The organism is Desulforamulus aeronauticus DSM 10349 (assembly GCF_900142375.1).
Taxonomy (GTDB): Bacteria; Bacillota; Desulfotomaculia; order Desulfotomaculales; family Desulfotomaculaceae; genus Desulfotomaculum; species Desulfotomaculum aeronauticum.
Genome location: NZ_FRAR01000011.1, coordinates 1 through 115,343, shown reverse-complemented (window position 1 = coordinate 115,343; position 115,343 = coordinate 1). Strand labels below are relative to the sequence as shown.

General features: G+C 44.3%; 106 protein-coding genes, 7 tRNA genes, 1 rRNA gene, 1 other RNA gene, 2 pseudogenes, 2 riboswitches and 2 other annotated features (1 of these 121 running past the window's edge). Of the genes and pseudogenes, 23 read left to right on the top strand and 94 right to left on the bottom strand.

The window, feature by feature from the left end:
• Positions 1-241, top strand: partial view of a low-specificity L-threonine aldolase gene (ltaE, locus tag BUA78_RS07610; RefSeq protein WP_139257290.1) — the 3' end only. 791 nt of this gene lie to the left of the window's left edge; only the last 241 of its 1,032 coding nucleotides appear in the window; its start codon lies off the left edge, out of view; its stop codon occupies positions 239-241.
• A gap of 89 nt (positions 242-330) precedes the next feature.
• Here the strand turns inward: ltaE and BUA78_RS07605 are convergent, their stop codons facing one another.
• The 5 genes from BUA78_RS07605 to BUA78_RS07585 all read right to left on the bottom strand — a co-directional run bounded on the left by BUA78_RS07605 (position 331) and on the right by BUA78_RS07585 (position 3,577).
• Entirely contained in the window at positions 331-750 is a 420-nt protein-coding gene (locus BUA78_RS07605) for a ferritin-like domain-containing protein (protein ID WP_072912749.1), read from the bottom strand.
• A gap of 101 nt (positions 751-851) precedes the next feature.
• Positions 852-1,076 carry a hypothetical protein gene (locus BUA78_RS07600; RefSeq protein ID WP_072912872.1) on the bottom strand — a complete coding sequence of 75 codons (225 nt, stop codon included), beginning with the start codon at positions 1,074-1,076 and terminating at the stop codon, positions 852-854.
• Between the two features lie 53 nt (positions 1,077-1,129).
• On the bottom strand, positions 1,130-1,870 hold the full coding sequence (locus BUA78_RS07595) for a UPF0280 family protein (protein ID WP_072912746.1): 741 nt from the start codon (positions 1,868-1,870) through the stop codon (positions 1,130-1,132).
• The gene (locus tag BUA78_RS07590; RefSeq protein ID WP_072912743.1) at positions 1,871-2,272 is read right to left on the bottom strand and encodes an NIL domain-containing protein; all 402 of its coding nucleotides are present in this window, start codon (positions 2,270-2,272) and stop codon (positions 1,871-1,873) included. It abuts the gene before it with no gap.
• A 105-nt stretch (positions 2,273-2,377) separates the two neighbouring features.
• The gene (locus BUA78_RS07585) at positions 2,378-3,577 is read right to left on the bottom strand and encodes a homocysteine biosynthesis protein (RefSeq protein WP_072912740.1); all 1,200 of its coding nucleotides are present in this window, start codon (positions 3,575-3,577) and stop codon (positions 2,378-2,380) included.
• Positions 3,578-3,668: 91 nt separating this feature from the next.
• Positions 3,669-3,776, bottom strand: a riboswitch (SAM riboswitch).
• Between the two features lie 151 nt (positions 3,777-3,927).
• On the opposite strand from BUA78_RS07585, the gene BUA78_RS20830 reads away from it, so the two are divergent.
• Positions 3,928-4,056, top strand: coding sequence for a hypothetical protein (locus BUA78_RS20830; RefSeq protein WP_274377380.1), 129 nt, complete (start codon positions 3,928-3,930; stop codon positions 4,054-4,056).
• Positions 4,057-4,149: 93 nt separating this feature from the next.
• On the opposite strand, the gene BUA78_RS07580 is transcribed toward BUA78_RS20830, so the two are convergent.
• The 7 genes from BUA78_RS07580 to ispE form a co-directional block, all read right to left on the bottom strand.
• Positions 4,150-5,097, bottom strand: coding sequence for a ribose-phosphate diphosphokinase (locus BUA78_RS07580; RefSeq protein ID WP_072912737.1), 948 nt, complete (start codon positions 5,095-5,097; stop codon positions 4,150-4,152).
• A 112-nt stretch (positions 5,098-5,209) separates the two neighbouring features.
• Complete coding sequence (glmU, locus tag BUA78_RS07575) at positions 5,210-6,571, bottom strand: bifunctional UDP-N-acetylglucosamine diphosphorylase/glucosamine-1-phosphate N-acetyltransferase GlmU (protein ID WP_072912734.1); 1,362 nt, start codon at positions 6,569-6,571, stop codon at positions 5,210-5,212.
• 185 nt (positions 6,572-6,756) lie between these two features.
• Complete coding sequence (gene spoVG / locus BUA78_RS07570; RefSeq protein ID WP_072912731.1) at positions 6,757-7,011, bottom strand: septation regulator SpoVG; 255 nt, start codon at positions 7,009-7,011, stop codon at positions 6,757-6,759.
• Positions 7,012-7,116: 105 nt separating this feature from the next.
• Positions 7,117-8,334 (bottom strand): threonine ammonia-lyase, encoded by a 1,218-nt coding sequence (gene ilvA / locus BUA78_RS07565; RefSeq protein ID WP_072912728.1) that lies wholly within the window; start codon positions 8,332-8,334, stop codon positions 7,117-7,119.
• A 46-nt stretch (positions 8,335-8,380) separates the two neighbouring features.
• On the bottom strand, positions 8,381-9,166 hold the full coding sequence (locus tag BUA78_RS07560; RefSeq protein WP_072912725.1) for an NTP transferase domain-containing protein: 786 nt from the start codon (positions 9,164-9,166) through the stop codon (positions 8,381-8,383).
• The gene (locus tag BUA78_RS07555) at positions 9,159-9,851 is read right to left on the bottom strand and encodes a GntR family transcriptional regulator (protein WP_072912722.1); all 693 of its coding nucleotides are present in this window, start codon (positions 9,849-9,851) and stop codon (positions 9,159-9,161) included. The genes BUA78_RS07560 and BUA78_RS07555 overlap by 8 nt, the downstream gene beginning before the upstream one ends.
• Positions 9,852-9,900: 49 nt before the next feature.
• Positions 9,901-10,749: a 4-(cytidine 5'-diphospho)-2-C-methyl-D-erythritol kinase gene (ispE, locus tag BUA78_RS07550; protein ID WP_072912719.1), complete on the bottom strand. Its 849-nt coding sequence runs from the start codon at positions 10,747-10,749 to the stop codon at positions 9,901-9,903.
• A gap of 311 nt (positions 10,750-11,060) precedes the next feature.
• Here ispE and BUA78_RS07545 point away from each other — a divergent pair, with 311 nt between their 5' ends.
• Positions 11,061-11,636, top strand: a complete 576-nt coding sequence (locus tag BUA78_RS07545) for a L,D-transpeptidase family protein (protein WP_072912716.1) — start codon at positions 11,061-11,063, stop codon at positions 11,634-11,636.
• 267 nt (positions 11,637-11,903) lie between these two features.
• Positions 11,904-13,217: an alanine/glycine:cation symporter family protein gene (locus BUA78_RS07540; protein ID WP_238456756.1), complete on the top strand. Its 1,314-nt coding sequence runs from the start codon at positions 11,904-11,906 to the stop codon at positions 13,215-13,217.
• A 115-nt stretch (positions 13,218-13,332) separates the two neighbouring features.
• On the opposite strand, the gene BUA78_RS07535 is transcribed toward BUA78_RS07540, so the two are convergent.
• The 18 genes and pseudogenes from BUA78_RS07535 to BUA78_RS20820 all read right to left on the bottom strand — a co-directional run bounded on the left by BUA78_RS07535 (position 13,333) and on the right by BUA78_RS20820 (position 29,350).
• Complete coding sequence (locus tag BUA78_RS07535) at positions 13,333-13,779, bottom strand: DMT family transporter (protein ID WP_072912710.1); 447 nt, start codon at positions 13,777-13,779, stop codon at positions 13,333-13,335.
• A 162-nt stretch (positions 13,780-13,941) separates the two neighbouring features.
• Positions 13,942-14,190, bottom strand: coding sequence for a heavy-metal-associated domain-containing protein (locus BUA78_RS07530; protein ID WP_072912707.1), 249 nt, complete (start codon positions 14,188-14,190; stop codon positions 13,942-13,944).
• A 144-nt stretch (positions 14,191-14,334) separates the two neighbouring features.
• Positions 14,335-15,432 carry a S8 family peptidase gene (locus BUA78_RS07525; RefSeq protein ID WP_072912704.1) on the bottom strand — a complete coding sequence of 366 codons (1,098 nt, stop codon included), beginning with the start codon at positions 15,430-15,432 and terminating at the stop codon, positions 14,335-14,337.
• A gap of 28 nt (positions 15,433-15,460) precedes the next feature.
• Positions 15,461-16,015, bottom strand: coding sequence for a hypothetical protein (locus BUA78_RS07520; protein WP_072912701.1), 555 nt, complete (start codon positions 16,013-16,015; stop codon positions 15,461-15,463).
• A 119-nt stretch (positions 16,016-16,134) separates the two neighbouring features.
• Positions 16,135-16,332, bottom strand: coding sequence for a hypothetical protein (locus tag BUA78_RS07515; RefSeq protein WP_072912698.1), 198 nt, complete (start codon positions 16,330-16,332; stop codon positions 16,135-16,137).
• A gap of 338 nt (positions 16,333-16,670) precedes the next feature.
• Positions 16,671-16,973 (bottom strand): annotated as a pseudogene (locus BUA78_RS07510) (YbaB/EbfC family nucleoid-associated protein); the annotation flags it as partial.
• Between the two features lie 13 nt (positions 16,974-16,986).
• Complete coding sequence (locus BUA78_RS07505; protein WP_072912692.1) at positions 16,987-17,289, bottom strand: YbaB/EbfC family nucleoid-associated protein; 303 nt, start codon at positions 17,287-17,289, stop codon at positions 16,987-16,989.
• Between the two features lie 15 nt (positions 17,290-17,304).
• Positions 17,305-18,015, bottom strand: coding sequence for a hypothetical protein (locus tag BUA78_RS07500; RefSeq protein ID WP_084082344.1), 711 nt, complete (start codon positions 18,013-18,015; stop codon positions 17,305-17,307).
• 352 nt (positions 18,016-18,367) lie between these two features.
• The gene (locus tag BUA78_RS07495) at positions 18,368-19,501 is read right to left on the bottom strand and encodes a hypothetical protein (RefSeq protein ID WP_072912690.1); all 1,134 of its coding nucleotides are present in this window, start codon (positions 19,499-19,501) and stop codon (positions 18,368-18,370) included.
• Positions 19,502-19,530: 29 nt separating this feature from the next.
• Positions 19,531-21,144, bottom strand: coding sequence for a DUF3794 and LysM peptidoglycan-binding domain-containing protein (locus tag BUA78_RS07490; protein WP_072912687.1), 1,614 nt, complete (start codon positions 21,142-21,144; stop codon positions 19,531-19,533).
• Positions 21,145-21,322: 178 nt separating this feature from the next.
• Complete coding sequence (locus BUA78_RS07485) at positions 21,323-22,294, bottom strand: CAP domain-containing protein (protein ID WP_072912867.1); 972 nt, start codon at positions 22,292-22,294, stop codon at positions 21,323-21,325.
• Positions 22,295-22,300: 6 nt separating this feature from the next.
• Positions 22,301-22,544: riboswitch (cyclic di-AMP (ydaO/yuaA leader) on the bottom strand.
• Positions 22,545-22,738: 194 nt separating this feature from the next.
• Positions 22,739-23,746, bottom strand: a complete 1,008-nt coding sequence (locus BUA78_RS07480; protein WP_072912684.1) for a chymotrypsin family serine protease — start codon at positions 23,744-23,746, stop codon at positions 22,739-22,741.
• A gap of 69 nt (positions 23,747-23,815) precedes the next feature.
• Complete coding sequence (gene yabG, locus BUA78_RS07475; protein ID WP_072912681.1) at positions 23,816-24,739, bottom strand: sporulation peptidase YabG; 924 nt, start codon at positions 24,737-24,739, stop codon at positions 23,816-23,818.
• A gap of 205 nt (positions 24,740-24,944) precedes the next feature.
• On the bottom strand, positions 24,945-25,415 hold the full coding sequence (locus BUA78_RS07470; RefSeq protein WP_072912678.1) for a ribonuclease H-like YkuK family protein: 471 nt from the start codon (positions 25,413-25,415) through the stop codon (positions 24,945-24,947).
• A 72-nt stretch (positions 25,416-25,487) separates the two neighbouring features.
• Complete coding sequence (gene rsmA / locus BUA78_RS07465; protein WP_072912675.1) at positions 25,488-26,372, bottom strand: 16S rRNA (adenine(1518)-N(6)/adenine(1519)-N(6))-dimethyltransferase RsmA; 885 nt, start codon at positions 26,370-26,372, stop codon at positions 25,488-25,490.
• A 131-nt stretch (positions 26,373-26,503) separates the two neighbouring features.
• Entirely contained in the window at positions 26,504-27,142 is a 639-nt protein-coding gene (locus BUA78_RS07460) for an MtnX-like HAD-IB family phosphatase (protein WP_072912865.1), read from the bottom strand.
• Between the two features lie 366 nt (positions 27,143-27,508).
• Entirely contained in the window at positions 27,509-28,447 is a 939-nt protein-coding gene (locus BUA78_RS20825) for a 3D domain-containing protein (protein WP_072912672.1), read from the bottom strand.
• 177 nt (positions 28,448-28,624) lie between these two features.
• Complete coding sequence (locus tag BUA78_RS20820) at positions 28,625-29,350, bottom strand: 3D domain-containing protein (protein ID WP_274377379.1); 726 nt, start codon at positions 29,348-29,350, stop codon at positions 28,625-28,627.
• Between the two features lie 441 nt (positions 29,351-29,791).
• On the opposite strand from BUA78_RS20820, the gene BUA78_RS07445 reads away from it, so the two are divergent.
• Positions 29,792-30,817 (top strand): hypothetical protein, encoded by a 1,026-nt coding sequence (locus tag BUA78_RS07445; protein WP_072912668.1) that lies wholly within the window; start codon positions 29,792-29,794, stop codon positions 30,815-30,817.
• A 67-nt stretch (positions 30,818-30,884) separates the two neighbouring features.
• Here BUA78_RS07445 and cobO read toward each other — a convergent pair whose 3' ends face one another.
• The 3 genes from cobO to metG are packed head-to-tail and all read right to left on the bottom strand — an operon-like array spanning position 30,885 to position 33,782.
• On the bottom strand, positions 30,885-31,415 hold the full coding sequence (cobO, locus tag BUA78_RS07440; protein WP_072912665.1) for a cob(I)yrinic acid a,c-diamide adenosyltransferase: 531 nt from the start codon (positions 31,413-31,415) through the stop codon (positions 30,885-30,887).
• A gap of 44 nt (positions 31,416-31,459) precedes the next feature.
• Positions 31,460-32,233 (bottom strand): TatD family hydrolase, encoded by a 774-nt coding sequence (locus BUA78_RS07435; RefSeq protein WP_072912661.1) that lies wholly within the window; start codon positions 32,231-32,233, stop codon positions 31,460-31,462.
• Position 32,234: 1 nt separating this feature from the next.
• On the bottom strand, positions 32,235-33,782 hold the full coding sequence (metG, locus tag BUA78_RS07430; protein WP_072912863.1) for a methionine--tRNA ligase: 1,548 nt from the start codon (positions 33,780-33,782) through the stop codon (positions 32,235-32,237).
• Positions 33,783-33,943: 161 nt separating this feature from the next.
• Positions 33,944-34,193: a binding site (T-box leader), on the bottom strand.
• Between the two features lie 295 nt (positions 34,194-34,488).
• On the opposite strand from metG, the gene BUA78_RS07425 reads away from it, so the two are divergent.
• Positions 34,489-34,749, top strand: coding sequence for an AbrB/MazE/SpoVT family DNA-binding domain-containing protein (locus BUA78_RS07425; RefSeq protein ID WP_072912658.1), 261 nt, complete (start codon positions 34,489-34,491; stop codon positions 34,747-34,749).
• 109 nt (positions 34,750-34,858) lie between these two features.
• On the opposite strand, the gene rsmI is transcribed toward BUA78_RS07425, so the two are convergent.
• The 6 genes from rsmI to BUA78_RS07395 all read right to left on the bottom strand — a co-directional run bounded on the left by rsmI (position 34,859) and on the right by BUA78_RS07395 (position 40,104).
• Entirely contained in the window at positions 34,859-35,716 is an 858-nt protein-coding gene (gene rsmI / locus BUA78_RS07420; RefSeq protein ID WP_072912655.1) for a 16S rRNA (cytidine(1402)-2'-O)-methyltransferase, read from the bottom strand.
• Positions 35,706-36,017 (bottom strand): initiation-control protein YabA, encoded by a 312-nt coding sequence (locus tag BUA78_RS07415; protein ID WP_072912652.1) that lies wholly within the window; start codon positions 36,015-36,017, stop codon positions 35,706-35,708. Before BUA78_RS07415 ends, rsmI begins: the two co-directional genes overlap by 11 nt.
• Positions 35,992-36,840 carry a PSP1 domain-containing protein gene (locus BUA78_RS07410; protein WP_072912650.1) on the bottom strand — a complete coding sequence of 283 codons (849 nt, stop codon included), beginning with the start codon at positions 36,838-36,840 and terminating at the stop codon, positions 35,992-35,994. The genes BUA78_RS07415 and BUA78_RS07410 overlap by 26 nt, the downstream gene beginning before the upstream one ends.
• Before the next feature lie 4 nt (positions 36,841-36,844).
• A complete protein-coding gene (gene holB, locus BUA78_RS07405) occupies positions 36,845-37,834 on the bottom strand; it encodes a DNA polymerase III subunit delta' (RefSeq protein ID WP_072912648.1) in 990 nt (329 codons plus the stop codon).
• On the bottom strand, positions 37,827-38,447 hold the full coding sequence (gene tmk / locus BUA78_RS07400) for a dTMP kinase (RefSeq protein ID WP_072912861.1): 621 nt from the start codon (positions 38,445-38,447) through the stop codon (positions 37,827-37,829). The genes holB and tmk overlap by 8 nt, the downstream gene beginning before the upstream one ends.
• Before the next feature lie 208 nt (positions 38,448-38,655).
• The gene (locus tag BUA78_RS07395) at positions 38,656-40,104 is read right to left on the bottom strand and encodes an aminotransferase class I/II-fold pyridoxal phosphate-dependent enzyme (RefSeq protein ID WP_072912645.1); all 1,449 of its coding nucleotides are present in this window, start codon (positions 40,102-40,104) and stop codon (positions 38,656-38,658) included.
• 287 nt (positions 40,105-40,391) lie between these two features.
• Between BUA78_RS07395 and BUA78_RS07390 the strand changes: the two genes are divergently transcribed.
• Positions 40,392-40,658, top strand: a complete 267-nt coding sequence (locus BUA78_RS07390; RefSeq protein ID WP_072912642.1) for a hypothetical protein — start codon at positions 40,392-40,394, stop codon at positions 40,656-40,658.
• On the opposite strand, the gene BUA78_RS07385 is transcribed toward BUA78_RS07390, so the two are convergent.
• Positions 40,616-40,801 (bottom strand): sigma factor G inhibitor Gin, encoded by a 186-nt coding sequence (locus BUA78_RS07385; RefSeq protein ID WP_072912640.1) that lies wholly within the window; start codon positions 40,799-40,801, stop codon positions 40,616-40,618. The genes BUA78_RS07390 and BUA78_RS07385 overlap by 43 nt on opposite strands.
• 271 nt (positions 40,802-41,072) lie before the next feature.
• Here BUA78_RS07385 and BUA78_RS07380 point away from each other — a divergent pair, with 271 nt between their 5' ends.
• The 5 genes from BUA78_RS07380 to BUA78_RS07360 are packed head-to-tail and all read left to right on the top strand — an operon-like array spanning position 41,073 to position 46,417.
• The gene (locus tag BUA78_RS07380; protein WP_072912637.1) at positions 41,073-42,686 is read left to right on the top strand and encodes a spore germination protein; all 1,614 of its coding nucleotides are present in this window, start codon (positions 41,073-41,075) and stop codon (positions 42,684-42,686) included.
• Between the two features lie 22 nt (positions 42,687-42,708).
• Entirely contained in the window at positions 42,709-43,908 is a 1,200-nt protein-coding gene (locus BUA78_RS07375) for a Ger(x)C family spore germination protein (RefSeq protein ID WP_072912635.1), read from the top strand.
• 16 nt (positions 43,909-43,924) lie between these two features.
• A complete protein-coding gene (locus BUA78_RS07370; protein ID WP_072912632.1) occupies positions 43,925-44,170 on the top strand; it encodes a hypothetical protein in 246 nt (81 codons plus the stop codon).
• A 27-nt stretch (positions 44,171-44,197) separates the two neighbouring features.
• Complete coding sequence (locus BUA78_RS07365; RefSeq protein WP_072912629.1) at positions 44,198-45,289, top strand: GerAB/ArcD/ProY family transporter; 1,092 nt, start codon at positions 44,198-44,200, stop codon at positions 45,287-45,289.
• Positions 45,290-45,322: 33 nt separating this feature from the next.
• Positions 45,323-46,417 (top strand): GerAB/ArcD/ProY family transporter, encoded by a 1,095-nt coding sequence (locus tag BUA78_RS07360; RefSeq protein ID WP_072912626.1) that lies wholly within the window; start codon positions 45,323-45,325, stop codon positions 46,415-46,417.
• A 123-nt stretch (positions 46,418-46,540) separates the two neighbouring features.
• Here BUA78_RS07360 and BUA78_RS07355 read toward each other — a convergent pair whose 3' ends face one another.
• From BUA78_RS07355 to dnaX, 9 genes are all read right to left on the bottom strand, one after another.
• Complete coding sequence (locus BUA78_RS07355) at positions 46,541-46,786, bottom strand: 4Fe-4S dicluster domain-containing protein (RefSeq protein WP_072912624.1); 246 nt, start codon at positions 46,784-46,786, stop codon at positions 46,541-46,543.
• 12 nt (positions 46,787-46,798) lie between these two features.
• Positions 46,799-47,362 carry a 2-oxoacid:acceptor oxidoreductase family protein gene (locus BUA78_RS07350; protein ID WP_072912622.1) on the bottom strand — a complete coding sequence of 188 codons (564 nt, stop codon included), beginning with the start codon at positions 47,360-47,362 and terminating at the stop codon, positions 46,799-46,801.
• Positions 47,355-48,128, bottom strand: coding sequence for a thiamine pyrophosphate-dependent enzyme (locus tag BUA78_RS07345; protein ID WP_072912620.1), 774 nt, complete (start codon positions 48,126-48,128; stop codon positions 47,355-47,357). The genes BUA78_RS07350 and BUA78_RS07345 overlap by 8 nt, the downstream gene beginning before the upstream one ends.
• A 35-nt stretch (positions 48,129-48,163) precedes the next feature.
• The gene (locus tag BUA78_RS07340; RefSeq protein ID WP_072912618.1) at positions 48,164-49,249 is read right to left on the bottom strand and encodes a transketolase C-terminal domain-containing protein; all 1,086 of its coding nucleotides are present in this window, start codon (positions 49,247-49,249) and stop codon (positions 48,164-48,166) included.
• 84 nt (positions 49,250-49,333) lie between these two features.
• Entirely contained in the window at positions 49,334-50,041 is a 708-nt protein-coding gene (locus BUA78_RS07335; protein ID WP_072912616.1) for a hypothetical protein, read from the bottom strand.
• A gap of 313 nt (positions 50,042-50,354) precedes the next feature.
• Positions 50,355-50,618 (bottom strand): pro-sigmaK processing inhibitor BofA family protein, encoded by a 264-nt coding sequence (locus BUA78_RS07330; protein ID WP_072912614.1) that lies wholly within the window; start codon positions 50,616-50,618, stop codon positions 50,355-50,357.
• Positions 50,619-50,740: 122 nt separating this feature from the next.
• A complete protein-coding gene (gene recR, locus BUA78_RS07325; RefSeq protein WP_072912612.1) occupies positions 50,741-51,343 on the bottom strand; it encodes a recombination mediator RecR in 603 nt (200 codons plus the stop codon).
• Between the two features lie 197 nt (positions 51,344-51,540).
• Positions 51,541-51,858, bottom strand: a complete 318-nt coding sequence (locus BUA78_RS07320; RefSeq protein WP_072912610.1) for a YbaB/EbfC family nucleoid-associated protein — start codon at positions 51,856-51,858, stop codon at positions 51,541-51,543.
• Positions 51,859-51,876: 18 nt separating this feature from the next.
• Complete coding sequence (dnaX, locus tag BUA78_RS07315) at positions 51,877-53,535, bottom strand: DNA polymerase III subunit gamma/tau (protein WP_072912608.1); 1,659 nt, start codon at positions 53,533-53,535, stop codon at positions 51,877-51,879.
• Between the two features lie 227 nt (positions 53,536-53,762).
• Here dnaX and BUA78_RS07310 point away from each other — a divergent pair, with 227 nt between their 5' ends.
• The 3 genes from BUA78_RS07310 to BUA78_RS07300 all read left to right on the top strand — a co-directional run bounded on the left by BUA78_RS07310 (position 53,763) and on the right by BUA78_RS07300 (position 56,039).
• On the top strand, positions 53,763-54,122 hold the full coding sequence (locus BUA78_RS07310; protein WP_072912606.1) for a winged helix-turn-helix transcriptional regulator: 360 nt from the start codon (positions 53,763-53,765) through the stop codon (positions 54,120-54,122).
• A 104-nt stretch (positions 54,123-54,226) separates the two neighbouring features.
• Positions 54,227-54,649 carry a pyridoxamine 5'-phosphate oxidase family protein gene (locus tag BUA78_RS07305; protein ID WP_207650488.1) on the top strand — a complete coding sequence of 141 codons (423 nt, stop codon included), beginning with the start codon at positions 54,227-54,229 and terminating at the stop codon, positions 54,647-54,649.
• A gap of 262 nt (positions 54,650-54,911) precedes the next feature.
• Positions 54,912-56,039: a DUF362 domain-containing protein gene (locus BUA78_RS07300; protein WP_238456755.1), complete on the top strand. Its 1,128-nt coding sequence runs from the start codon at positions 54,912-54,914 to the stop codon at positions 56,037-56,039.
• A 57-nt stretch (positions 56,040-56,096) separates the two neighbouring features.
• Here BUA78_RS07300 and BUA78_RS07295 read toward each other — a convergent pair whose 3' ends face one another.
• The 8 genes and pseudogenes from BUA78_RS07295 to BUA78_RS07260 form a co-directional block, all read right to left on the bottom strand.
• The gene (locus BUA78_RS07295) at positions 56,097-57,767 is read right to left on the bottom strand and encodes a nucleoside kinase (protein ID WP_072912604.1); all 1,671 of its coding nucleotides are present in this window, start codon (positions 57,765-57,767) and stop codon (positions 56,097-56,099) included.
• Positions 57,768-58,008: 241 nt separating this feature from the next.
• Positions 58,009-58,272: signal recognition particle sRNA large type (ffs, locus tag BUA78_RS07290), an RNA gene on the bottom strand.
• A 21-nt stretch (positions 58,273-58,293) separates the two neighbouring features.
• Positions 58,294-58,385, bottom strand: a tRNA-Ser gene (locus BUA78_RS07285).
• 291 nt (positions 58,386-58,676) lie between these two features.
• Positions 58,677-59,729, bottom strand: coding sequence for a zf-HC2 domain-containing protein (locus BUA78_RS07280; protein WP_072912602.1), 1,053 nt, complete (start codon positions 59,727-59,729; stop codon positions 58,677-58,679).
• Positions 59,730-59,947: 218 nt separating this feature from the next.
• Positions 59,948-60,940, bottom strand: coding sequence for an alpha-ketoacid dehydrogenase subunit beta (locus BUA78_RS07275; RefSeq protein ID WP_072912601.1), 993 nt, complete (start codon positions 60,938-60,940; stop codon positions 59,948-59,950).
• A 26-nt stretch (positions 60,941-60,966) separates the two neighbouring features.
• Positions 60,967-61,923 carry a thiamine pyrophosphate-dependent dehydrogenase E1 component subunit alpha gene (locus BUA78_RS07270; protein ID WP_072912598.1) on the bottom strand — a complete coding sequence of 319 codons (957 nt, stop codon included), beginning with the start codon at positions 61,921-61,923 and terminating at the stop codon, positions 60,967-60,969.
• 448 nt (positions 61,924-62,371) lie between these two features.
• Positions 62,372-63,490 (bottom strand): annotated as a pseudogene (locus tag BUA78_RS07265) (DEAD/DEAH box helicase); the annotation flags it as partial.
• A gap of 165 nt (positions 63,491-63,655) precedes the next feature.
• On the bottom strand, positions 63,656-63,856 hold the full coding sequence (locus BUA78_RS07260; protein ID WP_072912592.1) for a cold-shock protein: 201 nt from the start codon (positions 63,854-63,856) through the stop codon (positions 63,656-63,658).
• Positions 63,857-64,174: 318 nt separating this feature from the next.
• Between BUA78_RS07260 and BUA78_RS07255 the strand changes: the two genes are divergently transcribed.
• From BUA78_RS07255 to BUA78_RS07240, 4 genes are all read left to right on the top strand, one after another.
• On the top strand, positions 64,175-65,032 hold the full coding sequence (locus BUA78_RS07255) for a hypothetical protein (RefSeq protein WP_072912589.1): 858 nt from the start codon (positions 64,175-64,177) through the stop codon (positions 65,030-65,032).
• A gap of 175 nt (positions 65,033-65,207) precedes the next feature.
• Positions 65,208-65,639 carry a carboxymuconolactone decarboxylase family protein gene (locus BUA78_RS07250; RefSeq protein ID WP_084082341.1) on the top strand — a complete coding sequence of 144 codons (432 nt, stop codon included), beginning with the start codon at positions 65,208-65,210 and terminating at the stop codon, positions 65,637-65,639.
• A gap of 231 nt (positions 65,640-65,870) precedes the next feature.
• Positions 65,871-67,394, top strand: coding sequence for a glycosyl hydrolase family 18 protein (locus BUA78_RS07245; protein WP_072912586.1), 1,524 nt, complete (start codon positions 65,871-65,873; stop codon positions 67,392-67,394).
• 316 nt (positions 67,395-67,710) lie between these two features.
• Positions 67,711-70,188 (top strand): cyclic nucleotide-binding domain-containing protein, encoded by a 2,478-nt coding sequence (locus BUA78_RS07240; protein WP_072912583.1) that lies wholly within the window; start codon positions 67,711-67,713, stop codon positions 70,186-70,188.
• Here the strand turns inward: BUA78_RS07240 and BUA78_RS07235 are convergent.
• From BUA78_RS07235 to BUA78_RS07190, 13 genes are all read right to left on the bottom strand, one after another.
• Positions 70,185-71,069: an alpha/beta fold hydrolase gene (locus BUA78_RS07235; protein ID WP_072912580.1), complete on the bottom strand. Its 885-nt coding sequence runs from the start codon at positions 71,067-71,069 to the stop codon at positions 70,185-70,187. The genes BUA78_RS07240 and BUA78_RS07235 overlap by 4 nt on opposite strands.
• Positions 71,070-71,288: 219 nt before the next feature.
• On the bottom strand, positions 71,289-72,884 hold the full coding sequence (locus tag BUA78_RS07230) for an ABC-F family ATP-binding cassette domain-containing protein (RefSeq protein ID WP_072912577.1): 1,596 nt from the start codon (positions 72,882-72,884) through the stop codon (positions 71,289-71,291).
• Between the two features lie 171 nt (positions 72,885-73,055).
• Positions 73,056-73,220 (bottom strand): hypothetical protein, encoded by a 165-nt coding sequence (locus BUA78_RS20180; RefSeq protein ID WP_175548987.1) that lies wholly within the window; start codon positions 73,218-73,220, stop codon positions 73,056-73,058.
• 336 nt (positions 73,221-73,556) lie between these two features.
• On the bottom strand, positions 73,557-74,288 hold the full coding sequence (locus tag BUA78_RS07225) for a M48 family metallopeptidase (protein ID WP_072912574.1): 732 nt from the start codon (positions 74,286-74,288) through the stop codon (positions 73,557-73,559).
• A 3-nt stretch (positions 74,289-74,291) separates the two neighbouring features.
• Entirely contained in the window at positions 74,292-77,396 is a 3,105-nt protein-coding gene (locus tag BUA78_RS07220) for a type I restriction endonuclease subunit R (protein ID WP_072912571.1), read from the bottom strand.
• On the bottom strand, positions 77,342-78,673 hold the full coding sequence (locus BUA78_RS07215) for a restriction endonuclease subunit S (protein WP_139257286.1): 1,332 nt from the start codon (positions 78,671-78,673) through the stop codon (positions 77,342-77,344). Before BUA78_RS07215 ends, BUA78_RS07220 begins: the two co-directional genes overlap by 55 nt.
• 87 nt (positions 78,674-78,760) lie before the next feature.
• A complete protein-coding gene (locus BUA78_RS07210) occupies positions 78,761-80,344 on the bottom strand; it encodes a type I restriction-modification system subunit M (protein WP_072912565.1) in 1,584 nt (527 codons plus the stop codon).
• The gene (locus tag BUA78_RS07205; RefSeq protein ID WP_072912562.1) at positions 80,344-80,937 is read right to left on the bottom strand and encodes a restriction endonuclease subunit S domain-containing protein; all 594 of its coding nucleotides are present in this window, start codon (positions 80,935-80,937) and stop codon (positions 80,344-80,346) included. Before BUA78_RS07205 ends, BUA78_RS07210 begins: the two co-directional genes overlap by 1 nt.
• 100 nt (positions 80,938-81,037) lie before the next feature.
• Positions 81,038-81,142 carry a DUF2188 domain-containing protein gene (locus BUA78_RS19885; RefSeq protein ID WP_139257285.1) on the bottom strand — a complete coding sequence of 35 codons (105 nt, stop codon included), beginning with the start codon at positions 81,140-81,142 and terminating at the stop codon, positions 81,038-81,040.
• Positions 81,143-81,267: 125 nt separating this feature from the next.
• Positions 81,268-81,579 carry an HNH endonuclease signature motif containing protein gene (locus BUA78_RS07200; RefSeq protein WP_072912554.1) on the bottom strand — a complete coding sequence of 104 codons (312 nt, stop codon included), beginning with the start codon at positions 81,577-81,579 and terminating at the stop codon, positions 81,268-81,270.
• Between the two features lie 575 nt (positions 81,580-82,154).
• Entirely contained in the window at positions 82,155-82,316 is a 162-nt protein-coding gene (locus BUA78_RS20175; protein ID WP_175548986.1) for a hypothetical protein, read from the bottom strand.
• A 165-nt stretch (positions 82,317-82,481) separates the two neighbouring features.
• Entirely contained in the window at positions 82,482-83,117 is a 636-nt protein-coding gene (locus BUA78_RS07195; protein ID WP_072912548.1) for a DedA family protein, read from the bottom strand.
• Between the two features lie 111 nt (positions 83,118-83,228).
• Entirely contained in the window at positions 83,229-85,460 is a 2,232-nt protein-coding gene (locus tag BUA78_RS07190) for a hypothetical protein (protein ID WP_072912540.1), read from the bottom strand.
• A 172-nt stretch (positions 85,461-85,632) separates the two neighbouring features.
• On the opposite strand from BUA78_RS07190, the gene BUA78_RS07185 reads away from it, so the two are divergent.
• Positions 85,633-87,195 (top strand): L-lactate permease, encoded by a 1,563-nt coding sequence (locus tag BUA78_RS07185; protein WP_072912537.1) that lies wholly within the window; start codon positions 85,633-85,635, stop codon positions 87,193-87,195.
• Positions 87,196-87,410: 215 nt separating this feature from the next.
• On the opposite strand, the gene BUA78_RS07180 is transcribed toward BUA78_RS07185, so the two are convergent.
• Positions 87,411-87,752 (bottom strand): hypothetical protein, encoded by a 342-nt coding sequence (locus tag BUA78_RS07180; RefSeq protein WP_238456754.1) that lies wholly within the window; start codon positions 87,750-87,752, stop codon positions 87,411-87,413.
• Between the two features lie 258 nt (positions 87,753-88,010).
• Entirely contained in the window at positions 88,011-89,573 is a 1,563-nt protein-coding gene (locus tag BUA78_RS07175; protein WP_072912534.1) for a methyl-accepting chemotaxis protein, read from the bottom strand.
• Positions 89,574-90,132: 559 nt separating this feature from the next.
• On the opposite strand from BUA78_RS07175, the gene def reads away from it, so the two are divergent.
• Positions 90,133-90,597 (top strand): peptide deformylase, encoded by a 465-nt coding sequence (gene def / locus BUA78_RS07170; protein WP_072912532.1) that lies wholly within the window; start codon positions 90,133-90,135, stop codon positions 90,595-90,597.
• Positions 90,598-90,648: 51 nt separating this feature from the next.
• Here def and BUA78_RS07165 read toward each other — a convergent pair whose 3' ends face one another.
• From BUA78_RS07165 to tadA, 10 genes are all read right to left on the bottom strand, one after another.
• On the bottom strand, positions 90,649-92,334 hold the full coding sequence (locus BUA78_RS07165; protein ID WP_084082340.1) for an AMP-binding protein: 1,686 nt from the start codon (positions 92,332-92,334) through the stop codon (positions 90,649-90,651).
• 14 nt (positions 92,335-92,348) lie between these two features.
• On the bottom strand, positions 92,349-92,903 hold the full coding sequence (locus BUA78_RS21175; RefSeq protein ID WP_072912529.1) for a helix-turn-helix domain-containing protein: 555 nt from the start codon (positions 92,901-92,903) through the stop codon (positions 92,349-92,351).
• Between the two features lie 68 nt (positions 92,904-92,971).
• A complete protein-coding gene (locus tag BUA78_RS07155; RefSeq protein ID WP_072912526.1) occupies positions 92,972-95,503 on the bottom strand; it encodes an AMP-binding protein in 2,532 nt (843 codons plus the stop codon).
• Between the two features lie 243 nt (positions 95,504-95,746).
• Positions 95,747-97,039: a DUF4397 domain-containing protein gene (locus tag BUA78_RS19685; RefSeq protein WP_084082339.1), complete on the bottom strand. Its 1,293-nt coding sequence runs from the start codon at positions 97,037-97,039 to the stop codon at positions 95,747-95,749.
• Positions 97,040-97,397: 358 nt separating this feature from the next.
• Positions 97,398-97,949 (bottom strand): TfoX/Sxy family protein, encoded by a 552-nt coding sequence (locus tag BUA78_RS20960; RefSeq protein ID WP_072912524.1) that lies wholly within the window; start codon positions 97,947-97,949, stop codon positions 97,398-97,400.
• 10 nt (positions 97,950-97,959) lie between these two features.
• Complete coding sequence (locus BUA78_RS07135) at positions 97,960-99,144, bottom strand: stalk domain-containing protein (protein WP_072912521.1); 1,185 nt, start codon at positions 99,142-99,144, stop codon at positions 97,960-97,962.
• A 497-nt stretch (positions 99,145-99,641) separates the two neighbouring features.
• Positions 99,642-100,535, bottom strand: a complete 894-nt coding sequence (gene phaZ, locus BUA78_RS07130; RefSeq protein ID WP_072912518.1) for an intracellular short-chain-length polyhydroxyalkanoate depolymerase — start codon at positions 100,533-100,535, stop codon at positions 99,642-99,644.
• Positions 100,536-100,699: 164 nt separating this feature from the next.
• Positions 100,700-101,398 carry a polysaccharide deacetylase family protein gene (locus BUA78_RS07125; protein ID WP_072912515.1) on the bottom strand — a complete coding sequence of 233 codons (699 nt, stop codon included), beginning with the start codon at positions 101,396-101,398 and terminating at the stop codon, positions 100,700-100,702.
• Between the two features lie 495 nt (positions 101,399-101,893).
• Positions 101,894-101,987, bottom strand: a tRNA-Ser gene (locus BUA78_RS07120).
• 3 nt (positions 101,988-101,990) lie between these two features.
• Entirely contained in the window at positions 101,991-102,449 is a 459-nt protein-coding gene (gene tadA / locus BUA78_RS07115; RefSeq protein WP_238456753.1) for a tRNA adenosine(34) deaminase TadA, read from the bottom strand.
• Between the two features lie 217 nt (positions 102,450-102,666).
• On the opposite strand from tadA, the gene carB reads away from it, so the two are divergent.
• Positions 102,667-105,900 (top strand): carbamoyl-phosphate synthase large subunit, encoded by a 3,234-nt coding sequence (gene carB / locus BUA78_RS07110; protein ID WP_072912512.1) that lies wholly within the window; start codon positions 102,667-102,669, stop codon positions 105,898-105,900.
• 152 nt (positions 105,901-106,052) lie between these two features.
• Here the strand turns inward: carB and BUA78_RS07105 are convergent.
• The 3 genes from BUA78_RS07105 to BUA78_RS07095 all read right to left on the bottom strand — a co-directional run bounded on the left by BUA78_RS07105 (position 106,053) and on the right by BUA78_RS07095 (position 106,393).
• Positions 106,053-106,129: transfer RNA gene (locus tag BUA78_RS07105), tRNA-Arg, on the bottom strand.
• A 55-nt stretch (positions 106,130-106,184) separates the two neighbouring features.
• Positions 106,185-106,261 (bottom strand) — tRNA-Arg (locus BUA78_RS07100).
• Between the two features lie 55 nt (positions 106,262-106,316).
• A tRNA-Arg gene (locus BUA78_RS07095) sits at positions 106,317-106,393 on the bottom strand.
• Between the two features lie 152 nt (positions 106,394-106,545).
• On the opposite strand from BUA78_RS07095, the gene BUA78_RS07090 reads away from it, so the two are divergent.
• Positions 106,546-107,286 carry a CBS domain-containing protein gene (locus tag BUA78_RS07090; RefSeq protein ID WP_072912510.1) on the top strand — a complete coding sequence of 247 codons (741 nt, stop codon included), beginning with the start codon at positions 106,546-106,548 and terminating at the stop codon, positions 107,284-107,286.
• Positions 107,287-107,309: 23 nt separating this feature from the next.
• Here the strand turns inward: BUA78_RS07090 and BUA78_RS07085 are convergent.
• From BUA78_RS07085 to rrf, 9 genes are all read right to left on the bottom strand, one after another.
• A tRNA-Ser gene (locus tag BUA78_RS07085) sits at positions 107,310-107,403 on the bottom strand.
• Between the two features lie 16 nt (positions 107,404-107,419).
• Positions 107,420-107,509 (bottom strand) — tRNA-Ser (locus BUA78_RS07080).
• Between the two features lie 107 nt (positions 107,510-107,616).
• Positions 107,617-108,891, bottom strand: a complete 1,275-nt coding sequence (serS, locus tag BUA78_RS07075; protein WP_072912508.1) for a serine--tRNA ligase — start codon at positions 108,889-108,891, stop codon at positions 107,617-107,619.
• 209 nt (positions 108,892-109,100) lie between these two features.
• Positions 109,101-110,681 carry a phosphoglycerate dehydrogenase gene (gene serA / locus BUA78_RS07070; protein WP_175548985.1) on the bottom strand — a complete coding sequence of 527 codons (1,581 nt, stop codon included), beginning with the start codon at positions 110,679-110,681 and terminating at the stop codon, positions 109,101-109,103.
• Positions 110,681-111,838 carry a pyridoxal-phosphate-dependent aminotransferase family protein gene (locus BUA78_RS07065; protein ID WP_072912503.1) on the bottom strand — a complete coding sequence of 386 codons (1,158 nt, stop codon included), beginning with the start codon at positions 111,836-111,838 and terminating at the stop codon, positions 110,681-110,683. Before BUA78_RS07065 ends, serA begins: the two co-directional genes overlap by 1 nt.
• Positions 111,839-111,916: 78 nt before the next feature.
• Positions 111,917-112,165 (bottom strand) — a binding site (T-box leader).
• A 95-nt stretch (positions 112,166-112,260) separates the two neighbouring features.
• Positions 112,261-112,554, bottom strand: coding sequence for a hypothetical protein (locus BUA78_RS07060; RefSeq protein WP_072912500.1), 294 nt, complete (start codon positions 112,552-112,554; stop codon positions 112,261-112,263).
• A 235-nt stretch (positions 112,555-112,789) separates the two neighbouring features.
• On the bottom strand, positions 112,790-114,013 hold the full coding sequence (locus tag BUA78_RS07055; protein WP_072912497.1) for an HD-GYP domain-containing protein: 1,224 nt from the start codon (positions 114,011-114,013) through the stop codon (positions 112,790-112,792).
• 83 nt (positions 114,014-114,096) lie between these two features.
• Complete coding sequence (locus BUA78_RS07050) at positions 114,097-114,918, bottom strand: RMD1 family protein (RefSeq protein ID WP_072912494.1); 822 nt, start codon at positions 114,916-114,918, stop codon at positions 114,097-114,099.
• 302 nt (positions 114,919-115,220) lie between these two features.
• Positions 115,221-115,337, bottom strand: a 5S ribosomal RNA gene (gene rrf / locus BUA78_RS07045).
• Positions 115,338-115,343: the final 6 nt, after the last annotated feature.

Here is a 115,343-nt window from a genome sequence, read left to right as displayed (position 1 = left end):
GGCGGAAGGCCTATCTCAGTTGCCAGGATTACGGGTGGCCTTAGAAAAAGTACAAACCAACATTGTCGTTATTGAGGTTATTGGCAGGCAATCGGCTGCCGATGTCGTCCGGTTGCTCTCTGAACGGGGTGTCAGATGCGGTGCCTCTGGGCCCACTACCATTCGTATGGTCACCCATAAGGATGTGTGTGCTGAGGATATTGAGTACGCTTTACAAGTGGCCAAGGAAGTTGTGGCGTAAGAAAACAGCATAAGCCCAGACAAAAACTCCTGCCAGTATCAACTGGCAGGAGTTTTTCACTAAGATTATCCTTTTAGCAGGAAAAACCACTAAAACTGTTCTAACATATTGGCCACCGCTTCAGCGTGGTGATCTTCCTCCCGGGCCATCCGTTCAAAGACAAAATATTTGTCGGGAGTAGCTTTAAAGATATCGGCCATCTGGCGATACATTTTGGCAGCTGCACCCTCTCTGGCCACAGCCACTACTAAAACCTCTTTGGGAGTCATAGCAGGATTTAATTCTCCCGCTTCCTCAAAACCGTCAAAGTAAACCTGTTCATTAATAGGCTCCCCGGACTTGAGCCACAGGAGATACTCCAGGTGATCCTTTTCATCCTGGGCCAGTTTTTTCAATACCTTTGTGGTTTCATCGTTTTTTGCTTTGCCAGCCATCTCATTGTAGAACTGGAAACTGCTTTCTTCGGATTTGATTGCGACATCTAGGATATCGTTAATGGTTAAATGCATGACATTTCCTCCTTACCCGGCAAGTATTTCTTCTATTGTAGCCTTGTTTTCCTAAAAATGCCATAACAAAATTCTTTCAATTATCTTGCTTATGTATGATGCTATTCTAAATTCATTTTATGTGCGGAAAAAGGCATCAGGTAACCGCAGGACTCACAGAGAGCAACTACCACTGGCAAACCCCGGTCCGGATTTACACCGTAGGTTCCATCTTCCTTCCGCACCAATTCGTTAAAAGCGAATATCTGAGGTTCGCTTTGCTGGCTTTCAGGAGATGTAATGACGCCCATTTCGACATCACAAAGGGGACAAATTGGTTTCTTCATGATTAGCACCGCCTCGGTTTTATTTCCATTATACACCAGCCATTAGCCCTTGGCTATTGTGGTACTATTTTAACCTGCCCCCAAGCAGCCAGTCTTTCACCTTTGATAACAATGGCCCCAGTGACGCCGGGAATCGAGGCTGCATAATCTACGGCCCTTTGCACATCTTCCTCGTTTTGCACTAAATTTCCGGCCGCTGTGGCCACTGCATCGGCCAGTGAAGTAGAGGGCGCCAATATAATCACGGCATCAGATTTACCAAAACTTAAGGAGTGACCCACGGTTCCCGAAGAAGTGCAAATACCCAAAGGGGTTTGATTGGGCTGAATTTCTAAAGCAATTTTATGACTAAAGGGCGAATTACCGGCAAAAATACCGACCTTACGGGGCCGGGCGGATTTCATAAAGATATCGCCGCCATTCTCTATAATCACGTCCCGGGAGCGCTTAACCACGGCTTTGCCCACCACCTGGGCAAAGGTGCCGGCCACCGCTGCCATAGGGCCAACCCCGGCCAAGCGGGCTGCCCCAGCCATTTCCACAGCAATCGCCGGGGCATCTGCTAAAAGCTCATGGGGCACCAGGGTGGTCTTAAAGTCAGGATCTCTCGTAATATAGGCTTCCAAGTGCGCCCGCTGTTCTTTAATAAAGTTTTCCACCCAGCTTACCAGTTCCGGAGAAAAACGTTCTCGCCGTACTCCGATATCGAGATCGGTTTCCTTAATCATCACCTGAAAATGAATCAAGTCTCCCTGGTGGTGCAAGGTACGGTAGCTGCGCTCAAGATAGTCCAATTAGATTCTGACCTCCATGGCCCGTACAGGGCAAATCTTTACGCACTGCAGGCATAACACACAACGGTCACCATTAAATTGTACTTCCATCGAGGGTCGTTCCATATACAGTGCATCCGCCGGACAGTGTCCCGTGCAAGCACCGCAATTGGTGCACCGATCGTAGTTACGAACTACTTCCTGGGTCAGGGGGTGTACAGTAATCCCCTGGCCACGCAAGTACTCAATACCTTCCTCATATTTTTCCCCAATCAGGTCTAAAACCATCGTTCCTTCCAGATGAGGGTTAATCTTGGCCTTAACAATATTAACCACTAAGTCGTAATCCTTAACCAAATGATAGATAATCGGTTGGTCCGAAGTAGTGGCGGTAAACCGCAGGACTATTTTATGGGGTGCCATTTGACCCGCTCCTTTCCTTATTAGAAAAACTTGGCTTAGTTTTTCTGCCTGCAACATTATCGTTTTCTGAAAATGCTCTGAAATTGCTTGTCAGACAACAATGTGTTAGCGAATCTCCAGGGTTTTACCACTAAGGCCGGCACTGGGGCCGGGAAGCAACTGTGACGGTTCACCTAAGAGAAAATCGCCCTTTTGAATCCATTCTTTAAGCATAGCAGCAATCTCTCTGGCCTTTGGGTAGCTGGAAAGAGGGGCTGTCGGCACTTCTTTACCCTCCACGGTAATTTTACCGGACTTTAGTTGTGCATAACTGACTAAGCCAAGGTTTCCACCAATTCGATTGGGATAATTCTCACTGTAATCCACCACCGGTGCATGCAGTTCTTCATCGGATAAAGCAGCAAAGCGCAGGATTTCCTCATTCAATATGGGAATGGGAATACCCAAACCTACATTCAAAGTAGCACCATATCCCTGGAAGCTAGCCCCCCTTAGCCATTGGGGTTTCATTTGTTTGAGATCTCCCAGTACCGAAAGGGTTCCCCCTGCAGATCCTACCACATTACCCTGTTCATCCTTTAGCCAACCAGGAAAATGCTGCGTACCATTCCAAACCACATAGCCAACGCCGCCACCCAAGAAAATACGGGTGCCAATGCCAATGGTAGCAAAGTTTGGGTCCTTCATGAGCGGGCTTAGCTGACCGGAGGTAGAATAATTAGCATTACCCAAATGGGGTTTGAGGGTCCCCATATAGGTATGGATGGTTTTGTCACTTAGATTGACCGCACAATTGTAGTTTTGGTAAGCATTCCGAGGGTTAAATAAAATTGCTTCGTTCAGGTCTTGCAAGGAAAGGGTCGTTGCGATTTCCTTACGCGGGTAACAATCGGTACCATAGGATATTGCCTCTAATTTGATGGCTTTACCGGCCACTAAGTCTTCTATCACATGGCCACCGCCATAGCGAAATTCCCCAGGAAAGTTGCTATTGGTCGGGTCATCTTCAGAAATTTCGGTAGCTCCAATATAAGCATCTACCGCAGCAATACCGGTATAGGCCGGTACATTATTGAGCCAAACTTTGGTCATTCTCATACGTGGTGAAGAATGGCCAAAGTTCAAAAAAGCACCCGATGAACACATAGGCCCAAAGGTTCCTGTGGTGACAACATCGACTTCGGCAGCGGTCTTTGTCAGTCCCTGCTCCCGAACCTTACCAATCACTTCTTCAGCTGTGAGAACCACAGCCTTGCCTGCTTTAATACGGGCATTAATTTCTGCATAAGTACGTTCTACACCCATTATAGTTCCTCCCTTCGTGCTCCCTGGCCCAAAACAAAAAACCTCTTCTCGGCAGAAGAGGTTAGGGGACATTATAAATGTCGCGTAACACCTCTTATCTGTCAGAAGCTTATCTTCTGCAGGAATTAGCACCAGTCCGGCATTACCGGATGGTTGCTGGGTTTCATCGGGCCAGTCCCTCCACCTCTCAGGATAAGAGCACTTTTTAAATTGTATTGTAGTTGCTTGAAATTAATGTAAGTTTAGCAAGCAATTGGCCGACTGTCAACTTGAATTTTTCGCCATCTGAATAAAAACGAATAGCCTATCTACATTTGTTAAACCCTATTGATCAAGAAGGAGGTGATGACATGAGCTTTCAAGAAGAGGCCCGACCGGATATGCTGGAAACCGGTGTAAACAGTTCGTCTTATTCCCCGGAGGAACCAGAGGGTGAAATGAACGTAGACTTTTATCACAATTGGTGTTCCTACTGGTAAATAACCCGGGTTATTGCACCATACGTTGATGATACGTCGTAGGGGCGTGACGCAAAAAAGTAGTTTTGCGCCACGCCCCTTGTAGGTTTATTACTAGGAGAATAATTTACTCACAGACAAATCTTCATGAATACGAATAATAGCCTCACCCATTAAAGGTGCTACAGATAACACTTTAATTTTATCGATCATTTTCTCTGGTGGTAGGGGAATGGTGTTGGTAACCACCACTTCTTTAATCACGGATTCTTCCAAACGTTGAATAGCAGGCCCCGAGAGTACGGCATGGGTGCAGCAGACGTAAATCTCCTTGGCGCCCCGTTCTGCCAGAGCGGCAGCCCCTTTGGTAATGGTCCCCGCAGTATCAATAATGTCATCAATCATAATGACCGTTTTACCCTTAATACCCCCAATAACGTTGGTCACCTCGGCCACGTTAGGCTCGGGACGGCGTTTATCAATAATGGCTAACGGTGCACCGATGCGTTCGGCCAAATCCCGGGCCCGGGTTACCCCACCAATGTCCGGTGATACCACCACTACGTCGTCCTTTAAGGTTTGGTGGAAATACTCTGCTAAAATGGGGCCACCAGGTAGGTGGTCAACAGGTATATCAAAAAAGCCCTGGATCTGTCCCGCGTGTAAGTCCATAGTAATCATACGGCGGCAACCGCTGGCTACTAAAATATTGGCTACCAGTTTGGCTGTAATGGGATCTCTAGCCCTGGTTTTACGATCCTGCCGGGCATATCCATAATAAGGAATAACAGCAGTGATACGACGGGCAGAGGCCCGACGCAGTGCATCAGCCATGATTAAGAGTTCCATTAAATGCTCATTTACCGGTGTGGAGGTGGGTTGAATGATAAAGGCATCTGCACCCCGTACACTTTCATCCACCTTGGCCCGAATTTCCCCGTCACTAAAACGCATAATTTGGGAAGAACCTATATTCACACCAAGGTATTGGCAGATTTCTTGAGCCAATTCCGGGTTGGCATTCCCTGCAAAGATTTTCAAACGTTTACTACCGGAAGACATGAAACAACCTCCAAACTATTTTTAGGTATTCCTTTTAGGTCGGCCCTTGGCTATTGGCCTTTGGCTTTTAGATTTCGTCTTTAAGCAAAAGGCTAATGGCCAATGGCTTTCTTTACCCCTTCTTCTTGGCCCAATTCGCTAAATTAGTCTGTCTTTCTCTCGCTACTCCCAGGGCACCGGCGGGTACATCTTTGGTAATGGTGGAACCAGCCGCAATAACTGCACCCTCTCCCACTTTGACCGGAGCTACTAAATTGGTATTGCTGCCAATAAAAGCTCCGTTCTCCAAGGTGGTTTGGTATTTATTTTTTCCGTCATAGTTGCAGGTAATGGTTCCCGCTCCAACATTGACTCCTTCCCCAATGGTGGCATCTCCCACATAACTCAGGTGAGGAATTTTACTGCCGTTACCGATGACGGATTTTTTAATTTCAACAAAATCTCCTACCTTGGCATGATCTCCCACCATCGTACCGGGACGGATATAGGCATAGGGTCCAACCGTTGTGTGGTTGCCAATACGACTTTCCAATACCACTGAGTATTGGATTTCTGTACTATCCCCAATGGTACTGTTTTTTATTTTGCAACCTGGACCGATGACGCATTGACTACCAATCTCTGTTTCTCCCTCTAGGAAGGTAAAGGGTAAAATAATACTGTCTTGGCCTACCCGAACCCCCTCATCCACATAGGTATTGGCCGGGTCCATGATGGTAACACCTTGCGCCATTAACACCTCGGCTACTCGTCCTCGCAGCACCTCCGCGGCCTCTGCCAATTGGCTACGATCATTAATACCCTGCACTTCCCGAGCATCCTTGAGAGTGACTGCCTGAACGATCAGGCCCCTCTGATTAAGAATTTGGATAATATCCGTCAGGTAATACTCTCCCTGAGCATTGGCAGGGGATATTTCTTTTAATGCCGTAAACAATCCTGAGACTTTAAAGCAATAGACTCCGGTGTTAATTTCTTTTACTGCTAGTTCCTCGGGGGTAGCATCCTTTTGCTCCACAATACGGTCAACACTGCCACCTTGATTGCGGATCACCCTGCCATAACCGGTTGGGTTTTCCATCTCTGCTGTCAGTAAGGTCGCTGCCGCGCCGGATTTTCTGTGGAAAAGGGCTAAATCCGCCAACGTCTGACCCCTCAAAAGAGGCGTATCCCCGCAAACCACCAGCAAATCGCCGGAAAAATTATTTAATTTGTTTTCGGCCTGCAATAAAGCATGAGCAGTTCCCAACTGCTCCTCCTGCAAGACTACAGTAGCTCTGTTTCCCACAAAATCGGTGACTTGTTGGGCTTCAAAGCCCGCTACCACCACAGTTTCGGTTGCACCTGCCTTGATTACGGCACTTATGACATGGCCCAACATAGGCTGACCACAAACCTGGTGTAAAACCTTAGGCAAAGCGGACTTCATACGGGTCCCTTTGCCCGCTGCCAAAATCACCGCAGCAAGTTCCATCCGGTGCCCCCCTTTCATTTTCTAAGTATATGATATCCCTAATAAAGTAAAGTCTTTCTCCCTAAAGGTACTTTTTCCACAAGAAAGCATAATTTCCTTTAAATCATGACAAAACCCAGTAATACATAGAATATTTAGAAAAAACAAAAGGGAGCATTCCGCTCCCTGTTTTCTGTATTGGGATTTTAGATGGCTTCCGCATAGGCTTGGAGTACGGCATTCTGGATAACTTCTCTGGCCAAGGAATTGATGGGGTGAGCAATATCTCGGAATTCACCGTCCGGAGTTTTTCTGCTGGGCATGGCGACGAATAGTCCGTTTTGTCCCTCTACAACTTTGACATCGTGAATAACGAACGCATCATCCAAAGTGACTGATACGATGGCCTTCATTTTACCTTCCATCAGCACCTTCCGTACCCGTACGTCTGTTACATGCAATATTTTTCACCACCTTCCGCTACATAACGTCTGTTGGCCTAGTTAATTCTGCAGCGGAAAGGAAAATCCTGCTTATTTCAAAACATTCTTTTAATTTTTATAGATTTATTTCAAAATATCAATTACATATCCCATTCCCTGTAATGTTTCGACAATTTCTGCTATGTGTTGACTGTTGCGGGTTTCCAAAGCTATTTCTACTTCTGCTTGTTTTAGGGGGATATTGGGCTTAATGCGGTCGTGTACAATGGATATAATGTTGGCTCCTGAGTTAGCCAAGGCGGAAAGAAGCCTTTGTAGGGAACCCGGTTTATCAGAAACAATGGTTCGCAATCTTACATATCGGCCGGCCTTTACCAGCCCTCTTTCGATAATGATAGAAATCACATTCACATCAATATTGCCGCCACTAATAACAACCGCTACCTTCTTCCCCTGGAGATCACACTTCTTATGCAACAAAGCAGCTATCCCAACAGCTCCAGCACCTTCTGCCACCAGTTTGCTATTCTCCAAAAGCATTAGGATGGCCCCGGCAATTTCTTCATCATCCACCGTGACAATTTGATCTACATAGGTCTGTACCATTTCAAAGGTGATATCTCCCGGACGGCGAACCGCAATGCCATCGGCAATGGTTTGCGCCGAAGCCAGCTCGTGAACTTTTCCTAAACGGCAGGCTTCTTTCATACAGGGTGCATCCAAAGCCTCTACCCCAATGATTTGCACCTCTGGTCGCTGTTCTTTGATGGCACAGGCTACTCCAGAAATTAACCCCCCACCCCCAATGGGCACAATCACTGCGTCCAAATCCGGTAAATCTTCCAGCAGTTCCAGCCCTATGGTTCCTTGCCCGGCAATCACAAACGGGTCATCAAAGGCATGAACATAAACGGCACCGGTCTGCTGTTGGATCTCCTGAGCCCGGCAAAAGGCATCATCATACCCTTGGCCAGCCAGAACTACTTTGGCCCCGTAGATTTTGGTTCTTTCGATTTTAGTAATGGGCGCACCTTCGGGCATGACAATGGTGGCAGCAATACCTGCCTCACTGGCAGCTAAGGCCACTCCCTGGGCATGATTCCCAGCAGAAGCTGCCACTACACTTTTCTGAGTCTCTTGATCCAGGGAGGCAATTTTATTATAGGCTCCCCGTAACTTGAAAGATCCTGTTTTTTGCAAATTCTCCATCTTAAAAAATATCTGTGCGCCAGTCATTTGGCTGAATATCTCCGAAGGCTCCAGTGGCGTGCGCCGGATAACCCCCACAAGCCGCTTCCTGGCCTCAAAAATATCTTCCAGTGTAATAATCCCTTTTGCCATGAAGATGCCCCTTTGCGTTTACATCGTAAAATTAACCAACATTTACTTACGTCTCACTTTTCAAACTACAGGAAGTCCTTCGTGTTTCACTATAAAACCCTAAGGAGCGAGCAGCCACTGCTAAATCAATCGGCTTATCCACATCCATGCCCACTTCAGGGTAAGGGCAACGCACTACCTGTCCCTGAATCCCCAATAGTCGCGATGCCCGATCTTCAGCTTCCGATAGTGTAAGAGCCTTCAGCAGAAGTTTCACCAGCGGAATTAAACCTACCCGACGGGCCAGAGCAAGGGGGTTTTTACGTAGGGTAACTAATTCCTGACCCATTGATAGGCACTGCTCCACCACCGCAGGGTTCACTAAAAACAAATTGCCTCCGGTATAGGTTCCTTCCTTAAACTGTACGTAGGTACGTCGGGCTCCGGGGAATGCTTTCTCCACCGCAGCCCGGGATATCAGCGGGAAATATAAATCGGCACCATTATTTCCACACAGCTCTAAAAAACCATTCACTGCCCCAGGAGTTAGCAGCGGAATATCCGCCGTTGCTACCAAAAAACGGTCTTCCATCTGCAAGCTACCTCGCTGCAGATTTTCCATCAAAGTATGGCCCGAAGCCACCCAGCTAATCTCCGATGTCAGGTATTTTTTTAGTTCCGGCGGCCCCACAACCGTTATTTGCTTCACCCGTCCGCTATTTTGCAGGGCATCGATGACATAGAGAAACATGGGAGATGGGCCAATTCTAATAAGGGCCTCGTAAGGTTCTGCACTTACTTCTTGTAATGCTCCCGTATTGGGACTGCCGGCCAAAACCAGCGCATCAATCATGCTTAATTGATGCCCCCTTAAGGGAATTCAGCATACTATTTTCTGCATTGTAGATATGTTCACGGGCTAGATGTTGGGCCAATTCCACATTTCGTTCGGCAATGGCATCCACAATCTGTCTGTGTTCTTCTACGGCATCCTTGCTTCTGCCCGGCTGGGAAAGAGACACGGTTCTTACCCGTTGAATAATCTCTCGTAAAAGGGTAATCATTGATTGCAACCGCTCGTTTCGACTACATTTATACAGTAACTCGTGGAACCCAGTATCCGACTCAACAATCCCATCAATATCCTGTTTATTCGTTTGCTCAGAATAAGCCAGCAGAGATCTGTCCAGTTTTTCTATCTCTTCATCCGTGGCACGTTCCGCAGCCAACCCCGCGGCCAGGGCCTCCAAGGCTGCCCGTACTTCAAAAACATCGGTGACATCCTTTTGGGATATTCCTGCCACATAGGCTCCTTTGCGGGGAATCATGACCACAAAGCCTTCTAACTCCAGTTTCCGAATAGCTTCCCTCACGGGTGTACGGCTAACGCCCATTTCTTCGGCCAACTGAATTTCCATTAAGCGTTCCCCGGGCTCCAGCTTACCCGAAAGAATCGCCTCTCTTAATGTTTCAAAAACAATCTCTCGTAACGGCTTATACGCATCCAGTTGGATAGGAACTAATCTTGGTTCTGTCATCTCTCCGCCCCCTAATTGCTTTCTATGCTTATTTCTCTATCTTAATTTTTTACACCATAGCCGTGGCTACCACCTTACAGTTAGGAAGTGCTAGCTGCCGGGCCAGCTTTATCGCTGCTGCGGCATCCTCTGTTAAGCCAAAGATCGTCGGCCCACTACCCGACATGAGCACACCCTGGCAGCCTACCTCTGTAAGTGTTTCTTTAATCTCCTGTAATTCCGGGTACAAACCCAGGGTCACGCTTTCTAACACATTGCCTAATTCATCTGCCACGGCAGATAATTGACCGAACCTTAGGGCATCCACCATAGAATTAGTCCTGGGATGCTGCCTCAGACTGGCTACATTTAGTCCCCGATAAACCGCTGCAGTACTCACCCCAAAGGCTGGCTTTACCAGTACTACGCCAAAGTTAGGTGCCGCAGGGAGTGGTGTAAGCTCCTCGCCAATTCCTCGGGCGATCGCCGTGCCTCCCAGCAGACAAAAGGGAACATCTGCGCCTAACCTAACCCCCAACTCCATAAGTTGCTTCCGACTTAGACCCAATTGCCACAGTTCATTCAATCCCCTAAGGGTGGCCGCTGCATCGGTGGACCCACCGGCTAAACCGGCAGCCACTGGAATTTCTTTCTGCAAATGTATCTTTGCCCCACGCTGTGTACCAGTTTGCTGCTGCAACAGGCGAGCCGCCTTGATAATAAGGTTATCCTCATCAATGCTAACCGGCTGCCCCGCTGCTGTAAGCATAATCTCTTCTTCTTGGTCTTCTATTCGTAATGTATCATGCAGCGCTATACTCTGCATAATCATTTCTACGTCATGATAGCCATCCGGACGCCGGGATAAGACATCCAGGGTCAAGTTTATTTTACCATGGGCTTTGATGGTTAGCCCCATGTAAACTCCTCCTTTAACCCTAATTTCTCAAACGCCCTTAAGGGCGTTTGAGAAAAACGCTCGCGGCGCGATGCACACAAAATGCGCAATGTAGGCGCTAAAGCGCCCGCATTTTGGTGCACAATTCGCGCAAGCGCTCATTGAACGGTATTTCCCTATGTCCGTTGGAAAAACCTTCTTTTTGCTAATGGTTAAACTAAATAGTAGTATTATTTGCTTTCTAAGGATAAAAAATACTGCTTTTAAAAGGTTTCCCTTTGCGTAAGCCAACTCATAGTATGTAGAAACAGACTACTAAGAGGAGGGAAAACATGGTCAATCTAACTATGTACCGAGCAGGCCTGGAACTGCATATCGACCCCGGAAGTCGTCAGTTACGAGTGTACCTCGGAGGGGAATTAAGCAAAACCTATCCTGTGGCAGTGGGTAAAGCAGCTACTCCCACCCCGGCAGGAGATTACCAGGTTATTAATAAACTTATGAATCCGGGTGGTGTCTTGGGATCTCGCTGGATGGGCCTAAATATTCCCGGCGGTAACTATGGTATTCATGGCACAAACAACCCCGCTTCCATCGGCAACCGGGTTTCTCTGGGCTGTATTCGGATGCAAAACTATAACGTTGAAGAGTTATTTCCCCAAGTACCGTTGGGCACTCCGGTACGGGTCTTATCCATTCCGGGCTATAACACCACCGGTACTTCCTCCTATACCAATCCAGGCAGTGGTCCTCCCCTGGATCATCGCGTGCATATCGTAGTTCCCGGAGACACTCTTTGGAAAATCGCCAGTAGGTATAATGTTTCCCTGGATACTCTACTGGCCGTTAACAATTTAACAAATCCTGATGTTTTAGAGGTAGGGCAAAGCATTTATATACCCAGCTAGTTTATTCAGCGAGTGTTGACTACATCAAGTGGCCCTTGACCATTAGCACGAGAAGCTCAGAGCTAATGGCCAAGGGCTTTTTGTCTCTCCTGATTAACCATTTGTTCATTGTATTAATACAATATTTTTTGAATTTTGCAGGAATTATGAATTGAACGGTCGAATATATATCTCCCATATAAATACATTTTTATTAAGGTAGGTGGACTTATTTTGGATTTTTCTGCTCTTGTCTCAAAAGTCAACGATTTTGTCTGGGGTCCTTATATGCTAGTTTTCCTTGTAGGAACTGGTGTATTTTTAACCCTACGCCTGGGGTTCCTTCCCATAAGGACCCTGCCCTATGCCTTGAAGTTGGCATTCTCCCCCAATAAGCAGGACAAATCATCAGAAGGGGATATTTCGCACTTCCACGCCCTCATGACTGCACTGGCTGCTACCATTGGTACCGGTAACATTGCTGGGGTAGCTACAGCCGTGTTTACTGGGGGCCCCGGTGCAGTGTTCTGGATGTGGATTACCGCCATATTTGGTATGGCTACCAAATATGGTGAGGCTATCCTAGCGGTAAAATATCGCGTAGTTGATGAAAAAGGTGAAATGTCCGGCGGTCCCATGTATTACATTGAACGGGGCCTCAAATTAAAATGGCTGGCTTGGGCCTTTGCTTTCTTTGGTGCCTTTGCTTCCTTCGGTATCGGCAACATGACCCAAACCAACTCTGTGGCTCTCGCTATGGAAGGTACCTTTGGCATCAGTCCTATTATTACAGGCATCATCTTAGCCATTTTAACCGGTGCGGTTATTTTAGGTGGTATCAAAAGCATCGGTCGAGTAACTGGTCTTGTTGTACCCTTTATGGCCATCTTTTATGTTTTAGGCGGGCTGGCCATTATTCTGATGAATCTAGATAAACTTGGACCTGCTTTAGAATTAATCCTTACCGACGCCTTCTCCGGGCAGGCAGTTGCTGGCGGTGCCCTGGGTACCGTAATTCGTTACGGTGTGGCCCGCGGTGTATTTTCTAACGAAGCCGGTTTAGGTTCTGCTCCTATTGCAGCCGCCGCTGCCAAAACAGATCACCCTGGACGTCAGGCATTGGTCTCCATGACGGGTACTTTCCTGGACACCATTGTGGTTTGCTCCATTACTGGTATTGTGCTGGCCATGGCTGGTCTGTATACCGGTGAAGTCTCTGGTGCTGCTCTTACCATTGCCTCTTTTGAAGCATTTTTACCTGGAGCAGGTAAATACATTGTCAGTATTGGACTTATTTTCTTTGCTTACTCCACCGTTCTTGGTTGGTCTTACTACGGCGAAAAGTGCTTTCAATACATCTTTAGCCGCAAGGCCGTTGTTTACTACCGTTCCGCTTTTGTGATTGTCGCTTTCTGTGGCTGTATCATGAAACTAGACCTAGTTTGGAACATCTCCGATACCTTAAACGGAGCCATGGCTATTCCCAACTTAATTGGTCTGCTGTGTCTCTCCGGTGTGATTGTAGCCGAAACCAAAGATTTTATGGCTCTTCGCCGCCGTGAAGTAGACGCTGAGCGTGCGGGCAAGAGTATTGGTGCATAATTCTAAGCATATAGCAAACACCCCTGTGGTTATCAAACCGCAGGGGTTTATTTTCGATTGTCTTTAAACTTTCATCAAGTTCAAAGCAGAAATAAAAACTATTTATTGGCTAACATTACTTTTTCAGCAACAAAAACGCCCCTCCGGCCATCAGGAAGGTGCCTGCTACGTGGTACCAGCTAAAGGGAATTCTTTCTACACCAAAAAGCCCGAAATGATCAACGGCTGCGGCAGTGAGAGTTTGTCCCAGAATGATGGCCGTGGTGGCCGGGGCTACACCCACGACGGGAATACTCCGGGCCACCATATAAATAATTAAGACACTAAGGACACCTCCCAGGTAGGTATACCAGGGGGCACTGATCCATTTCCCCAAATCGCAGGCCCCCAGGTGGCAAATAAAAACCAAAATTCCCACCACCACTGTGCCCACAGCATGAACAATAAAGGTGGTCTCCCACAATCCCACTACCTTACCCAACGCAGAATTCAGGGTTCCCTGCAGAGCCATAGTAAGGCCAGATGTGGCGGCAATAATGAGTGCTAGCATTTTTCCGTCCATCGCTACCTCCCGTTAGAAAAACTTGGTGTAAACCTTCGTTTTTCTCTATCCTGATAATAACTGTAAGGTTAGTATTATTTTCTAATGAAGCCAAATTCAGCTGGCATATATGTCGTATATTTCTGATGGTGTGTGAAAAAGCAGGCCCTTGGCCTGCTTCCATTATTGTGGCAGTATATCGTGTCCCAGTGACCTGAGGGTCCCTCGCAAATAATCTGGATGAATCGCCCCGGGATCAAAATCTATAGTGACTGTTCCTTGTTCCAGATTAACCAATACACTATCTACCCCGTCAATTTGAGAGACATAAGTCTCAATTTCTTGCTTCTGGTGCCGACCATCCTCCTGCAAGCCACCAAGCTTAAAGGTTTTCGTTTCATTCTGATGGTCTTGGATCTTTGGCCCGGTCAAACTTTTCACCTCCTAATGTTCTGTCCTATTCTTTACCAGATAGCGGGCCATTATACACCAACAATCAACCCCCGCCGGATATCAAGCTTCCGACCGGGGTCGATATCTACCATCCTTGTTCACTTTATATGTCCCCCGGGAAGATTATAATGAAAGATCTACCCTTGCAATTCCTGCTCCAGTCCCTTTCTCAGCCAGAAATTTGGGTCTCCTGGCTCCGGAAATAAGTCTCCGGCGCAGTCTATGAATATCTTCCTTCGGGTATTTTGCCTTTAGTAAGGCAACAGCACCAGAAATATGGGCAGTGGCCATGGAACTGCCACTTTGTCTAACAAAGCTACCCCAGCGGTAAGTAGAGAGAATATTGCTCCCTGGTGCCAATAAATCTACCTCTGGGCCACTGCTGCTATAACTAGCCAACCTTCCTCGCTGATCTACTGCAGCCACACTGATAGTCTGGTCAAACACAGCGGGATAATCCACCGTATCAGGGCCGCCATCATTACCCGCAGCTGCCACAATCAACAAGCCACGGTTGTGGGCCACCCGAACGGCCTCTTCCAAAGCACGGCTGTATTTATCCGTACCGAAGCTCATATTGACCACATGAATACCGTTTCGTAGACACCAATCAATGGCATTAATGGCACCCTGCACCGTACCTTCGCCCCATTTATCCAGAACCTTCACAGCAAATAGTTCTGCTTCCGGGGCCACTCCAATGATACCTGTACCCGTGTCCGAAGCGGCAATAATGCCGGCAACATGAGTACCGTGACCGTTATCATCCGCAAAGGAGGCACCTGGGTTAACAAAATTTACTCCACCCTTAAGATTATCCCCTAGGTTGGGGTGGTTTCCATCAATTCCACTGTCGATAACCGCAACTCTTACTCCCTGACCTTTGGTTTCCTGCCAACACAAATGTGAACCAATATACTGCACACCCCAGGGTATGATTTGCTCATACTTAGACCATAAATTTTTAAACTTAACCGGTGCCCAAGGAACCAGACTTATTTTAAAGTTTTCTTCCACCGCCTTAACCCCACCGGTGGAAAGTATCTCCTCATCGGAAATACTTGATGGCAAGGTACAAATTACACCATTAATCCCTGGCAGGGTTTGGGGTTTTTGTGCCCTCATCCATTTTACTAAACCAGCATGATGCCGAGTCAGTTCACCACGCTGAAAAGGATCTTTAAAAAGAATAATTCTTACTCTTTTTTCTTTATCGACCATAGCCTCATCCCCTCTGGTCGATGCCGCATTAATCTGCTATATCTTCGGGTTTACTGGTCTTGCTCTGGCTCGACTTACTGCTGGAATCGCTTTGTTCTGAGGCAACACCCAGGAATCCCTGCAGTAGGGCTCCAACGGGGGCTAAAACACTGGCTAAATCAATTTCTTTATTGTTGGATCTGGTTAAATTTTGCCGATCAGGTTGTTTTACGGTGGTAGAAATGGTGTCAAACATAGCTCCTAGGCTGCCAGCAATAATATCCATCACTTTACCGGTAACCTTTACCCCTTTAATGATTTTTCGCAGGGTTTGCTCTACAGCAACATCATCATCTCTGGTAGGTACAGTTTCCTCAGATACCCTCTCCATGATTTTACTTAAGCGGTCAAGTTTTTCGTTTAATTGCTGTTCAGACTGACGCTGCAGTTCTATTCGAGCAAGGACATCTACCAGTTTATCCATATTCCCCAGCACACCGGAAACCTGGTCCATTTCACTGCCCCTCTGGAAATGGATGTTTTCCATTCTGGAGACCAGCTGCTCGAGGTTGCTAGCGAGCCGGCTGCTGGATTTTTCACTCACGGTAATCAACTCCTTCCCTCAACTGCCCCTTACTGCCCTCGCAGTTCAAATATCCTGGTGGAAAGGGCTACACAAGGGTGTAGCCCTTTCCCATAATGGATACAAAACTTTGTTGGTGGCTAGCACCAGCAGAAGCAGGCGCAGAAGATGGCTAGAACCAGGAACAGATACAGACCAAGCAGGTGGACCGGCAGAATGCCACAAAATACGAGTGCAACACCGATGATGAATAGAGCAAGTAACAGACAGCAACAAATGCCTACATTACCACCGCCTCCAAAACATTTTTCCTTAATGCCTTCTAATACGTTGGACATCGGAATTCCTCCTTATGATTAAATCTGTGAACGATATCCCGGGACCGTTCTTACATTAAATTATGAGAAAGGGATACGTTGTGTTACAACGTTTTAAGACAAATTTTGCATGACTCCTGAAAACATAATTAAAAAACGCTTAAAAAGAAAAATATAGCATTTATGTAATTGTTACCACTCGCAAGATTAGGTGCTGTGCACCATGAAGCGCTAATGTGTCGTAAGGGGTTGCGGCTGTTTGCCCTTATGCGTGTCGGGAAGTTTTATACTTTCCGACATGCCAAAAAAGGGAAGTGGCGCAAAAAAGTACTTTTGCACCACTCCCCACAAACTATTATTTAAAATATTCCCGGAAGGTTGGAAAGATTTAGACCGGTGGTTTTGCTCACGACTTCCTTGGTTTTATCTTTACTTTCAGACTGAGCTTGATTGTAGGCCTCTACCACCAGTGAGCCTACCTCAGCGGGTTCCACAGAATGAATGCGCTCGGGGTCAAAATGAACTGACACTATATTTTGCTGGCCATTAACAAAAACTTTGACTAACCCGTTACCGGCACTCCCTTCCACCGCAAGATCTTTTAAAGTTTGCTGTAATCCCTGTAATTGGCCAAATATTTTGGTCATATTGCCTAGCAATTCTGTTCGCCTCCCTTTAACCGTTAAACATGTTCATAAAATTATTAACATTGATGCCTGTCATTTTGGCTACCTGTTCCTGAACTTTAGCTTTACTCTCCTGCTGGGCTAGTTTAATCCCTGCCAATACAGCATCTTCTAAATTTTCCAGATCACCCTGAAGTAACTCCGGGGCAATGGTAACCGCTACCATATTTTGTGCACCATTCATAGTCACCGTAACCGCACCTTCAGCCACAGCCACTTGGACCTCTACCTCTTTAAGGGATTCTTGCATATTTTGTACCTGGGATATCATGCCACCCAAATTTTCGAACAAAGTGAGTCACCCTCCTTAAAACGACGATGTTGGTGAGCCAAAGCGGGAATCCCATTTTAACATCCCGCGTGGGCCTGGGGCAGCTTCCTTTTTAGAACTTTCTCGCGTTTGTTTACTTTTCTCCTCCGGTGGAGCCACGGTCTTTTCTTCTTTCCCTGGAGTTTCTCGGTGCCGCTGGTTTTCGGGCGATCGCTTAGGCCCTAGCAGGTTGGCCAACATGGCCATTAGTGCTGCGGGATTGGCACCACCACCACCAGCATTACCCATCATACTAAGGGCGGTCATCAAAGCGGGGTCTAGACCCGATTTGTTCTCTGGCGGTGCTTCGGAGCTACGGTTTGGTGGTCTTAGCATACTGGCCAATGCTGCAATCATGGATGGGTCGATTCCTCCCTGGCTGCTCGGTGTTGGCGTCCCCTGGTCGTTAACTGGCCCTGTTCCAGATACTCCCCCCAACATATCGGCTAACTTTGTTGCCATATCCTCGGTTCCCCGTACTTTTTGTTTTTCTGGCAACATTTTATTGAGGCAGTTCACAATACCCAGCAGATTCATTAAAGCTAACATGATCATCGTACTGTTTTGGTCGGCACCCTGTTGAGCCTGGAAATATAAGAGTTTGAACATAGCCTCATCTAGCCCTTGGGACAAAGTCTCAGAGGGCGTACTAGACGGTTGTGATGCGGCTTGTTCCCTAGGACTCATTTCCTCCCGATGTTCTTCCAAATTGCTCCCCTCCTTTTATTTTTAGAAAAACTTGGCTGACGCCAAGTCCTTGATGCAGGCGGAAGCCTTAGCTTTTCTTATACTTTCTTCAATAGAGTTTTTATACTTCCAGAAAGTGTTAGAAAAACTTGTCTTCCGCCAAGCTTTTGCAGAACCCCACCCCAGGGCGAAAGCTTGGTTTACCCTATGCCTATCGGAAAGTACTTTACCTTCGATAGGCTAAAAAAGCTACCACTATAATATATGTGAAGTAAATCCATAAGTGACCGAAGCTGCAGCCTGGATTGAACGGTATAAATAGGGAAGCCGTCCAGAGTTTGGACGGCTTTGTAAAATAAAGGTGGATTATTTATTACGTGGCACTTTTAACAGTTAACGTGGCATCATCGATTAGCACAAAAGCGGTATTCCCCGTTTCAGGAATAAATACAATCTCTACCACTCCAGAGGTAGTTCCTTCGGGAACAGGGTTAGAAGTAAAGCAAACTTGAGACCAGGCATTGGTAATTTGAGTAGCACTACGTCTTTCTGTTTTCACAGAATTAATGGTTTGACCACTTGCATCCAGGAAGCGAATCCTAGCTTCAACGTTATAATTTTCCATCACACCAATTTGGCCGTTAACGTTATCCCGTACCCAGAAGCAAAATTCATAAACAAGACCTGGGCGCAGGGTTGCCGCAGGAATGCTTTGGAAAATAGATGCCTGTTCTCCTGCACTAACGCTACAAGGGGTTCCCGTACCCCCAGGATTTTGCAATTGGCCACCCAGACCAACGGAATAGCCACCGTTTCTACCGGGTTGCCCTGCTGCTGCGTTAGACTGACCCCAACCTTCACTCAAAGTGCAACCGGTAAAGGTTTCAAAGCTTGTGTTGGATAATACTTGGGTGCCAATTAAGCCACCGTTTGGAATACATGTTTGAATGAAGATTTGCTGATCTTCGGTAATCTTCAGGGTAAAGCTAACGGTAGCTACCTGCTGAATCCGGGTAGCCCGGGGCAAATGGAAACTTACTTCAATATCCACATTTTTAAACTCAAAGTCCACATTACCCGAGTTTTCGACGAAGATATCTTGATCAGGCTTAATATTGCAAGTGAAAGGAATATCTTCGCCCATGTGTCTTACCTCATCATTACGATTAACAAAGTAAATTTGCTTGTGAATATTGCCGTGAATATTAACACTTCTTAATTGTCTGACCCCACAAGGTTCAGGATCGTAGGCATGGAAAGTTGCCTTGGTGCTGGTGCAAGGCGGCCTATAATGCGGGTTGCTAGGGCTGATCAGACCGCTCCATACAGGATCAGCTTCTAAGTCCTCGACTTTAACATCGATATGATCCACTTTCTTAGCCTGTTCATCCAGGCAGGTGACGTTATCCACTGTAATGGAATCTACAATATCGGCAATTACAATGGGCAACTTAACCAATACACATCCACCAAATGGTAATGCAACGCTTTCGTTACCGTTAGGCATTGTTGTACCTCCTTATAAATAATTTATAATTAACCCTTGGCTTCACAAGGAATCTTGATGGTCTGGCCCACAGTAAGCAGGTTGGCGTTTTGAATTTCTGGGTTAATAGCCATAATGGCCGACACGGTAGTGCCATAACGTTGGGCCAATTTACTTAGGGTATCTCCCTTAACGATCGTATAATTAAAGATGGTTCCCGGCACACAGGCTTCGGGAGCCGTCGTGGGCGGTGCTGTGGTAGGTCTGGGAGTAAAGCCCACCACAACGGGCTGCTCCATCAACTCGGTAACTCTAGCGCAAACATTAAGGACCGCTTCTATCACTAGCTCGCAGTGTTCATTTAGCTTAGCGTTAGCCCATTCAACTTCTACATCAATGTCTGCATGGTCATCCGGGCGGGCACCGGGAACATCAATAAAGGTTTTAAAGGGCACCTTCCGGTGAATCATATGCATCGACTGGTCCTTGTTCATAGCGGTATAGAGAATTTCAAATTCAATTTCACCCTTCATCAAAACCTTATCTTTGATGACATCGATGTCCTTGATGATAACATCACTAGCGATAACTTCCTTAACCTTGTCAATGTCCGGTTTCTGGGACGGCGGCTCCTTGGCATCCTTCACTATAACTTGCTTGCATTCCTGAGCCACCAGATCTTCAATTTGCAGGTTGACAGTCTCAACATCGGCACCTTCAATATCGGTAATGACCTCTACTGAACGCTCTTCCAGCACTCTTACTTTTAACTGGATTACGATGGTAGGTTCCATCTTGCAATCGCGTCCAACATCTACTTCACAGGACTCTACGATGGCATCTACGTCCACTTCCATACCTTGTTCAGCGCCCCTGACTTCCACAAAATCATTAAATTTGAGGGTGTGGTCAAAGGTATGAACAGATTGGTCATCTTTCAAGGCGGTATAGGCGCACTCCATTTCCACTTCACCTTCAATGATGACCTTGTTCTTAAGGAGCTTGGTGTGCTTAATTTCTACATCACATATGCACTTTCTGCATTTTTCAATACCCGGGAACTCTTTTCTCAGTTCAAAGGCCTCATCAACCAAGACTTGCTTAGAAGCGCTGCCCACCACTTGCTTTAAGTTTAATTTTTCAGTTTCACATTGGAATCCCTGAGGACATTCCGTGAGAGCGTTTACTTCACGATCCTCGGTAACCCTGGCAGTTACCTGAACAACCGCAGCAACATCCCAATCACATCTGGGATTTCTGGTCAGGCTCACATCCTCCACAACAAAGTCAAGCTCTACATCCATCCCTGGGCGGGCACCTTCCACCTCAATGAAATCAGTGAAATCAAGTTTGTCATGGAAGGTATGCACGGACTGGTCTTTCTTAAAGGCACTATACATTACTTCCACGCGGAGGGTTGCTTCAAAAATTACTTTGTTGGGAATAACGTTAATTTTCTTTAGTTTTACGATGGAGTCGATGGATAAAATTTCTTCAGGCTCTGGTTTGGCTGTGGGCACAGAGATAATGCCGCGTACGATGGTCTGTTCTGTATTTTCACCGACTACCTGTGGCACTCTGATTGTTTCAGTTTCCAGGGCTGCGGTTGTGGTAGAACTGTTATCCTGCCGAAATTTTGGCTTGGGCCTTTTTCTCATGGCCATCGATCATTGCCTCCTTTCAAAATATCTCCTTAATATATATATTGGATTGTCTGGAGAAATGTGCTGAAAATGTGGTCAATCCTTAAGAAAAAGCAAAAAAACAGGAGGAAATTTTTCCCCCTGTTTCTTTTATTCGGAAATTGCCTTGGTACAAGTACTATAATTTGTCCAAAATTTCTTACCTACGGGCAAATTCTTGCACCCAAATATACCCATTACCATTGTAACTCTGATAAACTCCCACACCAATCTCCGTGTAGTTGGTGTTTAAAATATTGGCTCTATGACCAGGACTATTCATCCAATCCTGCACTACCTGAGCCGCAGTCCGCTGACCCATGGCAATGTTCTCACCAGCAGCCCGATAACTGATGCCATATTTACGCATCATATCAAAGGGAGAACCGTAATTGGGAGAAGTATGAGAAAAGTATTTGCTATTATACATATCCTCGGCCTTTAATTGCGCCACAGAAGTAAGGTCTTGTTTGGCCTCTAAGGGTTTCAAACCAGCTTTCGCTCGCTCAACATTCACTAAATCTACCACCTGCTGCTGCATAGCATTCAAGGAAGCAGGTTGCTCTGGTTTGGGCTGCTCCGGTTTAGGTTGTTCTGGTTTAGGTTGTTCTGGTTTAGGTTGTTCTGGCTGCTGAGGTTTTTGTGGTTGCTGGGGTTGAGTGGGCTTTTGAGTTTGGGGCTTAGTACCCAGCAATTGTAAACAAGTCTTTCCTTTAGAAGTTTCTGCAACCACTAAACCAATGGTGTTGTATTTGCTGTTTAAAACCGTTTGACTGCCATAATACTTAATCTGACTTTGGGCAATCGTGGTAGCATTATTACCACTTATGATGGCTTGACCCATGGAAGTATAGCCACCGTTTTTAGCAATCTGTAGCAAGGTGCTACTGCTGGGGCTTTTACAAGTTTGCTGGTAAACATCTAAATTGTTGGCTGCCTGCACAGATAATTTGGCATCATAGGTCAAGGGCGCCATTCCGGCTTTGCTTCTGGCTGCATTGATCAAGGACACGATCTCTTGATCATCGCCTGCTGCAGCCAGGGCAGGCTGGGAACCGGCAAAGGGAACCACTACAGATAATAGGAACAGGGTAGCCAGGAACACATAAGCTTTCTTAAGTCTTACTTGCATTTGCATTTCTCCTCTCCTTTTGCCTCCGGAGTTAGCTGTCGGGTTCGGGCAAGGAAATCCCTACCCCTTACCTTACGAAAACCAGTGCTTGTAACCTAAGCACTGAAAAACAAGGGTTATACCATTACTTTCAAGTCCAAGTATTTGGTTGAACTGAAAACTCCTCAACACCCTCGATCGTTGTATAAGGGGATTCACCCCCAAAATCGGTTCCTCCGTACCCTCATTAGGGACTCGGCATGTTGGGCTTTTTGTAAGCCTGTCCTAAATATACAAAAAAATGGGTTTTTAGACAAAAGCCGTAACCCTTGCTATTTTTTAAAATGTTTAACTGATTCAGGTGATAATAGTATTTTATGGTTTAATGCTTAGTTTTCGTTAGCTATACCAGTCATTGGTAAAAAATAACCCCGAGATAAAGATCTCAGGGTTGCTACTATCATTTTATAAATCAACCTCCAATTTGTCCAGCACTGTTTGGATATGGTTAAAAATTGTTACCTTATCGGAACCAGCAAAGAGTAAGCCAACAGCACGGTTTCCTTCCGTGAGTACCAGAGAACCACTGTCACCGCCCTGGGACTTCATATCGGTAACCACTTGATCACTAAAATAAGCGGAATTATCATCATCCAATTTTACTTCCATAGTTGCTCCTACAGCCGAAACAACACCTTTGGTAAAACCCGTGGTGCGGCCACTCTTAAATACCGTCATGCCAGGCCTAGCTTTCGTTTTTCCCTGAACCTTGCCGACACCAATAATTTCATCGCTAATAATATCTCGACTCACCGGGCGAGCCACTGCACAATCCACCACGTTGCTGCCGCCCCCCCTTTTAAAGAACCTTAGTTCATAGTTAGGGCGGATGGTATGCACTATCATATTGGCTAGACGGGCGGCCGTGTTGGCTACCGGACAGGTAGCCGGTGCCTCTCCCTTTTGGATCGGAATGAACCGTACCAGAGTGGCAACGCGATCTTTTTTAGTACCACCGTCATATTCTCCCGGTTGTAAAATGGGATCGCCAATGACAGATCTACCGTCCTTGCCGCTGGTGGCATTTGCCAAAATGTGGTTATTGGATAAAATGAGCGGCTCGCCAGTAGCTCGATCTTTAACCACAGCCCCAAAGGTTCCCGCACTTACTTTGTAATGACCAATGCTAAGGCCCGGTTGGGCCGGTCTAACTAATTTGGTTCGGGCCTCCTCCAGCATGCGAACCTCTCCGATTTCAACAACATCGGTTTCTACACCATTAATTTTAAAGGGCACTAGGTGTTCCCGGGTTAGGTTAGCCGAAGCTTCTTTTTTAGTAACAAAAACGATAATCGCCGGTTGCTCAGTCCGCTGCAGGGCAACCTGTTTGTAGCCAACACCGACACCCACCACATTTTTTCTGCCAAGGATTCGCCACTTGGCCTTCTCTAGTGTTCGCAATAAGTTATCCATAAAGGAAATCCCTCCCTAAAAAATCCTAGACCATCATATGCTGTATTTTTTGGAAGGGACACTACCGTGCTAATATTCTGTTCTAGGAACGCCTAGTCGGTGCTTACCCCTGGTTTCCACACCACCGATACCGTCAAACCCCGTAATGGTACTGGAAATAATATCTCGGATGGCGATGGGATCGTGGATGGATGTATACGCAATTTTTTCTACCACAAAAACTGGGTCATAGGCATGGATTAATACTCTTTTCGGAGAACTGGCGAAGTTAGCACCGGCACTTAGAATCGCTTCATAGCAGGACTGGCAGGCACCGGCAAAAATCACCAGATCGTCACGGCTTTTTTCAAAAGTGCGAGCCACCCGCACCGCTTCCATATAGTAAATGGTATTGTGATAATTCTTGACGTTGCTTAGGTCCTTGGCGCCCTTGACTAAACCATCATGCCCGGTTAGTACAAGAATATCTGGGTAGTGTTTTTCCAGCAGCATTCTAACCTTTTTAGGTTGTTCTTCCTCATCAACGGCATAGCCAAAGGCAGGAATGTTAAGATTACGATAGGTCGTCATGCAGAGATCCAGATAATCTTTATCTCCATCTAGGTGAAGTACCGAACCGGGCACATCAAAACCCTCAACATCAGAATCCTTGGTTTTTTCTTTTGCCTCCTCGCCCCCGCCACGACCCAACATACAGTAGCCATCGGTACACCTTTTCAGTCTTTGATGTCTTTCTTCCACACGTCTTCTCATAACCCGATCCATAATCTCGGCATTTTTCTTCAAAGTCGTGGTCCAGTACTGAGCCACTTCCCTCACATCAATTTTTTCCAGGTCATCCACTAACGAACTGGCAAATAATCGTATATCCAAACCTTTAAGGGCTGCATATTCCTTACCGTCTTCACCACTATAAATACTGGTGACCTTAAAGAATAAATCCCGGCCGTAGGATTTACGGACACAAATGTCACCCACCTGTATTTTAGGCACAATTTTACCCCCCTTTCATATTTGCTTCATCTTATGAAGCAGGGGGGGATTTCTGTGAATCGTCTGCCAAAAGAGCTACCCCAATATAAAAAAGCCCCGGTTTGACGGAGCTTTTGCGGGGGTTCAGCACACTTCGGGTACTGGATCATCCCACCTATACTATCACTATATGGTAGTTCTTGATGAGTGTTACTGAAAAATAATTTTACTTGGTATGGCGGTCGGCCACACTGGAAGCAGCAAAGGAATCCGGCTTAATTTTAGCCTCAAAACCACTGCCAGTAACCATCCCCACCACTTCCCGAATTAGCTCTTTCGTCTCCCCCTGCTGGCCCACATCAATGTGAATTTCCACCTGGGTCTCTGCTATGCCACCCCGAGAAAAATAAGTCGTTATTTTATCCCCCAGTTCCAGGCTGAGACTTGTTTCGAGAAATATTTTTTGCCGCAGACTCTTAATTTTTCTTTGTATTTCCTTACGATAATAATAGCGGGCACCTTTGCCCAACCGATGAACAATAACCGCGGTAACAAAACAAGTCTCGCGGCGCACTTGGGAATCTGTACCCACAACCAGCCGATAGGAGGAGCAGGGGAGCCCCTTGATATAAGCCAAGATGTCTTCCAGCATCTCTTCAAAACTCATTTTCCCTCGGGAAGGGCTAATAAAATCCATTTAACTGCCTCCGCGTGCAAAGGGTTATTCCTCTTGGAAATAGGGTAAGTCACTAGCCCTCACTGGATCACTCTATGGCAGCTTGGCTTGCATAAAAGTATTGGCAAGGGTGGCAAATTCTTCGAGGGAAAGTGTCTCTCCCCGTCTGCCGGGATCTATATTTGCTTCGGCCAAAACTTTTTGCCAGATTTCTTTACTCGCCAGGCCAGAGCCGGTAAGGGAATTGAGTAGTGTTTTACGCCGCTGACCAAAGGCCGCCCGAACCACCCGAAAAAATCCTTCTTCACTGGTAACTTGTACCGGGGGCTCGGATCTCCGGGTTAGTCGAATAACAGCGGACTCTACATCCGGGGCGGGGTAAAAAACAGTTTTGGGTACTTTCAATACAATCTCTGGTATGGTGTAGTACTGCACCGCGATACTCAAGCTGCCATATTCTTTAGTGCCTGGTAAAGCCTGTAAACGTTCGGCCACTTCCCTTTGCATCATGACAACCAAGACATCCAGATGAAAACCCTGGGTGATTAGATGCATTAAAATAGGGGTGGTAATATAGTAAGGCAAATTGGCCACCAATTTGTAACCTTTACCCTGAGGCCCAAACGTACCCTCTGTCCGTTCCTCAGCCAGCCGATCAAAGTCCATTTTTAGAGCATCTCCGTGCACCACTTCGGCGTTGGGATAATCAGCCAAGGTTTCTGCTAAAATGGGCAGCAGGTGGTTATCCAATTCCACCGCAATGACCTTGCCGGCATCTTTGGCCAGCCGGCGGGTTAACACTCCCAGACCCGGGCCGATTTCAAAGACTAAATCCTGTTCGGTTAGATTGGCTTGCTGAACAATCCTTTCAATAATATTGGCATCCAGCAAAAAATTCTGGCCCAGGGATTTTCGCACATGGAAGCCATGGGTACGTATAATTTCCCTAACCATGGTGGGTGAAGTTAGTTCTCGCAAAAGATGTTTCGATCCTTCCTAATTATATTTTATAATCGTATTATACCCCTTATGTCTATTTACCTGCCAACTATATTTGTTATCCAATATAAAAAGGCACCCGCTACGGTGCCTCAAACCAACCGTGGATTTTACCCCTTAGTTACTGTCTCCCACCACAGGAGTACCTCTTGAAAGCTTTGAAAATCACGGTACGGGATTTGCTGGGCCCGACAATACTGTGCCAACTTTCCTCGGGCAAAAATGGTGTCACAGCCAGCCGCGGCACAAAAATCCGAGGTACCATCCCCCAAATAGACTCTATGCACCCCTGGCTTTGCCAGCTGTTTAATAAGGCTGGTTTTGCAGGTACCACAGCGACCACATTCCTTAGCAAAGTGCGGGAAAGACACTGTATAATGGTCATCATAATGCAACTCATTGGCATAATAAGGCACCTGCAGACACTCCCTTGCCAGCACGCCTTGGATAATCTGAGCATAACCATCGCTAACTATATACACCGGATACCCCTGCTCTTGGGTCATGGCAAGAAAGCTTTTAAAATGAGGGTCAATTGCCGCTTCCCTCACCACCTGATGGATAGCCTCCGGCGTCAATCTCATTTCTGCCAAGCAATTCGTGATACATTCCCTCGTCGATATTTCTTTGTTCTCCCACTGTTCGTTTATCCCCCATAGCCTCGAGTTACCGTAACGCATGAGTAACATATCACAGGTATCCTCCAAGGTAATGGTCCCGTCAAAGTCCACGAAAAAAGCATACTGCATAGACATTCCTCCAGCTTCCCAGGTCTCAAGCTTACCACTGTAGAGATCCTTTCCCTTCACAGCGGTTACTACCATAGCAGGTCCAGCGTTCCTAAACAGCAGCTCCATTGTCGCCAAGTAATAATAGGCATACCCCGTGCCGCCGTAATTATGTCAATAAACAAAAAAGCATGCTTCCCCATACTCTTTAGGAAAACACACCTAGTAGTGCTACGAGATTATTCCCTTTCGCCGGTATTATCCAGATCAGGTTTTGAGGGCCGGGCTTTAACCTTTCTCAGCTTTCGCTCCCTGTGGCCAATTATGAAGTTACTAGTAGTTATACCTTACTTTCCGTAATAACACAATACCTTCTTTTTACTCCTACTACGATTTATCTAACACATATACTTTCGTGCTTTTTACTCCCCAATGCCGGGCTTGGTTTTCTGTGGGGTAGAATAAGTCAATGCGATTGCCCTTAATGGCTCCCCCGGTATCAAGAGCTGTGGCACTGCCATAGCCCTCCACAAATAACTGACTGCCCAAGGGGATCACCCGCGGATCCACCGCTGCCACTCCCAGGGCGGGAATGGTTCCGCTGGCGGTGTTATTGCCTGTGTAGGTATAGGCTGTGGCAACCATCTCTAAAGCGCGGGAAAATCTGATATCCTGGCCGCCTCGGCTGACGGTACTGAGAGTACCGTATTGAATGAGTCCATTTACGGGCTCCTGGACCACTTCTCTGGCAATGCAACTTCGGGATACCTCCACCTCATCTTCCAAGCGTATTTGCCAGGTTTCTCGTAGCACCCCTTCTTTACCGCTTTTTATTTTACGAGTAAAACCATGGGGAAGTTCCGGGTTGGCCAGTCGCTCTGTAACGAAGGGAAGGGGTATCTCTTTCTTTTCCAATCTCACATCTACCCTGGTCACTTTAATCGGCATATCCTTTTCTAATAGGACCGTCAGGGCAGGTGTTACTGTATCCTTCTGCTGCAGTACAATACCCTGTTGCGTTAAGACATCCTGAACGGTTTTACCGGTGGTCTCTACTGTACTGGTTTTACCTCCCACCGTTAAAGTAACCTGCACTTGCCCTTTAATGAGTTGGTTTACCCAAACCTCAGCTTGAGTCGCAGCCTGGGGCAGGTTCATCCCCTGTGACCACCAGGCATAAAAGATTACTACAGCTACCATCAGCAGCAGGACCAAAATACCTAGCAATCCGGCTAATGTCGCCTTTTTCCCAGACCGCCTTGTCTGCACACGGGCCACTGTGGTTGGGTGGGTTTTCGTAGGCCACTCTATTGTACACCAGTTCATCTATGAGCACCTCCTTGGGGGTTTTCGTTGACTAGCAACTCTTTAGCTTTTAACTTTCATAATTCCTTATTCTTCCAAGGACAGTGACTGACCTTCTCAAAAATTCATACAAATTCCCTGCTGCAACAACAGACGACGGCAAAAAAATTGCCGTCGTCGAAAGAACAATAATGCTCATTATTCGATAATTTGGACTTTGACCGTCCGTCTACCCCAGTTTATAGCCTTCTGATGAGTATCAAAGAAAACGTCGATTCGATTCCCTTTTATGCCGCCTCCAGTATCTGCAGCAATGGCTATTCCATAGTTTTCGACATAAAGTTTTGTTCCTAAAGGAATAACCTGCGGGTCTACAGCCGCCACTCCCTCATGGGGATAAATACCCGTAGCCGTGCGATGACCGGTATGCGTATAGGCCGTGGAAACAGCTTGCATCACCCTGCCGCCCCCGCTAACCTCACTATGGTTACCGAGAATAGCCCCGTAACTCAAGGGCCGGAGCTTGCCGCGGGATACCGGTAAATCCGGTCCATAGGCAATAATCTTAGGCTGTGGTTCAGTAAGGATTTCCTTTCTCAAGATCTCCCGTTTTACCTCCCGACCATCTTCAAAGGTGGACTGAATATATTGACGCAGCAAACCACACTGTCCCTGTTGCTGCACCCTTTGTTCTCCAGGAAGTAAAGTACGCTCCGGTTTTCTAATCACTTGGTACTCCAGTATGCTCTCCCGCATAATCTCTCTGGTTTCTACCCGGACCACCTTAATATGTTGACCATTAAGCAGCTTTTCCTGAACAGCTGGCTCCACAATATCGGCTCTTCTTAAAGTTACCTCGGCCTTTGCCAGTGCATCAGCCACCGTGCCATGCAAACACAGCACCGGTATTTTCTGTCCGTCCACTAGGATTACTGCTTGCTTTGCCCAGCATACACAGTAACCAATAAACATAACAGATACTAAAAGTACCCCTAAGAGGAGCCGACAAACCTTATCATTCCACCACATATCATTTTTGCTTGCTATAACGATTCCCTCCTTGAATGATTTAGCACAATTACCCTGCATCCAATATATTCAACTAGAAGGAAAAAGATGCCAAATATTTTAGAAAAACTAAGCCTCCGCCCAATCTAAAGACTTGGCGGAGGCTAATTTACCCTTCTGCAAATCAGAAGTTTTTATACTTTCTGCTTTGTAGAAGAGACACTGTAGTAAAATATTCCTTTTTATAACCCTCTTGGGACTTGCTTTATTTTAACAAACTTAGAATATACTATACCACCGGTCATGCCGGCCTGCATACCGAGCTTGACCACTAACTAATAAAGGAGGTATTGTCATATGCCCAACGGCACTGTCTGCACCCTAGTAAAACTGCCGGTAGTAGTGGGCGAGCAAGTGGCTACCATTACCGTTGACAATGTCACTTGCCTGGATGAACAAGCCAAAAAAGTAGATCACATCGATGTGTCGGTTCGGGATCTAGAGGCCGAGCCGGTGTATACCGCTCCATCTACCAATCACGGGGGGTGCTTCAGCCCCAAAGCAACGGTGCATTTCGGCGATCCAGAATGCAAACATAACGAAAGAGAAATTAAAACAATTAATGTTAGCGGCACGATTCATAAACAAATCTACTATGTGGATCGTGAGGACAATGTTCGCCACATGGGGGAAGACATTGATTTTTTTACAGACATCAAGCTGAATAACCCTGTCATCGTCCGAAACCGGCAGAACGTCGAAATTGATTTTCGCAACGTGGATATTAACGTTTCCTTTGATCTCAGACGCCACACTAAAATTCATCAGGTGGCCGATGTTTCCTTCACCTTAAAAATTGTTGAACAAATGCAATTGTATGTAAATACTTTCCCTGAAGGGTGCCTGCCAACCGCCACTGCGGGTATTGAGGATGTGTCCTTTGAGGATTGGACCGGCAATGTACCCACTGGCTGGAATGGCACCAACGTGGCTCCCTACCCCCAAGGCAGAACCGGCCAGGCCGCTATGCTGGGTGCTTGCCCCACCCTAGGTGCCGACTTATTCCGTAGAATAGAGCCGGTAGTAGCCGAAGCTAACCACACCTTTTCCTTCTGGGCCCGTTCCTTGGAAGTGGTGGGCGATCCCTGCGGCTATACCCTAACCGCCCAGATTCAATATTTGGATGCCCAGGGCAACACCCTCAGTACAGCCCAGCAGGTCTTTACTTCTCAGCAAATTAATCTAAACGCTTTCCAGCAATTCACTGTATCCGGTCCCTCACCGGCCGGAACAGTGGCTGCCAATATCAGTTTTATCTTTACACCCGAAACCTGGAACACCTGTGCAGCCCTGATTGACGATGTGTCCTTCGGACAGACATAAAAAAGAGGAGGAGCCGCAGCTATGTGGACTCCTCCTTGCTTGTTGAAAACTGTCTGTGGACCTGTTTTTAGAATTCTATGCCCTGCTGCGCACTAATTCCTTGTTTAAAAGGATGCTTTACTTCCCGCATTTCGGTAACCAAGTCGGCTCGCTCGATAACTTCTGCCGGAGCATTCCTGCCGGTTAAAACCAAGTGTAAGTGTTCCGGCTTTCGTTCTAGTAAATCCATCACAGAGCTTAATTCAAGTAGGCCATACTGTAACGCATACAGGATTTCATCAAGTATTAAAACTTGGTAGTCACCACTTGTCATCGCAGTAGTAACCTGGGCCAAGGCTTCTTGGGCTGCCCGCTGTTGGCGCGCTACATCAGCGGGATCGTTAAAGTTGATAAAACCTAATCCCAAGGGTCGGATTTCTAAGGTAGGCTGCATTTTCTCTGCAGCCAAGTGTTCGCCACACTGCTGACTTTTAATAAATTGAAGAATGAGCACCTTCATACCATGCCCCCAGGCTCTGAGGGCCATTCCCAGGGCAGCGGTGGTCTTTCCTTTGCCGTTGCCGGTAAACACCAAAACCAAACCTTTTTCTTTATCCAAACCATTCCCTCACTTTGCTAGTTCAATGAGTATTTGATAGATGGTTAGGTGATAAGCGGTAGTCGGAATAATTCGATTGTGTTGGCGGCGGTAATTTGGGCTATTTGTGCTGGATCTATCCCCCTGAGCTGGGCGATATGCTCAGCTACATACCGTACATAGGTGGGTTGATTGCGCTTACCCCGGTGGGGTGCGGGAGTTAAATAGGGACAGTCGGTTTCCACCAATAGTCGTTCCAGGGGTACTTTGATAGCAATATCCTTTAGTTTACCGGCATTGTTAAAGGTAACCGGTCCGGCCAGTGAGATATAGAGTCCCAACTTTAGGCATTCCTGGGCTATTTCCCAACTGGCAGAAAAACAGTGCAGCACTCCGTTCGCCGGATAGGGTGCTTCTTGCCGAAGTATCTCCATGATATCACCATGAGCATCCCGATTGTGGATAATGTACGGCAGATTCAATTCCTTAGCCAACAAAAGCTGCTCCCGAAATACCCGCTTTTGAATCTCCCTAGGTGACAAATCATAATAATAATCCAAGCCAATCTCACCAATGGCCACCACTTTTGGGTGACTGGCCATTGTTTTTAATTGCTGGAGGTAATCCGCAGGTGCCTCCTTGGCATCATGGGGGTGAACCCCCACCGCTGCATAAATAAACGGATAGGCCTCGGCCAATTGAATGGAGCGTTGGGAAGAAGCCAGATCGTAGCCCACATTCAGTAACGCTGTTAGTTCTTCACCGCACTTTGCTATAACCGCTTCCCTATCTTCATGAAAACGCTCGTTATCCAAGTGAGCGTGAGAATCAATTAGCATCCTAAACCTCCAAACTCTTTAAGTCAATCCGCGGGAAAAGTACTTCGCCTCGTTTAACAGTGGTGTCTCCAGGCAGTTTGGCCCAGGTTAAACTCTCCCAAGTGTGTAATTCAGGCTTATCTTCAATGCCCAATTGAGGCCAAACACGGCTTGGTAGGTTTGGCATAAAAGGGGTCGCCATGACAGTAGCAAAGCGGATAATTTCAGCTACATTATAGAGAACCGTGTTTAACCGCTCGGTTTGACCATTCTTAGCAAGGGTCCAGGGAGCCGTTTCCTCTAGATATTTATTGGCCCGACCCACCATTTGCCAGATAGCCGCCAGGGCGTTGGAAATCTCACATTTTTCCATGTATTCCTGTACCAACACCGGTGTCTTGGTAGCCAGATCGATTAGCTCGGTATCAGGTCCTTCCGGTACCCCGGGAGTCTGAAGGACACCTTGCTGGTATTTTTCCATCATGGTAGAGGATCTAGCTAACAGGTTGCCATAATCATTGGCCAAGTCGGTATTGATCCGCTTTACCAAAGCTTCTTCGGAATACACTCCATCGGAACCAAAGGGCAACTCTCTCAACAGAAAATACCGCACGGCATCTACACCGTATTTATCTACCAAAACATGAGGATCTACCACATTGCCCTTGGATTTGGACATTTTACCGCTATCCAGTAGCAGCCAACCATGGCCGATCACTTTTTTGGGTAAAGGAAGGTTTAAAGCCATGAGCATAATGGGCCAGATGATGGTATGGAAACGCACAATATCTTTACCCACCAGATGAATATCCGCCGGCCAGAATTTGCGGTAAAGCTCTTCATCTTCGGTGCCATAACCCAGGGCGGAGATATAGTTGGTTAAGGCATCTACCCAAACATATACCACATGTTTGGGATCAAAGGGAACCTGAATACCCCAATCAAAGGTAGTCCGGGAAACACACAAGTCTTCCAGTCCCTGATTAACAAAGCTGACCATTTCATTGCGACGGGAAACCGGCTGAATAAAATCAGGGTTCTCTTCAATGAACTTCAACCAACGCTCGGCATATTTGGATTGACGGAAAAAATAGCTTTCCTCCCGCACTTTTTCTACCTCACGCTGACAATCCGGGCACTTACCATCCGCCAGTTGATACTCGGTAAAGAAGGTTTCACAGGGAGTGCAGTACCAGCCCTCGTAGGCAGACTTATAAATATCACCCTGCTCGTACAACGTATTAAAAAATTGCTGAACTACTTTCCGATGACGTTCGTCGGTGGTTCGAATAAAATCATTGTAACTAACATCCAAGCGCTCCCACAAACGTTTAAAACCATCCACAATATGATCTACATATTCCTTCGGAGTTTGATTTTTATTTTTGGCTGCCCGTTCAATTTTCTGACCGTGTTCATCGGAACCGGTTAAGAACCATACATCATGACCGGTTAGTCGCTTAAAACGGGCCATCGAATCGGCTGCCACCGTGGTATAAGCATGGCCAATATGCAGATTATCACTGGGGTAATAAATGGGTGTTGTGATGTAAAAATTAGGCTTTGTCATCATTATCGCTTCCCTTCTAAATTAGAAAAACTCGGCTTGCTTGTGCCCTATAAGGTACGCCAAGTCTTTGACGCAGGCGGAAGCCTTCGTTTTTCTTACTACTTTTTTCAATAGATATCTTATACTTTCTAAAAGTGAAAAAATAAAAACCCCGCCCCCTTGGCAGGGACGGGGTTACTAACCCGCGGTACCACCCTGATTTGCTGCTGCTTTGCAGCAACAGCCTCAGTAGTGCATCAATGCACTAACAGCAAGTAACGGTGCTTAGACCGGCCAGCTCTACTAAATCAATAAAAGCCTTCGAACCAGCAGCTCCGGAGCCATGTTCAACCGTCCTTCCCTACGGGTTTACACCTCATCCCGCTCTCTGTAAGGGTACGCCGATTTACTCATCCCCATCATCGCTTGTAAAATCGATTGTATCTACAAAATAATACCTTGTCAAGTATTCCCTTATTCAAATTAAAATATACTTAGAAAAACGAAGCTTGTTTACCTGCCCACCCGCCTACCTGCTTGCTTGTGACCCTTAAGATTATGATCTTTAGGGCATGCCGACAAAAGCTTCAAATATTTATCCTTTCCGATATGTCAAAAAATTACACTAAATAAAAGTAAAATATTGACTGTTACGGTTAACACTGGTATGATTAGATGTAGTAAATTCTGGTATATTGTCGAAGTTAATTAGGGGAGGGGAAGCGGATTGAAATCCACAGGTATTGTTCGGAAGGTGGACGAGCTGGGTCGGGTGGTAATCCCCATCGAGTTACGCCGTACATTGGGCATAGACGAAAAAGACGCCCTAGAAATTTATGTCGATAACGAGAAGATTATCCTACGCAAATACGAACCCGCTTGCGTATTCTGCGGCAACGCTTCAGATGTTCAGCATTATAAAGGGAAAATGGTTTGCCGTGAATGCGCCATTGCCATGGGTGAAAGTGTTACTAAGGAAGTTGTATAAAGTACTAAGCGAGGGACTGATGAAGTCCCTCGCTTTTACTTTTAGAGCAAAGGAATACCCATATACCTCTGCTGCCATCAGCTTTTGGGCCTCACCAGCCCGGTTACGCCTATTGTTTCCCATGCACCGCCGCATAAACCTCACGCTTCGGTATCCCCCGCAGTTTAGCCACCTGTTTGAGTGCTTCTTTTTGGTCCATACCTTGCTCCACCAGACTCCCTACATGCTCTGCCAGAGAAAGTTCGGACCACTGCGCTTGCTGTTCCTGTTCGGCTACCGCCTGAGACAGTCCACCAACGATCAGGGTGATTTCCCCTCTGGGGGGATTTTCTCTGTAATAGGCCGCCAGTTCTCCGAGAGTATCCCTTTTAAATTCCTCATGGATCTTCGTTAATTCACGGGCCACGGTGCAGGGGCGTTCCCCCCATTCCTGCAGCATATCCTGCAGTGTATCTGCCAGTCGATGGGGCGACTCATAAAATAGCATGGTGCGTTGCTCTTGTTTTAAAGCCTGTAGTTGTTTACGGCGGGTTTTACGCTGGTTAGATAAAAATCCTTCAAAGACAAACTTTCCGGTAGGCAGCCCTGAGGCCACTAACCCAGCAATACCTGCTGAAGGCCCCGGTATGGGCACCACTTCAATGCCCTTATCCAGTACAGCTTTTACCAGGTCTGCCCCTGGGTCGGAAATCCCGGGCATACCGGCATCTGAAACCAGAGCCACCCGCTCCCCCTGTAAGATACGCTCAATGAGCTGTGCTTCTTTTCCTTCACTGCTATGGGAATGGTAAGAGGTCAAGGGCGTGTGAATATCAAAATGACTTAAGAGTTTTCTGGTATGCCGGGTATCCTCGGCGGCAATTAGGTCTACTTCTTTAAGAATTCGCAGAGCCCTTAGGGTAATATCTTCCAAATTACCAATCGGGGTAGCACAAAGGTACAGTACTCCTGGGTCTTTATGCTCCATCCTTTTGTTCCCCTCGGTTAATTAGGGCATAACAGAAAATACATTCTCCCTCTCGCCCTTTACCAAAGTAGAGATTGCAAACATGAAACCCCTTATCATATAAACTCCAGAGGTTCTTGGCACCGGGCTTATGGTGTAACCCTTCGGCCCCCTCCTCTAAATACATACCCGCTACTTCCTGTCTCAGCCGGGCATTTTCGTCCTCCAGCTGTCTTACCTCCAGCTTCAGACGATCTACTTCGTCACAGATTTGACGAAGAGCTTGTTCTAATCGATTAATCCTGCCGGGCAGGGCAGCCACAGTTACACTCACCTCGAGCTTTTTTTATTTTTAACTCTTCTAAAGGATATTCCCGAATAGCCTTACTTTCCTGTAGTTCTACACCAACGGTTTTCCTAAAAATATTAATGTTAACAATTTTCCCTTCCCCTTCAGGAGCCAACACATGGGTGCCAATCTCAGGATAACCTGCCTTGGCTTCCTCATAGACGTCATTTTCATATTTTAAGCAACACATGAGACGCCCACAGATACCGGATATCTTAGTGGGGTTGAGGGATAGATTCTGCTCCTTAGCCATGCGAATGGATACCGGAGCAAAATCCGACAGCCAGGATGAGCAACACAGTTCCCTGCCACAACAACCTAAGCCGCCTACCATTTTGGCTTCATCTCTCACACCAATTTGACGTAATTCAATACGGGTACGAAAGACAGCTGCCAAATCTTTTACCAGTTCCCGAAAATCTATGCGCCCGTCGGCGGTAAAGTAAAAAATAATTTTATTACCGTCGAAGGTTTGTTCTACACTAATGAGTTTCATGGGGAGTTCATGATAGGCGATTTTCTCCAAAGCTACTTGGTAGGCTTTTTGTTCCTTTTCCTGATTTTCCCGTAACTGCTGATCATCTTCCTCAGTGGCTCTACGCAACACCTGTTTTAAAGGTGCTACCACTTCATCATCAGATACTTCCTTAGGCCCTACCACAATTTCTCCGTATTCAATACCCCGGGTGGTCTCCACCACTACATGATACCCTTTTTCTAAAGAAATTTCCCCAGGATCAAAATAGTAAACCTTTCCTGCAACTTTAAAACGTACGCCAACCACTTTAACGGGCATTATTCTATCCTCCATAGGAGTGTATTTTCAACAGCAACGCTTCCAGAGTCATTCTGGTATTGGCATTAGCCAATATTCTCTCCCTGGCCTGTTTCGTTTCTTCAATGATTGCCAGTAACAGACCGGGCCTGTACCTCTGCGCCTGATCTAACAGCATTTCCAGCTTGTCTTGATTCATGAGCAGGTGCCTGTCTTCAGTGTAATGATAAATTAGTAAATCACGAAACCACAATAATAGGATGGCTAAACATTCTGCCGCTTGTCCACGATCTTCGGATAATTCTTCTGCCAGTCTTAAGGCTTCTAACTCGTCCATCTGCATAAGTCTTTGGCTTACTTTCAACGCTTGTTCCCGTAGAGGCCAAGCCCCACCCTCGGCCAGCAGCATACCTCGCCCCAGACTACCACCGGACAAGGGGGCCAGCTTTTTAGCGGTGTCTTTGTCCAACTGGCAATATCTCATTAACCCCTCGACTACCTCTTGGTTGCGCAGTGGCCGAAATTGGCATTGTTGGCAGCGAGAAAGAATGGTTGGCAACAGAGCATAGGGCTGGTCGGTGCTTAAAATAAAAACGGTTTGTCCACTGGGCTCTTCTAAGGTTTTCAGGAAACTATTGGCTGCCTCTTGAGTCATGGTGTCCACTTTTTCCATGATATAGACATGCCGTTGACCTTGATAGGGTTTGTATTGTACTTGTTTTTGTAATTCACGAATCTGCTCAATTTTTAAAGATGTCCCCACAGGCCCTACGATATGCAAATCCGGGTGGTTTCCCCCTTCATTCTGGCGACAGGAACGGCAGTGGCCACAGGCATCTCCTTCTATTGGCGATTCGCAAAGCAGCGCCCCGGCCAACGCCCGGGCTACCACTTGTTTACCTACCCCTGACGGGCCCATAAACAAATAAGCATGGGCCACTTTATTTCTTTGCAGCGCATTTTTTAAGGTCTGAACAATTTCCCGATGTCCAATAACCTCATTTATCCTAGGCACCGACCATCCCACCCACTGTATCACAAATAATCCTGTGTAGTTCTTCTACGGGGAGCCGAGCATCTAACACCAGATAATCTGAGCTTTCCTTGGTTAAGCCCAGATATCCTTGACGTACCCTTTGATAAAACGCCAAAGACTCCTTTTCCAGGCGATCTGCCGGGCGCTCTTGGCGGGAGCGGGCTAGCCCCTCCTCCGGGGAGATATCCAAGAGAATGGTTAATTGGGGCCGTAAGCCACCAGTACCTAATTTGTTAATATTCACTAAAAAATCTACATCCATCCCCCGACCATAACCCTGATAGGCTACTGTAGAGTCAACATAGCGGTCACACAACACCACATCCCCTTGCTCTAGCCGAGGACGAATGACCTGAGCCACCAGTTGTGCTCTGGCTGCTACATACAACAAAGCCTCGGTACGCTCCTGCATTTCGGAAAAAGCGGGATCCAGTAACAATTCACGAATTTTTTCCCCCACCGGAGTGCCTCCGGGCTCTCTGGTGGTATAAGTTGCAATCTTTTTATCTGTAAGGTATTTATGCAAAAGGTGTAGTTGGGTGGATTTACCCGATCCGTCAACACCTTCAAATACAATGAAAATGGGTAACACCCCCTGCTCTTGGGTAATTCTTTGGGTCAAGCCATCAGCCGTCGGCCATCGGCTTTTGGGCATACCCTTTCTTTAAAGAGTACCTCTTCTGTACAAATGCTAAACCTGTACTAAAAATATGGCCAAAAGAAAACCCGCTTGGATTCTAGGAATTACTTTTGAATAGCCACTAAGCAAGCCGAGGGTCTGCTTGTTAAGACACAAACTCTTACTCGATTACCCTAATTTGCTGCAAAGACCCATCCCTCGCCCCTTGCACCCTAATTCCCTGCCCTCTGACTTCTAGCAGATAGTCTACAACTGCCGGGGAAATTTCTTCGCCGGGGCAAACTACGGGGATTCCTGGCGGGTAAACAGCCACGGTCTCTCCACAAATACACCCAATACTTTTTTCCAAAGGGACATCTGTTGCCTCCCTCTGCCAGGCTTCCCTGGGGCTAAGGATTACTACTGGCAGCGGCAGTTGCAAGGTTTTAGGAAAATAAACGGGTTGTTCAGTTTGGGTCAACGCCAGTTCTTCTATGGCTTGTATTACCCGTTGGCAATCCTTTTTAGTGGTTCCTAGGGAAATAACTAACACCACGCTAGCATAATCCGCCATTTCTACAACAACACCATAGTTATGCTGCAAAATTTCGGCTGCCTGGTAACCCGTTAGCCCCAGTTCTAACAGGGAGATCGTTAATCTGGTGTCGTCCAGACATTTGGCGCCGTCACCACCCAGATGCTCCTGGCCTAATACCTTTACTCCCGTAAGCCGGGAAAGCCTGTCCCTCGTATAGCGAGCAAGCCCCAGGGTCTCCTCCAGCAATTCTTTCCCCTGCAAGGCCAATTGCCGACGGGCTAAATCCAGGGATGCCATCAATAGATAGGAGGGACTCGTACTTTGTACCATCCTTAGGGCATCAGCCAACCGCTCCCGGTTAATTCGCTTTCCTTTGATGTGCAACATAGAGGACTGCGTAAGTGATCCACCAGTTTTATGAAAACTCTGTACCGCGGCATCCGCCCCGCAGCCTAAGGCATCGGGAGGCAACTCTGGGTGAAATTTCAGGTGACTGCCATGGGCCTCATCCACCAATAAAGGTACTCCTGCCTGATGGCAAACTCCGGCCAATGCGGCCAGATCCCCAAGGATGCCGTAATAAGTGGGGCTAACAGCCAAAACTGCTTTGACATTCTTGTATTTTTTAAGTAATCGTTCAATTTGTTCCACAGAGGGACCTGCTAAACAAGCAAAAGGTTCAATTACCTCGGGTTGGTAATAAATGGGCATTGCCCCAGATAATATTAACCCGGATACCACTGAACGGTGAGCATTTCTGGGCAAAATAATTTCACTGCCATTGCTGCAACAGGCCAAGATAAGGGCAACCAAACCACAACTGGTACCATTCACTAACCAAAAGCTTTGATCCGCCTGGAATAATTCTGAGGTCAGTTGTAAAGCATCGGCAATCGCTTCCTCAGGATTATGCAAATCATCCAGCCCAGGAACCTCCGTGAGATCCAATGCAAAAATCTCTTTGCCAACGGCTTCTAAAAACTCAGAAGGAATGGCTCTGCCACCCCTGTGGCCGGGAATATGCAGTTGAGCTAACGTAGATTTTTTATTTTTTATAAGAGCTTCCCATAAGGGTGCTTTACTCTGCATCATTATATACCCTCAAAGGTTTTTAAACCACCTTAACAATTTATTTTATCATATACACTTTTTAACTGCTATTTAAGTTTCTGATTTTATTGGCAATAGTTTAAGCTTATAGGTTATTTCGCAAGGGGGATACTATTTTTAGCATATCGGAAAGTGTAAAAATTTGCGATATACCTAAGGGCAAACCAAGCTTCCGGCGGCCTCTAATATTTGGCGTACCCTAAAGGTCATAACTGAAAAGTCACAGGCAGATAAACAAGCTACGTTTTGCTAAGAAAGGAGCACCATCAATGCGGAAACCAATGGCCCCGCAAATCGATGAAAAAGCTCTATCCAAACGCTATCGTACCAGTGTTTCAAAAATTATTAAACTTTGGAAAAGTGGGCGAAATGACATGGAAGTAGCCTCCTTAACCGGGCTGGATCAATTTACTTTACGACAGATAAAAAGCGATATCGAGTTGGCTTACCGCCGAACTAGGTTGGAGAAAAAGAAAGAGGCTCTGGCAAGAAATCAGGCCTCGTTAAACCATATTCTTTTAAGACCACCTTGGTAGACATCGTAATTGGGGTCATCTCCGGTTAGGTGGGTAATTTTTCTTTCGCAATCAGCACAAATGTATTTGCCCAAAATAACAATACCAAAGTTTTTTTCCTCAATACTGCTGCAGCAAAATACACATTTAATAGCTTCTTTCATCATGGAACCCCCCGCTCAGTATTATAAGCCTAGTTTCGCCAAAACTTCTTAAATAAAGACCGTATTCTACTAATCTATTGTATGCTCCTGCGAAAATTTAGTGTGTTTGAAATTATTAACTGCCGACTGCACCAGTCGGTAGTTTTAATTTCTCTCCTTATTAGTTTAAGGACTCTTTCTCTAAGCTTACAAATTTTGCAGGTTTTTACATAATTCGTGATCAAGGGAAAATACTATGCTATATCTTTATTTCTGTTAGGAGAGTAAAAAAATGGGTTGGTTAAAGAAACTTAACTATTTGCTTAGCTCCCAGAAGGGACATGTAAATCAATCAAAAAAGAAAACAAGCCTAGATTTACCTAATGCTTATACCAAAGAAGAACTAATCAACCTGCCCATTGCAGCCTCTCTCCAGGAAAATCTGGATTGGATGACAAAACTTTTGGGGCAAAACGTTGACTTTGTCCAAAGACAGTTTCCCCTAGGCTCGGAACAGCCATTACAAGCGGTCTTATTCTATATGGATGGCATGATTAATCCGGAAATATTGGATCGTGACGTTATGCGACCGTTATTAGCACCTCGCCCGAAAGAAACCACGGGATCGGCTCTGCTAAAACTGCTAAAGAGCGGAGGTCTCGTTTCCCGGGCAGAAATAGATCAGTATAACAATTTTCATGACGTAACAAATCTGATTCTTACCGGAGATGCTGTACTGTTTGTGGAGGATTGCCCCCAAGCCTTTATCATTAGCTGCAAGGGCTACCAGATGCGTAACATCCCTGAACCCGTGGTGGAAAACTCTGTACGGGGTCCCCGGGAAGCTTTTATTGAAACTCTTTCCGTTAATATCAGCCTGCTACGTAAGCGACTGGTTACCCCTAATCTCATGGTAGAAAATATGAAAATCGGTAAAATAAGCAGCACTGACGTATGTATCGTATATTTGAAGGGCATTGTTTCTGAGGATTTGGTGAAGGAAGTTAGACACCGCTTAAACAGAATTGATATTGACGTTATTCTGGAAAGCGGCTACATCGAACAATTAATTCAAGATAGCCCCTACTCACCCTTTCCCCAAATGCTGGTTACTGAAAGGCCGGATAAAGTAGTTGGCAATCTGGCAGAAGGCCGGGTAGCCATTCTAACCGATAATACCCCCCTGGCACTTATCGTGCCGGGACAATTTGTCAGTTTACTGCAAGCCTCAGAGGATTATTATTACAAGTTCTATTTTCCCACTCTGCTACGCTGGTTGAGATACACCGCTTTCTTGGTGGCCTTGGTATTGCCATCCCTCTATGTTGCCATTACCAACTTTCACCAGGAAATGATTCCCACCACATTACTGATTAGTATTGCCGCAGCCCGACAAGGGGTTCCTTTTCCCGCTTATTTAGAGGCTATGATTATGGAAGTGACCTTTGAAACCCTGCGGGAAGCCGGCATTCGTCTCCCAGCCCCGGTGGGGCAAGCAATTAGCATTGTGGGTGCTCTGATCATCGGGCAGGCGGCGGTTCAGGCCAACATTGTTTCACCTTTGATGGTCATCGTAGTTGCCTTTACCGGCATTGCCTCCTTTACCCTTCCCCAGTATAGTCTGGGTATTTCCGTACGGATGCTGCGTTTTCCGTTAATGCTTTCGGCCGCTTTTCTAGGGCTTTTTGGAGTCATGGTAGGCCTACTGGCCATCTTACTTCATCTATGCGCCTTACGAAGTTTTGGCGTACCGTATCTAAGCCCCTTGGCGCCCTTTAATCTGCAAGGTTTAAAGGATTCTCTGGTACTGGCGCCCCACTGGAGCAGAAAAATTCGTCCAGCGGAGTTGGTCCAGGAAAATAAAAAATTCATGGGTAACAACCAAAAACCAAAACCACCAAAGTAAATCACGATAAAGAGGTAGTATTTTGCGAAAAAAATTACTGATCATTTTAGCCCTTTTGTTTTTAATCAATAGCACTGGTTGCTGGGATTTACGGGAAGCAGAACAAACCGGCATTGTTATCGGTGCAGGGCTAGATCGTGGAAAAGACGGCAGCATCGTAGTCATTGCCCAAACAGTGATCCCCCAGATGCCCGGAGCGGGTGGCGCCAACGTTGGCGGGGGAGCAGGTGGCCATGATACCTTTCATAACTGGTACAGCAGCGGTGAAACCCTCTTTGATGCTGTGCGAAATCTAACCCAAAAATCCCCTAACACTCTATTTTGGTCCCATAATAAGATCTTTATTATTTCGGAAAAACTAGCCCGGGAAAGTCTCAAGGATGTAATTGATTTCATCGAAAGGGACCCAGAATTTAAACAAAATGCCTGGATCGTAATTGCCAAAGATGATTTATCGGAGATAATGAACGCCCACGGTAATTTGAAAGAGCCACCGGCTCAGGCACTGGCCAATATTATTATGATAAGGGACCGTAATTCCAAATATGCCGTTTCGACCTTGGGTGAATTTATACAGCAATTGGGCAACCCCGAAGCCCAGGCTTATACCGCAGGGGTTACTTTTTACAAAGGTCTGATGGAGAAAAAAAATACTGCTTCCATATCTGGCCAGGAAACTGAACGGTCTATGGAGCTGCGAGTTATGGATACGGCTGTTTTTAAACAAGATAAACTGGTGGGATGGCTTAACCAAGAGGAGAGCAGAGGTCTTTTGTGGGTTCAAGGTAAAGTCAAGGAGGGCTTGTTGGTTTTGCCTATGCAAAATCACAAAATGATTTTCGAGATCCTTAAAAGTAGCAGTAAACTGGAGCCCTTGATCAAGGATGGACAATTAATCATGAAAGTACAGGTTAAGGTGGATGGCAACATTGGAGAGATAACTCCCGGCACCAAGTTAGACGAAAAGCACATTCAAGAAATAGAGGCACAAATAGCAAAAACGGTAGAAGAACAAATTATGACAGCTGTTTCCCGGGCACAGGAACTCAACACCGATTTTCTGGGTTTTGCCTCAGCGGTACACAGGGCCTTTCCAAGGTTGTGGAATCAAGAGCTTTCCCAGCAATGGTCCGAAACGCTAAAAGATATCGAAGTTGAGGTGTCCGTAGAAGGACGTGTTCGGGGCACGGGGTTAATTACTAACCCCGTTAAACTTAAATAAGGCAGGAGTGACCCAGATGTTTTTCACTTTACTATTGGTAACCGTGGCCTTCATAATCATTATTCTTCTCGAAGTCCCCCGGTTGGTAGTGCAAAAAAAATGGCGGGACTTAGCAGCCTTTTCTTTTTTGCTCCTACCCGCCATCGTATACAGTTACGGTATCACCCTGGATGTGAATTTGCCAAACCCTACACATTTGATTATAAAGTTATTTGATCCACTAGCTCTGCGCCTAGAGCAGCTGCTAGGCACAACTCAGTAACCCAAAATAGAGGGGAGGGGCTTTTCTTTGGAAAAGGAATATATCTCTGCCAGACAATGTATTTTCTTACTAATAGGCTCTATAATAGGCATCTCCCTGATGCTGGTTCCTTCCCTTACCATTGTGATAGCCAAACAAGATGCCTGGCTAGCCCCTTGGCTAAGTACAATTCCTGGCCTGGTGCTCATTAGTTTGCTGGTTTCCCTTAATAAGATGTACCCCGGCCAATCCCTAGTGCAATATAGCAGCTCGATTCTAGGGTTGCCAGGGTACTTTCTAAGCTTACTCATGCTTTGGTTTTTTTTATTTCTAGGAGCTCTTAATTTGCGTAGTATGGTACATTTTCTTACTTCCATTATTTTATTTGAAACCCCCCCGTCAATCCTTTACTTTTTTATTATCCTCTTGTGCGCTTATGGTATCAAATTGGGCCTTGAGGTCATGGCCCGAGCCTTTAGTTTGCTAATTCCTTTTACGATTATTCTGGCACTTATAATACAGGTCTTCTCTATGATCAATGCTGACTTTGAAAAGCTACTGCCTATCTTAAGCAATGGTGTATTACCGGTTATCCACGCCGGCTTAAATTTTACTGCCTTTCCTGTGGGGGAAGCACTCGTTCTTTTTAGCATGATTATCTACCAAGTTAAGAATTTGCGGGGAATTGGTGCAAAACTATCCTCCGGGTTTATCTTTGCTATATTCATCCTGTTTTTAGTTATAGAACGAGCCATCGTTACCCTTGGGCCGGAGCGGGCTTCCCGCAGTATATACTCCATAGCGGCAGCTATAAATACTGTCTCCGGAGGCGGTATAATATTACCGTTCCTAACACTGAACGGATTTGTCTTTTCCGTTAGCGAATTAATTTTATGCTATTACGCCTTTGTTACCGGCGTTGCTCACTGGGCCAAACTATCAGATTACAAACCACTGATCCTACCAGCCGGTGCATTATTCATGGTACTCGGCATCTATAGTTTTGAAAATGCTATCGAAGAAGCTACCTTTAGCTCCATTTGGACGGTGTATGCCCTACCCATTGAATTTGGCATTCCCCTACTGCTATGGGTCGCAGCTGTAATTAAAAGTAGACTAAAACCGACCAACCAACTATGACATAAAACTGCAAATTCACATCAGGAGTTGTCGATGGATAAAGAATGTATTTCCCCAGGGCAAGGCATGCTGTTGCTGGCTGGTTTGGGGATTGGAACAACACTATTGTTCATTCCTAGCATTTTAATTCAATACGCTAACCAAAGTGCCATTTTAAGCCTAGTATTAGGATGTGCTCCAGGCATAGTCTTACTGCTCATCCTGTCTTCACTAAATAGGTTCTACCCCGGTCAGTCCTTAGTACAATATAGCGCTTCCATTCTGGGTCTACCGGGGAAAATTCTCGGGTTACTCTTTATTTGGTTTGCCTTCCACTTGGGTGTTTTGGTATTGCATAATATAGGGGATTTTGTTGGAGTAGTCATGCTTGCGGAAACCCCTACCCCTATCGTTTATTTTTTCGTTGTGGCCATAACGGCCTTTGCTCTCTTGTTAGGACTTGAGACTGTTAGCAGAGCCTTTGGGCTTTTGTTATGTTTTTCAATTTTTTTCAATCTATTGTTACTACTCTTTACCTTACCCCATGCCGATTTTAACAATCTGCTCCCTATACTGGAGAATGGTTGGTCTCCCGTCGTTAAAGCCAGTATTTACCTGTCATCTTTTCCGTTGGGAGAGTTTATACTCCTTGGTATGTTAATCTTTAATATAAAAGGTTCAAAAGGAACTGCTATCCCACTTATTCAGGGTCAACTTATTGCAACAGTGGTTGCTATTGCTATTATCTTACAGGTAATAACGATACTCGGGGCTGAACGAGCCTCCCGTTCAATCATGGCTATCGTGTCTGTTCTTAACTCTATCTCCGGCAGCAATCTGCTATTAATCCCCTTTTCCATGACCTGGTTTATTTTTGCCATTGCCAAATTCTTTATCTGTTATTATGCTTTCGTGACGGGCTTTGCCCACTGGTCCAAAATGGATGACTATAGACCCCTGGTCTTGCCTGGGGGTGCTTTGCTCATAAGCATTGCTATGATCATCTATCATGACGCAGGGGAAAGTCAAAAATTTCTCAAAATATACTGGCCCGCCTACTCTCTTCCTATTGAGTACGGTATTCCGCTATTGCTGTGGCTGGCAGCGGGGGTGAAGGCGCTGCTCCAGCGGCGGGAGGGGAGACATTAGCCAAATTATGTCCCCCTTTAAAAGGTATGCCAAGTCCTAAAAAGCCAAAGATCAAAACACAAAAGAAGCACTCCCATTGCAAAGGAGTGCTTCTCGCTTTTAGGCTATAACCTAACCTAGTGGCTAGGCTTCTTTTTTCTTCTTATCCACCCGGATGGCAATATCGGGGCAAACCATCTGGCAGATACCGCAGGCGATACACTCGTCAGTGGATTCTACCGAGGGGGTGCCATATACACCTAAAACCTTGGACCAGGAAATGCACTTTTTGGGGCACTTCTGGATGCACAGACCACAGCCCTTGCAAAGACCGGGGAAGAGAGTCCAGTAACCTTTTGTGTGTTCCAGGGTACGACCTTTGAATTCCATGATGTTCCCCCCCTATTCCATCAATTCAATGCCACGATCAATGGCACTGAAGTTCAGTTCGCGCAGCTTGGGATTTTGTTCGAATTTATAGCCCAGCTTCTTCTCAATGGCAGCCTTGGCAGCTTCCACAGGAATTACCTTGGTAGCTCCGATAACAGCACCCATGATCAGAATGTTAAATACCCGGGGGTGCAGTTCATTTTTGGAAATTTCCAGAGCGGGAATAGCCAGTACTTTCTTGGCTTCGCCTTCTTTGGGCAGATCTTCTTCCACGCCTTCGATGCTGGTATCGTAAACGTATACGGTGTTGGCATCAATATATTGCTTGCAACGACGTACAGCACGATCGCTTAAGGCAACCAGAATATCGGCTTTGTCAAACTTGGGTGCACCGATGGCTTTATCATCGATTTGCAGGTACGCGATGGATACACCACCCCGTTGTTCCACACCGAAGTTTGGAATATAGAGGGCCTCACGGCCTTCGGCATTGGCAGCAGCAGCAATAATTTCTGCTACGGATTGAACCCCTTGGCCACCTTCACCGGCCAAGCAGATTTTTACAGCTTTAGCCATTCTGCTGAGCCTCCTTTTTCTCCTCGAAGGGGTTTTTCTTTTCCCCAACTTTGTAGTACTGAGGCATTTCTTTTTCTACGAAGGCCCAAGTCTTCTCAGCATTGGTGCGCCAGTTGGTAGGACAGGCTGCCAATGCTTCGACAAAGGAGAAACCTTTGCCTTCCATTTGAGTTTGCAGAGCTTTCTTAATGTAACCCTTTAGCTGTCTCATGTTAGCAGTGGTACCACGGGCCACATAAGCACCATCGCCAGTGATGGCGGAAATCATTTCCGGTCCTTGGGTGGGCATCCCGGTTGCTTCGGGATCACGTCCATAGGGAGCGGTTTCAACCTTTTGTCCGGGCATGGTGCAAGGGGACATCTGTCCGCCAGTCATGGCGTATACAGTGTTGTTGGCCAGCAATACGGTTACCTTTTCGTTACGAGCGGCAGCATTCACAATACCGCCGATACCGATGGCATAACCACCGCCATCACCCATATAGGCAATGCAGATGAGGTCGGGATTAGCACGCTTAATACCGGTCATCACCGGAGTAGTACGTCCGTGGTGGGTTTGCACGCTGTCGCAGTTAAAGAAATCCCAGGACAACAGAGAGCAACCGATGTCACAGCCAAAAACAACTCTATCTTGAATACCCAGTTCATCTATGGCTTCGCCCAGGCACTTTAACACCAGACCATGGCCGCAACCGGGGCAAAATTTATGGGGTTTGCTTTCTACACGCCAGCTTTTAGGCATGGCAGGTTGTGGAGACACAGACATGTGGGAACCTCCCTCCTTAATTGAGAAGAAATTTCTTAGAGTACCTCTTTCACTTTAGCCACGATTTGCTCAGTGGTAATGCCTACACCGGGACGGAACATCGGAACAATTTCAGCAGTTGCTCCATAGATGGCATCCTTCACCAATCTTGCCAATTGACCCTGAGCGGATTCTGCAATGAGTAGCTTTCTGCCTTGGGTAGCCAGGGCTTTCAGCTGCTCTGCCGGGAAGGGACGGAGGGTAATGGGACGGAAATACCCTACTTTGAGACCTTCTTCTCTTAATTCTTTAACAGCATCCCGCACGCCACGGAATACCACACCATGACCAATGATGATGACATCGGCATCTTCAACGGATTCTTGGGAGTATTCTATCACTTCGGGGGCCATTTTTTCGAAATCAGCAAAATGCTGTTGCAATACTTCAAATAATTCTTCTTCGGTATTATAGGTGTTACGGTAGTGGCCGGGGTCACGGTCTACACCGGGAGTGCCTGGCTTACCAACATATCTTTCGGGAGTAACAAAGGTAATACCCTTTTCCTCGGGATCATACAGGGTTACAGATTCACGCATTTTGGCCTGATAGCCATCGCCCAGTACGAAAGTGGGGAAACGATATTTCCAGGCAGTGTTGAAAGATTTAATGGTATAATCGAACAGTTCTTGGTGATTGCTGGGAGAGTAAACTACACGCATGCCTTCCCCGTTACCACCCAGGGTGGTGAGGGTAACTTCTTGCTGAGAGTAGATAACAGTAGCAGTAGATGGGCCACCACGTTGTTGTACGACGGTAACGACTGGCAGTCTCATCATTTCAGCCATGGATAGGGGTTCCTGCATCAGGGTGTTGCCGGGGCCAGCGGTGGCAGTAAATGCTTTAAGACCCGCTAAAACACCACCCACTGTGGTGAAACCAGCAGACAGTTCGTCTTCGGTTTGCAGGAATTTGCGACCATACTTAGGGATTTGACGGGTCCAGTAGTGCATGATTTCGTTCTGAGGGGTAATGGGATAGCCATACATAATGTCGGCACCTGCCGCCAGGGCTGCCCAGGCAACTACCTCGTTACCAGTCATAAACGCCCGTTTTTCTCCGGTAATGGGTTTTTCGGACATGAGAGATACCACACCTCCTGATTAAATTAAGATTCCAGGGTACTTTGTGAGACATGGGTAATTCTGTATGTTGGTCTGGTTGTCCTACCAGAAGGTTCGCGGCATAAATCGAGTCAATGGTCGTACGGGGTTCCCCATCACATCCTGCTGACCGATTTTTTTAGCAACCTCCTGATCTGCAGTGGTAGCCACCACCGGGATTCCCAGAATTTTAGAAACTTCTGTGACCATACGGGCACCTTCTTCAACAACCTCCGGGGTTGTTTCGTCACCCAAATGGGTGTTGTTGATTAAGCCGTCAATAGGGCCCAATTCTTTTATGTAGTCAAGTATTTCTGGTACGGTAGATGTCATGGGCCTTTTGACATTAATAACAGCAAAAATTTGCATTTCCGGGGTTTCGTCTACACCTTCCAGTAGGTTTAGGGTTTTGGCACCCTCAACTCCGTAGCCGATGTCTAAAATAACATCCCCTTCACGGTATAATGCCCACCTACACTCAGGCTTAATAATATTTCCTGCTTCTCCTAGTCCTATTGTATCCCGAGTCTCCCAGGCTAAGACTGTCATACCTGCAGATTCCAGTTCTTTTTTAATAGGACGTAGCGTATAACAGGGTTCAACAATGTCCAGGTCTACTAAGTTGACCTTTCGGCCGTCACGAGACAATTCTAAGGCCCGGTTTACTGCCACTTCGCTTTTGCCGCTGGCATATTCGCCAACGTAAGCCTCAACAATTCTCTTCGAGATGGTGCAACCACCTCCACTCTTTTGTTGACTTAGTTTATCCATTTCAGAAAATTCCTAAAAGGCCTGTAAATAGCAAGAACCGGGATATTAAGCCATATCCCGCGTTCCTTTCCTCAGTATATAGGTTAATTTTAGGGAAGTCAACAATTTGTTAAACAATTTAACAGGCTAGAACAACTGTTAACGTTCCATTTTTGATAGCTCGGCGAAACGTCATTTAAGGGATGTTAACCGCTAAAATAAAGGATTTTACCATTGGCCAAAAAGGCTGCTCCACCCCTTGAACGGTATTATCCTGCTGCCGACTGGAATAAAGCTTTACTTAGCCGAATGCTAAAAATTATTATATCGTTATTTATAGAATGATATAGTTGGCTAATACCAGGAGAACAACTCCCGGTACTTGTAAAATCCCCGCGGTGAGGAGTGTGATGGGATTAATGGCAATGTGTATACCTAGTCCGCCGCAAACTAAATTAACTAAAACCAATAGGAGACCACCCACCGCCAAAGACAGTCCTAGCTTGCCAACCAGAACCAATGGACGGGCAAAGATTGTCCCAAACAAATACAGGCCAAGGAGACCCAGTGTACTTAGTATGACAGTCTTCCATTCCAATGTAATTCCCCCCCCTTTTTACAAAACCAAAAAAATACCCCCTATAGAAATATAGAGGGCTTGGACAAACTTTATGACTAAAATTATTAGTTTTTCTTATACTTCATGAACGTGTAAAATACTTACCCAAACTCCCCTCGGCCCTCTAGAGCTTTGTTAAGAGTCATGGCATCGGCATATTCCAAATCTGAGCCAACAGGAATGCCGTGGGCAATACGGGTCACTTTAATACCCAAGGGCTTTATCAGCCGAGCTAAGTAGAGGGCTGTGGTCTCCCCCTCCACATCAGAGTTGGCTGCTAAAATAACTTCTTCGATTTCATCGCTTTGCAACCGCTTCAACAGTTCCTTCAGGGTTAAGTTTTCCGGCCCGATACCATCCATGGGGGAAATAGCCCCGTGCAACACATGGTAATAGCCTCGGAAACCCCTGGCTTTTTCCATAGCAATGACATCCCGGGGTTCTTCCACTATACATAACAGCTTGCCGTTCCGGGTGGTATCCCGACAAATGGGACATAGCTCCTCATCCGTAAGGTTACAGCAACAACTGCAACGTTTGATAGACTGGCGAACCTCCACCAGTGCCTTGGCCAGGCTCTGGGCCGCCTCCGGTGGGGAATTAAGAATATGAAAAGCCAACCGCTGGGCTGTTTTAGCCCCAATGCCGGGAAGCTTGGCAAATTCGTCCACCAACCTAGCCACCGGACCGGAGTAGTAAAGCATGGGGGTTCCTCCTAATGTGGAATTATATCTGTTATCGTGGGATTACCTTAGTCAAAGGTTACTGTGCTTATCACTGTTATCGGCCACCGGCCGTCAGCCATCGGCTTTTTGGATTTTAGTCGAGGGCTGATGGCCGATGACAAGGGGTGAAAGATATCACACCGAATTTAGAAAGACTCTCAAAGTATCCTGACGGTCTAGAATAACCCCGGAATATTCAGGCCCCCGGTCAATTTGCCCATTTCTTTGGAAACCATTTCCTGGGACTGACGAAGAGCTTCGTTAACGGCAGCCAGCAGTAAGTCTTGCAGCATTTCAATATCTTCAGGGTCAACTGCTTCGGGTTTTAGGGTGATGCTGACGATTTCTTGTTTCCCACTAGCCACTACTTTAACAGCTCCGCCGCCAGCGGTTGCTTCTACTGTACGGTTGGCTAATTCTTCCTGCATTTTAGCCATTTCCTGCTGCATCTTTTGAACTTGCTTCATCATCTTATTCATATTGCCACCCATCATAATGTAAAAATCCTCCTTTTATTTCACCCCACCGGTTTCGCTGGGGTCATTTTCTAAGATTACCAGATCTTTGCCAAAAATGCGAACTGCTTCAGTATATACCGGGTCCTCTTCTGGTTTAAGTGTACTAAGTGGCGGCTTTTTTGCGTGCACACAGCGTACCTCCCACGATCCGCTAAAGTGTTTACCCAGCAGCCATTCCAGATACTTTTTATATTCAGGCTTGTCGGCTCTTCTTACATCAAAATCATCTTCAAAAAACAGCGTTACAATATTCCCCTGAGCCTCCAGTGACGGTTTGGTTTCATTAAGTAAAATCCACAGTGGTTTTTTACCGTTTTTAATGTCCCCCATTAGGTCTGGCCAGCCTTGACGTACCACGCCACTGACATCCTCCCCACCGACGTGCAGAGATGTTTTCTCAGGGGAAATTCCTTCTTTAATGGTTTTATTAACAGGAGTCACCGGTACTTTTTCTTCCGTAGGGTCTGTTCTGCTCGGAGAAGGTGGTGTGGGTGTGGGATTGGGCTCGGCGGGCATGGTTATCTCGGGTGCCCTGGACCTAGGCAAAGTACCACTTGCCAACTGCCGCTCCAATTCAGCCACCCTTTGGGTTAAGGCCTCAAGGGAACCACCCAGTTCCGGGCGGGAAGCCTTTACCAAGGCTAATTCCAAAACCAAGCCGGGTTGAGAGCTCCATTTCATATCCTGCTCAGCTTGCACCAGTAACTTTAGCAGATAAAATAGGTTATCGTTGCTGATTTGCTCTCCCGTGCCACGCCCTTCAATACTATCCACCAGCAAGTCCCGTAAAAAGGTGGTCATTTCTCTGGTAAAAAGCCGCAAATCCTTACCGAGATCAGCCAGTTTCGACACCAGCTGTAGGGCTTCACCGGTTTTACCATCAGCTAGAAATTTTACCATGCTTTGGAGGATATCCTGCTGGACTGTCCCTAAAATGCTGTGAATGTCCCCCGCAGTCACGGTATCCACCGCAAAGGCAGCACCCTGATCTAAAATACTCAGAGCATCCCGCAGGCCCCCTTCGGCGGCCTTGGCAATAAGCCAAAGGGCTTCTTCATTCACCTCAATGGCCGCTCCTTTGGCCACCTCCCGTAACCGTTCTACCATCTCTGCCGGTTTTATCCGTCGAAAATCAAAACGCTGGCAGCGTGATAAGATGGTTACCGGTACTTTATGGGCCTCGGTGGTGGCCAGCACAAACACCACATGTCCCGGCGGTTCCTCCAAGGTTTTTAGCAGGGCATTAAAGGCTTGATCGGTTAGCATATGAACTTCATCTATAATATATACTTTTCTCCTCCCGGTAGAAGGAGTAAATTTAACTCTTTCCCGCAAATCCCGTATTTCATCGATACCTCGATTGGAGGCGGCATCGATCTCTACCACATCCACCGAATTGCCTTCGTTGACCGCGAGGCAGTTTTGGCAGTGATTACAAGGTTCCCCGCTTGCCGGTTCCAGACAATTTAAGGCCTTGGCCAGCACCTTGGCGGTGGTGGTTTTGCCGGTTCCCCGCGGGCCACAAAACAAATAAGCATGGGCCACTTTCCCCTGCAGCAGAGCGTTTTGTAATGTGCGGGTAATATGTTGTTGTCCTACAATATCTTGAAACTTCTGCGGACGCCAGGTCCGGTACAACGCTTTGTATGCCAAAACAAAACCACCCCACAGTTAGTCTTCCATATTGTTTCGCCCTTTAATACTCTTTTCCTTTTTGGGATTGTATTTCCAGATTAGAAAATCTCGGCTTGCCTGTAGCTAATTCTTTTATTTCCAACGTAAAACAGCCATTATTCTTGATAATAAGCAAGGCTGTTCAAAAGGATTCAAGTATACTATAGTGTTTATTACCGATGCTTCCTAATTAGGAGTGAACACGAATGAAAATACGAGAAGAATATACTTGCCCCTTGGAATTAACACATGATATTACAAAAGGCAAATGGAAACCAATTATTCTGTGGCAGCTTGGTAAAAGAAATATGTCACTCTCGCAATTTGAGAAAGATATCGTGGGCATCAATCAAAAAATGCTGATTGAACAATTAAAGGAGCTTTTAGATTTCGGGATGATTGACAAAAAAACCTTTGCCGGTTACCCGCTAAAGGTTGAATATTTTTTAACTGACCGTGGCAAAAAAATGCTTGAGGCCATTACGATCATGCAAAGCATCGGGATCGATCTGATGATTGAAAACGGCATGGCGGGTACCCTTAAAGCAAATGGATTTATTGATTAAAACCATTGATACCCATAGCTACCCACAAAAAAGTGTGTAATTTACTGCCTACTTGTAAAACCGTATACTGATTACAACAATGAATTTTACAAGAGGTGTTTCATATGATGAAAAATGCAGAACAAACCATAGGTAATCTTATTGATCAACAAGATGTTTCTTTTATCAGTTCAATAGACAGAGAGGGCTTTCCAAATACAAAGGCAATGCTGCCACCACGCAAAAGAGAAGGCATTAAACAGATTTATTTTACTACGAACACATCCTCCATGAGAGTACTGCAGTATCAAGAAAATCCCAAAGCAAGTGTCTATTTTTGTGACAAGCGCTTTTTTAGGGGCGTTATGTTAAAAGGAACCATGGAGGTGCTTGAAGACCCAGCAACTAGAGAAATGATCTGGCGGGAAGGTGATACCATGTATTACCCTTTGGGTGTTACAGACCCGGACTATTGCGTATTGAGATTTACAGCTCTATCCGGCAGATATTATAGCAATTTTAAATCAGAAGATTTTATCGTGGAATAGCCGCCGGTAACTTGCGGAATAATGGACAGACCAAATAAGCATAAGGGAAGCAGCGCATGAAACTCGCTGCTTTTTTCATGTGTGCCTTTTCATTTTCTTTAGAGCGCGGTTATCTCCTTGAGGCTCTGTCTGGACTTATGGGTATTGATTTGGGGTCCAGGAGGAAACTCCCCTTTGCTAGCGAATCCTTTCCCATACTGTAAATGGCGACTTATAAATCCGGTCATAATAACTATTAATAAACGGGAAGGAAGTATGATCTTTGTCTAGCCCCATGAAGGTTGCTGTGGCCCGCTGTCAAACCTATGACATACAGCAAGTGGAAACAGCCATAAAGCAGTTACTAGACCACCTAGGTGGTTTAGAAAAGTTTATTCGCCCAGGACAAATTGTGGCGGTAAAACCCAATCTTATTGCCAAGAAAAAACCCGAGGAAGCAGCTACCACCCATCCTGCAGTGGTAGAGGCCCTGGTTCGACTAATCCAACAGGTCGGTGGAAAACCCTTCATCGTAGATTCACCCGGTGGTCCTGGCAGCAAAAGCCTTCTTAATGCCGTATACAAGAGCACCGGTATGTCCGCCGTGGCGGAACGCACCGGCTGCGGCTTAAGCCTCGATACCACTGAGCTGGTGCTGGCTCACCCAAAGGGGCAAGCGACAAAACAACTTACCGTTCTTAAAGTGTTGGCCGAAGCCGATGTCATCATTGGCTTACCTAAACTAAAAACACATTGTATGACTCTCTATACGGGTGCGATAAAACTTATGTATGGAGCTATTCCAGGACTTAAAAAAGCAGAATACCATTTCAATATGCAACGGCTAGATCAGTTTAGCAATCTGTTGATTGATATCAACACTTTACTGCCCACCACCCTGACTATTATGGATGGCATCATCGGCATGGAAGGGGACGGACCCACCGCCGGTTCACCCAGGGAAGTCGGGCTGCTGCTGGCCAGCCAAAGTCCCTACGCCATGGATTCTGTTTGTTCAGACTTAATTGGCATTAACCCCAAGAACTTACCCGTAATCCAGCTGGCCAAAGAGAGGGGGCTTAGCCCGAAAGCGGAGCTAATTGGCGAGCCTCTGCCAGAGGTTAAGCCACCCTTTAAATTGCCCCGACATAAGCAGGTGGATTTCGATATTCCCGGACCCTTTAAAGGCATCATCAGCAAACTACAACCAAAGCCCATCTTTAGCCCGGAGCTTTGTATTGGTTGCGGTGAGTGCCACCGCTGCTGTCCGGCCGATGCCATCCAAATGGTAGAAGGCCGACCACAGTTAAAGCCAGCTGCCTGTATCCGCTGCTTCTGCTGCCAGGAACTCTGCCCCCATCGCGCTGTAACGGTACATCAGAATTGGTTGGGCAGGAAAATTCTACGTTAATAGGTATTCCTTTGACTAAAAAACACCCTCGGATTCGTAGAAATCCGAGGGTGTTTGCTATCTTACTGTTCCATCAAAACAACTACCACCAATAAATTCCCGGACAATGGAATTTAAGGGGATTTCGTCAAGACATAAGGGGGCGAAGAAGGTTAGGAAGTCTAATAACCTTTGAGCTTCGGCATAGCCCGCGTTATCCGGGGTAATTTGTTTCAGATGGGGTTCTGCGATCCCTTTTAACACTGCCAATTCATAAGGCAAGGCAGAATTGAACATAACATCGGCACTTTCCTGAAAGGGGAAAATGTTTTTTTCTTCTCCCCGGCGAACAGAAGGCCACATGGAGATGGTGTCCTTGGCTGAACGCCCCCGACAACGCTGATCCCGGCTAATGCGCCTCAACAGCCGAACATCAGTTGTGGGTATGCGGTTTTGGTTATCCAGATTAATTTGGGTAAGGGCACTAACATAGATCTTGAATTTTTTGCCTTTCGGGATAGAAGTGGTTAGCAAATCATTTAGTCCATGGATACCCTCTACTATGAGCAGATCTGAAGGCCCGAGTTGAAGCCTTTCACCATGATATTCCCGCTTGCCGGTTTTAAAATTGAAATAGGGTAACTTAATCTCTTCTCCTTGAATGAGCTTAATTAAGTGGTCATTGAATAATGAGATATCAATGGCCCCAATGCTTTCAAAATCTAAATTACCATTTTCATCCCGGGGGGTATTCTCCCGGTCTACAAAATAATCATCCAAAGATATGGCCACAGGACGAATACCATTCACCTGTAATTGGGTAGATAACCGCTGGGCAAAGGATGTTTTGCCCGAAGAAGAAGGTCCTGCGATAAGAACAATTCTAATACGATCAATGTCTTCGGCAATTTGATCGGCAATCTGTACAATTTTTTTCTCGTGAAAGGCCTCGGAAACTCGGATTAAGTTACCAATATCACCCTTGGTAACAACATCATTTAAGGATACAACATTACTGACCTTTAAAATATTGGCCCATTTCTTGGCCTCGAAATGAATATTCGCCAGCTTACCCCGTTCCTCATAAGGAGGAATCTCCATCGGATTCTCCGCCTGAGGTAGTTCTATAATAAAACCGGGTAGATAAAAACGCAGACGGAAGTTTTTTAAGTACCCGGTACTGGGCACCATCGGTCCGTGACAAAAATCACAAAAACCCCCGCAGGAATAGAGCTCCACTTCTTCCCGAGGCCAGTAGTTTAACAGTTGGATTTTTTCCGTTTGGCCCGCCTCAGTAAATATTCTTTCAGCATCTTCCTTATTTAGTTGACTAAGAACAAAGGGTTCATCCGCTTCGATAATATAACGCATTTGCCGCTCTATTCTACTGATATCGCGATCCTTGAGCGGTCGGTCGTATTGAATCTCCCCATACAAACCATTGCCTAAGGTGTGTTGAATAACAGCATTGCTGCCCGGCAATATTTCTGTCACAGCCCGCATAAAGACCATGGTTACACTGCGATGATAAATCCTGATACCTTCGGGAGAGGACAGATCCACAAAGCGAACCTGACAGGGATTATCCAGGGGAGTTCGCAGGTCCTTTAACACATTGTCAATAGCGGCAGCCACTACGGGAATTTCCTGTTCATGTTTGTGCATAGCAAGTACTGTCATAACAGGTGTACCCTGGGCTACCTCGTAGGTTGTTTGTCCCTCTACTTGGATTTGCAACATTTCTTCCATATTGTACACCTCCCAAATAATTAGCTAGCTAAGTAACCCCTATTATACAAGGATTCGGTGATTTGTGCCACTACTTCAGTAACTTTGCTGCTGTAACCTTCTCCCTCGACAGTCATAGATTACACAACCGGACTTGCCAAATCCTTGACGTGCCCTATGGATATAGTAAAACTCCTTGCTGAAAATACAAAAAAGCCGCCTGCATATCGCAGACAGCTTTAACTCTTTATAAATTTAGCGACCGTGCACCTACCGTCGAATAATGACTTCCGAGCGAACCATCGCAGGTTACTCAGACCAGGCTACCTCACGGCACCCGCAGGGATTCCCTTAGTGCTGCTTCCGTCAGGACCTGACACGGTTCGAGAGCCTACGCTGCGCAAGACCCGGTCGTCAACGTCCCTTACGATGACCAGTCCTCACAAGTCATACCCTAGGGTGGGAATTCAACCCAGCTACAGCGGATTGCTGGTACAGGGCACCGCTACCTCCCCGTCTAGCACGGTCATAGACTAAAACATAATAATGGCGGAGAGGGCGGGATTCGAACCCGCGAATGAGTTGCCCCATTACATGATTTCCAGTCATGCGCCTTCGACCGGACTCGGCCACCTCTCCAAGAAAATATTAAGTTTTGTTAACGGGCTACATCCTAGATTATATTAATTTCTGCCAACCAAGTCAAGAGCCAATTTAGACAAGCCTAAACAAATCTTTTTTATTCTCAGCCAATGGCCTGATGGATTTGTTCACTTGGCCAGTTTACAATAATTTTTTAACAAAAGCAACATTTTTGTTTTTGTACTTGTTAGTAGTTTTGCTAGGTATCGGTAATTACACCCTGGATTCTGCCCTGAGCTTAAAGAAACAAAAAGCCCACCATATGGCGGGCAACTTAGGCAAAAATCCTTATTCGAGAATAATGGCTATCTCTGCATACTTACCTAGATTTTCTAACTGTTGAATCACCTGAATTTGCTGGTCTATACTGGCATTAACAGTCGCCAATTGTGTTTCCACTTCTGGTTCTGCATTTTCCACCAGCTTTTTCTCCAACTGGTCCTTTTGTTCTTTTAGCCGATCCAATACCGTAACAGCTTGCTTGTGCTGACCACTTAAATCTTTGTCTGTAGGCATGTCGGTAACTACAGTCCCCAAAGCTTTTAACTGCCCTTCTGCTCCTCTGGACTTATCAAGGGGAACCCGAAGGACTACTTTCCCTGAAGCTTCGCTGTACGGAGCAACGATAGACCCACCGCTAGCTTGGGTGATGGAACTCACTGCCCGTAGGGCTGCAGTTGGATCTTGGACACCCACCTTTAGAAGCACACTGCGGTCTACCAGTCCCTCACTTGGCTGTGGTTGATAATTTTCCACCGTAAAGCTCCTAGCGGGCTGCCCTGTAGATTTAACTGGCTTCTCATCAGGCTTTGCGGCAGGTTTATTAGGTTCAGCCTTGGCTGGGGACTTGTCGTCCGGTACAGTTACCGGAGTCTCAGATGGTTCGGAATCCTTAACCTCTGTTTCCTGCTTATCCGGATTCGGCTGTACAATAGATGCTACATCCGGGGTTTGGTTAGGTACAGGAATAAATTGATTGCCGTCCTTTTCCCACAGGGAAGTTACTCCCAAGGCCATCACCATAACTGCTGCCACCGCAGCGGTACGGTACCAAGAGTGGCGGCTAACCTGGGTTACCCGATCAAACCAGCTTTTTTGCACTGGCACTTCGGTAGGAGATGGTAATCTATCAATTTTTTCCATTAACCCGGCCCGGAAGCCGGCTGGCGGAGATAGTTCAGGAAGTTCCTGCAGTAGGTTCATGCAAGAGCGTAGTTCTTCCAATTCAAATCTACAGGAAGAACAGTGAGCTAAATGCTCTTCCACTGCTGTATATTCGGCAGGATCAAGGACTCCGTCCAGGTAAGGTGACAACATTTCTAGAACAGCCTGGCATTGCACGGAACATCCCCCCTTTACATCCTAGACGCATTAAGCCAGCCAATTGTTCCAACATATAGAATCATTTTCCTAATCGTAGTCATTTTAAAACCTATCATTATTGTAGGACATAGCAGGCGAACAGGAAAAGATGTAATATCATCGTGTTTTTCAAGTAATTGGTAAATGACGTCATTTACCAATTACTTATATCAATAGACTTTATTAATTCTTAAGAACTACTGCTCTTTACTTTGCATAATAGCCCTGATACTTTCTATAATCATTTTTTCGTTTGGCAGATAAAACTCCTCCAAGGGTTTGCTGTAGGGAACCGGAATATCCGGGGCCGCAATCCGCTTGATCGGAGCTTTGAGCTGAGCAAAGGCCTTTTCCGCAACCACAGCAGCAATTTCTCCACCAAAGCCACCGGTACGGGTAGCCTCATGTAGCACCACTAGCCGTCCGGTTTTGGTCACAGATTTTAAAATGGTTTCCTCATCCAAAGGTACCAGTGTCCTGAGATCCACAATCTCCACGCTGATCCCTTCCTGTTCCAGTTTAGCAGCAGCCTTAAAGGCTGCCCCCAACATTTTAGACCAGGTCACCAGGGTAACATCCCCGCCAGGCTTCTTAACATCGGCTACCCCGATGGGTATGGAATAATCCTCTTCGGGTACAGGACCGGGTACGAAATATAAAATCATGTCTTCGATAAAGATAACCGGGTTATCATCCCGGATGGCTGACTTTAACAAACCCTTGGCATCTGCCGGAGTGCCGGGCATAACTACTTTAAGACCGGGACAATGGGCCAACCAGGCCTCCAGGTTATGCGAGTGCTGGCATCCTGCGCCAATTCCCGATCCGCTTTTCATGCGTACTACCAAGGGGAACTTGCTCTTGCCGCCGGATAAATAACGAAGTTTGGCAGCATGATTGACAATTTGGTCCGCTGCAATGGTGAAAAAGGGATTAAACATAATTTCCACCACCGGGCGCAGTCCCATGACAGAAGCCCCCACCGCCAGACCGGCTATAGCGGCCTCGGATACCGGGGTATCCTTTACCCTGCGGGTTCCAAACTCTTCCAATAGACCAAAGGTGGGAAATTTGGGATTACTATGAATCCCCACGCCGATTCCCTCACCGGCAACAAAAACCTGCTCATCCCGGCGCATCTCTTCCCGTAACGCCTGATTAACAGCTTCACCCATTGTTATCTGTTGCACTCTAAACTCCCCCTTTCGTTAATTACCTAGGCAAATATGTCTTCCAAGGCCTCGGTAACATCCGGCCAGGGACTTTCCTCGGCAAACTGCACGGACTGCTCAACTTGTTTCATAACCCCTTCATTTAGCTGTTGCCAGGTGGCTTCTGTTAATACCCCCGCCCCCAGCAATTCCTTCTTTAATTTTTCTATGGGACAACGTTGTTTCCACTGTTCAATTTCTTCCTTGGGCTGGTATACCTGATGATCTGTGGTGCTGTGACCACCCCAGCGGTAGGTTTTAAATTCTAGTAAGATGGGGCCATCCCCGGCCAAACACTTTTCCCGTGCCTCTGCTGTGGCTTCATACACCCTTTGTACATCATTGCCATCCACTATTTGGGAGGCCATGCCATAGGCAGCGGCCCGGTCGGCCAGGTCCTTTACCCGAGTGTGTTCTTCTTGCCGCTGAGCTCCGGAGTAGACATTGTTTTCACAAACAAAGATTACAGGCAAGTTCCACAGGGCAGCTAAATTAAGGGCCTCGTGAAAACTGCCTTCATCCGCAGCGCCGTTACCAAAATAGCATACTGTAACAAAATCTTTATTTTCATATTGAGCCGCAAAGGCGGTTCCTACCGCAATGGGTATACCGCCTCCTACCACCGTGGTGGTACAAAGGGCATTAACCTCCGGAACTGCGATGTGCAAGGTGCCACTCTTTCCCTTGTTATACCCGGTGCGCTTGCCATAAATTTCTGCCATGAGTAGGTTGATTTCTGCCCCCTTGGCGATTAAATGCCCGTGACTGCGGTGATTGCTAATAATAACATCCTGAGGTTCCAGGGCTGCACTGACACCCGCCGCCACTGCCTCCTGGCCGGTACAAACAATCATCATGCCATGCAGCTTTCCCGGCTCTTTACTAAGTGCCTCCAACTTCTCTTCAAACCTACGAATAAGTAGCATGGTTTCTAACAATACAACTTGGTTCGGATTCTCCATGGGTATCACCTCCATAGATTTTACCTAAAGTATTCCATACTGACCTTATAAATCCTATGCCGCAAGCAAATTAGTTAGCAAATATTTTGAATTTAAAAAATACTTCTCCAAAGAAAAAACCACCGTGTTGGTGGTTTTGACTGCGAATTCTGCCGGCCCTGTGTTATCGACTGGGGGCTGTTCTTTTCCCGCCCCTTTTCCCTCCGCGTAAAGCGGTTTCCCGCGCTGGTGCTTGTTTAGGGGAAGTCTTCCCTTTAGCCCCTACCTGCTTAGAGGTATTTTTAGAGGTATTTTTCACCGTACCCTTTACACCCATCGTTTCCTGGGGCCTTTGGGGACGCTTCCCTCTGCCGGCCTCTCCAGGTCTGCTTCCCTTACCGGCACTAGTTACTGCTCCCTTAGGAATTCTTTTTTTATCAGATGTCTTCTTCTCAACGGAGCTGACACTTCTTTCTCCATCCAAGGTGCGTATTTTGATACTCTGACCAATGGCACTTTCAATTCTGTGCAAATCCACCCGCTCCCGAGGCGTTACCAGAGTAACGGCTAGCCCTACTTGTCCAGCCCGCCCGGTACGACCGATGCGGTGAATATAACTTTCCACATCCGGCGGCATGTCGTAATTAAAGACATGGGTAACCCCTTCCACATCCAAACCCCTGGCAGCCACATCCGTAGCCACCAAAACTTGTAGTTTTGCCTCACGGAAGCGTCGCATTACTTGCTCACGCTTGGCCTGAGACAGATCCCCATGCAATTCATCGGATTCATAGCCCTGAGCCCTTAAAGCCTCATTTAAGGCACTGGCCCGCCGCTTGGTCCGACAAAAGGCAATGGCTAGATAAGGGCGAAACTGGTCCAACAGCTTGCAAAGAGTATCCTGCTTGGCTCGATCCGTGGTATCTATCGCAATTTGTTTAATTTCATCCAGAGTGACACTTTTGCTTTGTACCCTTACATCCACAGGCTTTCGCATATATTGACCGGCCAACGCACGAATCTGCTGAGGAATTGTGGCTGAAAACAGCATGGTCTGCCTCTTGGCAGGTGTGTAGAGAAGTATCTGTTCCACATCCTTTAAGAAGCCCATATGAAGCATCTGATCTGCCTCATCCAATACCAACATGGAAACCCCATTTAGCACGATGGTCCTGCGACCCAAATGATCCAGCAAACGCCCCGGTGTACCCACAACAATGTGGATGTTTCCCTTTAGCTTATGGACCTGTTGAAGCACATCCTGCCCCCCATAGGATGCCAGCACATTAACCCCTAAGGCAGCAGCCACCTTTTTAACCTCTGTGGTAATTTGTAGTGCCAACTCCCGGGTGGGTGTAATAATTAAGGCCTGAATACAGGGCTTATTAGGATTAATTCTTTCCAAAATAGGCAAAACAAAGGCTAAAGTTTTGCCAGTACCTGTCTGGGCTTGAGCGATAACGTCCTTGCCGTTTAACAATAATGGGATGGTTTTTTCTTGAATGAGCGTTGGTTGGGAAATTCCATTGGCTCTTAAAATATCGGTAAGTTTCCTTCGTATTCCCAGACCTAAAAAATCTGTAGTCATCGGTACCCTCTCTTTATATCCGTTATTACGTGTATTAGAAAAACTTGCCTCCGCCACGTCTTGAGACACCGGCGGAGGCTTAGTTTGCCCTTAGGCATATCAGAAAGTTTATATTTTCTGATATGCTAAAAAAGAAAACCGCCGTAGAGGCAGTTTTCTTAAACATTATAACTTCACAACATTCTCTGCTTGGGGCCCCCTGTTTCCTTGGACAACACTAAACTGAACACGCTGCCCCTCATCCAGAGACTTAAACCCTTCACCAGTGATAGCAGAAAAGTGAACAAACACGTCGTTCCCTTCTTCTGTTTCAATGAAGCCATAACCTTTTTCCGCATTAAACCATTTTACTGTACCTGTTTGCAATTGTCAAACCTCCAAAAATCTGGTATTAAGATAGACTTAATTCTTTACTAGTATGGATAAAAATTTTAATCTTTATACACTGACAAGTAATTATTTTTTAGACCCCAGGCTTTTTTCTTTACCTTCATTTCTGCCAAAGCACCATTGCTTTCTCATAATCACCCAACAGTATTTTCCTTGATCTTCATTTTAAGTTATAAATTGGTATAAAAAACTTCTAAATTATCGTAACGTTTTCTAATTATCAGCGTCTTTTTAATAGCGTCTTTTAATAAAGAACTAAAAGGAGGAGCAAATCTGTTAAAAAAACTACTGCTCTTGACTCTTTGTTTCATTCTGGTAGCTTCGCTAGGCTGTACAGCAGCAAATCAGGATGAACCGGAAAAAAATAAAGAGTCAAAGGCCACTACCATTATGCAAGACTTTCAATCCCTTAGCCAACAGGAAGCCACCCTCGAAGAAATAGCCAATTTCATCAACAATAACATCAGCCAGGTAGCCAAGGAAGATGCCTCTACTATGGTTAATGAATTTGAGGAGATGCAAAAAGAGCAATTGGCACAATTCGAGGCTATGTTTAGCCCGGATGCTATGCAAACCAAACTGGCCGAGGAGTACCCCGCCATCGCCAAGCAAGAAGCAGTAAAAGACCCGGAGTTAAAAGCTTTACTGGATAAAACTAACAACAGTGGTTATAAAGTGGAAACTGCTGAGGGATCTTTCTTCCCTATTATTGACTACCAATTCTATGAAAAATTCAGTGCGTATGTAACTACTGATAGTCAGGATTATATTCATATCATGGCTGTGGAATCGAAACAAGTTCCGGCCAAAGATGCAGCACTTGTTATTGGCTGGGATGAAATTCTGCAGCGAGCACAAAATCAAGAAAAATTTCTTATCACCCACAAGAACTCTGTTAAAGCAAATGAGATAAAAAATCTTTACCAGAAATATGTTACTTTCACCCTTTATGGTGCCAATAACACGCCCCTATTTAGCTACGAGACAAATACCCTAAATCCCAAGGCAAAGGAAATATATCTAGCTGCCAGTAAAAATCCTGGCAATAGTGAATATTTAAAAATGCTGAGTCTTTACTTAGAAGTACTGGCAAAAAATAACTTTGTTTTAACGGAAGAAGTTAAACAATACCGGGATCAAATCAGCAAATAATAGGATATTTTTTAGGGGCCGGCTCCCATAAGAGCCGGCCCTTTGTTTACTCAAGAACCTAGATATTTCAGAATTCATCTTTTGTCAGTGAACAAAATCTTTAAAATAGATATAGCTACATCAGAAGGATATTGCCTTACGTTGTATAATATCTCCATCAAAAGAATCTTAGGAGGTGGTTTCTATAAAACAGAACCCTATTATTATCTGTGCGGTATTCTTATTATTACTAATGACTTCACCTGCCTTAGCAGCCCAGCCCAACGTCGAAGTTTCTAAACCACTTACTGTTCCACCGGTGGTTGACCTTGCGATGGTGCTCCATACATTACAAGGAGATAGACCGGAGGTAGCGTCGGCAATCAGCAATGTAAGGAATGTTATTTTACAATCCTCCACCCTAGATCAAAAAACAAATGCACTGGTTGGCCTTGGCATTGCCGTCGCCCTTAAGGATCAGAATGCTGTCTATGGGCATATCAAAGTTGCTAAACAGGCGGGAGCCACCAAGGACGAAGTGGTCAGCACCATTTTGTTGGCGATTCCCTCCTGCGGTGCCCCAGCCGCCCTGGAGGTTTTACCCCTGGCAGAGGACATCTATCGTTAATATTTATCCATCCAAATAACCCAAATTGCCGGTAAAACGGAAAGATTGTAGATCTCTAGGCTATTTTAGCCCCATGATTTGCAATCTTTTTTATGTTCTGACATATCGCCGTTATGCCCTGCTCAAAGATATGGTTTCTCCAGGGTGTTATAAAATTTATAATTTCCAGAAGCAGGAACAAACATTGCTGAAAACAGTCTAATTCTTATAAGTAGAAAGGGAGGATTTGAAATGGATAAAAATGTGAGGAGATACAGTTGCATCGTGCTGACACTGGTTTTGGCTGCTTTTTTAACCATACCCTTGACGGCTTTCGGGAACACGCCAGCGCAGGCACAAACAGCACAGCAGGTAAAACCAAATGGCAACCATGAAAAATATAACGGCTTTCGAGTGGTGGGATATTATTCAGGGGATTTGTTTGACAATCCAGTGGATAACCTACAGCTTCCCGTATACACCCACATCAACTATGGATTTTTAATTCCGCAGGAAGACGGGAGCTTTATTCCTATAGAAAAACCAGATAAGCTGCGGGAGTTGGTGGAAAAGGGCCACGCGGCGGGCGTAAAGATTTTCGTTGCCGTGGGGGGCTATACCTATCAGGGCGTACCAGTGGTTAGCAACTTTGAAAAGATCGGCAACTCCCCTGAACTGCTGGAAAAATTTACGCAGGGGCTGGCGGATTTTGCGGCAGAATATAATATCGACGGTATTGATCTAGACTGGGAATCTCCTAAGCATGAACATGCAGACAGTTACGAGAAGACTGTGTTGCTGCTGAAATCCAAACTGGCAGCCCAAGGCATGGAATTGTCGGCTTCCGTAAACGGTACTCGGGACCCCCAGAACGGCTGGGAAGCCATCGCCGCCATCACAGATAAAGCGGCAGCAGCTCTGGATTTTATTAATCTCATGTGTTACGACTTACAAAGCGATGTGCACCACAGTCCTCTTTTCTTTGGTGATCTGTCCATTGACTACTGGCTGAACCGCGGGCTTGCCGCGGACAAAATCGTGCTGGGAATGCCCCTTTACGCGCGTCCCAGCTGGCTGCAGTATCAGCAGTTGATTGCACTGGACCCGGAGAATGCTTACCGGGACTATGCAGCAACCCAGCCGTTGGATTCCTATTATAACGGGCTGCCTACCCTGCGGGAAAAGACACTGCTGGCCATGAGAAAGGCCGGTGGAGTGATGATCTTCGATATTAACGAAGACACGCAAGACGGGACCAGTGCCATCTCCATGATCGGAGAAACGGTAAGAAAAATAACCGAGCAGGCGGGGCCGAAGCAACGACTTGCGGCAGTTTGTAAGGATGCTATTCTTATCATCATTGACCGACAACCCCTTTGGCTCAGCGCAACGGACGGTCTGGGCACGCCCTTTATCGACGGAGCAGGCAGGACTTTGGTACCTGTAAGAAAGCCCCTCGAGGCTCTCGGCGTACAAGTGGATTACGACACGGCAGCCAAAACAGTTACGGCTGTCAAGGGTGGGACCGTGGTAAAAATAACCATCGGCAAAAGCGATATGACAGTAAACGGACAGCAGGTGCCCATGGATACAAAAGCAGTGGTCACCGGCGGCAGAACCTACATTCCGCTGCGGGCAGTCTTTTCGGGCTTCGGTTATACTGTAAATTGGAGCGACTACGGACGGGTGGCCTATGTTGTTGAAGCCACGGCAGTACCGGAAATGGCTGCAGTAAGTGAGAATTCCTCGGCGCCTACGGTGAAACTGCCGGATTAAAAGATAGCTGCTGTACGGCAAAATAATAACTTTTAAGGGGATGTACTGAAACTTCCGTTGCAGTACATCCCCTTTCAGATGAGAACCCCCCCGTCAGCAGGTGACTGGCTATTCCATCAGCGAAAACTCAACCTTAGTTAGCCCTTCGTGTAAATTAGCGTACGCCAAAGTTGCCTTCTATATATTGCTTTGGATCTAACTCACTTTTTAAGGATATCTAGCAAAGAATTACCTAGATAATGCTACATCAATTTTAGAATTAGTGTAAAATAAAGTAATTTATCTACACTAGCTTCTAGATAAAGGAGGTGAGTTAATGGTAGCCATACAGCCCTGTACAGAGGATAAAGTCTTTACCCTTTTACAAAGTCACCCCTTGTTTAAGCAAGTCCAGCAAGATTCTCTTCAGGAGATTATCCAACTGGGAACCATGAGAACCTTTCGGCCTAATGAGGCAGTCGTCAGTCAAGGGGAGGTCATCAACAATTTTTTTATCGTCTGCACAGGCGAACTGGAGCTTACCACAGAGCTCGCTATTGATGAAAGGGTTTCCCTAGAACTTTTATCAGCTGGCAATTACTACGGAGAAACCTGTCTATTAACCGGGGAACCATCCTTGATTACCATTACTGTTCTTAAAAAGAGTCAACTACTGATGTTTGATAAAAACCACTTCCTGCAGTTAATCACGCTAACTCCCCTGCTTACTAACAAGGTAATAGCTGCTCTTTCTTCAGAGATAAAAAGAGTAAATCATGAAATGATTCAGGGAAAAAATAAAGAACTTGCCCTTGCCAAATTTATCACCGAGTCAAAATACTCCCTAAAAAAATTAGTGGGGAAAAGTACGTTTATTAAATCATTACGCCACAAAATTGATGAAAGGGCCCGTGACCCGGAGCCGTTGTTTATTGCAGGGGAGGAAGGAACCGGTAAAATATTAGTGGCCAACCTAATCCACAGGCAAGGCTCAAGAAAACACCGGCCCTTTATTGTAGTAGAGTGTGAGGAAATGGTGGAAGATGATACGGCGGAAAAAATATTTGGTAGCACCTCCCCAGAGGATGGAACCGCAAAGTTTAGCTTTTGGGAATTAGCCCGGGGCGGCACCCTCATGCTAAATGATGTTGAGCTACTTACGGATAATGCATTTCTCAGGTTAATTGAATTTTTAAATACTTCCAGGGAAGTTCGTATTATACTGGCCTCTACCTTAAAAAACCCCCAAGAATACATTGTTCAAAGATTTTCCGGGGTTGATTGTCGGGCCCTGTTCATCAATGCCCTTTATCTGGCACCCTTAAGAAATCGCAAACGAGATATACCCGATCTTATCGCTTATTTTCTAGAATCGAAGCAAAAGAAATACGGCAGAAAAAAGAAGGCTTTTCTAGCAAACGATGCCTTTGAAAAACTGTTATCCCATGACTATAGACAGGGAAATATTAAAGAATTAGAAGTAATTATTGATCGGGCCCTAGCCCTTTCAGATCAAAATAGAATTGATTCCGAGGCGATTATTCTCGGTGAAATTAATAAGAATCTCCCCGGTTATGATCTTTTCAGATGGCAGCCCATCAAAAAGCTGATCTATTCAGGAACATGGCCGGCAAGTGTACAGTTCCTGGTAACCTGTTTATTTCTCTTGATTATGGCGGGATGTTTCTGGGCCCCTGAGGATATTGCACAGAATCTAAATACCCTAGTTTGGAGTTGCTTTGGACCAGTCATTATTTTAACCTCAATTTTCCTGGGGAGGATTTCCTGCTCCATTTGTCCCTTTTCTTTTTTGGCAACCCTAAGTCAAAAACTGTTTTGCCTAAATAAAACAGCCCCTTTTATTAGTAGATACTATTTTGTTATCATAATCTTTTTATATAGTATCATTTTTTGGTTTGAAGAAACTTTTGCCCTGCGTACCTCCCCCTTCCTTACGGGGATATTATTTTTGTCTATCACCAGTGTAGCTGTTTTGACAGCAGTTCTTTTTAAAGGTGAGGTCTGGTGTAAATATATGTGCCCCCTGGGGGCGGTGATTTCCGTTTGCTCCACCTTGTCACCGATTGAACTCCGGGCCAACACGGAGGTATGTCAAAATAAATGTCAGACCTATAACTGTTACAAAGGAGGGCGTCTAGCTGGCTGCCCTTTGACACAACATGTAATGTACATTGACAATAGTATTAACTGTAAGCTTTGCTTCAATTGTTTTCTAAACTGCCCCCATAACTCCGTGAAATTAAGCCTGCGTCCGCCAGCCAGAGAAATATGGACCTTTACCAACGTTCACTGGGGCATGGCCCCGGTAGTCGCCGCCTTTGGTTTTATGCTGATTCCATTTAACACCCTGAACATCATTCAGAAGCATTTCCCGGCCAATTGGCACCTCGTATTTAATCTTAGTTATTGGTTGGTTTTCATGATAATTGTTTCTGTCAGCCTAGGTTTGCAGGCCAAGTTACCACCAACAAAAAAATTGGTTCCCTACGTACGCCTGCTTTTTAGTTTCGTTCCATTAATTTCTGGAGGACACCTAGCGTATCAATTAAATCACAATACCAGCCTACATTTATACCAACTAACGAAGGTTACTAGCATCGGCCAGAGCATTTTTATTACCGATCTCTCGGGCCTATTACAGCTATTGGTTTTGACCTCTGGTTTGTTGTTTAGCCTTATCTGCCTTGCCAAGGTATACAAATATAGTAAAATCAGGGTGCCCAGAGGACTTGTTTACCTGACGGCTGCTGTTTTTTATGGTGTAATGATAACTCTTTTATTTTGTTCAATCTAAGTATTTAAGAACTCTCTGATTTTATCAACAATTTCTTCTGGTTGTTCCTCGGTGAGAAAGTGACCTGCCTTGGCTAGCAATAAAGATTTTTTGTGATTTGGTAAGATGCGTTCGGTGTTGCGAATCAGGTGAGCAGGAGAAGAGGGATCTTGAAGGCCCCAGATAATTTGGGTCGGCACTTGCCAACCGCTTAGCTTCTTGCCAGTTTCTAAAATTAGCTGATAAACTGGGTCAGATTTTAGAATCGGAATTTGTCTAACCGTCATAAGCTGTGCATAGCGGTCGCTCCAGGTCCTATAAGGGTAGTAATAACCTTGGCGAACTACACGCTTAAAATGACGCCTATTACCAAAAGCCAGGGGCATAACCACTCTCTGCAGCAAATTTAACCCCTGTACCATTATTTCTCCAACCAAAGGCAGCCGTAATGGCCATAAAACAAGGTAAGACCAGGGGGGAAGGTAGCGGGGAGTGCCCAAAACTTCCGGGACACAACTAACGGTATTCATAATAACGAGTCTTTTCACTACATCTTTGTGCTCTGCAGCCCAGGCAAGTCCTACTATACCCCCAATATCATGTACACATAAAGTAATGTTGCGCAAGTCCAATTGCTCTATAAATAGGGCTAATCTTGTTACTTGCTTGGGCAGGCTGTAGTCGGCATGAGTTGGTTTTTCAGAAAGACCGAACCCCAAAAAATCAAGGGCAATACACCGATGTTGCTGGCATAATTGGCCTATTACATTACGATACATATAGCACCAGGTCGGATTTCCGTGCAAAAACAGCAACGGCTCCCCGGCACCTTCATCAAGATAATGTAGCTGATAGCCCTCTACTTCAATGTATCTCCCTGGGTAATCAAAATTACTCGGCATGCTGATTACCTCCTACTCAAGATCACTGAACTGCAGTCATTATATCATATCTGATTTTTCTACTATAGGGTAAATACAGCTACTAATCTCAGGACTTCCCCTATTTTGATACAGCACGGTAGCCCGTAGGTAGTTCATTCGGACGAACGAAGTTCGCCCCTACTACAAAACAAGGGGAGTGGAGCAAAAAATAATTTTGCTCCACTCCCGTTCTATCCTCTACCGAGTTTCTTTCTGCTTCATTTCCAAGTATTCATCGTAGGTCATTTGTCGATCCACCAGCCCATTGGGTGTTATCTCAATAATCCGTGTGGCAATGGTCTGGACAAATTGATGATCCTGAGATACAAACAACAGGGTTCCGTCAAATTTTATCAGTCCGTTGTTGAGCGCGGTAATGGATTCCAAATCCAGGTGGTTGGTCGGTTCATCTAAGACCAAAACATTAGCACCGTTGAGCATCGTCCTGGCTAGCATACATCTTACCTTTTCTCCCCCGGAGAGTACCTGCGCACTTTTTTGTGTTTCTTCCCCGGAAAAAAGCATTCTGCCAAGAAAACCCCTAACAAAGCTTTCTTCCTGGTCCTTGGAGTATTGCCGTAACCAATCCACTAGATTTAAGTCTACATTAAAATAGTCTGAGTTATCCTTGGGGAAATAGGCTTGGGTGGTGGAAACACCCCATTTATAGGTACCACTATCTGCTGCCAACTCTCCCATTAGTATCTTAAACAACGTGGTTTTCGCTATACCATCGGGACCCACAAAGGCAATTTTATCCCCTTTGTTAACAGTAAAACTTACATCTTGTAAAATTTGCTCCCCATCTATGTTGATATTCAGATCTTCTACGTTTAGCAGTTGATCCCCCGCTTCCCGTTCCGGTTTAAAATCGATATACGGATATTTACGGGAAGAGGGCTTGATATCGTCCAGCGTAAGTTTTTCCAGTTGCTTTTTCCGGGAGGTAGCTTGTTTTGCCTTGGATGCGTTGGAACTAAATCTTTCAATAAACCTCTGCAGATCCTTAATTTTCTCTTCCTTTTTCTTGTTAGCGTCTTTGGCCAGCTGTAACGCCAACTGACTGGATTCGAACCAAAAGTCGTAGTTACCCACATACAATTTAATATTACCAAAGTCTATATCCGCAATATGGGTACACACTTTATTTAAAAAATGTCGATCGTGGGAAACCACAATCACAGTATTATCAAAATTATAAAGGAAATCTTCTAGCCAATTAATGGCTTCTAAGTCCAGGTGGTTGGTCGGTTCGTCTAACAATAAGATGTCGGGATTGCCAAATAAAGCCCTGGCCAATAGAACCTTTACCTTTTCCAAGCCACCCAGCTCTTTCATTTTCTTATTGTGCAGAGCTCCATTAATCCCCAGTCCGTTTAATAGACGGGCTGCCTCAATCTCGGCGTCCCAACCGTTCAATTCCGCAAATTCGCACTCCAATTCAGAAGCCCTAATGCCATCCGCCTCAGAAAAATCCGCCTTAGCGTAAAGTTCGTCTTTTTCCTCCATAATGGCATAAAGCCTGGCATGCCCCATAATAACAACTTTAAGCACTTCAAACTCATCAAATTCAAAGTGGTCTTGCTTTAAGACCGCAATCCGTTCACCTGGGGTTACCATAACTTCACCAGCACTGGGTTCAATTTCCCCGTTGAGAATTTTTAAAAAGGTAGATTTACCTGCTCCATTAGCCCCGATTAAACCATAACAATTTCCCGGAGTGAATTTTATATTTACATCCTCAAATAGGGCCCTTTTACCAAAGCGTAGAGTTAGACGATTCGTACTAAGCATTCTTTACCTACCATCTTTCATTTATATTCTTGACTCACAAAGCCATATTATATCATAGATATTACCCCTTGACAAAACAAGACTCGGTTACTAAAAGAAACCGTGCGGCAGGGAGAGTGCCCGCTACACGGTTTGCTAACGCTACATTAAGTAGCTTCATGATAAATCACGTTATATTTTGTCCATCAGTTTTCTTAACTCTTTCGCTTCAGAAAGAATCTGCAAAGCTAGTTCCCATATCTCTTTATTATCTGTTTTCTTTGTAATCAGCCTTGCATAACCCATAATTCTACCATTGGTGTCTTCTAACTGTCTCAAGAGCGTAGTTTTGTCCATGAATTCACCTCCCCCTTAACAAAAATGTAGTCTTGGCGTAAAGTTATGACCTATTTTTAGTAACCACCCCCCTTAATCAATCATGCCAGGGAAGTTCTACAGAAAAATGTAGTATATTATCATTTTTTGTAAAATAACATGATAAAACCCACAACACAGGGGAGATCCTCTTTTACAAATCCTGGTCATAACCACAACTATTTTCCCATACCACTAAACGTCTCTAAATTAGTAACGGGCTTTTACCTGGTAGGTAAAAGCCCGTTACATTTCCAATATTATTTTTCATACAATTATTAAAACCCTCACCTTAAACCGTGAGCATATCAACTTTCATCAATACTCCAGGCCTTTCACAATCTCGTAATCCAGAATTCTTTTACGTTCCTGCCAATCCGGCATATGCACTGTCAAAAATTCGTAGAAATCCTGATTGTGTTTAGGGAAAAGAAAGTGCGTTAGTTCATGTAAAACAACATAATCGATACAGAACGGTGGTGCCTTGTATAAATAATAATTTAGATTTATTTTACTGTGCCTACCAGAGCAGCTACCCCAGAGGGTTTTCATTTTTCTAACCTGGAGAGTCGGTTTATCAATACCATGTTTAGCAATAATCGGGTAAAGCCTATCAACAGTCGCCTGAAAATATCGTTTACACTGTTTTTGACACCAACGCTCAAACTGTTTTTGTAGTGCTTGCTTATCTCCAATGGCCGGAGATTGTATCCAAACAGTCTCTTCTTTTTGTTCTATTTTATAAAATTGGGCTTGTTTGACAATGATTCTAATTTGTCTGCCCAAAATCCAGGTAGATACTCCGCTGTCAATTCTTGGTGCTAATTCACTGGCCTCGGTACTTTTAAAGTCATACAAGGACTTTTCAACCCACTTTGTTTTGCTGATGAGATAACGATCAATCCATTCATCCGATACTCCTAACGGTACCGATAGTTTAATAACGCGGTTGGGAAATACTCTAAGTCGTACTTTTTTTACTTTTTTACGTTCAATGGCAACTTCAACAACACCCCAAGGTTTTGTTAAAGATAGTTTTTTTATATCCATAGCTTAATATCTGCTTACAGCAGTTTTCATCAGCCCTTCCAAGATCAAATCAATTTTCTCAACGGGCATTTTTATTTGATATTCTTCGCAAAAATCCCAAATCAGGTCGTCGAGAGCTTGTTCCATATCATTGTGCACCGCAACATTATAGCGCCATTCTACCTTAGCCCGACTGGCAATAACCATTTTAACCGCTATGGCCAATTGAGCGATCGCCTCATCCATTGCCGAGGGCACCTCTTTAATCACTTCGGCAACAATCCCTTGAATCGTCCCATAAAAAGCTTTTGCATCACTGTCATGGTCTATACAGGCAGGATAGTGAAGCCCGGAGTAACCTTGTTTGAAATCATCCGCCAATCTCTCCATTTTAAAGAGATAAGCGTCATCGTTCCTTGATTCCTTGTATTCTGACAGGGTTTCTCTAACCTGCTCGGAGAACTTCTTAAATAATAACGGGTCGTCATAGCGATAGGTTTCTAGCTCTCCGGCCATGCGAGTTCGAATGGCATCCCCTTTGGCGGCCTTGCTGGTCAGTCTTTCAAGCTGTTCTTTCATTCCTTCGGTATCGTGGATAGACACCGGTTCAACAATAATTTGGCTTGGTTCAGAGAGTACAAAGTTATTCAGTAAACTCCGAATACCATCTTCATATTTATTAAAATCCACTTTTTCATTATACCGGAGCAGTACTGCCCCGCGAAGTTTTTGAAAACACAGTAAATCTTGCTTGTATTTCTCAATTTGGTCATAGCCAATAGCACTATATAAAGCGTAGCTTGCCATTGCCAAATCCAATAAGCGCGAATAGATAGACAGCCTTTCATAAAACATCTTTCTTAAATCGTCCTCCGCCAAGGCCTCTTGCCAACCCTCGGAACTGTTGCAAGTTACCTCTTTTGTGGCAAATACTTCCCATAACTGCCGATGGGCCTGTTCCAGTTTAACCTTTTGATCGTCAGCTCCCAGAATAGCATTTTTTATATCGCTCTGCTCATATCCACACATACCGGATTTCTCATCTGAATACATATCCATAGCCGAGTTAAGCTTGCTAAAAATTCCCCAGTAATCCACAATTAACCCGAAATCTTTACCAGGATACACTCGATTGACTCGGGCAACCGCCTGTAACAGAGAATGTTCCCGCATGGGTTTATCTACATACAGCACAGCAGCCAACGGCGCATCAAAGCCGGTTAGCAGCATGTCTTTAACAATCAAAATATCTACGTCTTGGCCACCAATAAAGCTATTTTTGGCCCAATCCTGATATTCCTCAAAATTATTGCCAAAGAGAGGCTCCACCTCTTCCTTGAAAAATGCTTTGATCTGTTCTTTATTTTCGCGGGTGAGTTCATCTCCTTCTTTAATATGCTCCGGTGATATTACCACCGCTGTTTTAACTCCACCCAGTTTTTTTATAGCTTTATGTAGGTCAATAGCTGCCGGTCTGGATGATGCTGCGACCATCGCCTTAAAACCCTTTGGCTTGGCATAACTGATAAAGTGCTCGTGAATATCAAAGGCCACCATATCTAGGCGCTCTCGAGTCTGGGCCAAGGGCAAAAAACGGCTCCATTTACGCTTCATATCTTCTTGCTGCTCATGATTTAACGGGGCGATAATGTATTTAAAATACTCATCGATCTTTTCGCTGGGTACATTTTGTGGAATAACCCTGCCCTCATAGACAAGGGGGGCAATGACACCATCTTCTACAGCTCTCTCAATTGGGTAACTGTCAATCAGTGGTCCAAATTGGGCATAGGTATTGAACTTGTCTTTCTTCAGTAGTGGTGTTCCGGTAAGACCAATTTTTATCGCCTGGGGCAGTACATCAATCATAAAATTATGGAGTTGTCCCGAGTGGGTGCGATGACTTTCGTCCACCAGTAAAAAAATATCATCGTCTTTAATCTTAACCCTGTTTTTGGCTGCTGCGTCAAATTTATGTACCAGGGTTGTAATGATCGTCTCACCTTTATCATTTAAGAGGCTAATTAGACCTTTGCCGGTTTTGGCTCTGGCTGGGCTAAGCTGCGTTTTGGTAAAATTATCTCGCAGTTGTTTGTCCAGATTAATGCGATCATTAACAAGCACAAAACGGGGATTTTTAATATCGGGATCAGCCAGGATTTTTTTGACTAGCATAACCATAGTAAGAGACTTCCCACTACCTTGGGTGTGCCAAATCACACCACTTCTGGTACCCTTACTATCTTTACCTTTGATGCGTTTCATGGTTTCCTGGATGCCAAAAAACTGATGGTAACGGACAATTTTCTTAACATTGTTATCGTAGAGGATAAAATAGCGAATCAATTCCAATAGCCGTTCTTTGGAGAGCAAAGATACCATCACTTTATCCAATTCCAAAATTTGCCCGTCTGGACTAACATTACTGCACTTTTCCTGTTGCCATTGATAATCTTTTTCCCGCCATGTCGTAAAATACTCGGCAAGTGTACCGCAGGTACCGTATTTAACGGTGTGGGAGTTCATGGCCATAACAATTTGAGCGTATTTAAAAAGATGGGGGATATAGTCTGGTTGCCAATTGCGTATATTTTGGGCAATGCCTTCCTCTATATCCTTGCTGGATTTTTTACACTCAATGACCACCAGCGGGATGCCATTAATGAGCAACACAATATCCGGTCGCGCGTACTTGCCGTTCGGGCGTTCTACCGAAAATTCATCTGTTACCTGCCAAATATTATTTTCCGGGTGTTCCCAGTCTATATATTTTAAGTCGAAGGACTGATGACCACCATCAAATAATTCCTCTTCATAGCTGTTGCCCGCCAGGAGCATATTATAGATCGCTTTGCTAGCGGACATCAAACCAGAAACAAGGGGGACATCTATATCATTAATCGCCTTACCCACCGAACGATCAGAAAAGGGTGTTTGCTTACCTCGATATACAAAGGATTGGCGATGCAAAAACTCACGCAAAACCTCTGGAAATAACACCGTAGAAAGCCTTCCCCGTAAGAGTTCCGCCTGGGAACGGGGTATGTATTGGTAGCCTAATCCCTCTAATACTTTTATCGCTCTGTTCTGACTCTCCGGGCGTTCGTTGCATATAATATGGTTGGGCACTGGAACACCTCCTGAACATTCACTCTCACGATACCTGTCAGTAGGAGTTGCATCAGAGCTTCCTTTTGTCGTTGGATTTGTACAAATTTATTCTCTAAAAGTTCAATTTCACGATCTGCAACTGATAAAATTTCAGCAATGGCAATTTGCTCAGGGAGGGTGGGAAGATGAATTATCACTTTAAGCAGGGTTTGCAAATCGATTCCTTTCACTGTAGAGCCATTCCCGAGCCTTTCTAAATTGCGGCCCGATTCAATAAAACAATAATATAAGAACTCTGGGAAGACTAGCTGATCATCAAGTATGAGTCCTTTCATATCCTGATTAATTGCCATATCAACCATATTAATAAAGCCTCGTCCTAAACCCATCCTGGTTGAAACGATTAGATTCCCTTTTGGTATGATTTTTGAAGCACTTTTCCGAACGGCTTCTTCACTAATATGTTCTAGAGAGTCGTATTTTTTCTTTGCTCCGTCCAAGTCTTTCACGGTAACCCAGGGAATATTTCCCTGGTAATAATGACTACTATTTCTCGACGGTGTTCCGCCGCCAAAAACTTTTTTGCAAACCTCCCCCAGCCTTACCTTTCGCCACTTATCACGGAAGCCGGGAATACGCTTTTCACCTGTAAGCAATTTCTGCAGCAGATATTTTTTCTGCCGTCTTTTCTCCTCTATCAGGCGTTCTCTTAATTCAATACCCTTATCCCAGGTTAAAAGAATTTCGGCAATCTTTTCGCATTCATTGATAGAAGGCAACGGTAATTCAAAATCCAGGAACTGCGAAAAATGGACTCGCTGTTTTTCAATAAGACTGCCGGTTGCCATTCTATTATAAAAGTTGATTAGTCTATTACTTTTAAGAAAAAACTCCATAAAAGCAATGTGTTTATCTTTACAGGAAAATACATCATAATACCCGGAAACGGAAATCGGAGACTCTGCTTTATATCTGGCTACAGCACCAAATCGCAGGTTCATCGGATTATACACAAATTGATCTTCCCTAACAACTTTATAGGTATCTTCCGTTTTTTGTATTAAATACTCTCTTTCATATCTTTCGCTTTTGGGAATAACGCCTTTTTCTATCGTCAGACTATGCAAAGGGTACATTTTTGTATCATCTGTAAACTCAATCGTCGGGCTAAATAAGTTTGCAAACTTATCTTGATTCCACTCTTTTGGCACAATCCCAATTTGAGTCTTTTTATATCCCTCGGGCACAATGCCCCTCCGTATTTGCTCAATGCGTTGCTTTATTTCATGCTTCAATGGTTTCACCTACATTTACTTAGAAAGTTTCTGCATTAACTTCTTTTTTAAGCTATCCTATCTTTGCGTATGGGGACCAATAGCAAGTTATAATCCCAACTCCTTAAGATACTTAGCCATTTGTGCTTCAACCTCGGCAAGTTCTTGTTGGATATTGGCGATATTGGTTTTTACCTCTGTAATATCCACCAATGCTTCTTCTTCAAAAGAATCAACATAACGGGGGATGTTTAGGTTATACCCGTTGTCTTTTATCTCCTCAACCGTTGCCACGTGGGCAAATTTGTCAATATCTGCCCTGTTTTTATAAGCACTTACAATATCCTCAATATGCTTTGGCTCCAGACGGTTTTGGTTTTTATCCTTTTTATAACGTAAATTGCCGTTTTCGTCCTTGCCGGAAGCATCAATGAAAAGTATATCATTGCGATTGCGATTTTTCTTAAATACCAAAATGCAGGCAGGAATACCCGTTCCGTAAAACAAGTTGGCCGGCAACCCAATAACCGCGTCCAGCAGGTTCTTTTCGATAACAGATTGTCTTATCCTGCCTTCGGAGGCCCCTCTAAATAAAACACCATGGGGAACAACGGCTGCAATTCTACCGCCGCTTTTGATACTGGCTATCATGTGCAACAAAAATGCCCAATCCCCTTTACTGGCAGGGGGTACGCCCGAATCAAAGCGGTGAAATCGATCCAGTGAAGCTTCCATTTTGAATTCTTTGCCTTTGCCGGTCATATCACCACCGGTATTAAAACCGGCAGCCCATTTATCCTGAGAAAAAGGCATATTGGCCACAATGACATCAAATTGCATCAGGTTGCCATCGGCATCTAAGTGCATGGGGTTAGCTAGCGTATCACCCCAGGCAATTTTGGCATCTAAAATATTCTGGATAAACATATTCATCCTGGCCATAGACCAAGAAGAACCATTCATTTCTTGACCATATAAGGCAAGATTTTTGATCAAGCCATTTTCTTTATTAATAGCTGTTTTTCCAGTTCTAATCAGTAAGGATCCAGAGCCGCAAGTGGGATCATAAATGGTGTCACTTATTTTAGGATCAACAATACGTGCCATCAGCTCCGAAACTTCGGAAGGTGTAAAGAAGGCACCTGCTTTTTTGCCAGCCTGGCTGGCAAACTCACCAATCATATATTCATAGGCATCTCCTATCGTATCGGCAGCCACTTTGCCTTCCTCCGGCTCGATGGAAGAAGGACGCAAATCCAGCGGCTCAAAGTCTTCCAGCAGTTCCCGTAAGCGACTATTTCTTTGTTTGTGGTTGCCTAACATCCCTTCGCTGTTAAAATCGACACTCCGAAAAACTCCAGCTAACTGGGAAGGGTTGGCATCTTCAATGCCACGTAAAGCGACATTGATCAGTTCACCCAAATTCTCCTTATACCTGTTTTCATAAAGCCAACAAAACATATGTTCCTCATTGATAACAAAAGGAAGTCTCTTAATCGCCCTTTGCAACCGCACAGGATCATTATATTTTTTTCTCAACTCTTCAACATTTTCAGAATACGTATCACTCAGGTATTTCACAAAAAGTACTGACAAAACATAATCCTTATAGTTGGCTGCATCAATTGTGCCTCTGAATGTATTGGCACCTCTCCAAAGAGCGGCCTCAATGTCTTTCCTGGTAGTCGCCATCATTCTTCCTCCCTAGTGCCTGCTGCTATACTACTTATTACTGCGGTCAACAGCCTTTGATCTTCTGCAATCAAACCACTCAGCAGCCGTTTTCTTCTTTTGGCTAACAGCCACATTTGACCGATTGCCTGTTGTTTCTTATACTCTATCACAGGTATATCTAATGCCGCTAATGCTTTTATGGAGATAGACTTAATTGCCGCAACCGAACCCACAATGTTACCATTTAGCCAAGCAATACCTTGGTTTTCTAACAGGCACGCAATATAGGCCGGGTAATAGCCTTGCAAGACACGAATAACAAACAGATTACTTGAAAAGGTTGTATTCAATAAATCCCCCTTTATTAGCGTGGCAGTATCCGGATTCAGACGCTTCAGTAAGATATCATTTTGCCGAAGGAAGTAGCTTTCATCAATGGGAGTTTGCCTTTGTATTTCTATCGTGTTTTGTATATCATTTAAAGCTCCGATATGGTTGGGTTGTATTAAGTTATAGGTTATCGTACCGGTGTTGTTTACCGGCTCGTGTTGCTTATCAGGCACCCCATTTAATATACCAGCTATCTCGCCTAGTTTTACTTTTCTTGACATAGCCAGTTTTCACTCCCTTCAATTGCGTCCTAAATGCATAGATGCCAAAACCACTATCATGCTGGAAAGTGGTTTTGGCATTTAAACAAATTATCCAATGTCAATAGCCCTTTTTATCTATCACTACAAATGGTCGCCCGTTACTCTCATCTTTAACCAACCAACCACCTTCGGGATAAGGCCTTACATGTCGATTCAGATACATTTAATTACCTCCCGTCGGGATGATCTAAGGGAGGCCAACGGAGTCCGCCTCCCTTGCATTGGATTGTTTTCGATCAAAGCAACATCATTGTAAGCAGCCTAATAAAGATCTCGTACATCTATTATCTAACCAGTTATAGAACATATCCAATTAGGCCAATCATCACTCTTGCCTCGATTGTTGCGCCAGTGCAGTGGCTGGAGGTTATTGGGTTCATCCGTTCCACCTTTAGCCAGCGGCTTATCATGGTCAATTTCCCAACCAAAATCAGAGTTGATGTTGCCGTAATCGGCAAATCTAATCCAAGCACCACACCGGTCTTTCCTTAATTCGCTGGGATTATAACCAGGAACAACAGCTGCCTTATTCCACACATACAAGATCGTCCGAGGATCAAAGGGCACATTTAGTAGCGTAAGATTCCATTGGCGTGCCATACCTTCTCCTTTCCGAGACAAAGCGCATCCAACAGCAAAAACACATATCCTCTTGTATTTAATAATAGTTTACGATATTATGTTAATTGCATAAAACAACAAGCTGATTTTCAGCGACAAGTCCGGGAATAGCCAGTTCCCGGCCTTGTTTTTGTCTCTATAATATTTATTTTAACCCCCTCTAGAAAGAGGAAAAAACCAATATTTACACCTAAAGGGAATTATACCATAAAAGCAACTCTTGTCAAAAGGTTTTTTCTGTGTTAATCATTAACATGATCACTTTGATCTGTTTTTCTTCCTACCACCTTCATCATTCAAGAACAGTAAACTATTTTATTGTTTCTCAGGGGAATCCCCAGCTGCAGATTGTCTATTATAATACATCAAACAATTGATTTTGTTTGTATACACACAAACTTGCCTACTAATCTCTATTATTACTTTTTAGACTCGTTTTTTATGATTTTCGTTTAGTTGTGTAAGCAGATTTGCAATATCCTTCATCTCCTGGGATGAGATTTTGAAAGCAAAGCGAACACTGATAAGTATTGAAATTAGAATTGATATTACATTTAAAAGAACAATCCTAAAACCTCCATACCAGATCCCCAGACTTTATCAATCTCCTTTGGCTTATTACTGGCCTTGGACATATTAAAAAATATTATTAAGGAGGCAATTAACATCACAAATGCTATGGCAAAGAAAATCTTATACAGATTATTATTGCTCATCTCTAGCCCCTTCCCCAAAGCAGAACTATTTTAGAATTATTCTTCTTATGTCCTGAGTCCTCCTTTTGTAAGATTCCCCTATTAAAAAACTAAGCAACAAATGTGCCAAACCTATGTAATAAAAAAAGTCCCTGCTGGGACTTTACATAGTAAACGAATTAACTCTTATTTTCTGGCCTCTTTTGGCTGTTTATTTTGTGTTACATTTTTATATATGAAATAGCAAACAAATATAATTACCAAAATAACAATAGCATAACTTACTGGACGAATATATTGTTCAACTGTATGCCAATGTTCTCCAAGTTTTAAGCCTAGGTATGTTAGTCCCATGTTCCAAGGAATGCATCCTAAAAAGCTGAGGATAAAAAATGTCCAAAAGTTCATCCGGGCTATCCCTGCCGGTAGAGATATGAAGGTTCTAACAACAGGTAGATTCCGTCCCAGGAAAACAGCCCATCCTCCAAAACGTTCAAACCATTTATCAGCATGTTCCAAATGTTTGGTATTAATCAGGAAATACTTGCCATATTTGATTAAAAAAGTTCGCCCCCCGCTTGCCCCTACCCAGTAGGTCAAAACAGATCCTACCACGTTACCCAAAACCCCGGCCCAAACTACATACCAATATTCAAATTTTCCTATTCCCACTAGAAAACCGCCAAAAAGCATAATAACTTCACTAGGCAACGGGATGCAGGCACTCTCTATAGCCATCCCAATGAAGATGCCCCAGTATTTAAGTGTTTCAATTAGTGAGATTGCTGCATCAGCAAGTAGATTGATTACTTCATTTAACATTTATTTACCTCTTTTAAATAAACTTAGTAGATAAAACTCTATTGGGTGGGTAATTCCCCGTTCACTCCAGATAATTTTAAAAGAAACAGTCTTTTGCAGGGAATTTTTAAATTAGTGTTGATTTTTGTACGGCACCATATTTAGAAGTAACAGGGTAGAAACTGGATAGATAACTGCTGTGGCAGCAGCAATTATACCTGCATCATTTGTGAATAAAGCCACTGCAGCCCCAAATAATGCTGCATAACAACCGTTTAGGGTATTCGGAGTCTTGTTTCTGATGTGCTCGAGAAAATTTAAGCGAAATTTAAACATCAGCAGCATTAGAAAGATCGACGTTACCAACATCCCACTCCAATAGGAGTAACGCATCAAACGGAAATCCATCTGTAACTTCCTAATTATGATATCAAGTAAGCTGCCGATACCACTTGTTTGCATTTCTAAAACTGCCCTGCCAATATGCGTTCTGGGTCCACTTAACAAGTCTGCCAGGGAAATGAATAGCATTACAAGTACTACAGAAGCCGCAACCATTAACAGTTGTCTTTTCCCAGTCTTATAGCCCAGTGATAGCCAAAGAAGTGTTACAAAGGCTGCGGTAACGGAAATAGACGCACCACCTTTAGAACCTAATCCCGGATATACCATGATAAAAAGCACACCCACCATGAAGGCTATCACAAACAAAAGTCTTCCCTTAAAGCGCTTCATATCCATGAAGGCGGCAACCCCGACCGTCGTTGCTCCGATTACAGCACCCATTAGTTCATTACCTATACCGTAAAAACGAGCCCCATACTGAGGATCATACCCTAGCGGAGAGTTTAGGATCATCGTAGCACCCATAAATAAATCAGTAAACAGGATTGCGATAAAGGCTAAACAGATAGCCGTAATGGAAAATATGATACTTATCCTTTTTGAAAGAAGATAGATAATTGTTGTAAGGCCAACCGTAATTAAAATTATTGCCACGAAGGATTGAAGAAGCGTTAGTGCACCTAAACTCGCTATAATTAATAACCCAAATGGCAGAGTTAAAATAGCCAGGTAATTATAGAGTAATGACCGTTTTAGAACCTTTGAGTAGTCATGGTTAAACAATCGTAAAATAAACATTACTAATGAACAAGCAAGTACAGCTAAAATATAAAAGGCCACCGTACTAAGAATGGGGACTCGACGAAGCGTGTTCTCCACTAGCATATCCTGGAGATCACTTAGGTATTGTAACGAATTTGACGACTTTGCAGTTACCGTTAAATTCTGACCAATCATTCCTTCGGCGGATTTTACTCCAAGGAAATGTAAAATAGTTACCCCAATGTCAGTATTCGTAACAATGCCAGGTCGATGCGTTGTCCCGGACGTAAGCAGGTCGCCGCCTATACCGGGACCAGCTAGAACCAGGGGAGTTAAGGTATTTCCCTGCCCTTTACTTGATTCAGAAGGAGTAGGGGTCACGACCATTAGGTAATCCCTTTTCAAATCAACGATCTTTAAAAGTTCCCCTAAAAATCCATCTGCTCTATGTAAGGCTTGTTCTAGTTCCTCTTTTGACATGTCGCTATTTAATACAGGTGCGTAGGCTGCAACCCTCGTTGTGTCACCATAATCGATTACTAAAACGTTACTTTTCTTGTAATATTCATTAAATGACGCCAACAGCTTTTCTTGATCCGTGCGTACTCCAAAAGGTGCCTTTTTATCCGCAATCAACATGTTATTGGAGACATCACCATAGTCCACCAATCCCTTGCTATCCATTAGCATAGCTACCGATTGGCGGTTATACACATACCGAGAGAAATTTGGTTCCTCCTGGGGCAGATCAGAATTACCAATAACCGTTGTTTTTAAACCTGCCTTATGTAACGCGTCTCCAAGTGCACCGATATTAACCTGATAATGTTTATCTTCGTTTAAATTTTTTATTTGGGCAACCGATAGATTTACTATCTGGTACTGTGAAATATCATGAAGCGGATTACGTCGCTCATAAATATTTATAATAGCCTGCCCATTAATTTTTTCATGGGTATTAAAGGATTGGGAGGCTCCCGGACTCCCCAAAGCACGGCTGCTTGCTCCGATGGTAGTAAAAGTATTATCCGGTATAGCTCCCCCACCTGTGGTGGTATTCATAAGCGCCACCGAACTTGTTTGCAAAAGGGATTTAAAATTTGTGAGTTCCGGCTGGTTAAGATCCTTAAAGTGTATTTGATCTATCACTAGAATAACAAAGTGATTATTGTCCTGAGGTTGTGCATAGACGATTTTAGTAAACATCGTCATGACTAACAATAAGGAAAATAAAAAACGCACTATATTTTTCTGCATATCCATTCTCCATCTCTGAGCTCTGTTATTTATCTCTACAATTTTAACAAAAAAGGAAATGCTTGTCGAACCAATTAAATTTAATATTGCTTATTTTCATCCATAAAGTATAATAAATAGTTAATTAGTTATTTATAAATAAACTATTGTAGAATGGAAGGATGGTAGTAGAATGGGATTGTCTGTCTTTTTAACCTTGTTGCCAATTATGGCTATTGTTTATTTAATGGTCCGAAAACAATTGGCAGCAGATCTAAGCGGTATTGTAGGTTGGGTATTAACCGTTATCATTACCTTGCTATTCTTTAATACCTCCCTAGGAATCAGCCTCACCTCAAGTCTTGCCGGGATTATTTCGTCTTTTCCTGTTTCCTTGATGGTGCTCACCTCTATCTTACAAATCACTTTTATGCAAACCACAGGCGCACTCCAAAGAATTGTTGTTTTTATTAAAACACTTGCCCCAACCGATAAGGCTGTCCAAATTATGTTACTGAATGTAGGGGCGGGAACCCTTCTTGTTTCTATAGGTGCTACTCCTGTATCAATTTTACCCCCAATCATGATAGCTTTGGGCTATTCTACCTTTGTCGCAGTTGCCTTACCCGCTATTGGCTTTGATGCATTATGTACCTTTGCCTTACTCGGTGCACCTCTGGTCGTTTTTGCAGATTTAACGGGGACCCCTTTAGTTGAATCGGCCCAGGTATTTGCAAAATTCCTACCCGTTATATCTACTTTAATAGGTTTTGGTATGCTTTGGATTGTAGGGCGTACCCGCTTAATGATCAAAGGGTTTATCCCGTGTGTCTTAGCGGGGGTCACAAATGGGGGAGTAGCTATTGCCATGAGCCATATACCCATCCTCCAATCCGGAATTGTTTTAACCGGTGTGGTAGCAGGCCTTTGTACTATTTTGGTGATGCTAGCCTATTTAAAATTAACCGGAAAACCTATTATCGACCGTTCCGTATTAACAGAAGAAGATCTTAGCAAAGAGAAGGATATGTCCTTGTTGGTCGCCCTTTCTCCGTGGTTAATTCTTGTTACTATCTTGTTAATACTTAATTTTTACAGCCCTTTATTCACTTTATTGTTCCAGGATCTTGCTATGCCGATCTCCGTAATACCAGGTCAGGTAATAAAAACCAGATTACTTTGGAACGCCTATACTTGGGTATTAATTAGCACCCTACTAGCAGCCCTAATCATTAAACCCTCTGGTAAAGCCCTTAAAGAAACCTGGCATAAGTGGTTAAAAAGGGCACCTAGACCTACCGTTGCGGCAGCAATATTCTTTGCCATCGCCTTTGTACTAAATAATTCCGGCATGCAACAGGTCGGAGATACTTGGCAAGTTACAAATCCTAACTCAAACATGATCGCAGTTTTAGCCCAGGCATCTGCAGCATCCTTTGGCTCTATGTATCCATTTGTCAGTAGTTTTCTAGGCTTGTTCGGTGGCTTTGTTAGCGGTAGTGAAGCTTCCACCATCGCTATGTTTACCAAGTATCACCTATTAACTTCGAAATTACTTAATGTTGACCCCTTGATTGTCATTGCTGCCACAGCGATTGGTGGTGGTTTAGCAAGTGTCATATCACCCGCTAAACTCCAGAATGCCGCCGCTACCATTGATGCTTTGGGGATAGAAAGTGAAGTAATAAAAACAGCCTTTATCATATCAATACTCTTAACAACAGCTTCCGCTATCATGGCTATGTTATTTATATAATAAAAAATAGTGTTAAAAGCAGGCTATAAAAAAGCGGGTTTCGATGCAAAAATGCATTGAAACCCGCTTTGCATACTCTGTCTTTTGTTTCTCGCCTATTTCCTTTTTTCGCTCTGAAAAGCTCCTACAACAGAGGCGATGGATTTACAATAGTTTGGTGCATAGCACTTGTTTATTTTACCGTTGACGAGTACGGCTGGTTCTGCTATTGAAATTTAGATCCCAAAATGAATAATATACCTGCTGTTTTCTTTTGCCTCATTTACCAAAGTAATCAAAGGAATGTATTCCTTTTTACTCTGGGACGCTAAAATCTTTAAAAATGCAGTCATTGATTGAGGTGGTATAAGCGTAATCCCGCAATAGGCAAAACCTTTCCCCGATTTTTGTAGGGTATGCCAGTAGCAATCTACATCTTGCAAATCAATCATAATTGGTTCAATGAAATCATCATCAACCGCAATGCAATTGTATTTTTGCGGTTCATAAGTATCGAACCGTTCTTTAGCCAATGGTTCTTTTTGCATAATCCCAAACTCATGCTTCGCCACTATCATTACACCTCCAAAAATCCGTTTATTTGCGTAGTTATATAATCACTATTTGTTGACCAAAATGTATTTAGTTTTTGCGATTGATATTTTTATCTTTGATTCATTTTAGAATATCCTTTAAGATTGAAAAAGCCTGTTTTTCTGATTTACTAGAAAAACAGGCTTTCATGCATCTACTTGGTCATCTCGTAATACGTAAAATATGGCAGTTACTTTGCTTAAAGAACAACTTTTAAAAAGCAGATCCTACCTAAAAAAAGGTTACGATACTTTAAAACGTTTGGACAAGCTTTCCAGCTCGTCGGCCATCGTTGCCAAATCCTGACTGGTTGAAGAAACTTCTTCTACGGTTGCTGCTTGTTCCTCGGTCGTTGCGGCAACGTTTTGCACACCCGCAGACATCTGTTCTGTGGCGGCTGCAACAGACTGTAGTTCCCCGGATAGGCTTTGAACTGCCGAAATAATGTTTTCAAAGGTTGCTCCTACCTCTGATACCACAACAGTCCCTTCTTTTACCTGAGCCACGCTGTCAGCCATGCTTTGTACCGCTTTATTTGTTTCCTGCTGGATGGATGTAATAAGCTGATGAATTTCTTTTGCGGCGACGGCTGACTGTTCGGCAAGTTTTCTTACCTCTTCAGCAACCACCGCAAAGCCGCGTCCCTGTTCCCCTGCCCTTGCTGCCTCTATCGCAGCGTTCAAAGCAAGCAAATTGGTTTGGTCAGCAATTTTGGTAATTAGTTCTACGATTTGAGAAATTTTTGCGGCAGATTCATTAAGCGTATTAATGATTTCCCCGCTACCGGTGGTAGCGTTTTCAATGGACTGCATCTGTAAACTGATGCGGTCTATTCCTTCTGTACCTGCCTGAGCATAGGTGGTGGCCTGTTCTGAGGTTTCTGCTATGTGCTGTGTATTTACCGTAACCTGTTCAACGATACTGGCTACCTGGTTAATGGTTAAGGCTGTTTCTTGTGCACCAGCGGCGACATTTTGGGAGCTTGCTGAAAGCTGCATTGAGGAAGCAGCAACAAGCTGAGATTTTTCCTGAACCAATGTTACCAAATCCCTTACATTTAGTAACATTTTATTAAAAGCTTGGGCTAACTGGCCAACCTCATCCCTTGTATGAATATCAATCTCCTTACCGCTCAGGTCTCCCTCAGCAATTTTACTTGACTCTATGGCAACTTTTTGCAACGGCAAAGCAATGGAACGAGCCAGGAAAAAGCCAAGTAGCAAGCCAACTAACAAAGCCAAAAGTGTGGCTACCAAGGCAAGCCTCTTGATGGAGATAAATTTCAAGTTGGTATTTTGAACAACATCTTTTAGAAGATTATTTTGTTCTTCTGTAGCAGAGGTAATTGCTTTATTAAAGCCGCTTGTTAAGGGCAATCCTTCCTTCACCGCTACTTCGTTAGCCTCTTTTTCTTTACCAGCTTTAACAAGGGGGACAATTTTATCCGAAAGTACCGCATTATATTTATCCTGATAGTCCTTTAATAACGTAAACGCTTCTTTATTTGAAGGCTGCTTAGCGGTATCAATCATGGTCTGAATTGCGGACACGTTTTCTTCACCGAGGTGCCTAAGCTGTTCAGCATAATTATCCTGTTTGTAATATAAAAACCCTCGTATGGCAGCCGTTTGAGAAATAACATTATATTTTACATCATTTAACTGGTTAGTTTTTTCTACCTCCTGGGGGATGTTGTTCACATCAACCTGTAAGGTCCCCATATTGTAATAAATAACACCTAGGGCAATTGTAAATATTGCCATAACAAAAATAAAGCCACCTAGAATTTTTAAACGTAACGACATGTTCTCTCCACCTCCAAAATCACACTATTCCTTTTTACTTTGCAAAGCCCTAACCTCTGCCATCACCTCGTTTGGCACGCAAAAATTCCCCACAGGATGCCCCGGCAAAAATTTATCAATTTCTTCGCAATTGTTTGTCTTAATCGTAAAGCACTTTTACTACTCACCTATTTTCCTATCTCACACATAGCAATAATAAAATAGTGTGTTAATTCTGATAAAATAGGGTTTGTTTTTTCCTGAATGTGTCATTTCCCTTTATGTTTAAATTTTGTTTTGGTTTCATATAAAATCAGATACAATAACGGTTTTCTGAATATTCAACTTAGAAGATACCTTCGTCTCTTTCTTGTACTCCTTCTAGATCTTCTCTTTTCCGTTACATTATCACTCCCCCTCGAATATAGTAAGTATATCAAGAATTTTGTCGGTGACTTAAATAAAAATGAAAAATATATAAAAATGTAACGTATTGTTAATTATTTATATATCTCCCTGTTGCCCTCCAAAAGACTAAAGTAAAAGAACATCGAGAGTCGACATAAAAGGAGGTATGCCTGTGGCACTAAGAGAGATTAAAACCTTTGATGCTGCTATTCTGCGAAAAATAAGCGAACCCGTAAAACAAGTAGATGACAGCATTAGGCAATTGCTAAGTGATTTGGCAGAAACTATGTATAATACGCCAAATGGGGGAGGGTTAGCTGCCTGCCAGGTGGGAATACTAAAACGTTTAGTAGTCATTGATCTGGGAAAGGGACTTTTAAAACTTGTCAATCCGAAACTTGTTGAAAAAAAGGGGGAACAAGTTGTCATAGAAAGTTGCTTAAGCTTGCCTGGTATTTGGGGTAAGCTTAAAAGACCTTCCAAGGTCGTTGTGCAGGCCTTAAATGAAAATGGGGAAAAAATTACTATTCGGGCAACCGGTGGAATGGCAAAATGTCTGTGTCATGAAATTGACCATTTAGATGGGGTAATTTTTACTGACAAAGTAATTGAATATGTCAAATGGAGGAACAACTAAAAAACCGCTTAAACACACTGTTCAAGCGGTTTTTTGACTGCCAATAAGCAGCTATGGCCTCATGTCTTTTTCCCTGATGGCGACCCGTCGTATTTTTCCGCTGATCGTTTTGGGGAGATCGGGCACAAACTCGATTACCCTGGGATATTTATAGGGAGCGGTTGTTTTCTTCACATGGTTCTGCAATTCCTTAATCAGTTCTTCACCAGGCTCGTAACCTTTGGCCAGTACAATGGTGGCTTTCACGATAAATCCCCTGATGGGATCCGGAATACCCGTCACCGCCGATTCCAAAACAGCGGGGTGCTCGGCCAGTGCCGACTCCACCTCAAAGGGTCCGATCCGGTAGCCGGAAGACTTGATAATATCATCATTTCTGCCTACATACCACAAAAAACCCAGTTCATCACGGTAGGCAGTGTCTCCCGTATGGTACAATCCGTCGTGCCAGGCTCTTTGGGTACTCATTTCATCCCGATAGTAGCCCATGAACAGACCTTTTGTTCTCGTCTCCATATTTTTGGCTTTAAAGCAGATTTCACCGGTAACTCCCGGGTCAACCTCGTTTCCGTTCTCATCCGCAATCACCAGGCCATAACCCGGGGTCGGCAGACCCATGGAACCCGGCCTTGGTTGGACCCACGGGTACAAGGTGGAACAAGAAAGGGTTGTTTCTGTCTGTCCAAAACCTTCAAAAATGCGTAGCCCCGTAGCCCGCTTCCACTGATTATACACCTCGGGGCTTAAGGCTTCTCCCGCCGTGCAACAGTGCTTTAAAGCCGATAAATCATATGTAGGCACATCTTCTCTCAACATAAACCTGTACATGGTCGGCGGCGCACAAAAGGTGGTAATCCGGTATTTCGCCAGTTTTTCCAGGATATCGGCCCCTTTAAAACTATCAAAATCATAGGTAAATACTGCTGACTCAGCAAACCACTGACCATAAAATTTACCCCAGAGAGACTTTAGCCAACCGGTGTCGGAAATGGTGAAATGCAAGCCCTCTGGCTCGGCTCTGTGCCAAAAGACCCCCGTCATGATATGGCCTAAGGGATAGGAATGATCATGGGCAACCATCTTCGGATAACCGGTAGTGCCGGATGAAAAAGCCATAATCATCATGTCGGTAACCTTTGTTGCTTCTGTTCCTGTGGGACGCTGCCAATTGTCCGAGGCAGCTTCAATACCAGCCTCAAAATCCAGCCAGCCTTCCCCCGCTGCCTTACGCCCAGTAACTGCTTTCATCTGGACGGTTGTACATTCCGGAACGGCCTTGTCAAAATCCCGGGTGCAATCTCCATCTCCGGTAATAACCGCCATTTTTATGCCGCCCGCTTGACAGCGATAAACATAATCCTTAGCAGTTAGCAGATGTGTAGCCTGGACGGCTACGGCACCGATTTTGTGAAGTGCCAGCATACAATACCAAAATAAATAGCTTCTCTTCAGTACTAACAGGACAAAGTCGCCTTTTTTTATCCCCAGGGATTTGAAGTAATTGGCCGTTTTATCCGACCAGCGCTTCATGTCTCCGAAGGTGATTTTCTTTTCTTCGCCGTCTTTGCTTACCCATAGCATCGCCAACTGGTTAGGTTTCTCCTCTGCCAATTTGTCGAGCACATCATAGGCGAAATTAAAATCGTCAGGGCAATTGATGGCATAATTTTTGTATAAATCCTCAAGTGTGACAAATTCATCACGATGCCTGCCGATGTACTTCTCATACATGATCATAAGCGGTGCCTCCTTTATTTCATGACAATGGCCAGAAACTTCGCCGGGGCATCGTCATGAGTCTTCATGGCATGAGGAACCGCCGAATCGAAGTAAACGCTGTCACCCTCGCTGAGGGTGTAAACCATATCGCCGATAAAAAAATCCATACATCCCGCAACCATATAGTTAAATTCCTGCCCGTCGTGGGAATGACGCTCTGGTATTGTATCGCCGTTCGGCTCCACGGTAACCATAAAGGGTTCCGCTTTTTTATTGCGAAAGGTAAAAGCGAGATGTTTGTAATCATAGGCCTTTCTGCGGTTAATCTCATAGCCGCCGCCCGCTCTAACCACAGAGCATAACGAAAGCTTGGGTGACTCGCCACTGATAATATCCACGACATCGACCCCTAAAACACCTGCGACGTTATACAAAAAACTAAAAGAAAAATCCTTTTCTCCTGCTTCATAAAGCAAGTATTCCGACGGCGAAACCTCAAGTGTTGCTGCGATTTTTTCAGGCGTAATACCCATAGACTCACGTAGCATGGATAAACGTGCACCGATATCTTTTAATTGCTCTGTCAAAATATTTGCCCCTTTCTAGGTAAGTTGGTTCCCTTAGCAATACATAGTCAATTTCAAACTTCAGCTTTCTATGCGGTAACAATGTTATTATCCGCCTGTAAGCCCAATTTTTCAACAGCATGCTCACGCATTTTATATTTCATAATTTTCCCGGCAGCATTCATCGGAAATTCTGTGACGAAATCAACATAGCGTGGCGTTTTGTGCTTTGCCATGTGTGAACGGATATAGTCCTTCAGTTCATCAGAACTAAGTGTTTCCCCCTCCTTGAGTATCACACAGGCCATAATCTCCTCGCCATACTGTTTGTCGGGCACGCCAATCACTTGGACATCCTTGACTTTGGGATGTGTATAGATAAAATCCTCAATTTCCTTGGGATAAATGTTCTCGCCGCCCCGAATGATCATATCCTTGATACGTCCGGTAATTTTATAGTTTCCATTCTCATCGCGCCTTGCCAAGTCACCGGTATGCAGCCAGCCATTTTTATCAACTGCTGCAGCTGTCGCCTCAGGCATCTTATAGTAGCCTTTCATAATGTTGTAGCCCCGTGCAACAAATTCGCCATCAACATTATCGGGTAAATCCTCACCGGTTTCCGGATCGACAATTTTACATTCAACGCCGGGCAGTTCACGGCCCACTGTATTGACACGTACTTCAATGGGATCGTCCACGCGGCTTTGGGTACAGCCAGGTGATGCCTCGGTCTGGCCAAATACGATGGAAATCTGCGTCATGTTCATCTTATTGACCACATCCTGCATAACCTTTACGGGACAAGGGCTGCCGGCCATAATTCCAGTTCGCATGTAGGAGAAGTCCGTCTGGGGGAAGTCTGCATGCTCCAGCATAGCTATAAACATGGTTGGCACACCATGGAAGCAAGTGATTTTCTCCTGGTTAATACAGGCCAGGGACAGTTTGGGAGAAAAATAAGATAACGGTGAAAGAGTTGCCCCATGCGTCATGGCCGCCGTCATAGCAAGCACCATGCCAAAGCAATGGAACATCGGTACATGAATCATCATCCGGTCAGCGGTTGAAAGATCCATGCAGTCGCCAATATTTTTTCCATTGTTCACCACATTGTAGTGAGTAAGCATAACACCCTTAGGGAAACCGGTGGTTCCCGAGGTGTACTGCATGTTGCAGACATCGTGTTTGTTGGTGGCAAAGCTGCGCCGGTAAACCTCCTCCATGGGCACCCGGTCAGCCAGGGCGATGGCCCCATCCCAGGTTAGGCAGCCTGGTTGCTTTGAATCTACCGTAATAATATTACGCAGGAAAGGCAACCTCTTCATATGCAGTGGTTTTCCTGCCTCGGCGGTTTCCAGTTCAGGGCAAAGTTCCTTAATTATGCTCACATAGTCGGAATCCTTAAAGCCATCTATCATAACCAGGGTATGTGTATCCGACTGGCGGAGCAGGTATTCTGCCTCATAAATCTTGTAGGCGGTATTCACCGTAACAAGAACAGCACCAATCTTGGTGGCCGCCCAGAAGGTAATGAACCACTGGGGGACGTTAGTTGCCCAAATAGCCACATGATCACCCGGCCTGACACCCAAAGCAATCAGCGAACGGGCAAATGTATCGACATCATCACGAAATTCGGCATAGGTCCTGGTATAATCCATGGTGGTATACCGGAAGGCATATTGATCGGGAAATTCATCTGCCATTCGATCAAGGACCTGGGGAAAGGTCAGATCGATTAGTGTCTCCTTCTCCCAAACATATTTCCCGGTCTTGGCCTTATTGTCGAATAGATGACCCTTGACTTTACTCTTTTCCGTATAGCGGCTCATATAGTTGGCGAAATTGGGGAAGACAACACCTGCATCATTAAGATCAGCCGCCCAACGCTTGACCCATTCGAGTGAAATATAGCCATCGTAATTAATTGAACGAAGTGCCATCATCATATTGTCAATCGGTAAATCTCCCTCACCCATCATGCGATAGCTGGGTACGCCATCCTCCATTACGGAATCCTTAATATGTACGTACTTAATATAGGCTCCGAGATTTTGTACCGTCTTTTCGGGCTTCTCCCCGGCAAATCGGTAAGGGTGATGCATGTCCCACAAAGCGGCCACTGCATCACTGGCTAATTGATCAAGTAGTCTGCTTAAACGGGCAGTGTCGGCATAGACACCATTGGTTTCCACCAGTAGTGTCACGCCCTTCTCTTCGGCAATCGGAATTAGGTTTCGCAGTGCAGCAATAACTACTTCATCATCCACTTCACCGCTCTGGTGCGGCTCAAGGTCAGCCAAAATGCGGATAAAGGGTGTGCCAAGCCGGGAGGCCAGCATAATATATTGCAGAATCTCTTGGTGATTTTTTTCAGCATTTTCGGCAAATTTCAGGCAGCAACCGGAAGAGAGGCAAGGGATTTCGAGGCGCAGCTCAGAAAGCTTTTTTATGGTATGCGGCAGCTGGGATTCGGTGAAAGGCTGGGCCTGTACCGCAAATATTTCGTTACCCAGTCCGCGAATTTCGATGCCGTTAAAGCCAAGATCCTTGGCCATTGAATAGATCTCGTTCCAGCTGAAGTTAGGGCAACCGAGGGTTGAAAATGCAAGTTTCATAATAATTTCCTCCTACACGTTGTCTTTAATCAGAGCAAAAACGCCTCCGTCTTTCAGCATTTTTGCTAGTGACGAAGGCGTTAAACTTCCGTACTGCTACTCCATCCGATAGATGGCTCCTATAACTTTGTTCAAAAATGAATTTACTGTCTATATTTGTGATTGTTTTCAGAATAATGTATCTCTTATAATTATAACACACTGTTTATTTTTTGGATATGCTATCAAATTATCCAGTCCTTGTCAATTAAGATTTTGAACAACCTCTATTTTTACTGGCGAAAATGTGACTCCATCCCATTGCAAAGTTGTTTTTACATAGCCCAGGGTTTCTGCATTAAACCTACCGATAATCCTCTGAATAGCTAGCAGATTATGATTGCTGTCATTATCAACTACCGGTTCTATATTTCCTAATGCAAGTACGCTGCCCTGTACCGGCATTATTAATTTTCCGCTTGAATTGTATAGATCAGAAAATTCTTCCTTCCTATTGCTTACATCAATGATAAATGGTTTATCTTTATTTACCGGAGTTACTTCCACTTTGTAGTTATCCTTAAATACCACATTGAATTGACTCTTTTTATTAAATTCCTCATAATCAAACCGTTTGACCAAACGATCGTCTGCTACTGAATAAACATAGGCAAATAAATAACCTCCACTGCCCCCGGATTCAATCCGCACTAAAATATCGGAAATTTTATCCCCCGTGAAATCGCCTAAAAGCACATTGGCATTATAACCTTCGTTTGAGGCAGGAGTTGCACATATCGTATTATTGGTTTTTCCATCTTCCACGCATACTCTAATATCCTGCGTAAAAGGGCTCTCCGGATCAGGCTTATTACCAATCAGATAAACTTTGTCAATAATTCCATCTCCGTTGACATCTGCTTCTGCGGAATCAAGTATAATTTGCCCTGACTCACTGTTAGCTACCTGCAGATAGGAACTACCGTCCAAGGGAGTAAGCAGCTGCAGAGGGGGATTGCCGTTATTTCGTCCAATCAAATAAGCAGAATAAACCTTCCCCGCTGATAATTTTTGATTTGGCACAGTTAATATCACTTCACCCTCAACCCTAACTTGTAAAGTATGATTGTTAGGATTAAGTGTCAGATAGTCCGTTGCTTCTTTAAAAGAAACATTGCTAAATAGAACGGTTCCATCCGGGAGTGTAAGATCTACATTGGATAAATCAGGCGCAAGGTGAACGAACTTAAGATTGACTTTGTTTACGTCCAAGGAGGCAGGTTGGTCAGAAATGGGAAGCAATCTAATATTAGCTAGGTTGTCAACTAGTGCAATCGTTTGAATGGAGTTAGGCGGGATATTTTGGCTACTTTCTAAAATCTGCTCGCCTGGAGACTCTGAATGAACTACTTTTATGTTGTGAGTGCCACTAGAGACAGGCAGGTATTCTGTAAAGTTTCGGTAGCTTAAGCCCTTGGCTATAATGGTATTATCTGCGTAAAGATCAACGGGAGGAGCGTCTGGAGAGGCATGCAGTACCCTAATATAGGAAGGCATGAGATATCCTCACCCTTTCAATATTTTTGATACATAATATGGCATTACTGGTTAAAATGGCACTGCTTTTCAATCCTCCCGGTTTTGATGATTTACAATCTCTCTATTTTTTCTTTTCTTTTCAATCAACGTATCGTGGTATAAGGACACAATATTCTTCTCATTTCCATCCCTATAACAATTCCATAGGCTCGAACCTTAAAAAATAGGGGCTGTCGCAGTAAGACAGCCCTTTCCTGAACACCTGCTACAAGCCATTTGGTAAGCTTGCTTGACTTACTTTTTTACTTCGATAAGATAAAATAAAACTATATAATTGTTACTTTGAACGCCAGCAAAGGAATTTGTTAAAATACCCTTATTTCCCCCCAAACCACTCATTTTCAATTACCCTTGCCACTTTTGTACCGCATTGCTTACACTCACCACAGAGAACAATACCAAATTTATCATCGTTTATAGAGTAGTTGACAATGGTTGTTACGCCGCAAGTCCGGCAAAATACATTTGACAGAAGCAGCTTCTGGTCTTGTTTGTTGATTCTATCCCATTTTTTCAGAGCGGCTAGATCGCCCACTTGCACCGACTTATCAGCCTTTTTCTTTTTGGGTTTTGGTATAGGGATCACAGGCAAAAGTGCCTCAATAACCGCTGTGGTCAAGTCGCGGTCTTCAATATCCAAGGCATAATGCTCCTTAGCACCGTTGTAGGGATAGCCTCTATCCGCATTAGCCATAAGTTCATCAAGACAGGGCAGAATTTTTACAAATACAGTGTTATCGCAGACCAGGAGAAGCGGCTTATCATCAATATACACCATATACTCGCCGAACATCTTCTTATAGCGCACTGCACCTGTGCCACTGACCTGGCCGCAGACGAACTCTACAAAATCAACTGACGTTGCCATAAATCGCTCACTACTCCCTTTCTTGTTCGGAAATTATATTTTCCTCATAATTCACATAGAAATTACCAATTTCAAAATATGCGGGACCTCGAGATCCTGCCATAATTGAATTGATTGTCACTTTATATAAACCTTCTCCAGAAGGTAAATTAATTTCATAAGCGAATCTGCCATCAATTATCGGTACTTTTTCCTGCACTAACGCTGCCTTATCATCATTTTTCTCAACAAATAAGACTATTTCCGGGGGATAATAAGCATTAACATCATTAATCGAACCGGCTAATAAAAACTTGGCTTGATTGGTCTGATTATAACCCTTCTGTGGATGAATTAGTTGGAAGGGGTGCTCTATGCACAGCTCCTTTGCTGCAAAATTTAACCGCATTTCAACTGACTGATAAAAAATTATTCTATGCCCAAGGTATAAGGAGAAATTTAAAAGGCTACTTTCCCCTTTTAATTTCAGAGTGGTATCCATTTCATATTTATGGTTTTTCCCTGCTCCAGGCTCTACCAGGCTAAGTGAACTGACCATCGAAACAATCGGCGCGGTCGAACCAGTTAGTTCTAACCTGGGTGTTTCCAAATTACCGGGATCATATAAAATCCCTTTTAGCTGGATTACATCGCCATCAATATATGTCGGAAAACCGATTTCCCTGCACACATACTCTCTATAAGTGACATCCCAGGTGCGGGCCGAGTTGTCCCAGAAAGATATCAGCCCCAAAAGGTCCCTTATATCTATGGAGTAGACATATAAAATCTTGTTTTGCAGCATCGGTTTGGCAGTTAATTCGATCTCTTTCACTTTCTCATTGTCCCAATATAGTTCAACAAAGCTACTCCCGGGCTTGATTTTGAAACTATACCTCTCTTTACTAACAATATATTGTCCTTCTTGGGGATTGAAGTTTAGTGTAAAGCCAAATTTGTTAACAAAAAATTGTAATGACAGCATCGGCTTCCCGTTAACCCCAAAGCCAATATATTGTTCATCGTGATACATACGGTTACCAATAAACTTAACCCTTGCGGATTCATCAGATTTATTTTCCACCACATAAGCATAGGGGCTTTTTTCAGACAGAGATTGTTCAGATTCATTGGGCATCATAGCCAGAGCCGTTTGACCCATGGGGAAAATCATGACAAAAAGTGTAACCAACAATATGCTACAAACTCTTCTCATTAGCAGCCACCACTTTCTACTATAGATAGAACTATTGTACTGGGATGGATTACCCGAGATTGTTGAAATGAGAACAGTTTATCATACAAAATCAATAATTTGGGCTAGGTCCTGCCACCTCGGTAATACCATCTTGCCGAGAAATTTTATCCATTATATCATTAATTTAAACAATAGTAACATACAGCTAATTCTCTTTAGCCATATCTTATCAATCCTCTGTGTCGCCGTACCGAGGGGCACGCTACGCAATAAAAGACATGGCACCAGCCAATAAACCTATGGCTAGTACCATGTCCTTCTATTTATCAAAAGCTATTTCAGAATTACCAAATACCGCCCTAGCCGTTCTTCTAAATACGCCGCAAGCATTTCCACCATCGGCGCAGCAGTTTTGTCCTTATAATGGCTGTCAAAGCAGGCGTGATGAGAGGTTCGCTCCCCATATTATGCGAAAAATACTTTCTGCATCGTAGACTTATATTAATTGACAATATCTATATGATAAAATCAATCATTTTTTGCATCAGTATATCAGGGCAGTCTACTAAAGGAGAGTGCCCACTATCTTTTAATATAACCAACTCTGCTTTATCTCCTAAAACTTTTACAGTTTCTCGCACTGTTTCTCCTGATACAATCATGTCCTTCTCGCCCCAAAAACTCAATACGGGAACTTTTATTTTATTTATTAGATTATTACCTTCCGTATAACCATTATGTTTATTTGAAAGATTAAATACAGATAAAGCCCAATAAATATCTACTAAATTTCTCTGTTTTAAGGTTGCGTTTATAAACAGTTTATTATCTTCCGGTAAAGGCTTATGATTTGTATAAATCGCCATGTCCCATAATGTACTCATATCATTAAAATTATTATTCTCAATTGCTTTAAGACAAGGAGCAACTTCCGGATCTTTAGCCATTTCCAATCTGTCTTTATAAATTTGACCTATTAACACGTTTCCTTGTTCATCTTTTTTAAATAAAGGGCATCCCATGTAACCTACAGAATCGATTAATACGATTTTTTCTACAATATCTGGGTAATTGGCACTAAACTGTAAGCACACACTTCCACCTGCAGACCAGCCTACCAATGTAAAATTCGTTATTTCTAGTTTATTTATAAACGTATACAAGTCATCTGAAATATCTTTTATATTGTCTACCCTATTAATATAGGTACTATCGCCAAAACCTCTCAAATCAATTATGTATACTTTAAAATTCGGTGAAAACCTTTTTATAAGTGGTAAAAAGTGAACACCTGAACACATATTGCCATGTACTAGAAGAATATTTTTATTTCCTTCTCCAGTCTCTCTATATGCCAGCAACTCACCATTCTCCAATTTCACCTTTTTCACTTTTAATTCTGTTATCATACTATAAGCCTCTCTCTAATATTTCCCTTACTTTATTCTTGCTACATAATATTTAACTAATACACAGCATATAAAATTTTAGTCTGTGTGTTATTTGCCCACCTATACCCCAAACCTTAACCACTCGCCTATGAAAAATGGCGGGTTTTATTATAATCGTTTTTTTATAAATCTTGAAGTTCATTAACAGTTACAAACTTATATCCTTCGTTTGATAGTGTTTGTAAAACTTCTTCGATTGCCTGAAGTTCTTGACCAGTGTCATCATACATTGGGTGCATTAAAATAATTGAACCTGGCTTAATGTTATTTTTAACATAACTCACTTTTTCAGATATAGTAGTAAAATAACTATCTGGTTCAATATTCCAAGTTATAGTATCTCTATTATGTTTTTTTAGGTAATATGGCAAACCTACAAGTTTTTTTCCGTTTGGTGGGCGAAAATCAATTTCTCCTTGATATCCTGCCTTTCGAATTAATTGGTCTGTTTTTTCAATTTCTTCTTTAATATAGGAAGGTGTTTTGAAAACCATTCTATTATGGGAATAAGTGTGATTTCCAATTTGATGTCCTGCTTCTATAATTTTTTTTGCTCCATCTGGGTACTTCTCTATTTCTTCACCAATTAAAAAAAAGGTAGCCTTCGCATTGTATTTACCTAATAGTGATATAAGTTGATTAACATTCTTAGTTGGACCATCATCAAAAGTTAAAGCAACCACCTTTTGATTTATGTTCACCTGTGAAGTTAAACCTCCAAATAATTGGTAGGTTCTAGAATTCATTAATTTATATGTGCCAAGTAATAGAAGAAAAATTAACAGTATCCCTAACCCAGTAAACATTAATTTCTTTTTCATAATTGTGGCCCTTCTTTCAATAAGTAATTTTAAGCCGATTTAAAATCAACTTAAAATCTCCTCTGTGATAATTAATCATAACATAACTAAAAGTTAGAAATCTCTCAGGGATATTTTCATTATCAGGAAAAGAATGCTACAACATTCTTTTACTTTTGTTTTAGCAAGTCCCTTTACCTCTCCCAACTTCCCCTCCATTTAGGGTGGACTAGGTTTTGTTCATAGAATTTGATTGTATGAACAGACAAACCTTCACTTCATTGTTACGATGAAAATCATTATAAATTTTTTGATAAGTTATTTCCTTTTCTTTGGTCTTCATAAACCTAACCGTTCCCAATCTCGACACCTCCAAAAAATTTTCTTTTGAAGGCATTTGCAAGGTACTCGATTTTTTGAAAGTTGAGGGGCTCGATTATATTTAAAAAAATCCCTCGAAAAAACCAGTAAAATCAATGCCCTTACTTGTCAGGCATTGATTTTACTGGTTTTATTTGGCGGAGAGTTAGGGATTCGAACCCTAGAGACCGCTCATCACAGTCTACTCGATTTCGAGTCGAGCGCCTTCGACCAGCTCGGCCAACTCTCCTTATTATTTATTTCGTAATTCTTTAAAAAACTGCCGGATAATCTCTTTACACTCATCCTCCAGGATACCAGCGATTACTTCTACCCGATGGTTAAACCTAGACTGGTGAACAATATCCAAAATGGTATCGATGGAACCGGATTTGGCGTTAGGTGCACCATAGACTAACCTATTTACCCGAAACTGAACAATTGCCCCGGCACACATGGCACAGGGTTCCACTGTCACATAGAGGGTGGCCTGGTTTAGCCGCCAGTCACCGAGGTTCTTAGCTGCTTCGCGCAGAGCCAATATCTCGGCATGAGCGGAAGCATCGCAGAGGCTTTCCCTAAGATCGTGGCCACGGCCAAGAATTTGGCCCTCCACCACCACCACACAGCCAATGGGTACTTCCCCTTTTTCATAAGCCTTACGGGCTTCGATCAACGCTTCCCGCATGTAAGAAGCATGGGACAATGGCATAACCCCTTACGATATAATGCACCAGCCATAAGCAAAGGTTATTATAACACAAGTCAGATTAATTCTCAACAACTGTTGCATAGTTTAACATTGCCAGGATGTCTCATGTATACTTTTGCATAACAACTTATATCTTTACTTTTTTTTGGTATAATTCATCTAGAAACCATCATCACGCAAGAATAATATCTTCTCTAAACTAAGCGGGAGGGAACGTATGCCAAGAAGAAATGACATTCATAAGATACTGATTATCGGTTCCGGTCCGATTGTGATCGGACAAGCCTGTGAATTTGACTATTCTGGAACCCAGGCCTGCAAGGCTTTACGTCAATTGGGTTACCAGGTTGTATTGGTCAATTCAAACCCGGCCACCATTATGACAGACCCAGAAACTGCCGACGCAACCTATATAGAACCACTAAACGTGAAAAGCTTGACAGATATTATTGCCAAGGAGAGGCCAGACGCCCTGTTGCCAAATTTGGGCGGACAATCGGCTCTTAACCTGTGTTCCGAACTGCATAAGGCCGGTGTTTTAGAAGAGTACTCGGTTAAAGTAATTGGGGTACAGGTGGATGCCATTGAACGTGGCGAGGATCGCATTGCCTTTAAGGAGACCATGGCTACGTTGGGTATTGAAATGCCCCTTAGCAAGCCTGCCTACAGTGTTGAGGAAGCTGAAAAAATTGCCCAAGAGTTGGGCTATCCCGTAGTTATTCGCCCCGCCTATACCATGGGCGGCACCGGTGGCGGCCTGGTCTATAATGTTGAAGAATTAAGAACCATTGCCAATCGTGGCATTGCTGCCAGTATGGTGGGCCAAATTCTGGTAGAGGAATCGGTACTGGGCTGGGAAGAATTAGAAGTAGAAGTTGTGCGGGATGCCAAAAACCAGTTTCTCACCATTTGCTTCATTGAGAATATTGATGCCATGGGTGTCCACACCGGCGATTCCTTTTGCTCCGCCCCGATGCTCACCATTAGCCAGGAGCTGCAGCTACGTTTGCAAAAATATGCCTATGCCATTGTAGAAGCCATCGAGGTCATTGGCGGCACCAACGTTCAGTTTGCCCACGATCCAAAAACCGGCCGAGTTGTGATTATCGAAATTAACCCACGCACCTCCCGTTCCTCAGCCTTAGCTTCTAAGGCCACCGGCTTCCCTATTGCTTTAATATCTGCCATGCTGGCGGTGGGCCTAACCCTGGACGAACTCCCTTATTGGCGGGAAGGTACCCTTGATAAATACACTCCCTCCGGTGATTATGTAGTCATCAAATTCCCTCGCTGGGCCTTTGAAAAATTCCCCGGTTCAGAAGACAAGCTGGGCACCCAGATGCGAGCTGTTGGTGAAGTAATGAGCATCGGTAAGAACTATAAAGAGGCCTTTCAAAAGGCTATTCGCTCCCTGGAAATTAATCGTTACGGCTTGGGCTTCGCCCAGGATTTTAATCAGCGTTCCTTGGAGGAATTGCTCGCCCTGCTGTCCGAACCCTCCAGCGAACGGCAATTTATCATGTATGAAGCCTTACGCAAAGGTGCCGATATTGAACACCTCTATAGGCTAACCCGCATCAAACCCTGGTTTATCCAGCAAATGAAGGAACTGGTCCTGCTGGAGGAAGAAATCCTGCAGTATAAAGACGGACAACTTCCTGACCAACTGCTGGCTCAAGCGAAAAGGGACGGTTTTGCGGATCGTTATTTAGCCCTGCTGTTACATCTACCGGAGGCAGAAATCCGTCAGCGCAGAACTGCTTTAGGTATTGTGCAAGGCTGGGAAGCCGTTCCGGTAAGCGGTGTGGAAAATGCCTTCTATTATTATTCCACTTACAACGCCCCCAACCAAACCACCTACACCGATCGGCAAAAGGTCATGATTTTGGGTGGCGGCCCCAACCGCATTGGCCAGGGAATTGAATTTGACTACTGTTGTGTCCATGCCGCCTTTGCCTTACGGGATTTAGGCTATGAAACCGTCATGGTCAACTGCAACCCGGAAACGGTTTCCACCGATTATGACACTTCGGATAAACTGTATTTTGAACCCCTGACGACGGAAGATGTTTTGAGTATCTATGAAAAGGAAAAACCACTGGGTGTAATCGTGCAGTTTGGCGGCCAAACACCCTTGAACATTGCCGGTGAATTAGCCAAAGCCGGGGTAAAAATCCTTGGCACCTCACCAGCAACCATTGATCTGGCAGAAGACCGCGACCAGTTCCGTAAGATCATGGAAAAACTGGCTATCCCCATGCCTGCGGCAGCTATGGCAGTGACTTTGGAGGATGCCCTAGCCATCGCCAACCGTCTTGGGTATCCTTTGATGGTGCGTCCCTCCTATGTTTTGGGTGGCCGTGGTATGGAAGTTGTCCACGACGAGGAAATGCTGCGCCGGTTTATGGCCAAGGCCATTGGGGTTACCCCGGAAAGGCCGATTTTAATCGACCGCTTCCTTAAGGATGCCATTGAAGCCGAAGCAGACGCCATCGCCGATGGTAACGATGCCTTTGTCCCAACGGTCATGGAGCATATTGAATTGGCCGGTATTCACTCCGGGGATTCAGCCTGCGTAATTCCTCCCACCAGTATTCCGGCCAAACATATTAAGACCATTGAGGAATATACTAAGAAGATTGCCCAAGAGCTAAAGGTAGTGGGGTTGATGAATATGCAGTATGCCATTGCCGATGATCGTGTTTACGTTTTGGAAGCCAACCCCCGGGCTTCCCGTACTGTTCCTTTGGTATCCAAGGTTTGTAATGTTTCCATGGCCCGCCTGGCCACGGAAATAATGCTAGCCAGAGAAACCGGTGGCACCTCCCCGGTCAATAACCTCAGCCCCATAAATATTACTCACTTTGGCGTAAAAGAATCGGTCTTCCCCTTTAACATGTTTCCAGAGGTAGATCCGGTGCTGGGGCCAGAAATGCGCTCAACCGGTGAAGTATTAGGCATTGCCGATTCCTTTGGTCTGGCATACTACAAAGCCCAGGAAGCAACCCAACTGCCCCTGCCCACCTCTGGCACTGTTCTAATAAGTGTTACAGACCAAGATAAGGCTACCGCCTTGGAAGCGGCTAGAATCTTTGCCCAACTCGGTTTCATAATTAAGGCCACCGAAGGAACTCATCGTTTTCTAAAGGAACATGGCGTTGATTCCCAGGAGATTAATAAAATACATCAAGGTCGTCCTAATATAGTGGATGGCATTACCAACCATGAAATTCATCTGGTAATTAATACCCCCTTTGGCAAACGGGGTCAAGATGATGACTCCTATATCCGCAAGGCAGCTATTAAATATAAGGTGCCCTATATTACCACCGTAGCGGCCGCAATAGCCAGTGCCAAGGGGATTGCTTCCTATATCGATAATAGTTTCCACCAGGCTCCGTTGAAAGCTTTGCAAGAATATCACCGGGAGCTGGCCATAAAAAATTCATAGCTAAGCCAGAAAAGGCAAAGTGGGTGTCGCAAAGAAATATGCGACACCCACTTTTTAGCCATCAGCCTACTTGGTTTAAACAGGGTACTCCTAACTTTATCGGTCCAGCACACAGAAAAGCACTGCAATCCCTTGCAGTGCTTGATTTCAAATGGTGCGCCCGGGAGGACTCGAACCACCGGCACACGGTTTAGGAAACCGTTGCTCTATCCACCTGAGCTACGGGCGCATATAAAGAAGTTGTCAGCCCCAAATTTTTCTATTTAGAACTAACAACTTTTTTGTGGCGTGCCTGAAGGGACTCGAACCCCTAACCTCCTGATCCGTAGTCAGGTGCTCTATCCAATTGAGCCACAGGCACATATTCAAAGCAATGAGAATAATATCACAGTTTATACCAAAAGTCAATAATTAAATGGCGTGCCCGAAGGGACTCGAACCCCTAACCTCCTGATCCGTAGTCAGGTGCTCTATCCAATTGAGCCACGGGCACATATTCTGCTGGTAAGCATATACTGCAGTAAACAACTTTAACGCAACAAGTTATCCCTGCCGCGAAGTTTATTATATAACAAATGTTACACTAAAATCAACTGTTATTAATTGTTAGAGAAAAATTTATTTGCTGACTGTGGGGGAAAGTAATTGAATCTTAAAAAACCGGATAATTCTACCATGGCATTTTTGTCTGTACTTTGTATTTTATTATTTATCTATGGCTTCTTTTACACGACTATTCATCTGCCTATCTATCAACTGGATTATAACCTTAACAACCTACAGATATCGCCTGATCATATAATCCAGCTAATCAATGTGATACATGATTCTATGTTTAAAATACTTCTTTGTGTAATGGTTTTCTCCATCATTTGTTTGGTGATGATTTTTCAGTCTAGTTTTCGCTTACTATTTAATAAGGATCAGCTACAAATTGATGTGGGCATATCAGAAAAGGAAATTACGCCGGGCACAGATGGCGTAAAATTAGTTGCTAATGAAAAAGGGCAAATACCCTTATATAATGCCGAGGTATACCGACAACTAACAGAGGATTACATTATTTCTGATGTATCACCAGATGGTAAACCAATCGGTTTTATCACCATGGATTCTTTTTTACGGGGCTTTAAAAGCTATTGTGAATCCCAAGAGTGTGACCGAGATTTAGAAACGATACGAGAAGTAAAAAAAGATCGTGTTTATGCGCCTGAGGAATATGTTCGGTTCGGAGAAAATATTACCTCTGTGGCCAATAAAATGCTTACAAAAAAACTCTCCGCTCTACCTGTGGTAGATGAAAATGGGTGTATGAGAGGGTCCATCCATTACTTACAAGTAATTCAATTGTTAACACAAAAAATGGAGGAACTAAAAAACCGTTAGCTTTACGCTAACGGTTTTTATTTTGGCGGAGAGCGAGGGATTCGAACCCTCGATACAGGTTAACCCCGTATACTCGCTTAGCAGGCGAGCGCCTTCAGCCAACTCGGCCAGCTCTCCGTAGATCTATCTTACTTGGCGGAGGGAGTGGGATTCGAACCCACGGAACCCGCAAGAGTTCAACGGTTTTCAAGACCGCCTCCTTCAACCGCTCGGACATCCCTCCATACTCGAAGGAGTATAGCGTTGGGACATCTCAATTTCCCAAGCAAGATAGAGTATATCATAGCCATATCCTGTTGTCAATTCGATTATGAGTATCTATTCGTGGTATTACAGAGTTATTCTTTCCACTCCACCCATATAAGGCACCAACACTGGCGGTACTGTAATACTGCCATCGGCTTCTTGATAATTTTCTAAGATGGCCGACAATGCTCTACCAATGGCAACTCCGGAACCATTTAAGGTATGAACAAATTCCGGTTTTGCCTTAGCCGCCGGACGATACCTAATATTGGCACGTCTGGCCTGGAAGTCCAGGAAGTTACTACAGGAGGAGATTTCTTTATAGGCATTGTAACTGGGCAACCATACTTCTATATCGTAGGTCTTCGCAGAAGAAAAACCCATATCTCCACTGCAAAGCAGTATGGTCCTATAAGGTAACCCTAAAGCTTGCAGAACCTTTTCTGCATTTTCAGTTAGCCGTTCCAGTTCATCAAAGGATTCCTCTGGTTTAGAAAATTTTACTAGCTCTACCTTGTTAAATTGATGTTGACGAATCAGTCCCCGAGTATCCCGTCCGGCAGCCCCGGCTTCAGCCCGGAAACAAGCACTGTAGGCACAGTGATAAATAGGCAGTTGTTCAACAGGTAAAATTTCTTCCCGGTATAGGTTGGTTACCGGCACTTCGGCCGTAGGAATAAGATAATAATTAAGTCCTTCCAACTTAAACATATCTTCGGCAAATTTAGGCAGTTGGCCAGTTCCTACCATGCTATCGGCATTGACAATAAAGGGCGGAAATACTTCGGTATAGCCATGTTCACGGGTATGTAAATCCAACATAAAGTTAAACAATGCCCGTTCTAATCTGGCTCCCAACCCTTTGTAGAAGGAGAACCGGGCGCCAGTAACCTTACCGCCCCGTTCAAAATCTAAAATATTAAGTTCTTCACCTAGATCCCAATGCGGCTTGGCTGAGAAGTTGAATTCACGGGGTTTGCCCCACCGGCGAATTTCTACATTATCGTGTTCATCCTTACCCACGGGTACAGATTCATGGGGAAGATTCGGAATAGCCAACAGAATCTGTTCCAATTTCTCTTCGATTACCCGGATTTCATCATCCATATCCTTGATTTGCTGGGAAGCCTGTCTCATTTCCAGTTGCTTTTGCTCTGCATCCTGTCCGGCTTTTTTTAGTTTGCCGATTTCTTGGGAAACCACATTACGAGTGTTTTTCAGTTGTTCCACGACCACTAGTTTTTCCCGACGGCTTTCTTCCAACTTTAAAAATTCATCCAAGGATAGGCCTGAACCACGTTTTTTTAATCCTTCTAAAACCAACTCAGGATTACTGCGAACAAATTTTATATCCAACATACGAGTACCCCCATATTGCTAGTAAATTAGTATAAAAAATAGTACAACTGTTATAATAGTACAAAATTTACCTTTAGTATTATACTACACTATTTACATCTTTGTAAAACCAGGGGTTACCAGCTTCTTAGCATTTTTCCTTTATAAGGGTAAGAGGCTAGGGTGAGACTCATTAAAATCTCATCGCTAACCTCTTCATATGCCATCTCTTATAGGCTTACCATTTTCACTTCCAATACTCCATCTATCTTAGCCAGTTCCTCCAGTGCACACTGGGGAACAATATTATCTACCATCATTACCATGATAGCTGTACCACCCAGTTCAATACGACCCACCTGCATGCCGCCGATGTTAATTTCTTTGTCCCCCACAACGGTACCTACTTTCCCTACAATACCCGGTTTATCAGTGTGGGGCACCACTAACATATGTCCTACAGTGGCTGCGTTAATCCGGAAACCATCGATGTTAACAATTCTCATATCATTACCCTGGAATAGAGTGCCAGCTAACATCCTTCTGCCTTTGTCCGTGTAAACATTAACAGTAATCAGATTATTGTAGTCTTCACCATTTTCAGTGGTTGTTTGTACCACTGTAATGCCTCGATTACGGGCTACTAAGGTGGCATTGACAAAGTTTACATTTTCTTGCAGGATGGGATCCAAGAGGCCCTTCAGTAAGATCGTAGTGATGGGGTTTACATCGTATCTAGCTAATTCGCCACTATAGACAACTTCAACCTTCTCTATCCGTCCGTTCAGCATCTGGGCTTGGAACTTGCCCAGCTTTTCGGCCAGATCCAGGAAGGGGCGAATTTTTGCTAAAAGTTTGGGACTCATGGAGGGCATATTCACTGCGTTTTTCACTAGATCTCCCCGCAAGGCTGCCACAATTTCTTCTGCCACATCAACGGCTACGTTAATTTGGGCTTCCAACGTGGATGCACCGAGGTGAGGGGTGGCAATAAAGTTATCCAGCCGAATCAAAGGGCTTTCTGTGCAAGGTTCTGTTTCAAAGACGTCCAGTGCTGCTCCAGCCACTTTACCAGATACCATATATTCGTAAAGAGCTGCTTCATCTACAATACCACCCCGGGCACAGTTAATAATGCGTACGCCATCCTTCATGATTGCCAAGGCTTCTTTGTTAATCATATGGTAGGTTTCTTTGGTTTTGGGCATATGAATAGTGATGAAATCCGACCTTTTAAATAATTCTGGGAGGGTAACAATTTCTACTGCCATTTTCTTAGCATGTTCTTCGGAAATATAGGGATCGAAGGCGATGATTTTCATTTCCATCGCCTGAGCCCGTTTGGCCACAGCCGATCCGATACGACCAAGTCCGATCACGCCCAAGGTTTTGCCTCTTAACTCAACCCCCAGAAAGGCTTTTTTATCCCAGCACCCATTCTTTAACTTATTGCAGGCTGCCGGTACTTTTCTGGCCAGACCGAGCATCATGGCCATGGTAAGTTCTGCGGCGGCAATGGTGTTACCATCCGGGGCGTTGACCACCACAATACCTTTATTCGTGCAAGCATTGCGGTCGATGTTATCTACACCCACACCAGCCCGGCCAACTACCTTTAACTTTTGGGCTGCCTCCACCACCTTGGGAGTAACCTTGGTGGCACTACGAACAATCAGAGCATCGTATTCGCCAATGATTTCTACCAGTTGATCCTCGGTCATCTTCTCACCAATAACCACTTCTATATCTTGCTGACGACGTAAGGGCGCCAGACCTTCTTCTGCTACTCCATCCATTACCAATACTTTCATTATGCGTGTTCCCCTCCTACAAATACCATTTGAGCTTCTCTTACGCCTGCACCTAGCTCTGCCTTGTAGCCTACTTTACCCAGAGCCATTTCCAGTGCAGCGATAGCTGTAATTACATCAAACTTATCTGCATATCCCATATGGGCAATGCGGAATATTTTGCCCTTCATAGCATCTTGACCACCAGCAAAGGTAACTCCATAATCCCTGAGTAATACCTTTCTTAGGGTATCGGCATCCACTACCATAGGCGCTTGCACTGCGGTAACCGCCATGGAGGCACATTCATCCGGAGCTAAAAGTTCTAATCCTAAACCTTGAATAGCGGCCCGGGTTGCTTTTGCCAGCAACTTATGACGGGCAAATACATTTTCTAAACCTTCTTCCAGAATCATGTCCAAAGCTGCTTCTAAACCAAAGACCATAGAAACAGGAGTGGTATAGGTGGTATTCCATTTGGCTATATTTTTTTTCGCCTTGAGCAGATCAAAATAATATTTGGGAGTGGTATTTTGCTCAATTTTTTTCCAGGCCTTTTCGCTTACGCTAATGAAAGCGAGACCCGGCGGCAACATGAAGGCCTTTTGAGAACCACTGACTACCACGTCTACATGCCATTCATCAGTTTTTAAATCGATAGCTGCTAACCCACTGACAGCATCCACAACCAGCACCGCGTCATGCTGAGCTACTAATTTACCCAATCCTTCAATATCATTTTGAATGCCGGTGGATGTCTCATTCTGAGTGGCAAACACAACTTTAATGGCTGGATCTGCCTCTAATTTTTTCTTAACTACATTTAGGTCGATATCATAACCCCAGCCAAAATCTACAAAATCTACTTCTCCGCCGTAAATGCGGGCTAACTCCGCAAAACGTTCCCCAAATTTACCGCAAGACAGGGCCAATACTTTATCCCCGGTATTCACCAAGTTGACTACTGCTGCTTCCAACGCACCAGTACCGGAACTACCCTGAATGAAAACATGATTTTCGGTCTGAAATACCTTTTTTAATTTACCAGTAACCCTTTCCATCACCGTTTGAAACTCTGCACTACGATGCCCAATGATGGGTCGGGACATGGCTTCTACCACCCGAGGCGGAACTGGTGTGGGGCCCGGAATCAAGAGATACTTTTTGTCTTTCATCATCTGTAATCCCTCCAAAATTTTTTTGCCCGCCGGGGTGGAAAATATAAAAACCTCCCGCCCCTAACGGATGATCAGTCCGATAGGGACGAGAGGTATTCTCCCGCGTTGCCACCCTTGTTGATCAGAAAAAAATTCCTTCTAATCCACTCAATTGTTATAACGGGTATCTTCCCGTATCCACCTAATGCACAACTTTTTCTTTATCTCGCTGTGTTTCGGCAGATCCCCTCTGGGGAGGAATTCATTTGTGTTATCTACTGGTTCGCACCTATCACCAGCTCTCTGCAAGATAAGACCCAAATTACTTTTCCCCTTCTCAGGGTTTCTTGATGTACTTTGTCATGTAATGATTTTACACAGGAGACTTTTGTTTGTCAAGAAAGGATTTAAACTTTTTTAAGTGGGCAAGCTTATCCTCCTCTTCACGGCCCACGGTTTTTTTGTTTGGGTAGCGAACTTATAAGAATGGCCATGCTAATAACTGTACCAATTTTAATCGCATTATAAGTTTTTTCTGCTTCTTTGTAGTAGGCATCAAACCTTTCTTTAATTTTGTTGCCGGACGGTAATGTAGCGGTATGTATATTTTCCACCGCTCCTTGAACGTTTTGCACCACCTGAAATTTATTCTCTACCAGGCTGCCAAACATAAAAGACAATATTACCGTCATCGTGACTAACCACTTACCTAGTTTGTTCAGGTTGACAAACTTCATAGCAGTTCACCTCCTGAACGCCGCCAAGCTAGCGTCAATGATAGTGTAACACATGTAACCAAATACCATAATATTCCATTTGGGGTTATTAAATTCCAATAATTGTCTTTTGGTTAGATATATTCTTATTTGTGTACTCTAGCTTTGATTTCCATTTATTTACTATTTAATATACTTTTGAGAAATAGTTTTAAAAATCCCCTACCAATAGATTTTACCTTGGTAGAGGATTTTTTCATTTGTTATGAACAGTATTGTCTAGCCATAGAGCTTCTTCATAGTTAGTTAGTAAAAGTATTGATAGCTCTTTATCAATTACGCCGGATTTTGCTTGATTCTCTATAATTTCAACTACCTGCTTCTTCTCCATCGCCTTTCTATAAGGTCGATTTTCTGTCAGAGCGATAAATATATCGGCTACAGCTACGATCCTTGCGCCTGTTTTTATTTCTCTCCCATCTAGCTTAAAAGGATAGCCTCTACCGTTTAATTTTTCATGATGGCAAGAAGCATAGTGATTAATTGTTTCAAAACCGTCTATCATTTTGAGGATGTGATAGGTGTAATAAGTATGCCTCTTCATAATATCGAATTCACTGGAAGTTAATTTTCCTGGTTTATCAAGAATTGTGTCAGGTATACCCAGCTTACCTAGATCGTGTAACAAACCTGACACCTTTAAAATATCACAGTGATCTGATGTAAAACCAGCTTTTTGTGCCAAGAAATGGCAAACCTCAGCTACACCCACAGAATGTTTCCTGGTAAAGGGGCTTTTAAAGTCAATAATCTTAGCCATGGTTTGTGCTATAGGCATTACCCCTAGTACTTCTAACTGTTTAGTAATTACCGGGCAATGATGGGCCAGCACATCGTCAATGAATTCTGAATGAAGATCCAACCAGAAACATTCTCTTTCACTCAAGTCATTAAAGGCTTCTATCAAGTAAGGATCTAATAACTTTTTGCTTTCGGCATTAATAGTATGGCAGATTTGTTTCCTTTGATCTAGGATATAGACATTATCTCGCACTAATACATCAATTCGATCCGCTAGGTGGATAATACGACTTTCAATAGGAATTTCACTTTTTGACCTGCCTGAACTATTACAAAGGCCATCCCATCTATCATGATGATACAATATGATATCCGAAATATTATGAAATAATGGATGTTGATAAAATAATTGATAGCCTTTTTTACAATGGTCAAGGGTCTTGGTTGTATTAAAATCCATTAACTGTTGCTTTTCCATCCAGGTATTGGAGCCAGCGTCATGTAAAATGGCAGCAGTAAAAAGTCTTTTCAATTGGTCCTGGTTTAGCCCATAAAGTTTACCTATTTGCAATGCAATTAAAGCAACTCTCTGATGATGACGCATCAGTCCCTGAGAACCAAAATCCATAGCTAAACTAAGAGAACTTAAAAGCTTGTAATAGTTAGTTTCAAAAGTCATTATAAAATACCTCACTTAGTTTTAAATGACCATTATTTCTATTGGTTGTTAATAAATTCCTGTCTGGCTTATCTTAGAAAATCTTAAAATAGTTTCTCAACCAAGGAGATAATAATTTCAAAGGCTATTAAAATTATAATCATCCATTCTAATCTTGTACCTCTTTTAGCATGGGTAAGTATGGTAAATACTTCCGTAATATCCATGATTGTCTCTGTCTTATGGCGTAAATTTTCATACCTTTCTTGTAACTCAAAAAGCTCTGCAAGCTGCATAAATAAAATCTCAGCATCCTCTTTATACCAAGTAATATCTGGTTTATCCAATACCATTACATAGGAAATGGTGTTGTACTTATAGCGAAGAACTTGAGCGGATAGTTTAGCCAGCTTATCGTCGCCAATATTTAATTTACCATGATCCAAATAATCAATAATTTTTTCTATTTCATCTGATACTTTTTCAATATTTTCCTCAATTCTATCCAAAGCTACCGACCTTGCTAAAACAATAGCTATCATTTGTGGATAATGTTCCAAGAGTCTGGGAGCTACCATAAAGTTATGATGCACTTCTAATTCTCTATCACTATTAATTTCTACCAAATAGGAGTCGTTGTATTTAAAATGATTTATATTGTTAGCTAAAGAGGTATCTATTTTGCTTATATAATTGTATAAATCGGAAAGATCATGTTTAGTGCAATTCATGCCCACTAAACAACCAAAATGAAATAGATAGGCTGTCTTATTATGATGATCATTAAAAATACCTTTTAATTGATGTTCCTTAAGAATTAAGGTATCTTCCCACTTGAATTTCTTTTCAATACCGAAATGCTTAGCAAATTGATTTAAATTCAGTTCCTGAGCTACAGATACTGCTAAAAAATTCATCGACTGCATATGAATACTCCTTTATACATGACACTACTTATTTTACATATTATTTCCATGTTGTTAGCTTATATCCTTTCTGAGTATTTCTTTTGGGTCAGGCTATTAGTTATTAGCCATTAGCCTCTTATCCCTCTTCTTAAACCCTTTATATTCTCTGTAAAGCAGCTTAGAGAAACTGTCATATTTGTACTAGTCAAGCCGAGAGCCTGACCGAGACAGCCAATGACTCTTTTCTTCCCTGGACTTACCCTCACGCAAAAACAAAAGCCCAGCAGTTTATCCTAACTGCTAGGCTTTCTTTAAAATCACTCTGGCGACGACCTACTCTCCCAGGGACTTGCGTCCCAAGTACCATCGGCCCTGAAGGGCTTAACTGCTGTGTTCGGGATGGGAACAGGTGTACCCCCTCCGGTATCGCCACCAGAAATCTT

Bases quoted from the DNA above. Each gene is read 5' to 3' on its own strand.
- BUA78_RS19885 (WP_139257285.1), bottom strand. From the start codon at position 81,142: ATGTATCTGAATCGACATGTAAGGCCTTATCCCGAAGGTGGTTGGTTG.
- BUA78_RS07560 (WP_072912725.1), bottom strand. From the start codon at position 9,166: ATGATTGATGCGCTGGTTTTGGCCGGCAGTCCCAATACGGGAGCATTA.
- BUA78_RS07065 (WP_072912503.1), bottom strand. From the start codon at position 111,838: ATGATGAAAGACAAAAAGTATCTCTTGATTCCGGGCCCCACACCAGTT.
- BUA78_RS07410 (WP_072912650.1), bottom strand. From the start codon at position 36,840: ATGCCCGTTAAAGTGGTTGGCGTACGTTTTAAAGTTGCAGGAAAGGTT.
- BUA78_RS07525 (WP_072912704.1), bottom strand. From the start codon at position 15,432: ATGGTCGATAAAGAAAAAAGAGTAAGAATTATTCTTTTTAAAGATCCT.
- BUA78_RS07295 (WP_072912604.1), bottom strand. From the start codon at position 57,767: ATGGAAGAAATGTTGCAAATCCAAGTAGAGGGACAAACAACCTACGAG.
- BUA78_RS19685 (WP_084082339.1), bottom strand. From the start codon at position 97,039: ATGCCTTCCTATATTAGGGTACTGCATGCCTCTCCAGACGCTCCTCCC.
- metG (WP_072912863.1), bottom strand. From the start codon at position 33,782: ATGACAAAGCCTAATTTTTACATCACAACACCCATTTATTACCCCAGT.
- BUA78_RS07270 (WP_072912598.1), bottom strand. From the start codon at position 61,923: ATGGAGAATCCGAACCAAGTTGTATTGTTAGAAACCATGCTACTTATT.
- BUA78_RS07175 (WP_072912534.1), bottom strand. From the start codon at position 89,573: ATGTCGTTACGTTTAAAAATTCTAGGTGGCTTTATTTTTGTTATGGCA.
- ispE (WP_072912719.1), bottom strand. From the start codon at position 10,749: ATGGGGCTAACCATCAAAGCCCATGGTAAAATAAACTTGACCCTGGAT.
- BUA78_RS07235 (WP_072912580.1), bottom strand. From the start codon at position 71,069: ATGCCGAGTAATTTTGATTACCCAGGGAGATACATTGAAGTAGAGGGC.
- BUA78_RS07180 (WP_238456754.1), bottom strand. From the start codon at position 87,752: ATGATAGTGGCGAAGCATGAGTTTGGGATTATGCAAAAAGAACCATTG.
- BUA78_RS07340 (WP_072912618.1), bottom strand. From the start codon at position 49,249: ATGTCCGAAAAACCCATTACCGGAGAAAAACGGGCGTTTATGACTGGT.
- BUA78_RS07395 (WP_072912645.1), bottom strand. From the start codon at position 40,104: ATGATGCAGAGTAAAGCACCCTTATGGGAAGCTCTTATAAAAAATAAA.
- BUA78_RS07540 (WP_238456756.1), top strand. From the start codon at position 11,904: ATGCTAGTTTTCCTTGTAGGAACTGGTGTATTTTTAACCCTACGCCTG.
- BUA78_RS07445 (WP_072912668.1), top strand. From the start codon at position 29,792: ATGCCCAACGGCACTGTCTGCACCCTAGTAAAACTGCCGGTAGTAGTG.
- BUA78_RS07345 (WP_072912620.1), bottom strand. From the start codon at position 48,128: ATGTCTGTGTCTCCACAACCTGCCATGCCTAAAAGCTGGCGTGTAGAA.
- BUA78_RS07580 (WP_072912737.1), bottom strand. From the start codon at position 5,097: ATGTCTTCCGGTAGTAAACGTTTGAAAATCTTTGCAGGGAATGCCAAC.
- BUA78_RS20830 (WP_274377380.1), top strand. From the start codon at position 3,928: ATGAGCTTTCAAGAAGAGGCCCGACCGGATATGCTGGAAACCGGTGTA.
- BUA78_RS07050 (WP_072912494.1), bottom strand. From the start codon at position 114,918: ATGCAGTCGATGAATTTTTTAGCAGTATCTGTAGCTCAGGAACTGAAT.
- BUA78_RS07165 (WP_084082340.1), bottom strand. From the start codon at position 92,334: ATGATCATGTATGAGAAGTACATCGGCAGGCATCGTGATGAATTTGTC.
- BUA78_RS07585 (WP_072912740.1), bottom strand. From the start codon at position 3,577: ATGGGTGTAGAACGTACTTATGCAGAAATTAATGCCCGTATTAAAGCA.
- BUA78_RS07190 (WP_072912540.1), bottom strand. From the start codon at position 85,460: ATGCAGAAAAATATAGTGCGTTTTTTATTTTCCTTATTGTTAGTCATG.
- BUA78_RS07335 (WP_072912616.1), bottom strand. From the start codon at position 50,041: ATGGATAAACTAAGTCAACAAAAGAGTGGAGGTGGTTGCACCATCTCG.
- BUA78_RS07230 (WP_072912577.1), bottom strand. From the start codon at position 72,884: ATGCTTAGTACGAATCGTCTAACTCTACGCTTTGGTAAAAGGGCCCTA.
- recR (WP_072912612.1), bottom strand. From the start codon at position 51,343: ATGCTTTACTACTCCGGTCCGGTGGCTAGGTTGGTGGACGAATTTGCC.
- BUA78_RS07125 (WP_072912515.1), bottom strand. From the start codon at position 101,398: ATGAAAAAGAAATTAATGTTTACTGGGTTAGGGATACTGTTAATTTTT.
- rsmI (WP_072912655.1), bottom strand. From the start codon at position 35,716: ATGGAGCATAAAGACCCAGGAGTACTGTACCTTTGTGCTACCCCGATT.
- BUA78_RS07390 (WP_072912642.1), top strand. From the start codon at position 40,392: ATGCGGAAACCAATGGCCCCGCAAATCGATGAAAAAGCTCTATCCAAA.
- serA (WP_175548985.1), bottom strand. From the start codon at position 110,681: ATGAAAGTATTGGTAATGGATGGAGTAGCAGAAGAAGGTCTGGCGCCC.
- BUA78_RS07535 (WP_072912710.1), bottom strand. From the start codon at position 13,779: ATGGACGGAAAAATGCTAGCACTCATTATTGCCGCCACATCTGGCCTT.
- BUA78_RS07155 (WP_072912526.1), bottom strand. From the start codon at position 95,503: ATGAAACTTGCATTTTCAACCCTCGGTTGCCCTAACTTCAGCTGGAAC.
- BUA78_RS07480 (WP_072912684.1), bottom strand. From the start codon at position 23,746: ATGGATAACTTATTGCGAACACTAGAGAAGGCCAAGTGGCGAATCCTT.
- phaZ (WP_072912518.1), bottom strand. From the start codon at position 100,535: ATGATAACAGAATTAAAAGTGAAAAAGGTGAAATTGGAGAATGGTGAG.
- BUA78_RS07545 (WP_072912716.1), top strand. From the start codon at position 11,061: ATGGTCAATCTAACTATGTACCGAGCAGGCCTGGAACTGCATATCGAC.
- BUA78_RS07060 (WP_072912500.1), bottom strand. From the start codon at position 112,554: ATGAAGTTTGTCAACCTGAACAAACTAGGTAAGTGGTTAGTCACGATG.
- BUA78_RS07240 (WP_072912583.1), top strand. From the start codon at position 67,711: ATGGTAGCCATACAGCCCTGTACAGAGGATAAAGTCTTTACCCTTTTA.
- BUA78_RS07490 (WP_072912687.1), bottom strand. From the start codon at position 21,144: ATGGCCATGAGAAAAAGGCCCAAGCCAAAATTTCGGCAGGATAACAGT.
- BUA78_RS07460 (WP_072912865.1), bottom strand. From the start codon at position 27,142: ATGCAGTATGCTTTTTTCGTGGACTTTGACGGGACCATTACCTTGGAG.
- BUA78_RS07320 (WP_072912610.1), bottom strand. From the start codon at position 51,858: ATGATGGGTGGCAATATGAATAAGATGATGAAGCAAGTTCAAAAGATG.
- BUA78_RS07205 (WP_072912562.1), bottom strand. From the start codon at position 80,937: ATGTCAAGAAAAGTAAAACTAGGCGAGATAGCTGGTATATTAAATGGG.
- BUA78_RS07350 (WP_072912622.1), bottom strand. From the start codon at position 47,362: ATGGCTAAAGCTGTAAAAATCTGCTTGGCCGGTGAAGGTGGCCAAGGG.
- serS (WP_072912508.1), bottom strand. From the start codon at position 108,891: ATGTTGGATATAAAATTTGTTCGCAGTAATCCTGAGTTGGTTTTAGAA.
- BUA78_RS07485 (WP_072912867.1), bottom strand. From the start codon at position 22,294: ATGCAAGTAAGACTTAAGAAAGCTTATGTGTTCCTGGCTACCCTGTTC.
- BUA78_RS07210 (WP_072912565.1), bottom strand. From the start codon at position 80,344: ATGGCGACTACCAGGAAAGACATTGAGGCCGCTCTTTGGAGAGGTGCC.
- glmU (WP_072912734.1), bottom strand. From the start codon at position 6,571: ATGGAACTTGCTGCGGTGATTTTGGCAGCGGGCAAAGGGACCCGTATG.
- BUA78_RS07245 (WP_072912586.1), top strand. From the start codon at position 65,871: ATGGATAAAAATGTGAGGAGATACAGTTGCATCGTGCTGACACTGGTT.
- BUA78_RS07135 (WP_072912521.1), bottom strand. From the start codon at position 99,144: ATGAGAAGAGTTTGTAGCATATTGTTGGTTACACTTTTTGTCATGATT.
- BUA78_RS07360 (WP_072912626.1), top strand. From the start codon at position 45,323: ATGGATAAAGAATGTATTTCCCCAGGGCAAGGCATGCTGTTGCTGGCT.
- BUA78_RS07385 (WP_072912640.1), bottom strand. From the start codon at position 40,801: ATGAAAGAAGCTATTAAATGTGTATTTTGCTGCAGCAGTATTGAGGAA.
- BUA78_RS07605 (WP_072912749.1), bottom strand. From the start codon at position 750: ATGCATTTAACCATTAACGATATCCTAGATGTCGCAATCAAATCCGAA.
- BUA78_RS07200 (WP_072912554.1), bottom strand. From the start codon at position 81,579: ATGGCACGCCAATGGAATCTTACGCTACTAAATGTGCCCTTTGATCCT.
- BUA78_RS07470 (WP_072912678.1), bottom strand. From the start codon at position 25,415: ATGGATTTTATTAGCCCTTCCCGAGGGAAAATGAGTTTTGAAGAGATG.
- BUA78_RS07370 (WP_072912632.1), top strand. From the start codon at position 43,925: ATGTTTTTCACTTTACTATTGGTAACCGTGGCCTTCATAATCATTATT.
- BUA78_RS20175 (WP_175548986.1), bottom strand. From the start codon at position 82,316: ATGAGCAATAATAATCTGTATAAGATTTTCTTTGCCATAGCATTTGTG.
- ilvA (WP_072912728.1), bottom strand. From the start codon at position 8,334: ATGGCAAAAGGGATTATTACACTGGAAGATATTTTTGAGGCCAGGAAG.
- BUA78_RS20180 (WP_175548987.1), bottom strand. From the start codon at position 73,220: ATGGACAAAACTACGCTCTTGAGACAGTTAGAAGACACCAATGGTAGA.
- tadA (WP_238456753.1), bottom strand. From the start codon at position 102,449: ATGCCATTGTCCCATGCTTCTTACATGCGGGAAGCGTTGATCGAAGCC.
- BUA78_RS20960 (WP_072912524.1), bottom strand. From the start codon at position 97,949: ATGGCAACGTCAGTTGATTTTGTAGAGTTCGTCTGCGGCCAGGTCAGT.
- BUA78_RS07310 (WP_072912606.1), top strand. From the start codon at position 53,763: ATGAAAATACGAGAAGAATATACTTGCCCCTTGGAATTAACACATGAT.
- BUA78_RS07305 (WP_207650488.1), top strand. From the start codon at position 54,227: ATGATGAAAAATGCAGAACAAACCATAGGTAATCTTATTGATCAACAA.
- BUA78_RS07435 (WP_072912661.1), bottom strand. From the start codon at position 32,233: ATGCTAATTGATTCTCACGCTCACTTGGATAACGAGCGTTTTCATGAA.
- BUA78_RS07195 (WP_072912548.1), bottom strand. From the start codon at position 83,117: ATGTTAAATGAAGTAATCAATCTACTTGCTGATGCAGCAATCTCACTA.
- BUA78_RS07225 (WP_072912574.1), bottom strand. From the start codon at position 74,288: ATGGATATAAAAAAACTATCTTTAACAAAACCTTGGGGTGTTGTTGAA.
- BUA78_RS07495 (WP_072912690.1), bottom strand. From the start codon at position 19,501: ATGCCTAACGGTAACGAAAGCGTTGCATTACCATTTGGTGGATGTGTA.
- BUA78_RS07515 (WP_072912698.1), bottom strand. From the start codon at position 16,332: ATGTCCAACGTATTAGAAGGCATTAAGGAAAAATGTTTTGGAGGCGGT.
- BUA78_RS07185 (WP_072912537.1), top strand. From the start codon at position 85,633: ATGGGATTGTCTGTCTTTTTAACCTTGTTGCCAATTATGGCTATTGTT.
- BUA78_RS07590 (WP_072912743.1), bottom strand. From the start codon at position 2,272: ATGGCACCCCATAAAATAGTCCTGCGGTTTACCGCCACTACTTCGGAC.
- BUA78_RS07555 (WP_072912722.1), bottom strand. From the start codon at position 9,851: ATGACAGAACCAAGATTAGTTCCTATCCAACTGGATGCGTATAAGCCG.
- BUA78_RS20825 (WP_072912672.1), bottom strand. From the start codon at position 28,447: ATGAACTGGTGTACAATAGAGTGGCCTACGAAAACCCACCCAACCACA.
- BUA78_RS07600 (WP_072912872.1), bottom strand. From the start codon at position 1,076: ATGAAGAAACCAATTTGTCCCCTTTGTGATGTCGAAATGGGCGTCATT.
- BUA78_RS07355 (WP_072912624.1), bottom strand. From the start codon at position 46,786: ATGGAATTCAAAGGTCGTACCCTGGAACACACAAAAGGTTACTGGACT.
- BUA78_RS07055 (WP_072912497.1), bottom strand. From the start codon at position 114,013: ATGACTTTTGAAACTAACTATTACAAGCTTTTAAGTTCTCTTAGTTTA.
- carB (WP_072912512.1), top strand. From the start codon at position 102,667: ATGCCAAGAAGAAATGACATTCATAAGATACTGATTATCGGTTCCGGT.
- BUA78_RS07380 (WP_072912637.1), top strand. From the start codon at position 41,073: ATGGGTTGGTTAAAGAAACTTAACTATTTGCTTAGCTCCCAGAAGGGA.